Origin of the sequence: Maritalea sp. S77 (assembly GCF_049801075.1) — a bacterium.
GTDB lineage: Bacteria > Pseudomonadota > Alphaproteobacteria > Rhizobiales > Devosiaceae > Maritalea.
This window is the reverse complement of the sequence record NZ_JBNAGG010000001.1, coordinates 1-112,779: the sequence shown is the minus strand read 5'-3', so window position 1 is coordinate 112,779 and position 112,779 is coordinate 1. Positions and strand designations below refer to the sequence as shown.

General features: G+C 50.6%; 122 protein-coding genes and 2 tRNA genes (1 of these 124 only partly in view). 41 read left to right on the top strand and 83 right to left on the bottom strand.

What is annotated here, in order from left to right; genetic code table 11:
* Positions 1-678, top strand: partial view of an AMP nucleosidase gene (locus ACP15Y_RS00620; RefSeq protein WP_424981085.1) — the 3' end only. Its footprint begins 798 nt before the window's first position; 678 of the gene's 1,476 nt are visible here — the last part of the coding sequence; its start codon lies off the left edge, out of view; the stop codon is at positions 676-678.
* A 20-nt stretch (positions 679-698) separates the two neighbouring features.
* Here ACP15Y_RS00620 and ACP15Y_RS00615 read toward each other — a convergent pair whose 3' ends face one another.
* The 3 genes from ACP15Y_RS00615 to aspS form a co-directional block, all read right to left on the bottom strand.
* Positions 699-2,993 carry an NADP-dependent malic enzyme gene (locus tag ACP15Y_RS00615; protein WP_424981084.1) on the bottom strand — a complete coding sequence of 765 codons (2,295 nt, stop codon included), beginning with the start codon at positions 2,991-2,993 and terminating at the stop codon, positions 699-701.
* A gap of 111 nt (positions 2,994-3,104) precedes the next feature.
* Positions 3,105-4,769 carry an EAL domain-containing protein gene (locus ACP15Y_RS00610; RefSeq protein ID WP_424981083.1) on the bottom strand — a complete coding sequence of 555 codons (1,665 nt, stop codon included), beginning with the start codon at positions 4,767-4,769 and terminating at the stop codon, positions 3,105-3,107.
* A gap of 136 nt (positions 4,770-4,905) precedes the next feature.
* A complete protein-coding gene (aspS, locus tag ACP15Y_RS00605; RefSeq protein WP_424981082.1) occupies positions 4,906-6,684 on the bottom strand; it encodes an aspartate--tRNA ligase in 1,779 nt (592 codons plus the stop codon).
* A 173-nt stretch (positions 6,685-6,857) separates the two neighbouring features.
* On the opposite strand from aspS, the gene rnd reads away from it, so the two are divergent.
* Complete coding sequence (rnd, locus tag ACP15Y_RS00600; RefSeq protein WP_424981081.1) at positions 6,858-8,024, top strand: ribonuclease D; 1,167 nt, start codon at positions 6,858-6,860, stop codon at positions 8,022-8,024.
* On the opposite strand, the gene ACP15Y_RS00595 is transcribed toward rnd, so the two are convergent.
* From ACP15Y_RS00595 to ACP15Y_RS00580, 4 genes are all read right to left on the bottom strand, one after another.
* Positions 8,021-9,565: an exopolyphosphatase gene (locus ACP15Y_RS00595; RefSeq protein WP_424981080.1), complete on the bottom strand. Its 1,545-nt coding sequence runs from the start codon at positions 9,563-9,565 to the stop codon at positions 8,021-8,023. The genes rnd and ACP15Y_RS00595 overlap by 4 nt on opposite strands.
* On the bottom strand, positions 9,562-11,745 hold the full coding sequence (locus ACP15Y_RS00590) for an RNA degradosome polyphosphate kinase (RefSeq protein ID WP_424981079.1): 2,184 nt from the start codon (positions 11,743-11,745) through the stop codon (positions 9,562-9,564). Before ACP15Y_RS00590 ends, ACP15Y_RS00595 begins: the two co-directional genes overlap by 4 nt.
* A gap of 108 nt (positions 11,746-11,853) precedes the next feature.
* Complete coding sequence (locus tag ACP15Y_RS00585; RefSeq protein ID WP_424981078.1) at positions 11,854-12,534, bottom strand: hypothetical protein; 681 nt, start codon at positions 12,532-12,534, stop codon at positions 11,854-11,856.
* A gap of 11 nt (positions 12,535-12,545) precedes the next feature.
* On the bottom strand, positions 12,546-13,673 hold the full coding sequence (locus ACP15Y_RS00580) for an AI-2E family transporter (RefSeq protein WP_424981077.1): 1,128 nt from the start codon (positions 13,671-13,673) through the stop codon (positions 12,546-12,548).
* A 162-nt stretch (positions 13,674-13,835) separates the two neighbouring features.
* Here ACP15Y_RS00580 and purM point away from each other — a divergent pair, with 162 nt between their 5' ends.
* From purM to ACP15Y_RS00560, 4 genes are all read left to right on the top strand, one after another.
* Complete coding sequence (purM, locus tag ACP15Y_RS00575; protein WP_424981076.1) at positions 13,836-14,912, top strand: phosphoribosylformylglycinamidine cyclo-ligase; 1,077 nt, start codon at positions 13,836-13,838, stop codon at positions 14,910-14,912.
* On the top strand, positions 14,909-15,538 hold the full coding sequence (purN, locus tag ACP15Y_RS00570; protein ID WP_424981075.1) for a phosphoribosylglycinamide formyltransferase: 630 nt from the start codon (positions 14,909-14,911) through the stop codon (positions 15,536-15,538). The genes purM and purN overlap by 4 nt, the downstream gene beginning before the upstream one ends.
* 11 nt (positions 15,539-15,549) lie before the next feature.
* The gene (locus tag ACP15Y_RS00565) at positions 15,550-16,248 is read left to right on the top strand and encodes an SDR family oxidoreductase (RefSeq protein ID WP_424981074.1); all 699 of its coding nucleotides are present in this window, start codon (positions 15,550-15,552) and stop codon (positions 16,246-16,248) included.
* Between the two features lie 100 nt (positions 16,249-16,348).
* Complete coding sequence (locus ACP15Y_RS00560; protein ID WP_424981073.1) at positions 16,349-17,245, top strand: DMT family transporter; 897 nt, start codon at positions 16,349-16,351, stop codon at positions 17,243-17,245.
* Here the strand turns inward: ACP15Y_RS00560 and ACP15Y_RS00555 are convergent.
* The 3 genes from ACP15Y_RS00555 to ACP15Y_RS00545 are packed head-to-tail and all read right to left on the bottom strand — an operon-like array spanning position 17,242 to position 18,968.
* The gene (locus ACP15Y_RS00555) at positions 17,242-17,736 is read right to left on the bottom strand and encodes an N-acetyltransferase family protein (RefSeq protein WP_424981072.1); all 495 of its coding nucleotides are present in this window, start codon (positions 17,734-17,736) and stop codon (positions 17,242-17,244) included. The genes ACP15Y_RS00560 and ACP15Y_RS00555 overlap by 4 nt on opposite strands.
* Before the next feature lie 35 nt (positions 17,737-17,771).
* Complete coding sequence (locus ACP15Y_RS00550) at positions 17,772-18,257, bottom strand: GNAT family N-acetyltransferase (RefSeq protein ID WP_424981071.1); 486 nt, start codon at positions 18,255-18,257, stop codon at positions 17,772-17,774.
* Positions 18,258-18,263: 6 nt separating this feature from the next.
* Positions 18,264-18,968 carry a helix-turn-helix transcriptional regulator gene (locus ACP15Y_RS00545; protein WP_424981070.1) on the bottom strand — a complete coding sequence of 235 codons (705 nt, stop codon included), beginning with the start codon at positions 18,966-18,968 and terminating at the stop codon, positions 18,264-18,266.
* 82 nt (positions 18,969-19,050) lie between these two features.
* On the opposite strand from ACP15Y_RS00545, the gene ACP15Y_RS00540 reads away from it, so the two are divergent.
* Entirely contained in the window at positions 19,051-19,776 is a 726-nt protein-coding gene (locus tag ACP15Y_RS00540; RefSeq protein WP_424981069.1) for a glutathione S-transferase family protein, read from the top strand.
* A 25-nt stretch (positions 19,777-19,801) separates the two neighbouring features.
* Here the strand turns inward: ACP15Y_RS00540 and ACP15Y_RS00535 are convergent, their stop codons facing one another.
* The 5 genes from ACP15Y_RS00535 to ACP15Y_RS00515 form a co-directional block, all read right to left on the bottom strand.
* Positions 19,802-20,203, bottom strand: coding sequence for a VOC family protein (locus ACP15Y_RS00535; RefSeq protein WP_424981068.1), 402 nt, complete (start codon positions 20,201-20,203; stop codon positions 19,802-19,804).
* A 10-nt stretch (positions 20,204-20,213) separates the two neighbouring features.
* Positions 20,214-20,696 (bottom strand): N-acetyltransferase family protein, encoded by a 483-nt coding sequence (locus ACP15Y_RS00530; RefSeq protein ID WP_424981067.1) that lies wholly within the window; start codon positions 20,694-20,696, stop codon positions 20,214-20,216.
* 19 nt (positions 20,697-20,715) lie between these two features.
* Positions 20,716-22,197 (bottom strand): Asp-tRNA(Asn)/Glu-tRNA(Gln) amidotransferase subunit GatB, encoded by a 1,482-nt coding sequence (gene gatB / locus ACP15Y_RS00525; RefSeq protein WP_424981066.1) that lies wholly within the window; start codon positions 22,195-22,197, stop codon positions 20,716-20,718.
* Positions 22,198-22,255: 58 nt separating this feature from the next.
* The gene (locus tag ACP15Y_RS00520; protein ID WP_424981065.1) at positions 22,256-22,561 is read right to left on the bottom strand and encodes a chorismate mutase; all 306 of its coding nucleotides are present in this window, start codon (positions 22,559-22,561) and stop codon (positions 22,256-22,258) included.
* Between the two features lie 132 nt (positions 22,562-22,693).
* On the bottom strand, positions 22,694-23,581 hold the full coding sequence (locus ACP15Y_RS00515) for a formylglycine-generating enzyme family protein (RefSeq protein WP_424981064.1): 888 nt from the start codon (positions 23,579-23,581) through the stop codon (positions 22,694-22,696).
* A 322-nt stretch (positions 23,582-23,903) separates the two neighbouring features.
* Here ACP15Y_RS00515 and ACP15Y_RS00510 point away from each other — a divergent pair, with 322 nt between their 5' ends.
* Positions 23,904-24,161, top strand: a complete 258-nt coding sequence (locus ACP15Y_RS00510; RefSeq protein WP_424981063.1) for a YjhX family toxin — start codon at positions 23,904-23,906, stop codon at positions 24,159-24,161.
* A 24-nt stretch (positions 24,162-24,185) separates the two neighbouring features.
* Here ACP15Y_RS00510 and ACP15Y_RS00505 read toward each other — a convergent pair whose 3' ends face one another.
* The 8 genes from ACP15Y_RS00505 to ACP15Y_RS00470 form a co-directional block, all read right to left on the bottom strand.
* Positions 24,186-24,452, bottom strand: coding sequence for a helix-turn-helix transcriptional regulator (locus ACP15Y_RS00505; RefSeq protein ID WP_424981062.1), 267 nt, complete (start codon positions 24,450-24,452; stop codon positions 24,186-24,188).
* Positions 24,449-25,021 carry a hypothetical protein gene (locus ACP15Y_RS00500; protein ID WP_424981061.1) on the bottom strand — a complete coding sequence of 191 codons (573 nt, stop codon included), beginning with the start codon at positions 25,019-25,021 and terminating at the stop codon, positions 24,449-24,451. Before ACP15Y_RS00500 ends, ACP15Y_RS00505 begins: the two co-directional genes overlap by 4 nt.
* 83 nt (positions 25,022-25,104) lie before the next feature.
* A complete protein-coding gene (locus tag ACP15Y_RS00495) occupies positions 25,105-25,878 on the bottom strand; it encodes a pentapeptide repeat-containing protein (RefSeq protein WP_424981060.1) in 774 nt (257 codons plus the stop codon).
* Positions 25,879-25,880: 2 nt separating this feature from the next.
* Entirely contained in the window at positions 25,881-27,365 is a 1,485-nt protein-coding gene (gene gatA, locus ACP15Y_RS00490; protein ID WP_424981059.1) for an Asp-tRNA(Asn)/Glu-tRNA(Gln) amidotransferase subunit GatA, read from the bottom strand.
* 67 nt (positions 27,366-27,432) lie between these two features.
* Positions 27,433-27,720: an Asp-tRNA(Asn)/Glu-tRNA(Gln) amidotransferase subunit GatC gene (gatC, locus tag ACP15Y_RS00485; RefSeq protein WP_424981058.1), complete on the bottom strand. Its 288-nt coding sequence runs from the start codon at positions 27,718-27,720 to the stop codon at positions 27,433-27,435.
* Positions 27,721-27,892: 172 nt separating this feature from the next.
* Positions 27,893-28,453, bottom strand: a complete 561-nt coding sequence (locus ACP15Y_RS00480) for a PDC sensor domain-containing protein (RefSeq protein WP_424981057.1) — start codon at positions 28,451-28,453, stop codon at positions 27,893-27,895.
* 143 nt (positions 28,454-28,596) lie between these two features.
* Entirely contained in the window at positions 28,597-29,157 is a 561-nt protein-coding gene (locus ACP15Y_RS00475) for a PDC sensor domain-containing protein (RefSeq protein WP_424981056.1), read from the bottom strand.
* 44 nt (positions 29,158-29,201) lie between these two features.
* Positions 29,202-29,756, bottom strand: coding sequence for a hypothetical protein (locus ACP15Y_RS00470; protein ID WP_424981055.1), 555 nt, complete (start codon positions 29,754-29,756; stop codon positions 29,202-29,204).
* Positions 29,757-29,833: 77 nt separating this feature from the next.
* On the opposite strand from ACP15Y_RS00470, the gene ruvX reads away from it, so the two are divergent.
* From ruvX to ACP15Y_RS00430, 8 genes are all read left to right on the top strand, one after another.
* On the top strand, positions 29,834-30,280 hold the full coding sequence (ruvX, locus tag ACP15Y_RS00465; protein ID WP_424981054.1) for a Holliday junction resolvase RuvX: 447 nt from the start codon (positions 29,834-29,836) through the stop codon (positions 30,278-30,280).
* A gap of 102 nt (positions 30,281-30,382) precedes the next feature.
* Positions 30,383-31,372 (top strand): aspartate carbamoyltransferase catalytic subunit, encoded by a 990-nt coding sequence (locus tag ACP15Y_RS00460; protein ID WP_424982438.1) that lies wholly within the window; start codon positions 30,383-30,385, stop codon positions 31,370-31,372.
* A complete protein-coding gene (gene pyrC, locus ACP15Y_RS00455) occupies positions 31,369-32,664 on the top strand; it encodes a dihydroorotase (RefSeq protein ID WP_424981053.1) in 1,296 nt (431 codons plus the stop codon). Before ACP15Y_RS00460 ends, pyrC begins: the two co-directional genes overlap by 4 nt.
* A 21-nt stretch (positions 32,665-32,685) precedes the next feature.
* Complete coding sequence (plsY, locus tag ACP15Y_RS00450) at positions 32,686-33,297, top strand: glycerol-3-phosphate 1-O-acyltransferase PlsY (RefSeq protein WP_424981052.1); 612 nt, start codon at positions 32,686-32,688, stop codon at positions 33,295-33,297.
* Positions 33,298-33,318: 21 nt separating this feature from the next.
* Entirely contained in the window at positions 33,319-34,440 is a 1,122-nt protein-coding gene (dprA, locus tag ACP15Y_RS00445; protein WP_424981051.1) for a DNA-processing protein DprA, read from the top strand.
* Between the two features lie 128 nt (positions 34,441-34,568).
* Entirely contained in the window at positions 34,569-37,109 is a 2,541-nt protein-coding gene (gene topA / locus ACP15Y_RS00440; RefSeq protein ID WP_424981050.1) for a type I DNA topoisomerase, read from the top strand.
* Between the two features lie 9 nt (positions 37,110-37,118).
* A complete protein-coding gene (gene rnr, locus ACP15Y_RS00435) occupies positions 37,119-39,437 on the top strand; it encodes a ribonuclease R (protein WP_424981049.1) in 2,319 nt (772 codons plus the stop codon).
* Positions 39,434-39,850: a DUF983 domain-containing protein gene (locus ACP15Y_RS00430; protein ID WP_424981048.1), complete on the top strand. Its 417-nt coding sequence runs from the start codon at positions 39,434-39,436 to the stop codon at positions 39,848-39,850. The genes rnr and ACP15Y_RS00430 overlap by 4 nt, the downstream gene beginning before the upstream one ends.
* Here the strand turns inward: ACP15Y_RS00430 and ACP15Y_RS00425 are convergent.
* Positions 39,847-40,746: a LysR substrate-binding domain-containing protein gene (locus tag ACP15Y_RS00425; RefSeq protein WP_424981047.1), complete on the bottom strand. Its 900-nt coding sequence runs from the start codon at positions 40,744-40,746 to the stop codon at positions 39,847-39,849. The two genes, ACP15Y_RS00430 and ACP15Y_RS00425, sit on opposite strands and share 4 nt — an antisense overlap.
* A gap of 82 nt (positions 40,747-40,828) precedes the next feature.
* Between ACP15Y_RS00425 and ACP15Y_RS00420 the strand changes: the two genes are divergently transcribed.
* The 3 genes from ACP15Y_RS00420 (at position 40,829) to rpmG (ending at position 42,949) form a co-directional block, all read left to right on the top strand.
* Positions 40,829-42,064, top strand: a complete 1,236-nt coding sequence (locus ACP15Y_RS00420) for a hypothetical protein (protein ID WP_424981046.1) — start codon at positions 40,829-40,831, stop codon at positions 42,062-42,064.
* Positions 42,065-42,113: 49 nt separating this feature from the next.
* Positions 42,114-42,641, top strand: a complete 528-nt coding sequence (locus tag ACP15Y_RS00415) for an N-acetyltransferase family protein (protein WP_424981045.1) — start codon at positions 42,114-42,116, stop codon at positions 42,639-42,641.
* Positions 42,642-42,781: 140 nt separating this feature from the next.
* On the top strand, positions 42,782-42,949 hold the full coding sequence (gene rpmG / locus ACP15Y_RS00410; protein WP_424981044.1) for a 50S ribosomal protein L33: 168 nt from the start codon (positions 42,782-42,784) through the stop codon (positions 42,947-42,949).
* Between the two features lie 350 nt (positions 42,950-43,299).
* Here rpmG and ACP15Y_RS00405 read toward each other — a convergent pair whose 3' ends face one another.
* Complete coding sequence (locus ACP15Y_RS00405) at positions 43,300-44,670, bottom strand: PleD family two-component system response regulator (protein WP_424981043.1); 1,371 nt, start codon at positions 44,668-44,670, stop codon at positions 43,300-43,302.
* Between the two features lie 41 nt (positions 44,671-44,711).
* Positions 44,712-45,086: a response regulator gene (locus tag ACP15Y_RS00400; protein WP_424981042.1), complete on the bottom strand. Its 375-nt coding sequence runs from the start codon at positions 45,084-45,086 to the stop codon at positions 44,712-44,714.
* A 93-nt stretch (positions 45,087-45,179) separates the two neighbouring features.
* On the opposite strand from ACP15Y_RS00400, the gene ACP15Y_RS00395 reads away from it, so the two are divergent.
* From ACP15Y_RS00395 to ACP15Y_RS00365, 7 genes are all read left to right on the top strand, one after another.
* Positions 45,180-45,452 carry a DUF3572 family protein gene (locus ACP15Y_RS00395; protein ID WP_424981041.1) on the top strand — a complete coding sequence of 91 codons (273 nt, stop codon included), beginning with the start codon at positions 45,180-45,182 and terminating at the stop codon, positions 45,450-45,452.
* A complete protein-coding gene (locus ACP15Y_RS00390) occupies positions 45,442-46,779 on the top strand; it encodes a DNA polymerase IV (protein WP_424981040.1) in 1,338 nt (445 codons plus the stop codon). Before ACP15Y_RS00395 ends, ACP15Y_RS00390 begins: the two co-directional genes overlap by 11 nt.
* Positions 46,766-47,227 (top strand): RidA family protein, encoded by a 462-nt coding sequence (locus ACP15Y_RS00385; RefSeq protein WP_424981039.1) that lies wholly within the window; start codon positions 46,766-46,768, stop codon positions 47,225-47,227. Before ACP15Y_RS00390 ends, ACP15Y_RS00385 begins: the two co-directional genes overlap by 14 nt.
* A 7-nt stretch (positions 47,228-47,234) precedes the next feature.
* A complete protein-coding gene (locus ACP15Y_RS00380) occupies positions 47,235-48,005 on the top strand; it encodes a glycerophosphodiester phosphodiesterase family protein (RefSeq protein ID WP_424981038.1) in 771 nt (256 codons plus the stop codon).
* Complete coding sequence (locus tag ACP15Y_RS00375; RefSeq protein WP_424981037.1) at positions 48,002-49,144, top strand: GNAT family N-acetyltransferase; 1,143 nt, start codon at positions 48,002-48,004, stop codon at positions 49,142-49,144. Before ACP15Y_RS00380 ends, ACP15Y_RS00375 begins: the two co-directional genes overlap by 4 nt.
* 94 nt (positions 49,145-49,238) lie before the next feature.
* Positions 49,239-50,381, top strand: coding sequence for a sterol desaturase family protein (locus ACP15Y_RS00370; protein WP_424981036.1), 1,143 nt, complete (start codon positions 49,239-49,241; stop codon positions 50,379-50,381).
* A 3-nt stretch (positions 50,382-50,384) separates the two neighbouring features.
* Positions 50,385-50,801, top strand: coding sequence for an HIT family protein (locus ACP15Y_RS00365; protein ID WP_424981035.1), 417 nt, complete (start codon positions 50,385-50,387; stop codon positions 50,799-50,801).
* 57 nt (positions 50,802-50,858) lie between these two features.
* Here the strand turns inward: ACP15Y_RS00365 and clpA are convergent, their stop codons facing one another.
* Together clpA and clpS are read right to left on the bottom strand one after the other, a co-directional pair.
* Complete coding sequence (gene clpA / locus ACP15Y_RS00360) at positions 50,859-53,294, bottom strand: ATP-dependent Clp protease ATP-binding subunit ClpA (protein ID WP_424981034.1); 2,436 nt, start codon at positions 53,292-53,294, stop codon at positions 50,859-50,861.
* A gap of 9 nt (positions 53,295-53,303) precedes the next feature.
* Positions 53,304-53,627, bottom strand: a complete 324-nt coding sequence (clpS, locus tag ACP15Y_RS00355; protein ID WP_424982437.1) for an ATP-dependent Clp protease adapter ClpS — start codon at positions 53,625-53,627, stop codon at positions 53,304-53,306.
* A 338-nt stretch (positions 53,628-53,965) separates the two neighbouring features.
* Here clpS and ACP15Y_RS00350 point away from each other — a divergent pair, with 338 nt between their 5' ends.
* Both ACP15Y_RS00350 and ACP15Y_RS00345 read left to right on the top strand, forming a co-directional pair.
* Positions 53,966-55,624, top strand: coding sequence for a serine hydrolase (locus tag ACP15Y_RS00350; protein ID WP_424981033.1), 1,659 nt, complete (start codon positions 53,966-53,968; stop codon positions 55,622-55,624).
* A 38-nt stretch (positions 55,625-55,662) separates the two neighbouring features.
* On the top strand, positions 55,663-55,950 hold the full coding sequence (locus ACP15Y_RS00345; RefSeq protein WP_424981032.1) for a hypothetical protein: 288 nt from the start codon (positions 55,663-55,665) through the stop codon (positions 55,948-55,950).
* Here ACP15Y_RS00345 and ACP15Y_RS00340 read toward each other — a convergent pair.
* The 3 genes from ACP15Y_RS00340 to mgtE form a co-directional block, all read right to left on the bottom strand.
* Positions 55,947-56,861, bottom strand: a complete 915-nt coding sequence (locus ACP15Y_RS00340) for a division plane positioning ATPase MipZ (RefSeq protein ID WP_424981031.1) — start codon at positions 56,859-56,861, stop codon at positions 55,947-55,949. The genes ACP15Y_RS00345 and ACP15Y_RS00340 overlap by 4 nt on opposite strands.
* Before the next feature lie 115 nt (positions 56,862-56,976).
* Positions 56,977-57,402, bottom strand: a complete 426-nt coding sequence (locus ACP15Y_RS00335; protein ID WP_424981030.1) for a DUF1489 family protein — start codon at positions 57,400-57,402, stop codon at positions 56,977-56,979.
* A 375-nt stretch (positions 57,403-57,777) separates the two neighbouring features.
* The gene (gene mgtE, locus ACP15Y_RS00330) at positions 57,778-59,196 is read right to left on the bottom strand and encodes a magnesium transporter (protein ID WP_424981029.1); all 1,419 of its coding nucleotides are present in this window, start codon (positions 59,194-59,196) and stop codon (positions 57,778-57,780) included.
* 287 nt (positions 59,197-59,483) lie between these two features.
* On the opposite strand from mgtE, the gene ACP15Y_RS00325 reads away from it, so the two are divergent.
* The 4 genes from ACP15Y_RS00325 to ACP15Y_RS00310 all read left to right on the top strand — a co-directional run bounded on the left by ACP15Y_RS00325 (position 59,484) and on the right by ACP15Y_RS00310 (position 61,995).
* Positions 59,484-59,798, top strand: a complete 315-nt coding sequence (locus ACP15Y_RS00325) for a DUF2282 domain-containing protein (protein ID WP_424981028.1) — start codon at positions 59,484-59,486, stop codon at positions 59,796-59,798.
* Between the two features lie 73 nt (positions 59,799-59,871).
* Complete coding sequence (locus tag ACP15Y_RS00320) at positions 59,872-60,747, top strand: DUF692 domain-containing protein (RefSeq protein WP_424981027.1); 876 nt, start codon at positions 59,872-59,874, stop codon at positions 60,745-60,747.
* A complete protein-coding gene (locus tag ACP15Y_RS00315) occupies positions 60,734-61,522 on the top strand; it encodes a DNA-binding domain-containing protein (RefSeq protein WP_424981026.1) in 789 nt (262 codons plus the stop codon). Before ACP15Y_RS00320 ends, ACP15Y_RS00315 begins: the two co-directional genes overlap by 14 nt.
* On the top strand, positions 61,519-61,995 hold the full coding sequence (locus ACP15Y_RS00310; protein ID WP_424981025.1) for a DoxX family protein: 477 nt from the start codon (positions 61,519-61,521) through the stop codon (positions 61,993-61,995). The genes ACP15Y_RS00315 and ACP15Y_RS00310 overlap by 4 nt, the downstream gene beginning before the upstream one ends.
* Positions 61,996-62,001: 6 nt before the next feature.
* Here ACP15Y_RS00310 and ACP15Y_RS00305 read toward each other — a convergent pair whose 3' ends face one another.
* The 3 genes from ACP15Y_RS00305 to ACP15Y_RS00295 form a co-directional block, all read right to left on the bottom strand.
* The gene (locus ACP15Y_RS00305) at positions 62,002-63,507 is read right to left on the bottom strand and encodes an ArnT family glycosyltransferase (RefSeq protein WP_424981024.1); all 1,506 of its coding nucleotides are present in this window, start codon (positions 63,505-63,507) and stop codon (positions 62,002-62,004) included.
* Between the two features lie 57 nt (positions 63,508-63,564).
* Positions 63,565-63,651 (bottom strand) — tRNA-Leu (locus ACP15Y_RS00300).
* 73 nt (positions 63,652-63,724) lie between these two features.
* Positions 63,725-63,958, bottom strand: coding sequence for a FliM/FliN family flagellar motor switch protein (locus ACP15Y_RS00295; protein WP_424981023.1), 234 nt, complete (start codon positions 63,956-63,958; stop codon positions 63,725-63,727).
* Positions 63,959-64,093: 135 nt separating this feature from the next.
* On the opposite strand from ACP15Y_RS00295, the gene lipB reads away from it, so the two are divergent.
* The 7 genes from lipB to folK all read left to right on the top strand — a co-directional run bounded on the left by lipB (position 64,094) and on the right by folK (position 71,717).
* A complete protein-coding gene (gene lipB / locus ACP15Y_RS00290; protein ID WP_424981022.1) occupies positions 64,094-64,780 on the top strand; it encodes a lipoyl(octanoyl) transferase LipB in 687 nt (228 codons plus the stop codon).
* Positions 64,781-64,863: 83 nt separating this feature from the next.
* A complete protein-coding gene (locus tag ACP15Y_RS00285; RefSeq protein WP_424981021.1) occupies positions 64,864-65,424 on the top strand; it encodes a DUF4282 domain-containing protein in 561 nt (186 codons plus the stop codon).
* Between the two features lie 154 nt (positions 65,425-65,578).
* Positions 65,579-68,626 (top strand): aminotransferase class III-fold pyridoxal phosphate-dependent enzyme, encoded by a 3,048-nt coding sequence (locus ACP15Y_RS00280; RefSeq protein WP_424981020.1) that lies wholly within the window; start codon positions 65,579-65,581, stop codon positions 68,624-68,626.
* A gap of 50 nt (positions 68,627-68,676) precedes the next feature.
* Positions 68,677-70,029 carry a 30S ribosomal protein S12 methylthiotransferase RimO gene (rimO, locus tag ACP15Y_RS00275; protein WP_424981019.1) on the top strand — a complete coding sequence of 451 codons (1,353 nt, stop codon included), beginning with the start codon at positions 68,677-68,679 and terminating at the stop codon, positions 70,027-70,029.
* The gene (folP, locus tag ACP15Y_RS00270; protein WP_424981018.1) at positions 70,029-70,880 is read left to right on the top strand and encodes a dihydropteroate synthase; all 852 of its coding nucleotides are present in this window, start codon (positions 70,029-70,031) and stop codon (positions 70,878-70,880) included. Before rimO ends, folP begins: the two co-directional genes overlap by 1 nt.
* Position 70,881: 1 nt before the next feature.
* Positions 70,882-71,271: a dihydroneopterin aldolase gene (gene folB / locus ACP15Y_RS00265; protein ID WP_133571205.1), complete on the top strand. Its 390-nt coding sequence runs from the start codon at positions 70,882-70,884 to the stop codon at positions 71,269-71,271.
* Positions 71,271-71,717: a 2-amino-4-hydroxy-6-hydroxymethyldihydropteridine diphosphokinase gene (gene folK / locus ACP15Y_RS00260; protein ID WP_133571206.1), complete on the top strand. Its 447-nt coding sequence runs from the start codon at positions 71,271-71,273 to the stop codon at positions 71,715-71,717. Before folB ends, folK begins: the two co-directional genes overlap by 1 nt.
* A gap of 352 nt (positions 71,718-72,069) precedes the next feature.
* Here folK and ACP15Y_RS00255 read toward each other — a convergent pair whose 3' ends face one another.
* From ACP15Y_RS00255 to secE, 46 genes are all read right to left on the bottom strand, one after another.
* A complete protein-coding gene (locus ACP15Y_RS00255) occupies positions 72,070-72,852 on the bottom strand; it encodes an ATP12 family chaperone protein (protein WP_424981017.1) in 783 nt (260 codons plus the stop codon).
* Positions 72,852-73,514 (bottom strand): HAD-IA family hydrolase, encoded by a 663-nt coding sequence (locus ACP15Y_RS00250; RefSeq protein ID WP_424981016.1) that lies wholly within the window; start codon positions 73,512-73,514, stop codon positions 72,852-72,854. Before ACP15Y_RS00250 ends, ACP15Y_RS00255 begins: the two co-directional genes overlap by 1 nt.
* Positions 73,511-73,888, bottom strand: coding sequence for a DUF1801 domain-containing protein (locus ACP15Y_RS00245; RefSeq protein WP_424981015.1), 378 nt, complete (start codon positions 73,886-73,888; stop codon positions 73,511-73,513). The genes ACP15Y_RS00250 and ACP15Y_RS00245 overlap by 4 nt, the downstream gene beginning before the upstream one ends.
* On the bottom strand, positions 73,888-74,880 hold the full coding sequence (locus tag ACP15Y_RS00240) for an RluA family pseudouridine synthase (RefSeq protein WP_424981014.1): 993 nt from the start codon (positions 74,878-74,880) through the stop codon (positions 73,888-73,890). Before ACP15Y_RS00240 ends, ACP15Y_RS00245 begins: the two co-directional genes overlap by 1 nt.
* Positions 74,877-75,257 (bottom strand): fluoride efflux transporter CrcB, encoded by a 381-nt coding sequence (gene crcB, locus ACP15Y_RS00235; RefSeq protein ID WP_424981013.1) that lies wholly within the window; start codon positions 75,255-75,257, stop codon positions 74,877-74,879. Before crcB ends, ACP15Y_RS00240 begins: the two co-directional genes overlap by 4 nt.
* 33 nt (positions 75,258-75,290) lie before the next feature.
* The gene (locus ACP15Y_RS00230; RefSeq protein ID WP_424981012.1) at positions 75,291-76,619 is read right to left on the bottom strand and encodes a replication-associated recombination protein A; all 1,329 of its coding nucleotides are present in this window, start codon (positions 76,617-76,619) and stop codon (positions 75,291-75,293) included.
* Between the two features lie 3 nt (positions 76,620-76,622).
* Positions 76,623-78,032, bottom strand: coding sequence for a DegQ family serine endoprotease (locus tag ACP15Y_RS00225; RefSeq protein ID WP_424981011.1), 1,410 nt, complete (start codon positions 78,030-78,032; stop codon positions 76,623-76,625).
* Positions 78,033-78,176: 144 nt separating this feature from the next.
* Positions 78,177-78,605: a 50S ribosomal protein L17 gene (gene rplQ / locus ACP15Y_RS00220; RefSeq protein WP_424981009.1), complete on the bottom strand. Its 429-nt coding sequence runs from the start codon at positions 78,603-78,605 to the stop codon at positions 78,177-78,179.
* 37 nt (positions 78,606-78,642) lie between these two features.
* Positions 78,643-79,659: a DNA-directed RNA polymerase subunit alpha gene (locus tag ACP15Y_RS00215; RefSeq protein WP_424981008.1), complete on the bottom strand. Its 1,017-nt coding sequence runs from the start codon at positions 79,657-79,659 to the stop codon at positions 78,643-78,645.
* A 113-nt stretch (positions 79,660-79,772) separates the two neighbouring features.
* Positions 79,773-80,159, bottom strand: a complete 387-nt coding sequence (gene rpsK / locus ACP15Y_RS00210; RefSeq protein WP_027835128.1) for a 30S ribosomal protein S11 — start codon at positions 80,157-80,159, stop codon at positions 79,773-79,775.
* Positions 80,160-80,252: 93 nt separating this feature from the next.
* Positions 80,253-80,621, bottom strand: a complete 369-nt coding sequence (rpsM, locus tag ACP15Y_RS00205) for a 30S ribosomal protein S13 (protein ID WP_424981007.1) — start codon at positions 80,619-80,621, stop codon at positions 80,253-80,255.
* A 196-nt stretch (positions 80,622-80,817) separates the two neighbouring features.
* Positions 80,818-81,390 (bottom strand): adenylate kinase, encoded by a 573-nt coding sequence (locus ACP15Y_RS00200; RefSeq protein WP_424981006.1) that lies wholly within the window; start codon positions 81,388-81,390, stop codon positions 80,818-80,820.
* Positions 81,387-82,724 carry a preprotein translocase subunit SecY gene (gene secY / locus ACP15Y_RS00195; protein ID WP_424981005.1) on the bottom strand — a complete coding sequence of 446 codons (1,338 nt, stop codon included), beginning with the start codon at positions 82,722-82,724 and terminating at the stop codon, positions 81,387-81,389. The genes ACP15Y_RS00200 and secY overlap by 4 nt, the downstream gene beginning before the upstream one ends.
* Before the next feature lie 37 nt (positions 82,725-82,761).
* On the bottom strand, positions 82,762-83,232 hold the full coding sequence (gene rplO / locus ACP15Y_RS00190) for a 50S ribosomal protein L15 (protein ID WP_424981003.1): 471 nt from the start codon (positions 83,230-83,232) through the stop codon (positions 82,762-82,764).
* A 14-nt stretch (positions 83,233-83,246) separates the two neighbouring features.
* The gene (rpmD, locus tag ACP15Y_RS00185; protein ID WP_027835123.1) at positions 83,247-83,435 is read right to left on the bottom strand and encodes a 50S ribosomal protein L30; all 189 of its coding nucleotides are present in this window, start codon (positions 83,433-83,435) and stop codon (positions 83,247-83,249) included.
* Between the two features lie 31 nt (positions 83,436-83,466).
* Positions 83,467-84,009 carry a 30S ribosomal protein S5 gene (gene rpsE / locus ACP15Y_RS00180; RefSeq protein WP_133571221.1) on the bottom strand — a complete coding sequence of 181 codons (543 nt, stop codon included), beginning with the start codon at positions 84,007-84,009 and terminating at the stop codon, positions 83,467-83,469.
* A 52-nt stretch (positions 84,010-84,061) separates the two neighbouring features.
* A complete protein-coding gene (gene rplR, locus ACP15Y_RS00175) occupies positions 84,062-84,415 on the bottom strand; it encodes a 50S ribosomal protein L18 (protein ID WP_424981002.1) in 354 nt (117 codons plus the stop codon).
* 12 nt (positions 84,416-84,427) lie between these two features.
* Positions 84,428-84,961 carry a 50S ribosomal protein L6 gene (gene rplF / locus ACP15Y_RS00170; protein WP_424981001.1) on the bottom strand — a complete coding sequence of 178 codons (534 nt, stop codon included), beginning with the start codon at positions 84,959-84,961 and terminating at the stop codon, positions 84,428-84,430.
* Between the two features lie 60 nt (positions 84,962-85,021).
* Positions 85,022-85,420 carry a 30S ribosomal protein S8 gene (gene rpsH, locus ACP15Y_RS00165; protein ID WP_424981000.1) on the bottom strand — a complete coding sequence of 133 codons (399 nt, stop codon included), beginning with the start codon at positions 85,418-85,420 and terminating at the stop codon, positions 85,022-85,024.
* Between the two features lie 13 nt (positions 85,421-85,433).
* On the bottom strand, positions 85,434-85,739 hold the full coding sequence (gene rpsN, locus ACP15Y_RS00160) for a 30S ribosomal protein S14 (protein ID WP_424980999.1): 306 nt from the start codon (positions 85,737-85,739) through the stop codon (positions 85,434-85,436).
* Between the two features lie 35 nt (positions 85,740-85,774).
* A complete protein-coding gene (gene rplE, locus ACP15Y_RS00155) occupies positions 85,775-86,329 on the bottom strand; it encodes a 50S ribosomal protein L5 (RefSeq protein ID WP_424980998.1) in 555 nt (184 codons plus the stop codon).
* Positions 86,322-86,636: a 50S ribosomal protein L24 gene (gene rplX, locus ACP15Y_RS00150; protein ID WP_424980997.1), complete on the bottom strand. Its 315-nt coding sequence runs from the start codon at positions 86,634-86,636 to the stop codon at positions 86,322-86,324. Before rplX ends, rplE begins: the two co-directional genes overlap by 8 nt.
* Positions 86,637-86,638: 2 nt before the next feature.
* Positions 86,639-87,007, bottom strand: coding sequence for a 50S ribosomal protein L14 (gene rplN / locus ACP15Y_RS00145; RefSeq protein ID WP_133571228.1), 369 nt, complete (start codon positions 87,005-87,007; stop codon positions 86,639-86,641).
* 75 nt (positions 87,008-87,082) lie between these two features.
* Positions 87,083-87,316, bottom strand: a complete 234-nt coding sequence (rpsQ, locus tag ACP15Y_RS00140) for a 30S ribosomal protein S17 (protein WP_424980995.1) — start codon at positions 87,314-87,316, stop codon at positions 87,083-87,085.
* Positions 87,317-87,326: 10 nt separating this feature from the next.
* The gene (rpmC, locus tag ACP15Y_RS00135) at positions 87,327-87,524 is read right to left on the bottom strand and encodes a 50S ribosomal protein L29 (protein ID WP_236114255.1); all 198 of its coding nucleotides are present in this window, start codon (positions 87,522-87,524) and stop codon (positions 87,327-87,329) included.
* A 12-nt stretch (positions 87,525-87,536) separates the two neighbouring features.
* Entirely contained in the window at positions 87,537-87,950 is a 414-nt protein-coding gene (rplP, locus tag ACP15Y_RS00130; RefSeq protein ID WP_424980994.1) for a 50S ribosomal protein L16, read from the bottom strand.
* A 14-nt stretch (positions 87,951-87,964) separates the two neighbouring features.
* Positions 87,965-88,687, bottom strand: coding sequence for a 30S ribosomal protein S3 (rpsC, locus tag ACP15Y_RS00125; protein ID WP_424980993.1), 723 nt, complete (start codon positions 88,685-88,687; stop codon positions 87,965-87,967).
* Positions 88,687-89,067: a 50S ribosomal protein L22 gene (gene rplV, locus ACP15Y_RS00120; RefSeq protein WP_236114257.1), complete on the bottom strand. Its 381-nt coding sequence runs from the start codon at positions 89,065-89,067 to the stop codon at positions 88,687-88,689. The genes rpsC and rplV overlap by 1 nt, the downstream gene beginning before the upstream one ends.
* Positions 89,068-89,069: 2 nt before the next feature.
* Positions 89,070-89,348 carry a 30S ribosomal protein S19 gene (gene rpsS / locus ACP15Y_RS00115; RefSeq protein WP_027835109.1) on the bottom strand — a complete coding sequence of 93 codons (279 nt, stop codon included), beginning with the start codon at positions 89,346-89,348 and terminating at the stop codon, positions 89,070-89,072.
* Between the two features lie 6 nt (positions 89,349-89,354).
* Positions 89,355-90,194, bottom strand: a complete 840-nt coding sequence (gene rplB, locus ACP15Y_RS00110) for a 50S ribosomal protein L2 (RefSeq protein ID WP_424980992.1) — start codon at positions 90,192-90,194, stop codon at positions 89,355-89,357.
* Between the two features lie 17 nt (positions 90,195-90,211).
* A complete protein-coding gene (locus ACP15Y_RS00105; protein ID WP_133571236.1) occupies positions 90,212-90,505 on the bottom strand; it encodes a 50S ribosomal protein L23 in 294 nt (97 codons plus the stop codon).
* Complete coding sequence (gene rplD, locus ACP15Y_RS00100; protein WP_424980991.1) at positions 90,502-91,122, bottom strand: 50S ribosomal protein L4; 621 nt, start codon at positions 91,120-91,122, stop codon at positions 90,502-90,504. The genes ACP15Y_RS00105 and rplD overlap by 4 nt, the downstream gene beginning before the upstream one ends.
* Positions 91,122-91,829 (bottom strand): 50S ribosomal protein L3, encoded by a 708-nt coding sequence (gene rplC, locus ACP15Y_RS00095; protein ID WP_424980990.1) that lies wholly within the window; start codon positions 91,827-91,829, stop codon positions 91,122-91,124. The genes rplD and rplC overlap by 1 nt, the downstream gene beginning before the upstream one ends.
* Before the next feature lie 24 nt (positions 91,830-91,853).
* Positions 91,854-92,162 carry a 30S ribosomal protein S10 gene (rpsJ, locus tag ACP15Y_RS00090; protein WP_133571239.1) on the bottom strand — a complete coding sequence of 103 codons (309 nt, stop codon included), beginning with the start codon at positions 92,160-92,162 and terminating at the stop codon, positions 91,854-91,856.
* Positions 92,163-92,228: 66 nt separating this feature from the next.
* Positions 92,229-93,419: an elongation factor Tu gene (gene tuf, locus ACP15Y_RS00085; RefSeq protein WP_424980977.1), complete on the bottom strand. Its 1,191-nt coding sequence runs from the start codon at positions 93,417-93,419 to the stop codon at positions 92,229-92,231.
* A 50-nt stretch (positions 93,420-93,469) separates the two neighbouring features.
* Positions 93,470-95,563, bottom strand: a complete 2,094-nt coding sequence (gene fusA / locus ACP15Y_RS00080; RefSeq protein WP_424980989.1) for an elongation factor G — start codon at positions 95,561-95,563, stop codon at positions 93,470-93,472.
* A 21-nt stretch (positions 95,564-95,584) separates the two neighbouring features.
* Positions 95,585-96,055: a 30S ribosomal protein S7 gene (gene rpsG, locus ACP15Y_RS00075; protein ID WP_424980988.1), complete on the bottom strand. Its 471-nt coding sequence runs from the start codon at positions 96,053-96,055 to the stop codon at positions 95,585-95,587.
* A 14-nt stretch (positions 96,056-96,069) separates the two neighbouring features.
* On the bottom strand, positions 96,070-96,441 hold the full coding sequence (rpsL, locus tag ACP15Y_RS00070) for a 30S ribosomal protein S12 (protein ID WP_027836110.1): 372 nt from the start codon (positions 96,439-96,441) through the stop codon (positions 96,070-96,072).
* A gap of 537 nt (positions 96,442-96,978) precedes the next feature.
* Positions 96,979-101,202 carry a DNA-directed RNA polymerase subunit beta' gene (gene rpoC, locus ACP15Y_RS00065; RefSeq protein ID WP_424980987.1) on the bottom strand — a complete coding sequence of 1,408 codons (4,224 nt, stop codon included), beginning with the start codon at positions 101,200-101,202 and terminating at the stop codon, positions 96,979-96,981.
* 96 nt (positions 101,203-101,298) lie between these two features.
* The gene (gene rpoB / locus ACP15Y_RS00060) at positions 101,299-105,453 is read right to left on the bottom strand and encodes a DNA-directed RNA polymerase subunit beta (protein WP_424980986.1); all 4,155 of its coding nucleotides are present in this window, start codon (positions 105,451-105,453) and stop codon (positions 101,299-101,301) included.
* 196 nt (positions 105,454-105,649) lie between these two features.
* The gene (rplL, locus tag ACP15Y_RS00055) at positions 105,650-106,027 is read right to left on the bottom strand and encodes a 50S ribosomal protein L7/L12 (protein ID WP_424980985.1); all 378 of its coding nucleotides are present in this window, start codon (positions 106,025-106,027) and stop codon (positions 105,650-105,652) included.
* Between the two features lie 54 nt (positions 106,028-106,081).
* The gene (rplJ, locus tag ACP15Y_RS00050) at positions 106,082-106,600 is read right to left on the bottom strand and encodes a 50S ribosomal protein L10 (protein WP_424980984.1); all 519 of its coding nucleotides are present in this window, start codon (positions 106,598-106,600) and stop codon (positions 106,082-106,084) included.
* Between the two features lie 349 nt (positions 106,601-106,949).
* Positions 106,950-107,645 carry a 50S ribosomal protein L1 gene (gene rplA / locus ACP15Y_RS00045; RefSeq protein WP_424980983.1) on the bottom strand — a complete coding sequence of 232 codons (696 nt, stop codon included), beginning with the start codon at positions 107,643-107,645 and terminating at the stop codon, positions 106,950-106,952.
* Between the two features lie 5 nt (positions 107,646-107,650).
* On the bottom strand, positions 107,651-108,079 hold the full coding sequence (gene rplK, locus ACP15Y_RS00040; protein ID WP_424980982.1) for a 50S ribosomal protein L11: 429 nt from the start codon (positions 108,077-108,079) through the stop codon (positions 107,651-107,653).
* Positions 108,080-108,195: 116 nt separating this feature from the next.
* A complete protein-coding gene (gene nusG, locus ACP15Y_RS00035) occupies positions 108,196-108,726 on the bottom strand; it encodes a transcription termination/antitermination protein NusG (RefSeq protein WP_424980981.1) in 531 nt (176 codons plus the stop codon).
* 31 nt (positions 108,727-108,757) lie between these two features.
* The gene (gene secE, locus ACP15Y_RS00030) at positions 108,758-108,952 is read right to left on the bottom strand and encodes a preprotein translocase subunit SecE (protein WP_236114270.1); all 195 of its coding nucleotides are present in this window, start codon (positions 108,950-108,952) and stop codon (positions 108,758-108,760) included.
* Between the two features lie 281 nt (positions 108,953-109,233).
* Between secE and ACP15Y_RS00025 the strand changes: the two genes are divergently transcribed.
* Positions 109,234-109,893, top strand: a complete 660-nt coding sequence (locus tag ACP15Y_RS00025; RefSeq protein ID WP_424980980.1) for a hypothetical protein — start codon at positions 109,234-109,236, stop codon at positions 109,891-109,893.
* Positions 109,894-110,204: 311 nt separating this feature from the next.
* On the opposite strand, the gene ACP15Y_RS00020 is transcribed toward ACP15Y_RS00025, so the two are convergent.
* Both ACP15Y_RS00020 and ACP15Y_RS00015 read right to left on the bottom strand, forming a co-directional pair.
* A tRNA-Trp gene (locus ACP15Y_RS00020) sits at positions 110,205-110,280 on the bottom strand.
* A gap of 83 nt (positions 110,281-110,363) precedes the next feature.
* Positions 110,364-110,741, bottom strand: a complete 378-nt coding sequence (locus ACP15Y_RS00015; protein ID WP_424980979.1) for an MAPEG family protein — start codon at positions 110,739-110,741, stop codon at positions 110,364-110,366.
* 435 nt (positions 110,742-111,176) lie between these two features.
* Here ACP15Y_RS00015 and ACP15Y_RS00010 point away from each other — a divergent pair, with 435 nt between their 5' ends.
* Positions 111,177-111,497: a hypothetical protein gene (locus ACP15Y_RS00010; protein ID WP_424980978.1), complete on the top strand. Its 321-nt coding sequence runs from the start codon at positions 111,177-111,179 to the stop codon at positions 111,495-111,497.
* Positions 111,498-111,588: 91 nt separating this feature from the next.
* On the opposite strand, the gene tuf (ACP15Y_RS00005) is transcribed toward ACP15Y_RS00010, so the two are convergent.
* The gene (tuf, locus tag ACP15Y_RS00005; protein WP_424980977.1) at positions 111,589-112,779 is read right to left on the bottom strand and encodes an elongation factor Tu; all 1,191 of its coding nucleotides are present in this window, start codon (positions 112,777-112,779) and stop codon (positions 111,589-111,591) included.

Here is a 112,779-nt window from a genome sequence, read left to right as displayed (position 1 = left end):
ACCTATCACCTCAAAGCCAAAAATGGCAGCGGCATCACCATGGTCAATATTGGCGTCGGCCCATCCAATGCCAAAACAATCACCGACCATATCGCTGTGTTGCGGCCCCATGCTTGGTTGATGCTGGGCCATTGCGCCGGTTTGCGAAACTCTCAAGCCCTCGGCGATTATGTGCTGGCCCACGCCTATGTGCGCGAGGATCATGTGTTAGACGCGGATTTACCGCTCTCAGTGCCTATTCCTGCGCTTGCGGAAGTGCAAGTAGCACTAGAAGAAGCCGTGGCAGAAATCACCAACTTGTCTGGACAAGACCGCAAGCGCATCATGCGGACAGGAACTGTTGCTACTTTTGACAATCGAAATTGGGAGCTCCGTGACCAAACAGAGATCGCCCAGCGACTCTCACAATCTCGCGCCATCGCATTGGATATGGAAAGCGCTACCATTGCGGCCAACGGCTTCCGCTTCCGCGTGCCATATGGCACTTTGCTGTGCGTATCTGACAAGCCTTTGCATGGTGAACTGAAGCTCCCAGGCATGGCCAGCGACTTTTATCGCACCCAAGTGTCAAAACACCTGCAAATCGGCATTAGAGCCATGGAAATTTTGAAAAAGCAGCCTGCGCACGCGATCCACTCGCGCAAGCTGCGTTCATTTGCAGAAACGGCCTTTCAATAGGCCAATCGCAGTGACGAGGATTACTCCTCGTCCTGCTCCAATCCAATGGCTTCAGAAACAGCAACGGCGGTCATGTTTACAATGCCGCGGCTGGTGACTGATGGGGCTAAAATGTGGGCTGGCTGCGCCGTGCCCATCAAGATCGGCCCAACTGCAAGTGCTTCATTAAATTCCTTAATCAAGGTCATGGAAATATTGGCACTTTCAAGGTTTGGAAAAATCAAAAGATTGGCCTCACCTTGCAGTTCACTGTTCGGAATATAGCGCTCACGCAACATGGAATTTAGCGCCACATCGCCTTGCATTTCGCCCTCAACCACAAGGTCTGGTGCTTTTTGCTTCAACAGGCGATAAACATCACGCATTTTCTTCGAACTAACGCCATCGCGGGAGCCAAAGTTAGAATATGACATCAAGGCCGTCTTCGGCTCTAAATTGAAGCGCTTCAGGTGATCTTGCGCCTGCATGGCAATTTCGACCAGCTCTTCGGCGCATGGGTCCATCGACACATAAGTATCGGCAAAGAAGAACACACCCTGCTGCAAAATCAGCATGGACAGCGCGGAAACGTCAGTCGATCCGGCATCCAAGCCAATAATCGACTTGATGTCCCGCACGTGTTTGATGTAGCGCCCTTGTAGGCCGCAGATCAATGCGTCCGCCTCGCCGCGCTTCACAGCAAGCGCACCAATCACGGTGGTGTTGGTGCGCACAATTGTGCGGGCAGTATCTGGCGTCACGCCGGAGCGCCCCACAAGCGAATGGAACAAATCCACATATTCACGGTAACGCGGATCATCTTCTGGGTTGATGACTTCAAAGTCTTCACCTGGCCGCAAATGCAGACCAAACTTTTCAATCCGATGCTCAATAACCGAAGGCCGACCAATCAATATTGGCTTTGCGATACCATCTTCCAAGATAACTTGGGCTGCGCGCAAAACTCGCTCATCTTCACCATCGGCAAAAGCAACACGCTTGGGATCGGATTTCGCCCGCTCAATGATCGGCTTCATCACCATGCCAGAACGGAACACAAAGCGTGTTAGGCGGAATTTATAGGCTTCAAAGTCCTCAATTGGACGCGTCGCCACGCCGCTTTCCATTGCCGCTTTCGCAACAGCTGGCGCGATACGCAAAATCAAACGCTGATCGAATGGGTTCGGGATCAGATATTCAGGGCCGAATGTGCTGCCACTTTCTGACATGCTGGCCTCAAGTGCAGGCTCATGCGCCAATTTGGCGATGGCATGCACGGCAGCCATTTTCATTTCTTCATTGATCGCTGTTGCGCCGACATCCAAAGCACCGCGGAAAATGAAAGGGAAACACAGGACATTGTTCACCTGGTTCGGATAATCCGACCGCCCCGTACAAATCATCGCGTCTGGACGCGCCTCACGGGCCAATTCGGGCATAATCTCAGGCACAGGGTTAGCCAGCGCCATAATCAATGGATTAGGCGCCATTTTGGCCAACATCTCAGGTTTCAGAACGCCAGCCGCCGACAGTCCGATGAAGATGTCTGCATCTTCCATTACGTCTGCGGTGGTGGTCAAATCCGTATCTTGCGCAAAAGACGCGCGCCAACGATCAACATCATCCTTGCGCTTGTCTGTCACCAAACCATCGCGGTCGGCAACCCAAATATTTTCGCGCTTCGCCCCCAAGCTGATCAAAAGGTTCAAACAGGCAATCGCCGCGGCGCCAGCACCAGAGGTAACGATCTTGACGTCTTCAATCTTTTTCTTGGCAAGCCGCAACCCATTGATCACCGCGGCTGCCACGATAATCGCCGTGCCGTGCTGGTCATCATGGAAAACAGGAATTTGCATTCGCTCACGAAGCTGCTCTTCAACTTCGAAACAGTCAGGCGCTTTGATGTCTTCCAGATTGATGCCACCAAATGTCGGCTCAAGCGGCGCAATCACCTCAACCAGTTTGGCTGGATCATTCTCATCCACCTCAATATCGAACACATCGATACCGGCAAACTTTTTGAACAGAACAGCCTTGCCTTCCATAACGGGCTTGGAGGCCAAGGCACCGATTGAGCCCAATCCCAAAACGGCTGTACCATTCGAGATCACCGCCACCAGATTGCCTTTGGAGGTGTAGTCTGCAGCAAGCGTTGAATCTTGCTCAATTTCCTCACAAGGCGCAGCAACGCCGGGGGAATAGGCTAGCGCCAAGTCGCGTTGGTTGCCCAACGGCTTCGTCGCTGTAATCTCGAGCTTGCCTGGTTTCGGCCATTTATGGAAGTGCAGCGCAGCTTCGCGCAAAGATTGTTGGGTTTCGTCAGAATCCTGAGCCATCAAAGTCCCTTTCGTTCACCGGTTCTGGTGTGCCACCAAATGCAGCAAAAGAAAAGTGCAACTTATTCAGATTCGGCAAAGAAGGGGAAATTCAAACAAGTCTAACAAGGATTAAGCGACGTTTATGTCCTGATTTTCATCAATCTCTTCATCATCATCGTCGATATCGTCGTCAAAGACCACCAGATCTTCGTCGAAATCATCGATCAATTTGACTTCTTCATTGTTCATCCGCTCGGCCAAAGCCAAATAGGATTCAATCGGGATGGCCGGCGCGAACAGGAAGCCCTGCGCTTGGCGAATGCCTTTGGCACGCAAATAGAGCGCTTGCTCCTCCGTTTCTACGCCTTCTGCAATGATCTCGGTGTTCAGTTCCGTTGCCATGCCGATCAACGCATCAACCACAGGCACGGGCACATTGCGGTGGCGGATCAGTTCAACAAACACACGGTCAATCTTGACGATATCGATACCCAATTTCTGAATATAGGCAAGGTTCGAATGACCTGTGCCCGCATCATCAAGCGCCACCTTCGCGCCAAGCTTGTGCAGATCATCAATGACTGAGTTCACGCCCTCCATGTTGGAAAGCGGCTGGCGTTCCGTGATCTCAAACACAAGCTGAGAATAGCGCACCTCGGTGCCGCCAAAAATTGCCTGCACATCTTCCACGATTGAACCATCGCGGAAATGCCGTTCAAACAAGTTGATACCGATTTTGAGATGCGAATGGCGGGCGCACAAATCTTCCAAATCGTCACGCACCTGCTCCATCAAAGAAAGCGTCATGGGAATCGCAAGGCCGGAAAGCTCGGCATATTCAATAAAGGCCCCCGGCGAGATCACTTCCCCATTCGGCTTTTCCCAGCGGATCAACACTTCGCAACCTGCGATCTGACCCGTTTGCAAATCAATCACAGGCTGATAGCGCGGCCGCAACTCACCTGCTTGAATGGCACGTTCCAAGTCAAATGTTGGCGCCTGAGAGCGACGGACATATTGAATGCAAAGCCAAAGGAAAACACAACTAGTCAAACAAGCAACAATGGTGAACCCAATTTTGAGGTCAGCATAATCGGCGCGCACAACATCCAAGGGCACGGCGGTGCTGAGTTTAATCGGCACATTTTGCGCAACTTGCTCAACAAACAGAAAATCGCGGGTGCGATTTGGGTGATTATAAAATGCTTCAGGATCGCCAAATTCAACGATAGGCATACCGCTGGTCAGCACAAACCGGGTCATCAAGGCTCCGCGGATCGTGTCGTTTTCGTCAACCAACAAATGCACATTGATCGGCACAAAAGCCGAAACTTCGCGGCCAGGACGAACCTTCAAGCTAACTTTGATCAAGGGCTGATCACTGTCTGCAATTTGAACGACGGTCATTTCCTGCGGACCGGAGGGCATGGTCATGGTTGGCGTAATCGCCGAATATTTAAAACCATCCCCATAGGCAGAACAAAGCACGCTGCCATCAGTGGAATTCACAACCAGTTGGCGCAACAAATAGTTAGAGCGCATCTGTTCTGCGGCGCTTGAAAGAAAAGTCGGCGTACACAAGGAAGGGCTGCGTGTGACAATGGCGTTCAATGATTTGAGTGCGCTATTTACGCTGCTTTGGGTCTCATTGATCACGGTGTTGACTTGCGCACGCAGGGCTTTGCCTTCGCGCATACGCACATATTCATCCAACATGAAATCGACAGTTAGAATCGGCGCGAACGCCAACAAGGCGCACAAAAACATCAGAAAATGTGAAAATTTGGCCTTCACCGTCGCCCCGTCCCGCAAATTAAGCCGTTGCCGTGCTTATACTATAGCTGGCTTAACACGGAATTAACCACACCAAACAGAAAACGGCGCCCCATAGGAGCGCCGCTTTTATTCAAATTCTTTAGCTTGCGAAAACTTATTCTTTTTCTTTCGGCAAGTTCAACCGAATGTGCAATTCGCGCAACTGACGTGCAGAAACATCTGATGGGGCATCCATCAACAAATCTTCGGCTTGTTGGTTCATTGGGAATGCCGTCACTTCACGAAGGTTCTCTTCGCCACACAACAGCATCACAATGCGGTCGATACCTGGAGCAATACCACCGTGCGGCGGTGCACCATATTCCATTGCCCGCAACATGCCGCCAAACTTGTCATAAAGAACAGCTTCATCATAACCAGCAATGTCGAATGCTTTTTTCATGATTTCTGGACGGTGATTCCGGATCGCACCAGAACTCAACTCAAAGCCGTTACACACAATGTCATACTGGTAAGCATTGATGGTCAGTGGGTCTTGGTTTTCCAATGCATCCAAGCCGCCTTGTGGCATGGAGAATGGGTTGTGTGAGAAATCGACCTTCTTTTCCTCTTCGTCCCATTCAAACATTGGGAAGTCAACAATCCAGCACAATTCGAAACGATCTTTATCAATCAAATCAAGCTCTTGACCCGCGCGTGTACGCGCTGCACCAGCAAAGCTAACAAATTTCGAAGGCATACCACATACGAAGAAGACGGAATCGCCATCTTTCAGGCCAAGCTGTTCGCGGATTGCTGCTGTGCGTTCTTCGCCGATATTTTTAGCAATTGGACCAGCGCCTTCGCCATCACGGAAGAAGATATAGCCAAGACCGGGTTGTCCCTCACCTTGCGCCCACTTGTTCATGCGGTCGCAGAACGCACGAGAGCCGCCAGTTGGTGCTGGGATCGCCCAAACTTCAATTTTTGGATCATTGGCAATCTGGTTGGCGAAAATGCCAAAGCCTGAACCTGCAAAATGCTCTGTTACATCCTGCATCTCAATTGGGTTCCGCAAGTCTGGCTTGTCGTTACCATATTTACGCATTGATTCAGCGTAAGGAATGCGTGGGAACTCTTGAGTGACAGGCTTGCCTTCACCAAATTCCTCAAACACGCCGCGCAAAACAGGCTCAATCGCTTGGAACACATCTTCCTGTTCCACAAAGCTCATCTCAATATCTAGCTGATAAAACTCGCCCGGAGAGCGATCGGCCCGTGCATCTTCATCGCGGAAACATGGTGCGATTTGGAAATAACGGTCAAAACCCGAAATCATCAAAAGTTGTTTGAACTGCTGCGGTGCTTGCGGCAAAGCATAGAACTTGCCGGGATGCATACGCGATGGCACCAAAAAGTCGCGCGCGCCCTCAGGGCTTGACGCCGTCAAAATCGGTGTCTGATATTCCATAAAGCCTTGCTCAACCATGGTGTTGCGCAAGTGCGAAATGATCTTTGACCGCATCACAATATTGTTGTGAATCCGCTCGCGACGCAGATCAAGGAAACGATATTTCAGACGAATATCTTCAGGATATTCCTGATCGCCAAATACGGGCATTGGCAATTCTTTCGCCGCGCCCAACACTTCCATGTCACGAATGTAGATTTCTACTTCACCGGTGGACAGGTCTTTATTCACGGTTTCAGGGCTACGGGCTTTCACCTCGCCATCAACGCGAACAACATATTCAGACCGCACTTTTTCAGCGAGTTCAAATGCGTCAGAATCAGGGTCAATCACGCACTGGGTCATGCCATAATGATCGCGCAAATCGATGAACAACAGACCGCCATGATCGCGGATGCGGTGCACCCAACCAGACAGGCGAACCTTCTCATCCACATGGTCTTTATTTAATTCAGCACAAGTGTGACTACGATATAGATGCATCTATTCCAATCCCGGAAAATTCTAGGGCTTTTTGGGGCGAAAAGCGCACGCCACGCCCCATTTGTCAAGCATCTGATACGTTTTTCATTCTGCTCTTGCAAGTCATCCCTATTTCCAGCCATTATCGGGCCGACTATTCGCATCGCAAAACCGCGCAAAAACAGAAAGCATATATGCACATTATCACCACTACTCCTGAACTGGCCAAATTCTGTCAGGCCGCCACCGCACATCCATTTGTGACCGTCGATACTGAGTTTTTGCGCGAAACCACCTATTGGCCAAAGCTTTGCCTCGTGCAAATGGCAACGCCAGATGAAGCCGTGATTGTTGATCCGATCGACACCGATATTGATCTGACGCCCATGTTCGAACTGTTCGCCAATGAAGAGGTGACCAAGGTTTTTCACGCGGCCAAGCAAGATGTGGAGATTTTTGTCAATCTGTCAGGTCAAGCACCTAAGTCGCTGTTCGACACGCAAGTCGCTGCCGCAGTATGCGGCTTTGGCGATAGCATCTCTTACGACAATATGGTGCGCCAAATCACTGGCGCACAAGTGGATAAAAGCTCCCGCTTTACCAACTGGTCGCACCGCCCATTGACAGAAAAGCAACTTACCTACGCCATTGGCGACGTAACCCATTTGCGCGACTGCTATCTGCACATTGTTGAAGAGCTCGACAAGCGCGACCGTTGGGGGTGGATCAATGACGAGTTGAACGCGCTGATGCAGCCGGAAAACTATATCGTTATGCCCGAAAATGCGTGGAAACGTATGAAAATGAAAGTCAATCGCCCCCGCGACTTTGCCCTATTGAAAATGCTGGCGGAATGGCGCGAGGAAAAGGCGCAGAGCCAAAATGTGCCGCGCGGACGTGTTTTGAAAGATGAGGCACTGTTTGAACTGTCACAACAGCAGCCGACCAACCCAAAAGCTTTTGATCGTCTGCGCGCCTTCTCGAAGGGATTTGGCCGCTCTAGCACGGCCGCGGAATTGATCAAATTGGTGGAGGTAGCCAAGCAACTCGACAAAGCAGATTTGCCCAAAATTCCGCGCAAACCAAACGGCCCCTCACCTAAAGGCGCGATTGGCGACTTGCTGCGCGTATTGCTGAAAGCGGTGAGCGAAAAAGAAGGCGTGGCCCCGCGCATTATTGCAACTAGCGATGATATTGATTCAATCGTTCTAGACGACAATGCAGATGTACCTGCCTTAAGCGGTTGGCGCGCAGATGTGTTTGGGCGCAAAGCCCTAGCCATCAAACATGGCAAGATGGCACTAGGCGCAACCAAATCCGGGATTGTACCCGTAGAAGTAGAGCTAGAAGACAAAGACTAGAAAATCCGAATATCGGCTTGTCGGTTCAAAAGACCGGCAAGCTGCTCAAAGCGCCGCATCATCTTTTCAGCTGCCAAAAACTCCATCCCTTTGGGGATGCACAGATAGAGGTGCTCATCATCAAGCGCCCACTGGAGTTGGTTCAGCACGCCGGGCATCGCAGCAGACAACATATAGGCCACCCGGAAAATCGCGGCGACCAAAATGGCGTGTTCTTGGCGCTTATCCGTGCACAGATTGAGGATATCCTCATGCCCCAGCTTTTTGGGCTTCAATCCGTTATAACGCGCGGCCAAAACCATCGCGATATAGGCGCGCTCTGCATGGTCAATGCCCACAAATGAGCCCAAGGTGACCAGATCCACAGCCTGCGCGCCGCGATAGTCGGGATGGCCGCGCCACGAGACATCGGAAAGCAGACACGCCGCCTCGCGCAAGCGACCCAATTCAGGCTTTTCGCTAATTTGCGCTTTTTCGAACAATTCATTGGTAAAGGCCAGCAAATCTCCGCTATGGGCAGGCGCACGCGACCGCAGCAAGGCATATTCGCGACACGCAAGCAGCAAGGGATCTGCGCGTTGATCTTCATCGCTCAATTGGCCAAACAAATAGCCTTCCCTCAATCCAAGCGCTGAAAATTTGACGGATGAAAATCCACCAATCTCCAGCACCGCCTTAAGGGCCGCCGCACCAAACGGCAGCAAATTGCGTCTATTAGAGGATAATGCATGCGCGGCATCGAGCATTTCACCGTTTTTCGCTTGCTTCAACACTTCATTGCACAGGGCAATCATGTCCGCAGCGGCAACACGGTAGCCTTGCACCATGCTCAACGGGTATTCGCTCAAAATCTGATGAAGTTTTGCCAAGGCACGCCATGTGCCACCAATGGCGACAAATTCCGGCAAATGTTGAGCGTGAATAAGCGCAGAATCAGCCAAACGCTCCCGTGCAATCTTTAGGGCCTTGCCCGCATCATTGTTGCTATCATCCTGCAGGCGGATGGCACCCAATGCGTAAGTTTCGCCGCCGAACACCTGCTCACCGTCAAGGCCAGCAAGTTCCAAGCTGCCGCCGCCGAAATCACCAAGCAACCCGCGCTGGTTTGGCATACCAGCAAGCGTGCCGAGCGCCGCATAATGTGCTTCTTCCTCTCCTGAAAGAATTTGCACGTCCACGCCCATAATTTCTTGCACAGCAGTGATGAAATCACCGCCATTTTTGGCATCGCGCGTGGCGGCAGTGGCCAACACATAAAGCGTGTCGACCTTCGTCAACTCGCAAACCATGGCGAAACGGCGCATGCCTGTGAGCGCGCGTTCCACGCCGCTGGCGTTGAGTTCGCCCGTCAGCGCAACACCGCGCCCCAATGCACAGGACACTTTTTCGTTGTAAAGCGGGGTCAAAGCCCGCACATGCCGTTCGTATATCACCAGACGTACGGAGTTAGACCCAATATCCAACACCGCAATAGGATTATCACCGCCAATACGCCCCTGCGCTGACGGTTTTCGCAACGCCTCTACAAAACTTTTGATCAATCATCTTCCTCATCATGACGACCATCTTGAGCCAACGCGCTACCACGACCTGAAAGCGAAGGATTATTCATAAAATATTCCTGCGCATTGAAGATCGGCTCGCCTTCTTGCTGCTCAATCCGCCGTGAAGTGCCATCTGGCAACACCTCCCAGCTTTGCTGATTGTCATTGATGTTGGCAACCATAATCCGGTCCAGCACCTGCTTATGAACGGTTTTGTTGAACAACGGCACCATCGTTTCAACGCGCCCATCCAAATTCCGCGGCATCAAATCAGCCGAAGAAATAAACACTGCCGCTTTTCGCGAAGGCATATCGTGCCCCTGCCCAAAGCAATAGATACGGGAATGCTCTAGGAACCGCCCCACAATCGATTTGACCCGGATATTTTCGGAGAAACCTGGAATACCGGGACGTAGACAACAAATGCCGCGCACCACAAGTTCAACCTCAACCCCCGCCTGCGACGCAGAATAGAGCGCATCAATAATGCGTGGGTCGACCAATGAATTCATCTTGAACCAAATGGTCGCTGGCTTACCCGCTTTGGCATGTTCAATTTCAGCATCAATATGTTGCAACAATGTATCGCGCAACGACATGGGCGACACGGAAATGCACTCAAGACCAGACGGTCTTGCATAGCCCGTTACAAAGTTAAAGACCCGCGCCACATCGCGGGTGATGGCCCCATTTGATGTGAAATAGGACAAGTCCGTGTAAATTTTTGCTGTGATCGGGTGATAGTTGCCTGTGCCGATATGGCAATAGGAAACCAGTTTCCCCTTCTTTTCCCGCCGCACCACTTGGCTCAATTTAGCGTGGGTTTTCCAATCAATAAACCCAAACACAACCTGCACGCCGGCGCGCTCCAAATCACGCGCCCAGCGAATATTGGCTTCTTCATCAAAACGCGCCTTCAGTTCCACCAGCGCCGTAACGGACTTGCCCGCCTCAGCCGCTTGGATCAGGGCCTTAACGATCGGGCTGTCATTAGAGGTGCGGTAAAGCGTTTGCTTGATGGCGACAACGTCAGGGTCTGATGCTGCCTGCTTCAAAAACTGCGCGACAATATCAAAGCTCTCATAGGGATGATGCACCACGATGTCTTTTTGCTTAATCGCGGCAAAACAATCACCATTATGGTCACGCACCCGCTCTGGAAAACGTGCATTAAACGGCTGAAACTTGAGTTTAGGCCGCTCAATGTCGCACAGTTTGGAGGCATCGGCCAACGCCAAAAAACCTTCCACTTCAAATGTATCTTCAATGCCCACATGCAATTCGTCGGCAATGCGGCGGCGCAAGGCACGCGGCATGGAGCGCTCAATTTCAAGGCGGATCACCTGCCCGCGACGACGTTGTTTAAGCGCCGACTCAAACTCCACCACCAAATCAGCAGCTTCATCATCAATTTCCATTTCGCTATCGCGAATAACCCGAAATGCCCCCGCGCCAACAACTTCGTAACCTGGGAACATGCGCTCAAAAAATAGATTGATCAGCGTTTCAATCGCGACGATTTCAATGCGTTTGCCCGTGGTCAAATCCTGCGGCAAAAACACGAAGCGTTCCATATTTTGCGGCACGCGCACCAAGGCTGTCAGCGTATGATCCGCGCCCGGTTGGTGCAGCTCGAATGCAAGCGAAAAACCGAGGTTTGGAATAAATGGGAACGGGTGTGCTGGGTCCACTGCCATTGGCGTCAGCACCGGAAAAATCTCTTCTTGGAAAAGCTCTTCCAAATAGCTGAGTTGTTTCGGTCCCAAATCTTCTGCATCAAGCAAAATGACCTCTTGCTCAATCAGTTCATCACGAATGGCGCGCCAGCTTTCCTGCTGCTCCAAATGCAAATGCTGAGCCAGTGCAGCGATTTCTTCCAACTGCTCAGAAGCTGTCATGCCATCATCGCTCAATCGCGTAACACCAGCACGCAACTGCCCTTTCAAGCCTGCGACGCGAACCATGAAAAACTCATCCAAGTTGCTGGCAGAAATCGAAACGAAACGAAGCCGCTCAAGCAGAGGATGATTCTTGTTCCCTGCTTCTTCCAACACCCGCATGTTGAATTGCAGCCACGACACTTCGCGGTTCACAAACCGGGCTGGGCTTTGAGACAACAATTCAATATCGGGGGCTTCATTGTCTGGCATGTCAGCCAGATCTAAAATCTCGTCCATAACTCACTTCCAAACTGTGGCACGCCACTTCATCACAGATCACGCACGATAGTTGATGCGTGATTATACAAGGGCTTAAAGTGATTATATGGCAATTGTGTAACAGATTTATTGATTATAAAGCCGCGCCAGCGCATCACCAGCCAATCGTTTGGAAATTGGTCGCTGCCGCTCAAGCGACATTTGGTCCATCATCTCAACAAGCGAAACAACATGGGCTGGCGAACGCTCCATCCTTGATAGCAAATAAGGAATGAGCCCGGGGTCGATCTGCAATTGCCTGTCATCAAACAGTTTGACGAATAATTGAGCCAAATGCGCGTCATCAAGCGGGGTGATTTCCAAGTTAAGTGCCAGCCTTAGACGCGAGCGCACATCTTGCGTTTGCAATGTCCATTGATCGAGTGGCAGCGCCGCTGTCATCAGCAATGGCAATTGCGAGCGCATGGACTGATTCAACAAATTGAACAAAGGTGTCTCACCCATCCACAAACTATGACAATCTTCCACCAAAATTGGCGTTTCCATCAATTGCGGCCACTTATCTGGGTGATCTGCATTGAGGACCAAAGCACCGCTCTGCCCCGCCCAGATGCTGGCCAGATGGGTTTTGCCAGATTTCTCGGGCCCAATCAGCAATGTTGTCGAGCCTGGCCACTCGCGCATTCCCATTAAATATTCATAGGCCTGCAAATTGCCGGCACTCACCACAAAATCGTCTTCGCCCAATGCCGTTTCAAATGGCAAGTCGAGGACCAATTGTTGTGAAGATGCTTTTTGCGCTGTCATGCAATGAGCCCTTACGCCTGCTTTTCAGCAGTTTTGGGTTCGCTGGTGATTTCTTCTTTGGCGACGTCCATCTCGCGTTCAGTTTTCGCCTGATAGAGCGAGCTTTCCATATATTTTCGCACCGCATAGCGCACCAACACCCCAGTGACCGCAGCCAACGGCACAGCCAAAAGCACGCCCACCGCACCAAACAACAATGCGAAGGCAAACAAAGCAAACATCAGCCACACAGCATGAACGCCAATGGAACGGCCAACAAGCTTCGGATAAAGAATGTTGCCCTCAATAAATTGGCCAAACATGAAAATACCGAAGACCAGCGCAATCATCGTCCAATCGGGCCAGAACTGCACAATAGCAACACCGATGGACAACACAAAGCCAATCAAAAAGCCCACATAGGGCACAAAGGAGAACAAGCCAGCGGCCAAGCCGATAGCGAGGCCGAAGTTCAACCCCACAAGGGTTAAGCCAGTTGCGTAGAAAGCCGCCAAGATCAAAACAACGCTTGATTGACCGCGCACAAAGCCAGCCATCGCTTCATTGATTTCTTTAAACACTTCACGGATTTCACTGCGATAGGCGCGTGGCAACAATTCGTCACCCCGCTTGATCATATTGTCCCAATCTAACAGCAAGTAGAACGCTACAACTGGAGTCACGATCAAAAGACCAACAACGTTCAAAATCGCTAGCCCGCTCTGCATAACGCGCGTCAGCACCTCCACGGCAAAGCCAACCGCCTGCCCCAAAATATTGGAGATATTGTTCTCAATCTCAACAATACGCTCTTCGCCGAGATATTCGCGCAGCGCAGGCGTATATTCCGATGCTAAATCCTGCAAGCTCTCAACATATCCCGGCAGGTTTTTCGCCAATCCGAGCAACTGACCTAAAATGCTGGGCACCAAAAACAGAAACGCGACGATAAAAATCAACACGCAGAACAGCATGATGACAAACGTGGCCCATAAGCGCGAAAATTTCATGCGTTCGAGAAAGTCTGCCGCCGGGTCGAGCATATAGGCCAACACCATGCCCGCGATAAACGGCAAAAGGATGCCGCGGAACACCCACAAAAACAAAATGGTCACCCCCAAGATGACCAGCCAAGTTTTAATTTGGTTTTGTAGTGTCATTCCCCACTCCTACACTTGCGCGAACGCCCGCAATTCTTTATCAGCGCTGTTAAAGCGTTTGCGGCCCCGTGGCAAGAAGCTGCACCCAATGCCCCAACGCAAATTATGCATCTTATTTGTGCGACGATACGTTGCCACACATATGGGGAATGGACCAGCCCAATGCCAGATCAGACCAAGAAAAACACAAATTCACTATCTTATGCAGATGCGGGTGTGGATATCGACGCCGGCAACGCCTTGGTGGACCGCATCAAACCCGTCGTGAAATCAACAGCACGACCGGGCTCTGACACAGAGATTGGCGGATTTGGTGGCCTATTTGATCTGAAAGCCGCAGGCTTTAAAGACCCGATTCTAGTGGCAGCCAATGATGGCGTAGGCACAAAACTGAAAATCGCAATCGATAGCGGCATTCACGACACTGTCGGCATTGATCTTGTGGCCATGTGCGTCAATGATTTGATCGTACAAGGCGCAGAACCTCTGTTCTTCCTTGATTATTACGCCACAGGCCAATTGGACAATGACGTGGCCGCAGCCGTGATCGAAGGCATCGCCGCAGGTTGTCGCGACGCGAACTGCGCCCTAATCGGCGGCGAAACCGCTGAGATGCCGGGCATGTACAGCAAAGGCGACTTCGACCTAGCCGGCTTCTGCGTAGGCGCTGCAGAACGTGGCAACATGTTGCCCACCAAAGACATCGCGGCGGGCGACGTGCTGATCGGCCTACGTTCCTCCGGCGTTCACTCCAACGGCTATTCGCTGGTGCGCAAAATCGTTGAACTGAGCGGCCTGAATTGGGACAGCCCAGCACCATTTGAAGATGGCGTGACACTTGGCGAAGCGTTGCTGCGCCCAACACGAATTTATGTGCGCCAAGTTTTGGCTGCGCTTAAAGCGGGCCACAAAATCAAAGCCCTCGCCCACATTACCGGCGGTGGTTTTACGGAAAACATTCCACGCGTGCTGCCAGAAACTTTGGCGGCAAACATTGATCGGTCAACAATTGAAGCGCCTGCGGTGTTTGGCTGGTTGGCCAACACTGGCGGCGTTGAAACCAGCGAAATGATGCGCACATTCAATTGTGGCGTAGGCATGGTACTGGTTGCCAGCAAAGACGAAGCGGACAATCTGATTGAAGCTTTGAAGAATGAAGGCGAAGAGCCAATCATCCTCGGTGACCTTGTCGAGCGAGACGGTGATGCCGTACTTTATCATGGTGAGCTAGCGCTATGAGCGGAAAGACCAAGGTCGCGATTTTGATTTCGGGCCGTGGCTCGAACATGAAAAGCTTGATTCAAGCTGCGAAAGATTCCGACTATCCCGCTGAAATAATTGGTGTGTTTTCAAATCGCGCCGACGCGGCGGGCCTTGAATATGCCCAAGAACATGGCATTCAAACTGCCGTAATTTCGCATAAAGATTTTGATAGTCGCGAAGCGTTCTGCGATGCGCTCGACGCACAATTGGAGGCCTGGGGCACAGAATTTATTTGTCTCGCCGGCTATATGCGCATCCATTCAAATGCGTTCGCGGAAAAGTGGTTGGGCAAAATGCTCAATGTCCACCCGTCCCTTCTTCCTTTGTTCAAAGGCTTGAAGCCGCAACAACAAGCTTTGGACGCTGGCGTGAAAGTTTCGGGCGCGACGGTTCACGAAGTGACGCCAGAGCTCGATGCCGGACCATCAGTTATGCAGGGCGTCGTGCCAGTATTGGAAGATGACGATGCTGACCGCTTGGCAGCGCGCATCCTCACCGTCGAACATCAGATTTATCCCAAAGCGCTGAGATATTTCCTCGAAAAGCGCAAAAACACTGATCAGCAAAAAGCGGACCAACAAACGCTGATTTGGCCGCAATAGGAGCAAAGCATATGACCAACACCGTACTCATCACTGGCGCAAATCGCGGTATCGGGTTGGAATTGGTCAAACGCTATTTGCAGGATGATGAATGGCAAGTGATCGCCACCTGCCGCCATCCGGAAAATGCAGTCGCCCTCAAGCAACTCGCCGAAAGCGCGCCCAAACGTTTGAATATCCTGCCGCTCGAAGTCACCGACAGCTTGTCCGTTCGTCACTTGCAGGAAGAGCTGGCAGGCACCACGATTGACGTTTTGATCAACAATGCTGGCATCTATAATGATAAAGGACAAAAGTTCGGCGCGATCAATTACGACAATTGGGCGGAAGCGTTCAATGTGAACGCATTGGGGCCTATGCGCGTCACCGAGGCACTGTTTGATACGCTGAAACGTTCAAAACTGGCAAAAATCGTCACCATCTCCAGTCAAATGGGCGCACTCTCTCGCGCCGCAAAGGGCAGCTTTGCTTATCGCAGCTCAAAAGCCGCAATCAACAAAGCCATGCACACCCTCGCTTGCGAACTAGAAGACCAAAATATGGTCGTCGCCATGTTCCATCCAGGTTGGGTACAAACCGATATGGGCGGCAGTGAAGCTGAAATCACGCCAACTGAAAGCGCTGATGGGCTTTACAAAACGATTTCTGGCCTAACCAAGGCTGACAATGGCAAATTCTTGAAATGGAATGGCGACATTCATCCATGGTAAGGATCAATTTTATTGATCTAACCATTGTCAAAAACGGTTCGACCGTTCGAATTTGCTCGTTTAGGTTGGGCGCCTGTCAAAATTCAAGAAAGCAATTTTCATGCGCCTTACAGATTGGTTGATCGTTATCGCATTGGGCACAGTTTGGGGCGGTTCATTTCTTTTCAATGCCATCATGGTGCAGGAGATTGAACCGATGACCATCTCATTTGGCCGTGTTTTCTCTGCAGCGCTGACCTGTTGGGCCGTGTTTTTCGCATTGGGCAAACGGGTTCAAATTGATTTCAAAACATTGGTTGGATTGTTCGCCCTGGGCATCGTCAACTTCGCCATTCCCTTCGCCTTGTTCCCTTTGGCGCAAAAAAGCGTTTCCGTTGGCGTCTCCGGCATCACAAACGCCCTCACCCCCATCATGGTGGTGATTGTTTCGCAATTGTGGCCCGGCGGCGAAAAGGCCACCTTTGGCAAATCGCTCGGCGTGTTGGCGGGATTTACTGGTGTGACCATTCTTGCAACACCCGCTCTACAGCAGGGCGGCCATAGCGAACTCTGGGCCATCGGCCTGATCATCCTCGCGACTCTTTGCTACGGCATCTCGATGAATATCGTGCGGTACTATCACCATCTCGATTCGACATTGACCATCTGTGTGGCCCTGACAGGCGCGTCGCTGGCGCTATTGCCGTTTATGCTGACATTCGAGGGCGTGCCAACAATCACCAAGGCGGAAACATGGTGGTCAATCGGCTATATTTCCGTGATCGCAACCGCGCTGCCATTTTTGATTGTTTACAAACTGGTCGAGCGCGTCGGCGCAACAAACTTTTCAACGGCCACCTTCGTTGCACCAATCTCAGCGCTCTTTTTGGGCCTGATTGTGTTAGGCGAACCTATTTTGCCTGTGCATCTGTTTGGCATGTTGGCAATTTTCGTGGGTATTTTGATGATTGATGGACGGCTGTTTCTCTTGTTTAAAAAACCGAAACAAACACTTTAAAGCTTCAGCTCCATCAAAACTTCTCTGATACCCGCCGGCGCGAATTCAGACTGTTGCCGTACGGTTTCAACAAATCCAAGAGACCTGTAAAACCCAATGGCAGATACATTGGGTTCATAAACCTCGAGCTGAACGGTGTGCGCTTCTGGAAAAGCACCAATTCCTTCCAGAAATAGGGATTTTCCGACGCCCCTGCCATGAAAAGCAGGCAACACATAAAGCCGCGCGAGCCGCACAACACCTATGTCCACCTCACGCAACAAAGCTTGCCCAACAATAGCCTCGCCAGCAATGGCCAATAGCGAAGTGATGGCGGCACTGTCCGCTTCTTTGTGCAACTGAGCGTCAGTCAGCCAAAGCGCCACAAACTCGTCCACCCGATCTGCACCGATAAAAGCGTCATAAGTCGCATGCCAAACCTCGGTTAGGCAAGTTCGCAGCGCAGAAGCATCTTCGCGTTTGCTTGGACGAATGGCGATCGTTCTTTCCATCACACCATCTTAAACCTTGCAGGCGGTTTGCCAAGCTAAAGCGCCCGCCACATGCGGAATTCATAAAGCTCATCGCTGGCAAATTCATCGCGTAACTTCTCTCTGAAAACAAATCCGCGTCGCTTATAAAATGAGACCGCACGCAAATTAGCTTCATAAACTTCTAGCGTTACACATTTTCCATTTGGAAAAGCAGAAAGTGCTGCATCAAGTAATCGATCACCAACGCCTTGGCCGTGATAGGCCACGTCGAGATAGAGACGCATCAAATGAATGTGCCCTTCACCCTCGTCAGCTGCCAGAACGTGGCCGATCACCTCGCCCCCATCCAAAGCAACAAAAGTGGCACATGCACCATCCGCAGTTTCTTGAGCCAACTTTGCTGGCTGATGCCACATCTCAGTGAGATGATCCACACGTTGCTCGCCTAAAAATGGCGCATAGGTTTGATGCCAGACCCGAAAAAGCATGGATTTAAGCGCTGACACATGCTGTTGTTCGGTCCGAATAATCTCAATCATAAAATCTCAAATCGTATGCCGCACAATTTGGGGTTGGCGGATGCTTTCCACCTCCCACCATTCTTTTTTCAGTTGCGCACGGCTTTTGGGCACATTTTTGTCCAATATTTCGATGGATTGGATGCGATCCGCACGGAAGGCGCGAAAATCCTGTCGCAATTCGCACCAGCACAGCAGCAAGCGCTTGAAATCGAAATAGCCCAATGAAATTGGCCAGGCGCGGCGTTTTGTGGCTGCGCCATCTTCTTTGATATATTCAAGCTCAATGATTTTGCCGCTACGCAACGCTTGCCGCAGTTCGCTGGAACTCACCACGCCTTCTGTGCCTGCAGGCGCATATAGCGACACATCAAAAAACTCATCTCGAAGATGGTCAGGCAACACTGCGGCAACTTTGGCGACGATGTCCCGCGCAGCAATTTGCTGATCCTTATCCCCATGTGTCTCGACCCAACGGGCGCCTAAAATCAAGGTTTCCAACTCAAGCGAATTGAAGATCAAGGGTGGTAAATCCAAACCATCTTCCAACACATAGCCAACGCCAGCTTCACCGCGAATAGGTACACCAACTGATTCTAGCGAAACCATATCGCGATAAATGGTGCGTGATGTGACCTCAAGCTCCCCTGCTATCTCGCGCGCAGAAATTGGTCGCCCTTTGGCGCGACGCAAGATTTGCACGATCTGCAATAATCTGTCGGCGCGACGCATTTTTCTCTCCATGCTGACACAACGCTGTCAGTAGCGTGTCAGTATTTTGCTGGTCATTCAAGGCAAATCAAAGGATGCACTTATGACCATCAAATTTTTCCAACCACCCGTAGCACCCGGCACACCGTGCCTAAGCCCATTTTGCGCCAAGCTCGACATGCTGCTGCAGCTCTCTGAACTCGATTTTGAACGGCATGTAGAAGGGGACCCGCGCGAGGGACCAAAACAAAAAGTGCCCTTCATTGAAGAAAATGGCGAACGGCTGGGTGACAGCAACTTTATCGCCCAACATCTGCGCGACAAACATGGCTTTGACTCACTCCACCATCTAAGCGCAACACACCGCGCTATAGGACAGATGATCATTTCTACGGTGGAAGAAAAACTCTATTGGGTTCTGGTGCATGGCCGCTGGCATAAGCCGGAAAACGCAACAATTATGAAGTCGATCTTCTTCGGTCATATCCCTGACGAAGCGATGCGCGAAGAAATCGGCAATGGCGCCGAACAAATGATCAAAAATACGCTCTATGGCCAAGGCACAGGTCGCCATACGGACGAGGAAGTGTTCGAAATCGGCCGTCAAATCATCGACGATTTGAGTACGCTTCTGGGCGACAGCCCCTGCTTTTATAGCGAAACTCCAACGATTATCGATGCTTGCGTATTCGGCTCACTGGTCAATTTTGCCCATGGTCCAGTGCATTCATCTATTGCTGACCATCTAAAAAGCAAGCCCAATTTGGTGCGCTATATGGATCAGCTAACGCAGCAATATTTTCCAAACTTGGAAAAACAAGCCGCATAAAATCTCGGGGCGGTGCGCCGCCCCCTCACCCTTGTTCCTGCATCGGCACCGTGGATGACGACACATCGATCATCTGACCATTCGGGTCTTCGATCAACATACGCTCCTGTCCATACGGCATAGCCGTTGGCGGCGAGATGATTTTAGCGTCGATCTTTTGGGCAGCAGCATATGCAACATGCACATCTTCAACCACAAAATTGAGAATACCGCCTGTGGCGCGGGCGGCAGCTGCCTTCGGCACAATCGGATTGTTGACATCAAGGATGGCCAGTTCAATCAGCGGGCCCGCTGAGGGCGTGAGAATGACGAACCAATCACTGTCAAAATGACGCTTCAGTTCCAGAATATTCGTATAAAATTTGGCCGTCGCTTCCACATCATTGGCAAGCATGGTGTAAAAAACACGGGAGACTTTGTTGCTCATCTCAATGCTCCTAAATTGCTTTGGTCATCTTGATGCTGGGCGGCTCATTTTCGGGAGTAGGCTCCGGCCCCGCCTCAAAAAATCCGATATGTTTATAAAAACCAATGGCTGATTGGTTTTTCTCCAAGACAGCCAATTCCAAATGCACGGTGCCTGGAAATACGTCGAGAACCGCATTCAGCATTGTCGTGCCAATCCCAGCACCTTGAGCTGATTCTAAGACATAAAGATAACCGATCAAAACAGACCGATTTTCGCGCGGCAAAGCGTAGCAATGCCCGACGATCTTTCTATCAATAATGGCTAAAATATTGGCGGCATTTTTGTCGGCGATGCGCTCTTTGAAATTACGTGGCGCCAGCCACATTTCGCAGATTTCATCAAGCTGATGCGCGGGCATAAGCCCGCTATAGCTCTCGCGCCAGGATTGACGCATCATCGCGCTTAGTGCCGTTGCATCTGCAAGGCGAGCGTCGCGGATCGAAAATGCCATCAGACCCGCGACCATTTATCTAAAGACCTAATTTGGACTTCAGAATCTCATTCACAGCTTGTGGATTTGCTTTACCTTGCGATGCTTTCATCACTTGGCCAACAAACCACCCCATAAGCTTTGGATTTTGTTGTGCTTTGGCAACCTGATCCGGGTTGGCGGCGATGATTTCATCAACGATTTTCTCAATCGCGCCTGTATCCGTCACCTGCTTCATGCCGCGTTCTTCAACCAAAGTGGCCGGATCGCCGCCCTCAGTCCAAACGATCTCAAAAAGATCCTTAGCAATCTTACCCGAAATGTCGCCTTTTGAAATGAGGTCAACAATGCCGCCCAACTGTTCAGCGCTTACAGGGCTGGTAGAAATATCGAGCCCCTCTTTGTTCAAACGGCCAAACAACTCGTTGATCACCCAGTTGGCTGCCAATTTGCCATCGCGACCGTCCGCGACTTTTTCGTAAAAGTCAGCTGATGTGCGATCCGCGACCAAGACACTGGCGTCATATGGTGTGAGCCCCAATTCTTCAACGAAACGATGACGCTTTTCATCGGGCAATTCTGGCAACCCCGCCTTCAAGCCCTCAATAAATGCATCATCAAATTCCAGCGGCAACAAATCTGGCTCCGGGAAATAGCGATAATCTTGCGCATCTTCCTTGGAGCGCATGGAGCGGGTTTCGCCAGATTTCGGGTCAAACAACCGCGTTTCCTGATCGACAACGCCACCATCTTCCAAAATATCGATTTGGCGACGGGCTTCATATTCAATCGCTTGACCAGCAAAGCGAACAGAGTTCACATTTTTGATCTCGCAGCGTGTGCCAAATTCACCGCCGGGACGGCGCACAGAAACGTTGATGTCAGCGCGCAAAGAGCCCTGCTCCATATTGCCGTCACAGGTGCCCAAATAGCGCATAATGGTGCGCAGCTTGTTGATATAAGCCTTAGCTTCATCAGACGAACGCAGATCAGGCTTAGACACGATTTCCATCAACGCCACGCCAGCACGATTGAGGTCAACAAAGCTCATGCTTGGATGCTGGTCGTGCATCAGCTTGCCCGCGTCAGTCTCCAAATGCAGTCGCTCAATACCGATTTCAACTTCACCATCGTCCCCCATATCGAGCAACACTTTGCCCTCGCCGACGATGGGATCGAGATATTGAGAGATCTGATAGCCGGGAGGCTGATCAGGATAGAAATAGTTTTTACGGTCAAAAATAGAATGTTTGTTGATCTGAGCTTTCAAGCCAAGCCCCGTACGCACAGCCTGACGCACACATTCCTCATTGATCACTGGCAACATGCCCGGCATCGCCGCATCCACAAAGCTAACATTGTGGTTAGGTGGCTGGCCAAACTCGGTTGATGAACCAGAAAATAGCTTGGATTCTGAGGTCACTTGCGCGTGCACCTCTAGGCCCAAAACCATTTCCCAATCGCCCGTTGCGCCGCTGATAAATTTCTTTGGGTCGGGCGTGCGTGTATCAACAAGTGTCATATTTTCTTCTCTTCGCTTGATGTCGCGATAGGATTTATTCGCGCTGTCGCTTGCTTTGCTATTCTTGGCTGCGGCGGGCGGCAATGACGCCCTTCTCAAAATTCACATTCCAATCGATAAGGGTTCGCCAAAGCAGCTCGGCCTGATCCTCATCCAAATTCTTCTCCAAAGCGCGCTGACGCACCTTTTCGATCACATTTTCAATGCGCGCCGGATCAAACGCCTCATGCGGGTCAGTTTTGATGGCCGCCATCCGCGTCACATAAGCATGACGCTCCGCAAACAAAGAAATCAATTGCTGGTCCAGCCGGTCAATTTCTGTGCGTACATCGTCCTTTGTGTGGCATTCTTTTGGCGTCTTCATCAACTCGCTCAATCTGATCCATTCTGCATTGCAAATATGACGCGCCCGCAAAGGCGCGCCAACGATTTGGATTAAAGCAATTAGCCACAATTGTCTATTGCTGTGACGGGCTTTTTCAGCCCAAATTCGCCACTATTCCGCTGGTGTGACCACCCGAAAACCAATGTGCGCATCATTATAGGATGGCCCATCCTCAAAATGCTTATAGGCGGAACGGGCAACAAATGGATTTGAGCCCCACCAGCCTCCTTTTTCAGCCTTTTTGCTGCCTGTCGCTGGCCCTGTTGGATCATTGATCGGACTATTCTGATAATATCCCTCTCCCAACCAATCTTGCACCCATTCCATCACATTACCTGACATATCGAGCGCGCCGACCCAGCTTGCCCCAACTAAATAGGTTCCCACAGGTGCAGTGCCTGTCTGTCCAACAACATGCGCTTTTTCGACAACCCAATCATCGCCCCATGGATAAATCCGATTTTCAGGTCCGCGCGCCGCGTACTCCCACTCTGCCTCAGTAGGCAACCGCCCACCGCGCCAAGCAGCGAACGCTTCTGCTTCGTAAAATGTGATGCAGGCACGTGGGTGATTTGGTTCATCAGATGAGTCGCAAGGCAAAGGCAAAATCCCGATATATTGGCCCGACAGCCAAGCTCTGCCCGCATCGCTCCAATAATCCAGTTTTTCATATCCACCTGCCTCTACGAACGCGGCAAAAGCTTCATTGGTGACCTCCGTGCGATCAATCCAATAATTGTTCGTTACACAAACATTATGGGCGGGCACTTCATATTTTTGTGCTGCACTTGCTGCCCATTCAGGCGCTTCAAGTCTGCCGATTTGGGCGTCCAAATCTGCCTGATTTGTTCCCATTTGAAAGCAACCAGCAGGCACAAACACTTGCGTTGTGCCATGCTCATCTTGCCGTTCTGACCCTGTTTCAATTGCAAAAGCACTGGTGGCGATTGCAAGTACGCCGCAAAGAGCAAATCCACCCGCAACATATCGTTTTATCATGTACCTCTCCCCGTTTTTTGCCCCGACTTTAGGCAGAGACAGGCAAATTGCAAAGCACAAAGCAGCGTTGCCGAATTGCCGCACTCGACACCCAATAGCCCCGCCACGCCAGTTTCGGACTAGACCAGAGCGGCCAAATCATTGTTTGTTTAAGGTTCATTGCGAACTTACGGAGTTTTGATGAAACAACTGTCGGAAACCCGCTAAAGACCTGCCAATTGCGCAGGTCTAAAACGAATTAAGAGACATCACGCGTTTGGGCTGGTGGCTTTACGGGTTTGTTGCGCCTTGAACAATCAAGGCCAAGATCGACAGAATATCAATGGACATATCAAAAGAAGAGCAACGCATATTGCACCATTTGGCGCAAGGTGGTGTGCTGCACGTTAAAAAGAACGACCACAAAAAAGTAGTGAAAGTAGAATGCTTTACCCGCGAGGGTTGGCGGTTTGAGGCCATCAATATAAAGCTATTTCAAAAGATGAAACGCAGGAAATGTATCGCTTCCACCAGCGGCAAGCCTTATCGGATCACCCGACGCGGGCTTGAGCTGGTGCGCGCGCAGGTCGACAACAGATAGAAAGGATGGGCGGCTTTGGCCGCCCTATCCGTTGGCCTTGGTCGAGGGCCGCAGCGCTGCCTCATCGACCAACTCAAATGGCTGCGCACTAAACATCGCGTCCAGCCCCACCCCCAGCGCTTTCGACAGATTGAGCGCCAGTTCAATCGTCGGATTGAACTGCTGGCGCTCAATATAGCCAATGGTTTGTGGATGCACATTGATCATTTCAGCCAACTCCTGCCGTGACAATCCACGCTCCACCCGCAACATTTTCACGCGGTTGTAAAAATTGACCTGTTTGCTGCTCATAGATCATCCTCAAATGATTGATCTGCCGACGCGCCCAGCGTCCAGCTCAACACAATGTGCTGCGCCGTGGCGACAACCACCCAAAGCGGCAACGCTAAAGCCACATAGATGGCAAACGCCAAATCAACATCACCTATGGCAATGAAAATCACAGGCGCAATGGCTAAAGCAAAGGCCATAATAATCACTGAAAGGCCATGCGAACGGGCCTTGGCCTCTTGGTAGACCTGCTCCATCCGCTCATCGAAATGCTTAAACACAGCGCGATTAACCTGAATAACCATTGCCACCTCTGCCAACCAGGCAAACAATGCCGCTACGGGCAGCATCAGCATATAAGGCAACATTGCCCAACCTTTGTCCGAAGCGAAGGTAATAAAGCCTGTTGCCACACCAATGCTGATCGCGCCGAGAATGAAGGCAATGGATGTCATCCGCCGCGCCCAAGGATTTTGAAGTCCCTCTGCGAGGTGCGAGTCTGCTAAGCGCTCGATAAAGCCGACATACCCTACTGCAGATAGAAATTTAAAGTCTCGTGATCGTTTTTCATATTTCGGATAATTATACATAGCGCAGCTCCAGTAGCGTGTAATTCCAACAATAAATAGCATATATGCTACATTTTGCAAATTACAAGCTACGAACTACAATTTTATCCTGGCACCACGTGAATGCCGAACTTCGAGATAATCGCGGCCAACTGGCTTTCAGAAACGCGCATATTCCGAATGCCAGAAAGCGCTGTAATGTCGATGGAATCGAGGTTTGCGCCCTGAAGATTGGCATTTTCAAAATTGGTGCGATCATGCAGCACGTTGGCAAAATCGCTTTCGCTCAAATCAGCACTATAAAAGCTGCTGTTTGACAGGTCCGCCCCCATCAAACGGCACCGCACGATCTTGCAATCATCAAAATTCAACTCATTCAGCTTGGCATAATCAAGCTGGCAATCCTCGAACCGAACGTCACGCAACATTTTGTTGTTGCCCACCTCGCGCCCCAATATGGCGCGGCGCAAATCAACACCCATCATTTTGCACTCTGAAAACCGCACCTCATAAAGCTTTGTGCCGATAAAGCTGGCATTAGAAAGGTTGCATTGCTCGAACTGAACATCGCGCACCTCAACCCGCTCAAAGCTTATGCCCTTATGGGAATCACTATTAAAGAAGCGGCAATTCTCAAAGCCAACATTATCGAACTTTGCCGATTTGACGTCAGCTTTCGACAGGTCGCAATTGATAAAGCTGGCGTCGACAAACTCAGCTTCGCTGACGTCGGTCTCCTCGAACACACAATCTTCAAACTTCGCGCCTGTAAAATCTTCATCCACCAAGTTGAGCTGAAAAAGAAGGCACGCCTGAATGGGCGTGCCTGCATCAATCCGATCTAACAACTCGGCTTTGGATATTTGTTCGCGTGCCAAACTTACCACCACTGAGCTGGTGTAAAGTCCTCACCGTGCGACTTTTCGATCACCCGACCAGCGGCAAACAGAGTTTCTTCGTCAAACGGCTTGCCGATCAACTGAAGACCCAAGGGAAGGCCCTGCCCGTCTTTGCCCGCAGGCACCGCAATGCCCGGCAGACCAGCCATGTTAACTGTCACGGTGAAAATGTCGTTCAAATACATCTTGATCGGGTCTTTTGCCATTTCCTGATCTGCCACACCAAATGCAGCCGATGGCGTTGCTGGCGTCAAAATCGCATCCACACCTTCATTAAAGACATCTTCAAAGTCTTTCTTGATCAAGGTGCGTACTTTTTGGGCCCGCAAATAATAGGCATCATAATAACCAGCAGAAAGCGCATAGGTGCCGACCATAACGCGGCGCTGCACTTCACGGCCAAAGCCTTCGGCCCGGGTTTGCTCATACATGTCGGTGATGTCTTTGCCCGGCACACGCAAGCCATATTTCACGCCATCATAACGCGCCAAGTTGGAAGAAGCTTCCGCTGGCGCAACGATGTAATAGGCTGGCAAAGCATATTTAGTGTGCGGCAACGAAATCTCTTTGATGGTTGCGCCTTCAGCTTTCAGCCACTCAAGCCCCTGCTGCCAGAGCTTTTCAATCTCCGCAGGCATCCCGTCAACACGATATTCTTTCGGCACACCGATGGTGAGCCCCTTCACGCCACGCTCAACTGCTGCAGCAAAATCGGGCACAGCCAAATCAACCGAAGTGCTGTCCTTCGGGTCAAAGCCGGCCATTGAAGTCATCAAGTGCGCGCAATCTTCGACTGTGCGGGCGATTGGACCTGCCTGATCCAATGATGACGCAAAGGCCACCACGCCCCAACGCGAGCAACGACCATATGTCGGCTTGATGCCCACTGTGCCTGTAAAGGCAGCTGGCTGACGGATTGAACCGCCTGTATCGGTTGCGGTTGCCCCAGCACAAAGCCACCCGGCAACGGCTGACGCGGAACCGCCAGACGAACCACCAGGCACCAAATCCTTATTGTCACCTTCAGCGCGCCACGGATTGATAACCGGACCGTAATATGAGGTCTCGTTTGATGACCCCATTGCAAACTCGTCCATATTGAGTTTGCCCAACATCACCGCGCCATCATTCCAAAGATTTTGCGTGACGGTGCTTTCATATTCAGGCTTAAAGCCATCCAGAATATGGCTGGCAGCTTGGCTGTGCACACCTTTGGTGCAGAACAAATCTTTAATGCCCAACGGCACACCTTCCAGCGCACCGCCTTCGCCTTTGGCCAGACGTTCGTCACTTTTTTCAGCCATATCCAGCGCTTGATCCGCTGTAACCGCGACATAAGCGTTTAGGCTTTGGGCTTTTTCAATGGCGTATAGGTAAGACGCCGTGACCTCTTTGGAAGTGAAGTCTTTGTTTTTTAAGCCGCTTACAGTGTCTGCAAGGCTCAATTTTGTCAGTTCAGTCGTCATGAATTCGTTCCACGCGCAGCGCTATATTCTGCAATCTTGAGGATATGTGAAATTGAGGGGCGTTGGCCTATTCAACCACTTTGGGGACCATAAAGAAGTCGTCTTCGCTCAAAGGCGCATTAGCGACAATCTGATCGGGATAACCACCATCTGTGACCTCATCTTCCCGACGGCGCAAAGCCATCGGCGCGACAGACGTCATCGGCTCCACGCCATCAACATCCACCTCTGACAATTGGTCAACAAAACCCAAAATAACGTTCAGCTCGCCTTGAAGCTTCTCAACGTCATTTTCTTCAATCTTAATGCGGGCAAGACGGCCAATCCGCCTTACGGTATCGGCATCAACCGACATGGCATTCTCCTGAAATAGAAATTAGATCGTCCGCTTTTAGCAACGCGATGGCCTTCCCGCAACCAAAGAACGCGTAAAAAACACATGAGAAATTGGAAACTTTCACTAGCAAAAGGCCACACAGCTTCTCACCATGTGGCCTATTCGCAAATTTAACGCTTCTATATGCGGATTATTGATCAACCCGCACGGCAAATGTCGCTGTACCAATGATCGCACCTTCGTCATCACGAACGGGCACACTCACCTGACTTTGCACGGCGCCAGTGGAGTCATCTAATTCAACTTCACCAAGTTCCACACCGCCAGTGTTGTACGGCACCTGCCATTTGGCTTCGTCGCCTTGCCAATAATCTGAGGTAACGGCGCTTTGGCCCACATTTAACCCCATTGCGTCCACCACAAAGATTTCTGTGATCACGCCATTGCTCTCGTCCTGAACAGATTTGAGATAGTTCGACAATGGCCGCGCCATAACCTCGTCAATCAAAGGTTTTTCTGCTGCATCAACTTCGGCACGCCATTGCGCATCCAACTGATCAATTTGATCCTGCGTATAATCAGCCGTCTGAGTATTTTGTTGCGCTACCGAAGACCAAACAGCTTCACTGTTCACGACTTGAGCAACAGGACCAGCCACAACTTCATTAAGCAGATTTTCATAATCAGAGGCCATCGCACCATGCGTTAAGCCCAATGTCATCACACCAACCGCCAAAGCAAATACACGCATATTATAACTCCTTCACAAAAGACGAAGCTAGAATGCGACACTGGAGTAAACAAATGTAACTAAATGCCGCCAGAGAAATGGATTTCGGCCGCTTTGGTTAGTTGTTAGTTACAAAATATAATTGAACACAAATCAACGACTACCTAAGGGTGAAAACTTATCCCGAAGGTTGCTGCACCTATGATTTTACTGAAGCGGTCTTTTATCGGCACACTAATTTGGGCCTGCACTGATTGGGTAGAATCATCCAATTCGATGTCCCCAATATGAATACGTCCCTCATTAAAAGGCACTTGCCACTTGGCCTCGTCCCCTTGCCAATAATCGGAGGTGGCTTGACTTTGCGCGACGTTCAGCCCCTTCGCGTCCATGATCATAATCTCAGTTATCCAGCCATCGCTATTTTTTTGAACCCGCATGAGATATTGGGAAAGCTCTCGTTCTAGCAGCGCGTCGATGAACGGCTGCTCTTCCGCCTCAAGTTCTACACGCCAGCGCGCATCCAGCGCTTCGATCTGTTCACGGCTATAATCTGCTGTTTCTTGGTTTTGTCGCGCAACGGCAGAAACCAGCGCTTTTTGTCGAACCACCACAGCAATCGGGCCTGAGACCATGTCATCGAGAACTCGATCATAGCTTTCAGTGGCCAGCGCAACCCCGGTAAGCGCCAGCATCATTATGCCCATAACAATTGACTTTATCACCGCGGTCCCTCCCAAAACCTAGGTCATGCTGCATAATGGCATTATTATAGCTCTACAGCATAACCTGGCTCTAAGATTTGCGCGGGGCTATCGCCCACTGCACACACAAATCGCTCAAACAATTCCTCATCCGGCGCAGGGATTGCCAACAAATAATGTCGCGGCTTAATCACAATAGACTTCTTGGCCTTAATCTCTTTAAAACTCTTGATCAATTCGTCGCGCTCATCTGCAGCGATGATCACAATGGCATCTGTAACCCATTCAGCCGGCAAAATACCAGTATCCAAACCATCAATGGCAACAATAAGCCGCTCGGTGCCAACCCGATCAATCAAAAGGAAGTTTTCGCCTTGTAGGAACAAATCATTGTCGTGATCACCATCTTCATCAATCATCCGCTTTGGCTTTTGCGCGGGTTCTTGACCATCAAACGGTTTAAAGGGCGCCTCCGGCACTTCATCAAAGGCTAACTGACGTACATTTTCGTTTCGTCCAATATCAACTTCAGTAAAATTTTGTTTGGTTTTCGCTATCAAAAAATGCTCTAAGCCAACTTCAAGACGCAGAACTTTTTTGCCAAGCCAAGTTAAACGCATATATGTCATTCCTCTAAATATAGGAAAATGCTAATGCAGATTTGTGGTGGGTGCAATCAAACTTATGAGTGATTTACATGTCTGATGAAAATACCTACGAGCTGCCCAAGCGTGGTCGACTAATGGGTTTAGATTTAGGCACCAAGACAATCGGTGTCGCGATTTCAGACGGGCTGCAATATACCGCTACCCCTTACTCCACAATCAAGCGCAAAAAGTTTACGCAGGATGCCGAGCAATTGCAGGCGATAATCGCTGATAATGAGGTGGTGGGAATCGTTTTGGGATTGCCGCTCAATATGGACGGCAGCGAAGGCCCGCGCGCGCAGTCGACCCGCGCCTTCCAGCGCAATCTATCCCAAAAGACAGAATTGCAGATCACCTATTGGGACGAGCGACTCTCCACCAGCGCGGTAACCCGCACCATGCTGGAAGCAGACATCTCTCGCGCGAAACAAGCCGAAGTCGTGGATAAGTTGGCCGCGAGCTATATCTTACAAGGCTATCTCGACAGCAAACGCTGATCCTCAAAAGCCTTTGGATTTTTCATAATTCATTTGTCATCTGACTTGTTTGTGCAGGCGCATTGCGTTATGCCCGATAAACCGATTTGGAATGGCAGGCAAATGACTCCCAACTCGCGCACTTCAAAAGACAATGCGTCGGGCACCAACGTGCCCACCCAACACCATTTTTCTCAAAAACATCTCTTAGGCATCTCGCATCTCAATCCTGTAGAAATTACAGAATTGTTGGATCGTGCGGAAGCTATGGTGGATATCTCACGGCAGCCGAAAAAGGCCAAACACAGTCTTAAGGGCCGCACGCAGATCAATCTGTTCTTTGAGAATTCCACAAGAACCCAATCGAGCTTCGAGATCGCGGGCAAGCGCCTCGGTGCTGATGTGCTCAATATGGCGGTGCAAACCTCTTCCGTGAAAAAGGGTGAAACGCTGATTGATACGGCCGCAACCCTAAACGCGATGCAGCCCGATGTGATTGTGGTGCGACACGCGGCATCAGGTGCGGTTGAACTATTGTCGCAAAAAGTAGCTTGCTCTGTGGTGAATGCTGGCGACGGGACACACGAACATCCGACCCAAGCCCTGCTGGATGCGCTGACCATCCGCCGCAACAAGGGCCGACTAAACGGGCTCACCGTTGCCATTTGTGGCGACGTGGCCAACTCTCGCGTGGCCCGCTCCAACTTGCTGCTGCTGGGCGCAATGAATGCGCGGACCCGTGTGGTGGGACCAAAGAACATGCTGCCCAAAGGCGTTGAGCAAATGGCCGCAGAGGTATTTACCGATATGGAAGAAGGCCTCAAAGGCGCGGATGTTGTGATGATGCTCCGGCTACAGCATGAACGCGCCGCTGGCAAAATGATCCCGTCCGTGCGTGAGTTTTTCCACTTCTATGGCCTAGACGAGCGAAAGCTCGCTTTCGCCAAAGATGATGCGATCGTCATGCATCCCGGCCCTATGAATCGGGGCGTCGAAATTGCCCCTTCAATCGCAGATGGGCCACGATCCGTTATTACCGAGCAGGTTGAAATGGGCGTCGCGGTGCGCATGGCGGTGCTGGAAGCGCTATTGACCAATGGGGAGGCTGCATGATGAAGAACGAACTGATCATCACCAATGCCCGCCTTGTTGACCCGGCTTCAGGCAAAGATGCGCAGGGTGCCCTCTGGATCAAAAACGGCAAAATCAAAGATGTGCAATGGGGCAATGCTCCTGAGGCTCCAGAAGACGTAGAGACACGCGATGCCCGCGGAAATGTCATTGCGCCCGGCCTAATTGACACAAGAGTTTCAACGGGCGAACCCGGCCATGAATATCGCGAAACGCTAGAAAGCGCGTCAAATGCCGCAGCGGCTGGCGGCGTAACCAGCTTCCTGCTGATGCCAGATACAAGCCCTGTCATCGATGACGGGGCACTTGTTGACTATGTGATACGCCGCGCTGACGCGACATCAAAGGTGAAGATTCTGCCCTCCGCTGCCATCTCGAAAGGGCTGAAAGGCGAGGATTTGACGGAGTTTGGTCTGCTCAAAGCCGCTGGAGCAAAAGCTTTCACCGATGGTGACAGCTCAATCCAAAGCACGTCGATGCTGAAAAATGCATTCACATATGCCAAGAACTTTGACATGCCGATCTTACACCATGTGGGTGATCGCGAACTGATCGGCGACGGTGTGATGAATGCGGGGATATTGGCGACCGGGTTGGGTCTTAAGGGAATTCCCCATGAGGCAGAGACCATCCCCCTTGCCAGAGACCTTCAATTGGCGGACATGACTGGCGTACGTTATCACGCCGCGCAGATTTCCTGCGCCAAATCCGCAGCGCTAATCGATTTTGCCAAACAGCAAAACGATCAAGTGAGCGCAGGTATCTCAATCAATAATCTTTGCCTGAATGAAAATGACATCGGGTCTTATCGCACATATTTTAAGCTGAATCCGCCCTTGCGCGCTGAAGATGAGCGCATGGCGATGGTCGAAGCGCTGCGCGCTGGAACCATCGACATTTTGCATTCTGCCCACGATCCGCAAGATACGGAAGGCAAGCGCCGCCCATTTGCGGAAGCCACCGACGGAGCCATCGGAATGGAAACCATGCTCAGCGCGGCGTTGAGATTGGTGCAGGAAGAGCAGATTAGCCTATTGCAGCTTTTGGCAACACTAACCATCAACCCAGCTAAACTGTTGGGACTTGATAGCGGAAGACTAGCCAAAGGTGCACCAGCAGACCTGATTGAGGTTGATTTGAACTACCCTTGGGTGGTGTCTGAAACCAATTTGCACTCAAAATCGCAAAACACTGCCTTTGAACATGCGAGACTGTTCGGTAAAGTGATGACCACTTGGGTCAATGGTAAAACTGTCTACACTGAAAACGCCTAAAACGAATATGTGGGAACCAACATGGATTATGTAAATCTGATCATTGCAGCGCTGGGCGGCTATCTGCTGGGGTCAATTCCGTTTGGCCTTGTGATTACCAAGCTAGGTGGGCTTGGCGATATTCGTGATATTGGTTCCGGCAATATTGGCGCCACCAACGTGCTGCGCACCGGGCGCAAAGATTTAGCATTCCTCACATTGCTTGGCGATGCAGGCAAAGGTGGCCTTGCGGTACTCCTGGCGCGCCACTTTATGGGCGATCAAGCAGCACTGATTGCAGGTGTGGCCGCATTTGCTGGCCATATCTGGCCAATTTGGCTCAGCTTTAAAGGCGGCAAAGGGGTTGCCACCTATATCGGCACGCTATTGGCGCTCAATTGGATTGTTTGCCTGTTGTTCTGTGCCACTTGGCTGATCGTCGCCTTGCTGCGCCGCTACTCTTCGCTTGCGGCCCTCAGTGCAGCGACAGCAGCACCCGTATTTGCTTATATCTGGTCTGGCGTTGCTTTAAGCGCGGCATGTGCCATACTCTCGCTTATTCTTTTTTATCGACACAAAGACAATATTTTAAGATTACTTGATGGCACAGAAACCAAAATTGGCGGTGACAAAACCGCCAAAAGCGAAAGCTAACCAATCTATATGGTGCCGCTAATGGACGGCACCACGAAAACCAATAACGATCAGCAAATATTTGACTGGCTTCGCCTGATCCGCTCAGACAATGTTGGTCCCGCCATGTTCAAGCGGCTGATCAACCGCTTTGGCTCTGCTGGTAATGCGCTGGAAGCCCTACCCGATTTGATCAAGGGCTCAAATGCCAAACGCGCCATCCGCCTAGCCTCCATCGATAAGATCGAAGACGAGATTGAGCGCACGCAAAAATTTGGTGCCCGCTTGCTCACATTGATCGACCCTGAATATCCCGAACCACTCAAGCAAATCGCCGACGCCCCACCAGTACTTACTCTGCTTGGCAATCCTGAATTGTTGAGCAAGCCATCAATCGCCGTGGTAGGTGCCCGCAATGCGAGCGCAGCAGGCACCAGCATGACAAAACAAATCTCTCATCAATTAGGAGAAGCTGGCTATGTGATTGCATCCGGCTTGGCAAAAGGCATTGATGCCGCAGCGCACGCGGCTTCCCTCCAAACGGGAACTATCGCTGTTTTCGCAGGCGGCATTGATCATATCTATCCCGAAAGCAATATCGAGCTTGCACGCAACATCCTTCGCCACAAAGGCATATTGATGACGGAGCGAGCCTTTGGCAGTGTGCCGCGCGCGCAAGATTTTCCACGCCGCAACCGGATTGTTTCCGGCCTATCGCTGGGTGTGGTCGTCATTGAGGCCGCGATCCGCTCTGGATCGTTGATCACGGCGCGTATGGCGCTGGAACAAAATCGCGACGTGATGGCCCTGCCCGGTTTTCCTATGGATCCAAGAGCTGAAGGCGGCAATAAACTAATTCGCGACGGCGCAACATTGGTCCGCCATGCGGACGACATTTTACAAGAAGTGCAAGAGCGCGGCCGGACGCCGCAGCAAAGCTTCTTGCAAGAAGACGAATTTGCCCCCACTTATACAACGATTCAGCAGTCGCCAGATGCAACCGAACAGGTATTAAGTGCGTTAAATCTCACACCGACGCCGATTGATGATATTGTGCGCCATACGGACTTGCCTGTCGCAATTGTTTCGACCGTGCTGTTGGATTTGGAAATTGCTGGACGCCTTGAACGATCCGCAGGCCAATTGGTGGCCTTGCGCCCTTAAAATCTGATCCAAAGACGCCTTCATTCCGAATAAACAAAAGCAGCACAATTTTGTTTGGTCATTGACAATTGGACCAAAGCAAGACCATGTTGCCGCCGATTTGACGTTAGGACCTGAGGACCATTTGAATGAAGCTGGTGATTGTCGAAAGCCCTGCGAAAGCAAAAACCATTAATAAATATTTGGGCAAAGACTATGAAGTTTTGGCTTCATTTGGCCACGTGCGCGATTTGCCATCTAAAGATGGATCTGTTGATCCAGAAGATGATTTCGCAATGAAATGGGAAGTCGACGCTGCCTCAAAAAAACGTCTTACTGAAATCACCAAGGCCACCAAGGCCGCAGACGAACTGATTCTCGCGACTGACCCTGACCGCGAAGGTGAAGCGATTTCTTGGCACGTATTGGAAGTGCTGAAACAGAAAAAAGCGCTGAAAGACAAAAAGGTCAGCCGCGTGGTGTTCAACGCGATCACCAAAAAAGCCATTTTGGATGCGATGCAAAAGCCACGCGAACTCGACACGCCGTTGGTTGATGCCTATCTCGCCCGCCGCGCGCTGGACTATCTTGTGGGCTTTACCCTCTCGCCAGTGCTGTGGCGCAAATTGCCTGGCTCTCGCTCTGCGGGCCGCGTGCAATCTGTGGCACTGCGCCTTGTGTGTGAACGCGAAGAAGAAATCGAAAAGTTTAAGCCGCAAGAATATTGGAGCGTTACAAGCACGCTCAATCAGGGCGGCAAAGATTTCGAGACGCGCCTTTATGCATTGAATGGAAAAAAGACAGACAAGCTGGACATTGCCACAGAAGCACAAGCTGCGGATATTCGCGGTGCAATCCAAGCGGGCAATCTGCAAGTTAAATCGGTTGAGAATAAACCGACCAAGCGCAATCCATATGCGCCGTTCACCACCTCAACCATGCAACAGGATGCATCGAGCCGCTTAGGGTTTTCCCCATCGCGCACCATGCAAGTGGCACAGCGCCTCTATGAGGCTGGCTTGATCACCTATATGCGTACCGATGGTGTGCAGATCGCTCCGGAAGCAATCAACGCGACACGCGCGCAGATCGAAAAAGAATTTGGCACACATTATGTGCCGGAAAAGCCGCGCATCTATCAGTCTAAGGCGAAGAACGCACAAGAGGCGCACGAGGCGATCCGCCCCACCGATTTGTCGCGCAACCCTAAAGACACAAAGAATTTGGAAGCCGACCAAGCCAAGCTTTATGAGCTGGTGTGGAAGCGTACCATGGCCAGCCAAATGCGCGCTGCCGAAATGGAGCGCACAACAGCTGACATCGAGGTGTTGGGCGCAAAAGACCAAATCACATTGCGCGCGGTTGGTTCGGTCACCACGTTCCCAGGCTTTATGTCCCTATATGGTGTTTCAACCACCGAAAAAGACGATGAAAACAGCCGTGAATTGCCGCCTTTGGCCGTAGGCGATAGCCCGGCGCTGAAGAAATGTGAAATCGAACAGCATTTCACCCAACCACCTGCCCGCTTTACCGAGGCGAGCCTTATTAAAAAGATGGAAGAGCTTGGCATTGGCCGTCCATCTACCTATGCGGCGACATTGGGAGTGCTGCAAAATCGCGACTATGTGCGATTGGAAAAGCGCACGCTTATCCCAGAAGACCGTGGCCGTCTGGTAACTGCATTTTTGCAAAGCTTCTTTGAGCGCTATGTGGAATATAGCTTCACCGCTAATCTTGAAGAGCAGCTTGACCAAATTTCTGCTGGCGAGATCGACTATAAAAACGTTCTGGTCGATTTCTGGCGTGACTTTAATGCCCATGTCACTGAGATTAAAGATCTGCGCGTGTCAGAGGTTTTGGATGCGCTGAACGCGCTTCTAGGCGACCATATCTTCCCGCCAAAGGAAGATGGAAGCGATCCGCGCAAATGCCCAGATTGTGATTCCGGACAATTGTCCCTCAAGGTGGGCCGCTATGGCGCCTTTATCGGCTGTTCGAACTATCCGGAATGTAACCACACACGCCAATTGGGCGAAAGCGCCACTGGTGAAGCTGGTGGCGCAGACGGCACAGGTGTTGTTGGCCAGCACCCAGAATTTGGCGTGGACATTGAATTGAAAAAGGGTCGCTTCGGCCCCTATCTCGAAATGGAAATCGACGGTGAGAAGAAGCGTTCTGGCCTACCAAAAGGTTGGACACCAGACAGCATTGACCTCGAAAAAGCAGTCAAACTGATCTCCTTGCCACGCGACGTGGGTGAGCACCCCGAAACCGGCAAAATGATCACAGCAGGTCTTGGGCGCTATGGGCCGTTTGTGTTGCATGACGGCACCTACGCCAACCTCTCAGACATCGAAGAAGTATTCAGCGTTGGCCTCAACCGTGCGGTTTCCGTTTTGGCTGAAAAAGCAGCTAAAGGTGGCCGCCGCGGTGCGGCCCAGACCCTGAAGGAACTGGGCGACCATCCGGATGGTGGCGCAGTCACCGTGAAGGACGGACGCTATGGGCCTTATGTCAATCACGGCAAAATCAACGCCACCCTGCCAAAGGATACAGAACCACAATCTGTAACCATGGAACAGGCGCTGGAACTGATCGCTGCAAAGGCAGCAAAAGGCCCAGCAAAGAAACGCAAGGCACCCGCCAAGAAAAAAGCACCAGCGAAGAAAAAGGCTGCGGCGAAATCATAAAGGATTGAAATGGCACGGAAAGATAAAACGTCACGCCTGAAGCAATCACCAGAGGCGCGGCAAAAACCAAACTTCCGCGCCAAACAAAATCGCGATGGCACCATGCCAACGCGCGAAGAGGTCGTGGATTACATTGTTCGCTATCCGAACCATGCGAGCAAACGCGACCTCGCTAAGGCTTTTGGTATTCGTGGCGATGATCGGATCATCTTCAAAGCTCTGCTCAAAGAGATGGAAGAAGATGGCCTGCTGACGCGGGATAAAAAGAAATATCACCCTGTTGCAGAATTGCCCTCTGTGACGGTGATCGAAATCCCACTGGATGCGGACACTGAACACATGATCGGCTACCCCGCCAAATGGGATGGCGATCAGGAAAATCGCCCACGTGTTTTAATCTCAGTCGGCAAGAAAGATCGTGCAGTCCCTGCTCCGGGTGACCGGGTGTTGGCGCGCATTGACCGCGACGAAAACAAAGACCCCATCTATACAGCACGTCCCATGAAGGTGCTGGATAAACCGAAAAAAGCCAATATTGGCATTGTTCGGATGACAGACAAAGGTGCCCGCCTGATCCCGGTGGATCGCAAGGGCAAAGAGATGCAAATCCACAAAGGCGACCTTGGCGATGCCAAAGAAGGCGACTTGGTGGAAGTTGAGCAATTCGTATCTGGTCGCCTGATGGTGCCGCGCGCACGCGTATCGGGCATAATCGGCAATCCAAAAAGCGAAAAGGCCATCAGCCTGATCGCCCTGCACAATCATGATATTCCCTATCGCTTTCCGAAATCCGTTTTGGACGAAGCAGAGGCACAAGTTGCCGCTGATCTGGAAGGCCGCGAAGACTGGCGCGATGTTCCGATTGTCACCATCGACCCTGCCGACGCAAAAGATCATGATGATGCGGTTTATGCAGAATCGGACGATGATCCCGCTAATGAAGGCGGCTTTTTGATCTATATCGCCATTGCAGACGTCGCCAACTATGTGCGGCCCGACTCGGCGATGGATAAGGAAGCGCTTATTCGGGGCAACTCGGTCTATTTCCCTGACCAAGTGGTGCCGATGTTACCCGAGCGGATTTCAAACAATCTCTGTTCGTTGGTGGAAGGCGAAAATCGCGCTGCCATGGGCTTGATCATCAAGATTGATAAAGACGGCAAAAAGCTCGACCACCATTTCCACCGCGTGTTGATGCGCTCGGCCGCAAAGCTGAGCTATCAACAAGCGCAAACGGCCATAGACGGGCATCCAGATGAGAAAACCGCTCCCTTGCTGGAACCAATCCTCAAGCCGCTGTTCGCCGCCTATGCAGCGCTGGAGAAGGCGCAAAAGGAACGCTCGCCGCTGGCATTGGACTTGCCCGAACGCCGCATCCGCCTGAACGCAGATGGGTTTGTGGAAGACGTGTTTGTGCCTGAACGGCTGACAGCCCACCGCTTAATCGAAGAAATGATGATTCAAGCCAACGTCGCTGCTGCAGAGACACTAGAGGCGAAAAAGTCGCCCCTGCTCTATCGCGTGCACGATGCTCCATCGCAGCAAAAGCTGATTGGCCTGAAAGAATCACTCGCCAGCTTGGACATAAATCTCTCAGTCGGCGAAAATGTAAAGCCAATGCATTTCAACAAAGTGCTGGCGCAAGCGGCGAACACCGAAAATCCGCATATGGTCAATGAATTGGTGCTGCGCTCTCAAGCGCAGGCGGAATATACCAATGAAAATTACGGGCATTTTGGCCTAAATCTCCGCCGCTATGCGCACTTCACGTCGCCGATTCGTCGCTACGCCGATTTGATCGTCCACCGTGCGTTGGTTTCAGCGCTTCAATTGGGCCAAGATGGGCTGCACCCGGGCGCAGAAAGCAAGCTTGCTGGCATTGGGGAGCAAATCTCCATGACCGAACGCCGAGCCATGTTGGCCGAGCGGGAAACCAGCGATCGGCTATTGGCATACTTCCTCGCCGACCAGCTTGGCGCGCGTTTTAATGGACGCATTTCCGGTGTTATTGGGGCGGGACTATTTGTCCGATTGGATAAAACCGGCGCAGATGGTTTTATACCAGCTTCAACGCTTGGCACCGACTATTTCGTTCACGATGAGTCGCAACAAGCTCTGATAGGGGAACGCACAGGAGAGCGGTTCCGCATTGGCGATCAAGTTGAGGTTCGGCTTATGGAAGCTGAACCTTTGGCTGGGTCTTTGCGCTTTGAGATGCTGTCAAAGGGCGAAAAGACCAGGCCGATTGGCCGGGGCCGTCCCAAACGTTCCTTTGGGAAAAAATCCAAAGGATTTGCCCGTAAACGCGGCAAACGGAGTGCAAGATGAGTTTAGAGATGACAACTGGCATTAAACCAAAACGATCGATTTGGTCTGCCATGAAAAACGGCATGAAATGCAAATGCCCTAAATGTGGTGAAGGCAAGCTGTTCCGCGCCTATTTGAAGGTGAACGACACTTGCCCAAAATGCGGTGAAGAACTGTATCACCATCGCGCAGACGATGCCCCGCCATACATCACCATGGCCATCGTGGGTCACATCATTGTTGGCGCGATTCTGCATATCGATATGGCGTATGAGTGGGACCCAATGCTCTATCTCTATGTTTTTGTGCCAATGGCGCTTTTCTCGTCCTTAGCAATGCTTCCTTCCATTAAAGGCAGCGTTGTGGCCATCCAGTGGGCCACCTATCTGCATGGGTTTGACCCTGAACATACTGATGAAATTGACGGCCGCTAGGCGTCCTTCATCGCTTCAAACGCATCAATGACCCAGCGCTTCACCTGTTTGAGCGCTGGTGTTGGCACCTTCTCTGCCTGATAAACAAACCAATAATCATAGCTGGCTGGAATGCGCATCCCAAAGGGCGCCACCAACCGCCCGGCAGTCAAATCATCGGCAACCAACACTGAGCGCCCAAGCGCCACCCCCTGACCCGACAACGCCGCCTGAAGCACCGCATTGTCGTCTTCCATGCGTGGCGAACGACTAGACATTTCAACCGAACAATTCGCCGCCTTAAACCAGGCCGCCCAATCGTCAATAATGTCGGTATGCAATAGGTTTGCGCGCACCAAATCAGTTGGCGTATTCAAACCATGTTGTTGCGCATACGCGGCAGTGCACACTGGAAAAACCTGTTCCTTCGCAAGTAATGTCGCATGAAGAAACGGCCAATCGCCACGCCCATATCGAATTGCAGCATCGATATTCTCCGCACGAAAATCCACCAAGTGACGCCCCACACTGATGCGCAAATCCAAATCCGGGTGCGCGGCCACAAATTGACCCAAGCGCGGTGAAAACCATTTCGCCGCAACTGAAGGCAACATGGACAGGGTCACAATGTGGTCAGTCGGTGTGCGAATTTTGGCCAACGCATGGGAAATTTGCCGAAGACCCGCGGTCACGCCCTCCGCCAATTCACGCCCTTGTGGGGTCAAAGCGAGATTTGGGCCTGATCGGGAAAATAAACCAATCGACAATCGAGCTTCAAGATCAGCAATTTGTCGACTGACAGCACTCTGCGTAATGCCCAACTCAGCAGCAGCTGCGGTGAAGTTGCCCAACCGTGCTGATACTTCAAAGACCTCGAGCGCCCGCATCATCCCACGGTCATTATGAGTAAAACTCATGCAAAGCCTCTCTTTTTCTCATTTTTAACAGGACTATCCAACAACTATCATAAGCTGAGCATATTATAGGAACCGATACAAAATGTCAGATACCAATGCGCAGCCCACCACGACATCATCCAATGCCATCAAATCATCTTCGCTCTGGAAGGTGATAAGGGACATCCCATTTATCTTTTGGATGATTGGCATAACCCTAGCATTGGCATTTTTCACGGGCCTGAGTGCCCAAGAAACGATTTCGCGTTTCAACACGGGATTTGGCAGCGCCTTGGGCGAATTTGCATTGATCCTCTTGCCCGCTTTCACCATGGCAGCAGCATTGGGCATGTTTAATCAATCTGGGTCTCCTCACGCCATCAATGCAATGATTGGCCTTGCCCCAATATCTGGTGCGGGCATGGTTTGCCCAGATACTGCCTACGCCGCCCTCTCGCCAGCAGCACAAAACAACACACGCAATAAGCTAAGCATCGCATTTGGCGCCTATGCCGGCTTCAAACTATTGTTCCCCGCAGGTCCTTTATTGGTGGCCACCACATTAGGCGCGCAAAACGATCCCAGCCTAGTGTGGCTGGGCTTCGGGATTGCGCTTCCGGTTTGGCTTGTCGGACTGCTTTGGGTGCGGGCCATCTCCTTACCGAACGACATCGCCCCCAATCCAAACGCCAATAATGTCTCAGACAGCAAAGCCAATTGGACAAAAACGATCGGTCCATTTGCCGTGCTACTCGGCCTTGTTGCCATCGGGCTGATCACTGACTTTTCCGCCTTGCCAATCGTCGATTTCATCACACAACCCAAAGGCGCGCTAATCGTCGCTGCACTGTTCACGCTAGGCCAATTGCCTGCCTCTGAATGGCGTCCCTGCTTAGAACAGGCCAGCCGGCGAACAGCCGTGCTTTTGTTGATGATCGGCGCCGCAAGTGCCTTTGGTGCGATATTAACCAGCCAACTGGACATCAGCGCTTTTGCACAAAGCGCCACTGGGCCAAACCTCATCTTCTATCTCTTTGCCCTGACAATGCTGTTCAAATTGATCCAAGGCTCAAGCCTCGCGACTTTTGCCGCCATTGCTCCAGTCACTGCCCCAATCATCTCCGCGGCGCAAATCTCACCTATAATTGCAACATTTGCTATTTGCCTCGGATCATTTATTGCAATTCTGCCCAATGATAGCTTCTATTGGTTGGTGCGACGCGACGCGCTGACAAAAGTCACCTCGGAACGCCATGCAATATTTGTGTTAAGCGGTGGTGCCGTTTTGCAAGCTCTGACAGGACTGTTCTTGCTGTGGCTGATCAGTCAGTGGATTTAGTGCGAAACCATCGCCATCAGCGACGATAAGAGCAAGTAGGAGGCCGTTTATGAGCCAAGCAAACCTATCCTTCCGAAGGCCCACCCCGGCAGACGGCGAACAAATCGCTCAAATCCACAAAATGGGCCTCGATACCGGTCACGCGTCGTTCAGGGAAACGGCGCTGACTTGGCCGGAATTTGAGACGAACTATCTGACTGGCCGCAGCCTTGCGTTCCTTGCCTGTGCGAACGACATCATTTTGGGCTGGGCAAGCATTGCCCCAAGTTCGCCACGCGCTGTCTATGCCGGAGTCGGCGAAATCTCAATCTATCTCCATCTCCAAGCCCGTGGTCGCGGCGTGGGCAGCGCCCTGATGCAGGAGATTATTGGTGAATCTGAAAAAAAGGGGTTTTGGACGCTGTTTGCCCACATTTTCCCTGAAAACCCTGCAAGCATTGCCCTGCACGCCAAGGCGGGCTTTGAAACCATCGGTAGACGCAAGGCGATTGGCAAAATGGCCTATGGGCATATGGCAGGAAAATGGCGTGATGTGATACTAATGGAGCGGCGCAGCAAGATTGTGGGCCTCGACTAGGCCACGACGCCAGAACAAGTGGCGACAATTATTTGTGCTTTGAACTTGACATTTGATCGGAAATGCATAGTTTGCGGCCAACGGAATGATGACAAGATCGCCGCGCATGATTGCGTGGCCTTTTATTTGGGAATGTAGGCATGGCCAAGTCCAACACTGTAAAAATCAAGCTGGTTTCCACCGCTGATACAGGTTACTTTTACGTAGCCAAGAAAAATTCACGCACAATGACTGAGAAATTGACTTTGAAAAAGTACGATCCGGTTGTGCGCAAGCACGTTGATTTCAAGGAATCAAAAATCAAGTAATTTGGTTTTTAGCTTCTGAAAAACAAAACCCCGCCTGAAAAGGCGGGGTTTTTTGTTGGGCGATCCAGCTCGGCCAGAAGAGGCCACTCTTAAACCGAGCCGGAACTGCCCCCTCACAGGATCTCAGGAAGTTGCGGCGGACCTGAGCAAAAGTCTGCGAGGCAAACCACTCATTGGATGAATGGTGCCCTTCGCAAATACGACGCCGCGTTACGTTTTCCAAGTAAATTTTACGAAAATGGAATATAAACGGAAGATTAACTTAAAGACTTAACCTTAACAGCCCGAATTAAGGTTAAGTCTTTGCCTTAACACATTAAATTTAATTCAAATGCGAAAGGAACAAACGCCTAAGCGGCGTCATATACAGTGCGATTGCGCCCTTCCCGCTTGGCGCGGTAAAGCGAAATGTCTGCACGCTTCATCAAAGATTCAGGCGTGTCGTGTTCTTCTTCATAAATCGCCAGGCCGATGCTGACAGTTATACTCAGTGGTGCAACCATCTCAGTTTCAAAAATATCGTCACTTATGGACTGCCGCACACGCTCTGCCACCATTTGAGCCTGGTTAAGATCCGTATCCGGCATCATCACCACAAATTCTTCACCACCATAGCGCGAAGCAAGATCAACACCACGGATACTCCGCTGCAACCGCAACGCAAACTCTTTTAGCACCGCATCGCCCACAGCATGGCCATGGGTGTCGTTGACCGCTTTGAAATAGTCTATGTCCAACATCATCAGCGACAGTTTGCGCTCATGCTCTTTCGACTTTTCCAACTGCACGGCCAAATGGCGATCAAAATAGCGTCGATTGTACAGCCCAGTCAGCTCATCAATCACAGCCATAGCAACGGTCGAAGAAAGATTCTTGCGCAATTCCGCAGAATAGCGATGACGCCGAATTTGTGTACGTACCCGTGCGGCCAACTCATTGCGCTCAACGGGGCGGAGAATGAAATCATTCACGCCCAGCTCCAATCCTCGCACAACGCGCGGTTTATCGGGGCCATCCGCCACCAAGATGATCGGCATATTGCGCGTTTTTTCCAACGTACGGATTTGCGAGCAAACACGCAGCGGATCAATATCGGCCAGCGACATCGAAATGATGACCAACTCAAACTCATGTTCGGCCAACAACATTGGTGCATCTTCGGGCCGCGTGAGAATTGTCACGTCATGTTCGCGATCCAAAACGTCTTGCAATCGCTCAGCAGCGCGCATATCGCTTTCGATCACCAATAGCTTACCGCCCGTCGCATCGATGCGCTGGGTCATGCCAACAATGTCTTCAATGGCAATGGATTGGCCAGTTAGTGCGCGAGAATGCAGCTCGTCCGTCAGGTTTTTCAACCGCGACAAGCTTTTCACACGCGCCATCAACTGCACATCATCAACTGGCTTGGTCAGAAAATCATCTGCACCTGCTTCCAGCCCCTTGACCCGATCAGAGGGTTGATCAAGCGCAGTGACCATCACAATTGGGATGTGCTGGGTTCTCGGATTGGACTTGAGACGGCGGCAGGTTTCGAACCCGTCCATTTCTGGCATCATTACATCCAGCAACACAATGTCGACTTGGCCTTGATCACATATATCAATGGCGTCGCGCCCGTTGGTCGCCTCTAACACATCAAAATATTCAGCAGTTAAACGCGCGGCCAACAGTTTGATATTTGTTGGAATGTCGTCCACTACCAATACGCGTGCCGTCATAATACTCGTCCCGTACTCACAAACTCACATCGCCAAGCAGCCTATTTGCCCGGCCCAATAAATCCTTCGATCGTCTCTAAAAAGTGGGGCAATGAAATTGGCTTGGAAATATAGCCTTCGCACCCCCCTTCCAAAATGCGTTCCTCGTCGCCTTTCATGGCAAATGCAGTAACAGCAATCACAGGAATTGAACGCAACGCTTCATCCTCCTTGATCCATTTGGTCACCACCAAGCCTGAAACTTCAGGCAATTGAATGTCCATCAAGATCAAGTCAGGATGATGTGCTTTCGCCAAATCCAATGCTTCCATACCGTTACGGGTTTGGATTGTGCGATATCCTCGTGACTCCAATAAATCGTTGAAAAGCTTCATATTGAGCTCATTGTCCTCAACGATCATTACCGTCTTTGCCATAAAGTCCCCAAATCTTTGCGAAACGCTTTTGCCCTTCCTTGACAAAAGCGTATAACAAGAAAACCTTACGAAAGACGTAATGAAAGCCTTGCCATGATGAAAAGCACGCCAGAAAAAATCCAACTTATCGCCGATGCGTGTTTGAACCATCTCATTGCAGAACCTGAGCTTTTAGGCCAGTTCATGACGGAAACAGGCACCACGCCAGACGAAATGCGCAGCGGCGATCCCGAAGTGCTGGCCGCGGGCCTTTTGGACTTTTTTGCGCAAAATGAATCGGCCCTTTTGTCCATGTGCGCGAACGCAAGATTGACCCCGGAAGAGGTCATGCGCGCCTTTTATTCGCAAAACGGCTATGACGGATAAAATCGCGCCAACCATTTGCAGAGATTGTGGCCACCTTGAGCAAAAGCGCGCCTTAACGCGCTGTCCCAACTGTCGATCCATTCGACTGACCAGCCATCCGGAACTGCTCACACTCGATATCGCACATGTGGATTGCGACAGCTTTTACGCCGCCGTGGAAAAGCGTGACAACCCGGATTTGCTGGACAAACCATTGATCGTTGGTGGGCGTGAACGAGGCGTGGTCTCCACCTGCTGCTATATCGCCCGCATGAGCGGCGTACGCTCCGCTATGCCTATATTTCAGGCCAAACGCCTTTGCCCGAATGCGGTGTTCATCCCGCCAAACATGGCCAAATATGTTGAAGTCAGCAAGCAGATCAAAGCCAAATTTCAAGAGCTAACCCCGCTGGTAGAACCGCTCAGCATCGACGAGGCTTTTCTGGACCTTTCCGGCACTCAGTTGCTACACAAGGCAGCACCAGTCGAGATTTTGGTGCGCCTTGCCAATGAGGTAGAGCGCGACATTGGTGTCACCATATCCATCGGCCTGTCGCACAACAAATTCCTCGCTAAAATCGCGTCCGAAATCGATAAACCGCGCGGCCTTGCCCTAATCGGCAAGGAAGAAACACGCGACTTCCTCGCCAAGCAGAAAGTCACAGTGATTTATGGCATCGGCAAAATATTTGGCCAGCGTCTTGAGAAGGACGGCATCACGCACATTGGACAATTGCAGGAAATGGGCCTAAAAGATTTAGCAGGCCGTTACGGTGAGATCGGCGCTCGCCTTTTCTATCTGTCACAAGGCGAAGACAAGCGCAAAATCAAGTCAACGCGCGGCGCAAAATCAGTTTCAAACGAAACAACTTTTTTCAAAGATATCACAGACTTTGATGAACTTTCTCACGTGCTACTTAAATTAAGCGAGAAGGTGTCCGCCCGGCTCAAAAAAAGCAACTTGGCAGGTGATACGGTGACCTTGAAACTGAAGACCGCAGGATTTGCTACCCGCACCCGCTCCCGACAGTTGATCGAGCCGACACAATTGGCGCACGTAATTTTTGAAACAGGCATGGCGCTGATGAAAAAAGAGGTCGGCATGACCGCCTTTCGCCTGTTAGGCATAGGCGTTTCCGGCATTGCACCACCCACCAGCGTGGAAGACCCGCATGATCTTTTGGACCCAAATGTGGCCCGCAAAGCCAAAGCCGAACGCGCAATGGACAAAATCCGAGAAAAATTCGGTGAGGATGCCCTATTGCGCGGGCGCATGATGCGCGCCAAATATGAAAAAGAACAACGCAAAAAAGATTCGCAAAAGGATAAACCCGATGAGCGCAATTGAGTTGAAACTAGAGGAAATGGGCCACGCCCTGCCTGCGCCCAAAGCACCATTGGCTAGCTATTTGCCTGTGAAACGCAGCGGCAACACACTGTATATTTCGGGGCAATTGCCCCTGAACGAAGAAGGTCTGACAACTGGCAAACTGGGCGACGATCTTGATGTTGAGCAAGGGCAAGCGGCCGCGCAAATGTGTGCACTCAACATTTTGGGCCAGATCAAATCTGCCGCCAATGTGCCGCTAGAAGATGTGGCGCAATTTGTGAAACTGTCCATCTTTGTTGCCTCAACACCGGACTTTACAGACCAACATTTGGTGGCCAATGGCGCTTCAAATCTTATCGGTGAATTGTTCGGCGAGAAAGGTCGCCATGCCCGGGCCGCAGTCGGCGTCCCCGCGTTGCCGCTTGGTGCTGCCGTAGAAATTGAAGCCATTGTCGAAATCGCTTAGTAGCAAAATGCTCAAACAGATTTTTGCGCGCCCGATTGCGCACCGGGGACATCATGATGTCGCCCAAAGCATTGCGGAAAACTCAAAAGCCGCATTCACATCGGCCATCGCTAACCGCTATGCAATCGAATGTGACCTGCAGCTCACAGGCGATGATCAAGCGATTGTTTTTCATGATGAAAACCTTGATCGCCTGACGCCTCAATCGGGCAAAGTCAGCGACATTAGCGTCGGTCAAGCCACCAACATTCCGCTCAAAAACAGCGCCGAGCATGATCACATCATGTCCTTTGCGCAGCTGCTAGACTTTGTGGATGGCAGAGTACCACTAGTGGTGGAACTTAAAAGCCAGAAGGGCCGAAATGCCCAACTGGCGAAAGCTGCCCATGAAACAGCAAAAGACTATCTTGGCGTCCTCTGTTTTAAGAGCTTTGACCCTGATCTTTTGGTCCAGTTGCACCGTATAAAAGACAAATGGCCAAAAGGAATTGTTGTGGAACGCGAAACACCAGAAGACGAATCTAGCTGGACGGGCTTTTTGCTAAGGCATTTGGTGCATCTGCCCCTCTCCCGTCCCGACTTTGTATCGTGCGACGTGAACAGCTTAGATTTGCCCGCCGTGCGTGCCTATCGCTCTTCTGGCCGCGATGTAATGAGCTGGACGATCAACAACTCCGAGCGCTGGGCAATTGCGCAAGAAAATGCGGACCAGATCGTATTTGAAAACATCAACCCGCAAACCGGACGGCCAACCGCCAAGGAGGCTCCGTCCCTTTGACCGAATATGTGCTGAAAACAAACGCCCGCATTCAAGAAATTGGCGCGGAAGTATGGGATGGATTGGCCGGAGATGACAATCCATTCAATCGATTTGCGTTTCTTTCAGCTCTGGAGGAAAGCGGTTGCGTTGCCGCTCATACAGGTTGGCAACCACAGCATCTCAGCCTTGAGACGGCAACGGGCACAGTGCTGGGTGTGGTCCCTGCCTATTTGAAGGGGCATTCGCAGGGTGAATATGTGTTTGACCACGCGTGGGCCGATGCCTTCCAGCGCGCAGGCGGCAATTATTATCCAAAACTACAGATCTCAATCCCGTTCACGCCCGCTACAGCGCCAAAGCTATTGACCAAGGCCGATGCGCCACTTGAAGCCCGGTCGCTCTTAATTGACGGATTAGAACGTGCTTGCGAACAGCTAAACCTATCTTCGGCCCACGCTACATTTCTGACGCCTGCTGACATGGAACTGTTTAAAGAACAGCAATGGATGGAGCGCCATGACCGCCAATATCATTGGCGCAATCAGGACTATGATGATTTCGATGATTTCTTAGCGCAGTTGGCATCGCGCAAGCGCAAAGCGATCCGCAAAGAGCGCCGCACTGTCAGCGAGAACAATCTCACGATCGAATGGCTGTCGGGCAAAGACATTCAAGAACATCATTGGGATGCATTTTTCGCCTTTTATATGGATACTGGCAGCCGCAAATGGGGCAGCCCCTATCTCAATCGCGGCTTTTTCTCGCTCATGGGCGAAAGCATGGGAGACAAGATCGTGCTCATGCTTGCCCATAATGGTGCAGAATATGTGGCCGGCACACTCAATTTGGTCGGTGAAGATACGCTGTTTGGCCGATATTGGGGCTGCAATCAGCACATTCCCAATTTGCACTTCGAATTGTGCTACTACCAAGCCATCGACTATGCGATTTCACACAAGCTGAGTACCGTTGAAGCTGGCGCCCAAGGAGAACACAAAATAGCACGTGGCTACGAGCCCGTGACCACACGGTCAGCACATTTCATCCCCAATGTCAGCTTCCGCGATGCTGTGAGCGATTACCTGGAAGAAGAACGACGGCATGTCGCGATGGACCAAGAGCTGTTGAAAGACTTCACGCCATTCAAGAAAGGCTGAGTCATTTCCTGCACTTATGGTATAACGTAAGATCGCCACAATCATGTGACATTTGACATTTGACATTTTTGTGACAGCTAGGTCGGGACACAAAATGAACTTTATATATTTTATCGGTTTACTTTTTCAGACGGCGCTGGTTTTCGCAGCATCTACATTTTTATTCGATATTTTGCATTATTTGCTGCACAGATGGCAAAATTCTCGCTTTGCCCTGCTGCGCGAATTTTCCCGCTGGCACGATGTTCACCACAAATTTCTCGACAACAATATGAAAGTGCATCCCAGCTGGGCCAAGGCCAATCTATGGTGCCACTTGGTGCCTGAGTTTGTTGTTTCCATCCTAGGCACGCTAGTCTTTGTATTGATTTTTGACTGGGTTGCCGTCTTATTTGTTGCACTCATCCACAGCGGTTTATTTGCTTGGCGCGTGGTGGATGAAGGTCGCGACATCAATCATATGAATATGGATCGGCTCAGTGGTCGACGCGGCAATCTGTTTGTCACCCCCACCTATCATGCACTGCACCATGTTTATCCCAACCAGTTCTTTTCATCTTTCATCAGTCTATTCGACCTGATTTTCGGCACCAATTGCCAAATTAAAGGCCAACGCATTCTGGTCACTGGGGCCTCTGGCGCATATGGACAAGCCTTGACCCAACGGCTGGAAAAGCTGGGAGCCATCATCGACACGGCGAAATATGGCGAAGACTATCAAATCGACCAATATGACGGTTTGAGCGAAAAGATGCAGAAAGCCGACATTTTGGTCTTGGCCCATGGCGCCAAAACTGATGATTGCTGGGCCGCAAATTATACAAGCTTTGTCGATCTGATCGAAAAATTCCGTGTCATCGGTAAGGATCGCCTCACCCCACCCGAAATCTGGGCCGTGGGTTCGGAAATTGAATTGCACGGCGATATGGGCATCGACGCGCTAAAACCCTATGCTGCCTCAAAACGCGCATTTGCAGCCCGCGCCCGCGAATTTTATACCAGCCCTGACCTAACATATCGCCACATTGTGCCCGCCGCCTTCACCTCGCGCATGGGCAAAGGCCTCATGTCTGCTGATGTTGCTGCGGCCCTCTCGCTCTTTTTCATTCGTCGCGGCTTCACCTATGTGCCCGTGACCAATACAACTTTGGCAGTCTGGAATTATATCCGTTTCCGGTTTATACCTTGGCCAAAATCCGTGCGCAAAGCACCCATCATCAGCAACAAGAGTGCCTAACCGATGAGCTACGATCCAGATAATATTTTCACCAAAATCATTGCCGGCGACATCCCAAGCCACAAGGTCTATGAAGACGATGTGTGCATTTCCATCATGGACATAATGCCAGAAGCGCCCGGCCATGTTTTGGTGGTACCAAAGGCCGGATCACGCAATTTGCTGGACGCTGATCCTGAGGCATTGGCCGCAGTTATTCAGCGCGTGCAACAGATCGGCAACGCAGTGAAGAAAGCAATGAATGCAGATGGGATTTTGCTGCGCCAATCAAGTGAAGAAAGCGCAGGACAAACAGTTTACCACCTGCACTTCCACCTGATCCCCTGCCATGAGAATGTAAAACGCAAGGACCATGTGAGCGGCACAACCGCAAACGAGGAACTGGCCGCCAATTGCGAAAAAATCAAAGCGGCGCTTTAAAGCAGCTCAGCGAAATTGTAAAAATGAAAAGGCCGGGCAAATTGCCCGGCCTTTGTTTTATTCGCTGTCTTGCGTGGATTTGGACCCACGCTTATTCGCCTTGGGCACGCGGGTGCCAGAAGGCTTTTTCCGCGTTGTCCCAGCCGATTTTGCCGTCGACTTTTTGGCGGCAGTTTTGCGCGGCGCCTTTTTGCCTGACTTTGGCCCAGTAATCGCCTTCGGGCGTGCAGGCTGCGGTGGCAGGAAGGTGAGCTTGAGCATGTCTTCCTTGGCATCAACGCCCACTTGCACCGTGCCGCCATTTTGCAATTTGCCAAACAACACTTCATCAGCAAGCGGCTTCTTGATGTGTTCTTGGATAACGCGTCCCAATGGCCGCGCGCCCATCGTTTCATCATAGCCACGCATCGCAATCCATTTATTGGCCTCAGGGGTCAATTCAATGGTCACGCCACGTTCGCCCAATTGGGCTTCAAGCTGCAGCACGAATTTGTCGACAACAAGCGACACAACATCTGTTTGCAATGGCGCAAAGGAGATTGTTGCGTCCAAACGGTTGCGGAATTCTGGCGTGAACAAACGCTTAAGCGCTTCTTCATCATCGCCAGTCCGCCGCTCTTGAGTAAAGCCCATGGGCGCTTTAGACATTTCCGACGCGCCCGCATTGGATGTCATGATCAAGATGACATTGCGGAAATTGACCTGCTTACCGTTGTGATCGGTCAACTGGCCATTATCCATCACCTGCAACAATATGTTGAACAGGTCTGGATGGGCCTTCTCGATCTCATCAAGCAGCACCACACAATGCGGATTTTGGTCCACACCATCCGTCAGCAAACCACCTTGGTCAAAGCCAACATAGCCTGGAGGCGCACCAATCAAGCGGGAAACTGTGTGCCGTTCCATATATTCCGACATATCAAAGCGCAGCAGCTCAAGCCCAAGTGTATCCGCCAATTGCTTGGCCACTTCAGTTTTGCCCACGCCCGTTGGGCCAGTGAACAAGTAAGACCCGATGGGTTTTTCGGGCTCACGCAACCCTGCCCGCGCCAATTTGATCGCAGAAGACAATGCCGTGATTGCTTCGTTCTGACCAAACACAACCCGCTTGAGATTATCTTCAAGATTGGACAACACTTCAGCGTCAGATTTAGACACCGATTTCGGCGGAATGCGCGCCATCGTCGCGATGGTCGCCTCAACCTCTTCAGTGTCGATCACGCTCTTGCGTTCAGCAAGCGGCTTCAAACGTTGAGCCGCTCCACTTTCGTCAATCACATCAATCGCCTTATCCGGCAATTTCCGGTCGTTGATATAACGTGCGGACAATTCCACAGCCGTCTGAATAGCGTCGCCTGTATATTCAACATCATGATATTTTTCGAAATAGGGTTTCAGCCCCTTCATGATGTCGATTGCCTCAGGGACGGTCGGTTCAACCACATCAATTTTTTGGAAACGACGCACGAGCGCCCGATCTTTTTCAAAGAATTGACGGAACTCTTTATAGGTGGTCGAGCCAATGCAGCGCACCGCACCAGAAGCCAAAGCAGGCTTCAGCAAGTTGGACGCATCAAGGGCACCGCCAGATGTAGCACCTGCACCAATAATGGTGTGAATTTCGTCGATAAACAAAACTGAATTTTCTTCAGCTTCCAACGCTTTCATCACCGCTTTCAAGCGCTCTTCAAAGTCACCGCGATAACGTGTACCCGCCAACAATGCGCCCATATCGAGCGCATAAATCGTGGCGTCTTTTAGTACGTCAGGCACTTCTTTATCTTCAATGCGTTTGGCCAAACCTTCGGCAATCGCCGTTTTACCAACGCCGGGGTCACCCACATAAATCGGGTTATTTTTCGAGCGGCGGCACAGCACCTGGATGGTGCGATCCAACTCAGCCTTGCGGCCAATCAACACATCGATCTTGCCGTCTTGCGCCTTCTTATTCAGATTGACGCAAAATTCGTCGAGAGGCGATGAGCCCGCCTGTCCGGCAGCGGCTTCCTCTTCGCCTTCAGCACCGCGCACGGGGCGTGTTTCGGTGACACCAGATTTGGAAATGCCATGTGAAATATAATTCACCGCATCCAAACGCGTCATGTCTTGCTGCTCAAGGAAATAAGCTGCATGGCTTTCCCGTTCGGCAAAGATAGCCACCAACACATTGGCACCAGTCACTTCATCGCGACCGGACGATTGCACATGAATAACTGCACGTTGCACAACCCGCTGGAAAGCGGCAGTTGGTGTAGGGTCAATATCAGTATCGGTGATCAGGCCATTTAGCTCTTCATCCAAGAAATCTTCCAAATCACGGCGCAAGATCTCACGATCAACATCACACGCATCCAAAACCGCAATGGCATCCGTGTCGTCGATCAAAGACAACAGCAAATGCTCAAGCGTTGCCATTTCGTGTGTGCGATCACGCGCAAAAGTCATTGCGTTGTGCAAAGCACGTTCAAGTCCGCGGGAAAATGAGGGCATATACGCCTCCTATTGCTTTTCCATTACACATTGTAATGGATGCTGGTGTTTACGCGCGGCATCCATAACGCGCGTTACCTTAGTTTCAGCCACTTCGTATGGAAAAACGCCACACTCCCCCACACCATTATTATGCACATGCATTGTAATGGTCACCGCCTCTTCTTGGCTCTTGTGAAAAACCTGTTGCAGCACAGCAATCACAAACTCCATGGGCGTATAATCATCATTCAGCAAAAGCACGCGATAAAGGCTGGGCCGCTGGGTCTTGGTGCGGGTTTTTGTTGCCACGCCAACCCCTGACTCCTCGTCGCCTTCGTCTTTCTTTGCCATGGCAAACACCTGTGCTGAGCGGCTGCTCAATTTGGGCATCTGTTCATTGGTCATATTCAAGTGCTTCTCCATTTTAGTTTGCCAGTGACAAACCAAATCACCGACATCCTATTATGTAGACAAAATTGCCCCAATGTTAAGGGCTAAACGCGTCAATTCGGTGATCAGTTTAGTCTCATTTTTGTGAACACAGCGACGGGCAAATTTTTTCTTTCAAATTTTTCGACAATTTTACTCATTCGTAAGGGTGCGCTGCCTATATTCGAATCTTGAGTTGAGTTTGTAAGTTTTGAGTACGGCATTCACATAATGAATAGCCGATTAAGTTGGAGTACAGAGTGGTTTTCCAGTCTGATCAGCACCTGTCATTTTTGGCCTTAAAGCGCTTCCTACTTGTGGTGGCGCTTTTTGCTGTTTCATTTTTAACCGTTATTGATGGCCAAGCCGCCAATTTGCGCAAATATGCGGGGATTGTTGTGGACGCCAAAACCGGCAAAACACTTTATTCTTATGCCGCAGATTCAAAGCGCTATCCGGCATCAGTGGCAAAAGTGATGACCCTTTACATTGTTTTTGAAGAGCTAGAGGCTGGCCGCCTTACGCTAAACTCAAAACTTAAAGTGTCCAAATATGCTGCGAGTGCGGTGCCGTCAAAACTCTATTTGAAGCCCGGCACATCCATCACCGTTTCTGACGCCATCCAGGCGCTCGTGACTAAATCGGCAAACGATGTGGCGCGCGTGGTAGCTGAAAACATTTCTGGCTCAGTGCCAAAATTTGCTGACCGCATGACCAAAACGGCGCGTGCGCTCGGCATGAAAAACACAACTTACAAAAATCCGTCGGGTTTGCCGAACTCAGGACAAATCACAACTGTGCGTGACCAAGCGCGTCTGGGCATGGCGATTTTCCAGCACTACCCGCAATATTTCAAATATTTCAAAACCACTGCGTTCCGCTATCGCGGCAACACATATGGCAACCACAACCGTTTGCTGCGCACCGTTAAAGGCGTTGATGGCATCAAAACTGGCTATATTAATGCGGCTGGCTTTAACTTGCTGACTTCTGCGCGCGTGAACAATCGGCACGTGATCGTGGCTGGCTTCGGCTTTAACACTGGCGGCGCCCGCAACGCGAAAGTTGCACAGCTGATCAAGAAATACATGCCTAAAGCACGCCGCGGCGATTATTGGCGTCAAGCCAGCATTGCGCGGCCAACAGGCACGGGTGGCATGATCCGCATGGCCTCAAACCCGATTTCGATCGCCATCAAAGGCACGCCACCTGAACGTCCAGCGGCTTTGGGCGGCGGCGAGCTATTGTCTCCACCTGCCGTTATGGCACTGGCGGACACCAACAAGCCAGCGGTGCCAACGCCACCAGCACTTACATCGCCACAGGCAGAAACCATTCAGGTTGCAAGTGTGCAGCCAAATGCAACTGCTGCGCCTGTGCCTGCACCGCCAAATCGCCCGATTGATTTGCTGATGGGCGATAGCACCAAGCCTTTGGGCGTGATCAAAGTGGCTGCTCCAATCGAATTGCGTGCACCACAAAGCCCTGCCCCTGCGCCACAACCCGTGCAGCAGCCGCAGCGCAAATCATTGTCGTCACTGACGCCAATCGACTTGTTTGGCAATTTGATCAATGGCGGCCCATCGACACAACAACCAATGAGCCTTGTGCCCCCTGCATCGGTTGGCAACGACATTACAAGTTCTGTCAATGCCCCCACCAAGACCGCTCAGCTTGATCGCTGGACGCTACAATTGGGTGCAGCCAAAAGCGCACAAGAGGCAAACCAGATACTGGCTGACGCAACCAAACAGGTCAAAGATTTGCAAGATTTGCGCTCAACAGTTCAACCGATCACGACAAACGGCCAAGCTTATTTCCGGGCCCGCGTGGTTGGATTCACAAATGAAGCAGAGGCGCTACAAACATGCCAAGCGCTTAAAACAAAAAATATCAAATGCTTGGCACTACCGGGGTAAAATAATCACCGCTTGAGTAAGTAGTATGGAGTAACTCAATGCAACATGATGACAGCTTGAATAATTTGGCAGCGTTCACGCCAAAATCGCCACTTGCGTCTGACGACTATAAACTGCGTCGCGCCACCCTATTGGGCTTGGCACAGCAAATGGTGGAACAAAGCGCTCGCAAATCTGTCGGGGAAATGCTCAATTCTGTGTTGGCAATCTCAACGCGCACACGTCGGATTTTGAAACCTGTTGTTTCGATTGAATTGGACGTGTTTTCCCCAAATGGCAATCGGGCCATTTTGTTGGACTATCACGCCCCAAAAGCTGAAGACTAGACACCTAGTGAAGGGCTAGCAATGTGCTCAAAAGCTGGCTGCTCTTGCACCCGCTTTTGCCATTCCGCACGCCGCGCGCGACGCTCTTCCAAACGTTCACGCACAGGCAAGTTGAGTGCATCGACCAGATGCCGATATTCTTGCCGCGCGCTCACTTGCGCCACGCCACCACCTGGCAGCAAATCATCACCCAACTTATCAAATACAGTTAGGCCCGATGCGAACAGCGAGCGGAACGCAACACGCTCGGCAATGCCATCCGCCATACGACAACCAAGCCGCCGGACAATATGTTCAATCGCCATTTGCACATTGCGCATATTGCGTGATGCCAATGTCGAAATTCGGTTACGCACGATAACCCAATCAATAGTTCTGCCATCAATGGCCAGTCGCTCTTTGCGCGCTTGCTGCACCAAGCGGGCATAATGACTGGCTTTCCGAATTTCCAACGAAACCGGGTTGATGTCAGCCAGCACATCCAAATCAATCAAACTGTCATTGACCGGCGTGATCAACGTATCCGCCAAGGCATGACTAAGGCGGGTCAGATGCGTATCAAAGCCAGGTGTGTCGATGATCAGGAAATCAACCCTGCCCTCAACTTCGCCGACAGCCTGCCGAAATAGCGCAAACTCAACACGCTCGCGTTCAGCCTTGCTATCATTTTGAGCATTGGGCAGATGGTAATGGGTTGAGTGCGGGATGGTAAGTTGATGTACACGTGCCCAATGGCGCCGGTTTTTCACATAATGTGTCAGTGTCTGCTGTCGGCTATCGGTGTCGATCGTGGCAACTTTATATCCCTGATAAAGCAAATAAATAGCCAAATGAAAAGCGGTCGTGGTCTTGCCAGATCCACCTTTTTCATTCCCCAAAACAATCACATGCGCGCCCGAGCGTTCGGCCATGTGCAATTCCCTCTTCCCATCAACGAAGATAAGAGTGCGCCAGAACACAAACCAGTGCAAGTCACCAGTTTTGTTAGATCAAAATTTACCTTAACAGAAAGAGTAAACCAAGTGGTTAAAGAAGGCCGAGGGCATCTAGCTCCGCTGCGAGCTCGGGCGGCAGGTCTTCATCGTCATTCTGTGAAATGTCGTTGGGAGCATCTTCCGGCTTCAAATAGCGCCAGCCCTGAAACGGACGTTTGGGCCGCGGCACCGTGCGGAAAATTTCCGAATCCATCACAATATCGCAGCAGGACTTGCCTTCGTGATCGGTGGCGTCTGCCAAATCTACAATGCGTTGCCGCGCCGAGATTTTGCCGCCCATTACCCAATAGATCGACCCACCGACGAGCAGCTCTTCCTTACGCTTTGGCGTCATGCGCGTACGATGCACATGCAAGCCATCGCTACGGCCGCGCCCAGTTTCACGCAAGAAGTCGCGATGCGCAATTAGCTCATCGACAGTTTTTACACCAACACAAAGTTTAATCAGATGAATCATAGATATAGTTTGTCGTCTCATGCGCCAAAACGCAATCAACATCCAGCAATATAGCGTTCGACAAAATGAAGGGTGCGCCCGATATCGGTACGCACCCTTAAAACTCAACTCTCAACGCTAGATTAGGCGCCGATTAATACGGATACGAGGAGCCCTACAGACAGCAGACTTACGAAAGTCCAGCTCGCGGCTCGCCAACATACAGCCTTGGATTGGCTACGCATGTCGCCTCCTGTTGTTGTTAATCCTGTCCCGCCGATTATGCACCAGCAAGACCTTTAGAGTTAATCAAATCTTACCAAACTAGCAAGTGCAAAATATGCATGGCACTATTGTGTGGATGAAATAGTGGACAAGTCTGTTAAGTGCGAAGGATTAGAACAGATTGAACGCCATGGCTGCGATGTAAAGAAAAGCCATAAAGCCCACTACATCGGTCACCGTGGTCACGAACGCGCTTGAAGCAATGGCAGGGTCAATCTTCAGCTTATCCAAGCCCAACGGAATGAGGATGCCAGACACCCCTGCCGCAATCATATTGATCACCATCGCCGTGCCGATAACTAAACCTAGTAGCGGATTGGCAAACCAGACGGCGGCCACCACGCCGATTACAACAGCAAAAACCACACCATTGACGACACCAACCAAAAACTCACGTGTAATGAGCCGGCGGACATTATAGCTGTCCAATTCACGCGTCGATAGCGCGCGCACGGCCACTGTCATGGTCTGCGTACCAGCATTGCCGCCCATCGACGCCACAATAGGCATCAGAACGGCCAGCGCCACCATCTGCTGAATGGTCGCATCAAACATACCGATGACCAACGAGGCAAGAATTGCAGTAACTAAGTTGACGCCTAGCCATGTGAGCCGTGAGCGCACGGCGTTCCACACATTGCCAGAGATTTCTTCATTACCCACACCAGCAAGGCGCTTGATATCTTCGCCCGCCTCTTCTTGGATCACGTCAACAATATCATCGACCGTCAAAACACCAACCAAACGGCGCGTATCATCCACCACGGCCACTTCCACCAAGTCATAGCGTTCAAACACGCGTGCCGCTTCTTCTTGGTCTTCTTCGGCTTCAACCTCGATGATGGTCGAGTTCATGATATCTTTGATCACCGCGGGGCGCTTCGCCCGCAACATGCGATCCAGCGCCAATGTACCTAAAAGATTATAACTCGGGTCAACCACATAGATCTGGTGGAAATCATCCGGCAGATCATCTGCTTCCCGCATGTAATCGATGGTTTGTCCAACGGTCCAAAACGGTGGAATAGCGATAAACTCGGTCTGCATCCGCCGACCGGCTGTTTCTTCCGGAAAGTCGAGCGACCGCTTAAGCGCCAACCGCTCAAAGGTCGGCAACGCCTCCAAAATCTCCTCACGGTCACCGCCGCCAATATCTTCAAGAATATAAACAGCATCATCGCTGTCCAAATCTTGCACACCGCGCGCAATGTCTGTGTTCGGCAACAGTTCCATCAGCTCAAGACGCACCGCGTCATCAACTTCAGTCAGTGCCGAATAATCAAACAAGTCACCAAGCAAATTGATCAGCTCGAACCGATCCGCAGCAGAAATTGCTTCAAGCACATCACCCACATCAGACGCGTGCAATGGCGCCAAATAGCGCGCAACTTCATTCTCATCTTTAATAGCGATCAAATCGACAAGTTGATCAATCCAATCGCGATTGAGCCGATCATCTTCGTCGCGCAGCGGCGGAATCACATCCATTTCTGCATCGTCTGCCCAATGTGCGTTTTCTGCATTCGACATATTTGCCTCCTTGGATGTGAGATGGGGTGCGCTTGCACCTGTGTTAGCGAATTCGCAGGCAAAAGGCCACCGAATTGTGGCAATTTGAGGCATAACTACTGCCATTATATGACAAATTTTCACCTCGCGAGACAGCCGACATTTCCATCTCGCTCACAAACGTCTCACACCAAAGTGATAAAATCGTCCCTAAGCGTTATTTTCCTTTTGCCTGCCAATTCGCCACAAAGGACACAGCAGATTTTCTGCGGAACAACTTTGTTTATAAAATCTCATTGGAGGACAACATGTCTAAAGCGAAAACCACAACAAGCCTCGTAATCGCCAGTGCCGTTGCAACTGCAGTTGCATCATCAGCTTCCGTTGCACCAGCACTTGCTGAAGGCGATATGGAAAAATGCTTTGGCGTTTCACTTGCCGGTAAAAACGACTGCGCCGCAGGCCCTGGCACATCATGTGCAGGCACATCTAAAGTAGACTATCAGGGCAATGCATGGACATTGGTACCTGCTGGCCTTTGCGAAAACACAGAATTTTGGGCGAAAGTATTGCCTGGTGATCGCGCAGGTTCATTGGAAGCAATTGAACGCGATATGTCATAATCGACGAGTTCACTACTCTTCCATTCTCGCGCGGGGGGAAAGCCCCCGCGCTCCTTAAAGGGAGGCAACCAAAATGACGCAAGTAAATTTGAAGCCGGAAATCGGCGTTGGTTTTAAGCCAGAACATTTTGGCGATATCCAAGAAAACCAACCAGACCTCAGTTTTTTTGAAGTGCACGCAGAAAACTATATGGGCGATGGTGGACCACCCCATGCCATGCTGCGCGCACTTGATGAAAATTACGACCTGTCGGTTCACGGCGTCGGTCTTTCCATCGGTAGCGACGGCCCCCTAGACCGCCCCCACCTGATGCGGCTGAAAAAGATCGTCGATCGGTATAACCCCAAATTAGTCTCAGAGCATTTGGCGTGGTCCAGCCACGATACCGAGCGCAACATGCTGTTTCTCAACGACCTTTTGCCGATCCCTTACACTCAACGCACGCTCAATCGCGTTGTTGACCACGTGGATGAGATCCAAGAAACGTTAGGGCGCACCTTGATGATGGAAAACCCATCGACCTATGTCGCGTTCAGTGAAACGGAGATGGACGAAATCAGCTTTATCACCGAAATGCAAAAGCGCACGGGCTGCAAATTGATCCTCGACGTAAACAATGTGCACATCTCGGCCAACAACCAAAAGCTGGATGCCTATGACTATCTGGATCGCTTCCCGCTACACGCAGTTGGCGAAATCCATCTCGCCGGACATGCAACCGACACAGATGACGACGAGCAACCTTTGTTGATTGACAGTCATGACCGTCAAGTGGCGCCACCAGTGTGGGACCTTTACCGATATGTCGTGAAAAAGGCTGGTCTGCGCCCAACACTGATCGAGTGGGACAATGATGTGCCCGATTGGCCAACTTTATATGCAGAAGCCGTTGCCGCGCGCGACACCATGTTAGCGCAAGTTGGGGAGCCGACCCATGCGCTCGCCTAATTTCCGCAACGACCAAACCAGCTTCGCGCGCGCCCTTTTCCACCCTGAAGAGGAAGGCCCAGAAAATTTGGTTGATCCAAAAGGCTTCCCTGCACCTAAACGCTTTGGCGTTTATCGCAACAATGTTGTGGTGAGCCTTATCGATAATTTGGCCAGCACTTTTCCTGCGTGCAAATCGTTGGTTGGTGACGAGTTTTTCCGCGCGCTCGCCCGCGAATACGCCCTAAACTTTCCGCCCAACTCGCCCTTGATGATCTATTATGGCGACGAATTCGCACAATTTCTAAGTCAGTTTAAACCCGCGCAACAAGTGCCGTTTCTGTCGGATATTGCCGACATTGAATATAAGCGGATTAAATCCTATCACGCGGCCGACGGGCATCAATTTGACCCAGCGACGATACAAAACATACCGCAAGAAGCATTGGACAGCGCCAAGCTGAAACTACACCCTAGCTTTTTCTGGTCCTACTCGCGCTTTCCAGCGCACCAAATCTACAAAAGATCTTCTGCAGGTGAAACGCTTGAGGGAATTGGATTCGACCAGGCTGAAATCACCCTAATTTGCCGCCCGGAATGGTCGGTCACCACTGCTTCAATTCATCCCTCACATCGGGCAGGATTAACCGCACTGACCGCAGGTTTTTCTCTGGAAACAACCGTAGACATTGGCCTCAAATCTGATCCAGACTTTGACCTGCAAGACTTACTCACAAACCTGCTCGCCATTGGCGCGGTGGAACAATTTTTGCTTAAAAACGGAGACCCATTATGATCGGGACAATCTTTGGCGAATTTAAACCGCTCCGCCGCTTTGGCATGCTCCCTTATGTAATCCTGTCGGTAGCATTATTGGCCGTACGTTTCTTTGTGGCCATGCCCTATTGGAACTCCGGATGGACTAAGTGGGCTTCATTTCCGACACAAATCAACTCTGGGGCAAAATATTTGTTCAGCCAAGAATATAAGCTGCACATCCTTGGCACGGCATACGACATGCCCTTTCCAGAGTTGCTGGCCTATTTTGCCGCCCTCGGCGAAGTGGTGCTCCCCGTCTTGTTGGTGATCGGCCTATTTTCACGCTTTGCCGGACTCGGCCTTCTGGGTATGACTTGCGTCATCCAGCTCGTCTATCCAGGCGCCTGGGCACTACACGCCCAATGGGGCCTCGCCGCCCTAACCGTCTTCATTTGCGGCCCAGGCATCTTCTCACTCGATGCAGGCATTCGCAAACTGATCAAAGCTTAGTGCAACTCACTCAACCTCGACATCATTCGGGGTTGAGTTTTTGCCGAGATAGATTTCGTACCAGTAGAATTCTATGCCCAGAGCTTCAATTGTAAATTCTTGCACTTTTTCAAAGCTTTCAAATTTACGCCGCGCAGCATCTAGATCTCCAAAATGATCGTGCAAAATAAGCGCTAAACTACCTGTCGACGGTGACTTAAGTTGCCAGAAATCAAATTGGGACCGCTTATCTGACAGATCAAAAATCTCTTTTTGATCCATGGCATATGCCAATTGACCTGCCGTCGGATAACCAGTTGTTGCCAAAACATCTGGGTTATATGTCGCCTGCAACTCTTCAACATTTTGGGCAACTTTATCCCAACCATGCATGCGGCCAACTTCAACATTTTTCGCCCCGACCAGATAATCAAATGGCAAAATCCCGTAGCTTACCAAGCCATAGGCAATAAAAACAAAACTCGTCAGTACATGGGCCCAAATCAACCAAGCCCACCGCAAATAGAGCAACATGAATATAATCATCAACGCGTAAGCCAAATCGCTCCAGTACCAATGAACCGTGCCGCGAGCAGCAAAAACGATAAAAACGCCAAGCGATGTCAGAATGGTAATTTGCGCCAACCGCACGCCTAGCTTTGCAAAGGCGCTGTCGTAGCGCCGTGGCCAAAAAATGCCAATAAGTGGAATGAGCAGAAAGACGCCAAAATAAAGCGCGGTTGAAAATAGATAACGTGCAAATGTGCCCGCATTTATACCCTCAAATGCCTTTAACTCATACCGATCGCTAAAATGCAGTTGGAAAGACGCCCAATCATTTTGCAAATTCCAGATCAACACAGGTGCCATACAGGCAAATGTAAGCACGCCCGCAAGATAAATATGTTTTTGCTTCAGCATGGGGCGCAATTGACTGCTCAGCAACACAACCAAAGCAACGGAAACACCCAAAAACGCGGCAGCATATTTGGTTAGCCCCGCCAATCCAAGCAGTAGCGCCGCTAAGTACAGCCCTTTTACGTCTGTGCCGTTATCTTCTGCGAAGCGAGCAAAATAATCCGTGAAACAGTAAGCAGCGGCGATGCAAAGAAATAGCATCAGATGGTCGTGATAAACAATTGTCGTCCACACAAACAAGGTAGGAGACGCAAGAAACACGACCAGCATAATCAGGAAGCTTTGCTTCGAATTTTGCGGAAAAAGACGTTGCGCAAAGAGCCACATAACGTATGCCGTGCCTGCAAAGCTGAGCATAGCAGGAAGGCGAAGACCAAACACATTTGTGCCAAAAATGCGGTCACTAACGCCCAAAATCCACGCATTCAAAGGCGGATGGTCAAAATATGACCAATCAAAATGCTGCCCCCAAAGCCAGTAATAGGCCTCATCCGCTGCCACTTTGGTGAAGAACGTAAAGCCAAGCTTTAAAACGAGCAAAAGCCCCACAAAAAAGATCAGCGCCTTTACCGGTAAAAACCGAAAGTCGCGATACTGAATAGATGCCCCTACCACAACTGCCCCCCCACATACAAAAAAACCTGCCCGAGGGCAGGTTCTTTTAAAACAATTTGGTGCGGTCGAGAAGACTCGAACTTCCACGGGTGTTACCCCACAGCGACCTCAACGCTGCGCGTCTACCAATTCCGCCACGACCGCATAATCGTCTTAAGCGCGCCACCATTTATCAAATGGTCATGAAGCGCACAAGCTCTATTTATAGTTTTTTTGATTAGGGCTGCTTCGTGATCTTTTCCAAGACTTCAATTGAGAGTTGCCCCTCGTCAATCTTGATTTCCCCAGTCGCAACAAGTGTTTTGTTGGCATAGATCTTAAGCGGATCAAATTCTGTTGCATCCAATTCAATCACCGCACCGCGGCCCATACGCAGCAAATGATGCACTGGCATTTTGGTGGCGCCCAGTTCAACAGTGATATCAACATCAATGGATTTTAACGCGTCCATATATTTTCGGCCCTTAGCGACAGAATCAGGTCATTGCACCTCAAAGGTTTATGGCATAAACCAGATGCGTTGCAATTGACCTTGCACCAACCATGGTTATTTAAATCTTAACAAAAGCCAAATTCGCCACACATTATGTCTCAAAATTCAACAGTTTTGCGCCAAGATCAGCGCCCCACGCAATGGGAAATCTCAGACCATCAGGTGGAATATCCTGCGGCATTGGCCCGCATGAAGGACCATGTTGAAAAACTGGTGCGTGGTGAGGCTGAAGAATTGGCATGGCTGCTGGAGCATCCCCCGCTCTACACAGCGGGCACCTCAGCGCAAGCGGCAGACCTAACGGACCCAAACATGCTCCCGGTGTTCGACGCAGGGCGCGGCGGGCAATATACCTATCATGGTCCCGGACAGCGGGTTGTTTATCTGATGCTCGACCTCAAACAACGTGGCCGCGATGTACGCGCGTTCGTGCGGGCCATGGAACAATTGGTGATCGACACCCTTGCCGATTTCAACATTGAAGGCGAACAACGCGATGGCCGCGTGGGTGTTTGGGTTAAACGCCCCGAAAAAGGTTTCGGCAAAGAAGATAAGATTGCCGCCATTGGCGTGCGTGTGTCGCACTGGGTGAGCTTTCACGGCATTTCGATCAACCTGAACCCTGACCTTGATGACTATCGCGGCATCGTACCCTGCGGCATCACCGATCAAGGCGTCACAAGTTTTGAGGATCTCGGCCAATTGGCTTCCATGCCTGAACTAGATGGCGCCCTCCGCAGGAATTTTGAGAATATTTTCGGCCCCACGATCAGGGTTTAACTCCCGGTTGCACTGGCCATTTTTCCCCCACCTATGCTAAAGCTGGGCATAGATCGCGTGAACTTCCACATAAAGGTGACAAAATGAACACCGAAGACATCAAAAAACTGGCCACCAGCGGCACAATTTTCAACCTAGATCGAATGATTGCACCGAAAATTATCAAGCTGCTCTATTTGCTCGGCTTGGGCACCATTGTGTTGTGGTCGATCAATCATCTATTTGCCACCTTCGCTGATTCATTCGGCTCGGGCCTCTGGGGTATTCTTGAGGTAGGCATCTTCGGCCTCGGCGCATTCGTCGCACTACGCGTACTATGCGAAACGCTACTCGTTTTCTTCAAAAAGAACGAAAAGCTGATGGAAATCCAACAGCCTGTGCGCCCGGCTCTATCAATTTTTGATGATGTAAAAGACGCGTTGGAAGAACTCGCTGAAGATGATGACGATATGCAGGCCATCGAGCAGCAGGCCACCAAACCAAAGACTAGCGCCGCAACTGCAACTAAAACCACCACAAGCACAACCAGCAAACCGCGCACAACTGCGGCAAAATCATCAACACGCAAGGCACCAGCCAAGCGCAAAGCCCCAGCGAAAAGCTCGACAACTACCCGTAAAACAACAAAAAAACCTGATGCGTAAATACTTCCGCAAATTTCTGGATTTGATGGGTTCATGCAGGATATGCATGAACCCATTTTTATATATCGTGCAAACCGCCTGCAAAAACGGCTCCATTTCAGGAGAAAATTGGATAAGATAACCCAAACAAATCCAATTAAAGGTCTCCCCACCTATGTCAGCCTTTGAATTTGCCCCTCCTCACTTCACCGAGCAAGACGTCGCTGAAATGCTAAGCGCCAAATACGGCATGTCCGGCACGCCGCGCGCCCTTGAAAGCGAACGCGATCAGAACTTTGAAGTAAAAACTGATCAGGGCAAATATGTCTTCAAGATCGCCAATGCGGGTGAAGATATCAGCTTTTTGGAATTGCAAAATGACAGCCTCACCTTCTTGAAGGACGCCGGATTTAACGGGTGCCCAGAAATGGTACTCACCAATGCACACGAACAAATGTTCGTGGCGCAAAAGGATGGACAAGATTACCACATCCGCCTACTGACTTTCTTGGATGGCGACCTTTATTCCCAAAAACCTGTTTCGTTAGACCGCCTTGCAGACCTTGGCCGTTTTATGGGCAAATTCTCAAAGGCCTTTAGCGGTTTTTATCGCCCAGCGGCGCACCGGCCAGACTTTATTTGGAATCTCGACAATGCATTGGCTGCGGAGGAATATTTCCCTTCAATCGCCGATCCAGCGCATCGAGAGCGTGCCGAGCGACTCTTCGCCCATTATCGCGCGGAAACTGCACCGAAGTTGCAACATTTGCGCATGGCAGTGATCCACCAAGACGCCAACGACAATAATTTGGTGATTGATCCTGCGAACGAAAACAAAGTCACCGGCCTCATCGATTTTGGTGATATGTGCCATGGGCGGCAGATCAATGAGTTGGCTGTGACGATGGCCTATGCGCTGATGGATCAAGATGATCTATTTGCCGCGTCAAAGGCTTTGGTGAACAATTATTGCGCTGAATTTCCGCTATTTGCCGAAGAACTGGATGTACTGTTTGACCTGATACGCATGCGCCTCACCGTCAGCGTGGCGATGTCTTCGCACCAGATCAAGGCCCATCCAGAAAATGAATATTTGCTGGTGTCGCAAAAGCCCGCCTTGGAGCTGCTTGATCGTCTGGACGATGTTGACCCCCGTTTTATGACCGCCCTGTTCCGCCATGCAGCAGGTTTAGACGCTGTAGATCATGCAAGCCACATCATCGCGTTTCTCGAGCAAAATCAGCCCAATACCGCCTCGCTATTCAAACCGGACTTCAAATATGAAGCGCGATTTATCATCCCGGCTGATGGCAGCGACGCGACGATCCCGCCTTTCAGCGATAAATCCTTTAACGCTTGGTTCGACGAGAAATGCGCCAAAGAAGAAGCCCGCTTTGGCATTGGCCGTTATGGCGAAGACCGCACTGTTTATCAAACCGATGCCTTTGCCTCCAAACTGTCAAAAGAACGCCGCACCATCCATATGGGCGTGGACGTGTTTGTACATGCTGACGAGCCACTCCACGCGCCAATGGCGGGCGAAGTCTATGCCGTGCATGACAATGCGTTTGAGTTGGATTATGGCCCGACACTCATTTTGAAGCATGAGACGGATAAGGGCGTGCCGTTCTACACCCTTTACGGCCACCTCTCCCGCTCGATCTTTGATCTGCACCATGTGGGCGACAAGATCGAGAAGGGCCAATTGATCGGCCATATTGGCGATTGGGACGTGAATGGCGGTTGGTATCCGCACTTGCATTTCCAGATCATGACCTCAATGTTGAGCCAATCCACCAATTTCAACGGCGTAGCCCACAAAAGCATGTGGGACGTGTGGCAGCAAATCTGTCCCAACCCGAATCTTTTGATGAACCAGCCCCCACAAACCTTTGAAATTGATGAGCAAACACCAGACAAGCTAATGCAGCGTCGCGCCGATTTGCTCGGCCCGTCATTGAGTGTTTCTTACAAGAAAAAGCTCAAAATGGTGTCCGGTAAAGGCGTGCATTTGTACGACCACACGGGCCGCGCGTTCCTCGATTGTGTGAACAACATCACGCATATCGGACATTGCCACCCGCATCTGGTGGAGGCGATTTCGCGGCAAGCAGCAATTCTCAACACCAACACGCGCTATTTGAGCGAGTTGGTGCTGGATTTTGCGGAACGCATCACTTCAAAAATGCCAGACCATCTTTCGGTCGCCTATTTCGTCAATTCCGGCACCGAAGCCAACGAATTGGCGCTGCGGATTGCGCGACAGGCCACAGGCCAGAAAGACACAATTGTGCTGGATTGGGCTTATCACGGTAACTCACAAGGTGCCGTTGATGTCAGCCCTTATAAATTCAAGCGCAAAGGTGGCTTCCCACAGCCCGACTTCACCCATATCGCCGAATTCCCCGATCCTTTCCGCGGCCCCTATCGCTATGGCGACAATGATGCCGGCGCGAAATATGCGGAAGATGTGAAACGGCGTATCGCGGAAATCAAAGCCAAAACGGGCAATGGTGCAGCAGCGTTCATCGCAGAAAGCATTTCCGGCGTTGGAGGCCAAGTTGCCTACCCCGAAGGCTACTTCAAAACAGTTTATGAGGCGGTACGGGCCGAAGGCGGCGTCTGCATTGCCGATGAAGTGCAATGTGGCTTTGGCCGTGTGGGCGAGCATTTCTGGGCCTATGAGCTGCAAGATGTGGTGCCGGACATGGTGGTGATGGGCAAACCCATCGGCAACGGCCATCCCCTTGCTGCCGTGGTCACCACCAAAGAATTGGCCGATAAGTTCAACACGGGCATGGAATATTTCAACAGCTTTGGCGGCAACCCCGTTTCCATGGCTGTGGGCATGGCGGTGATGGATGTGATTGAAAATGAAGGCCTTCAGGCACATGCCAAAGAGCTCGGCAATTACATTTTGGGCCGTTGGCAAGAGATTAAAGACAAATATGATCTTGTGGGCGATGTGCGCGGGCATGGCCTATTTCTCGGCATGGAACTGATCGAAGATGAGCAATTGACCCCTGCCACAGAAAAAGCTGGCGCCATTGTCAACGCCCTGCGCGACCGCTCCATTTTGTTCTCAACCGATGGCCCGCTGGACAATGTGCTGAAATTCAAGCCGCCCATGGTGTTTAGCCGCGAAAATGCCGATTTTATGTGCGACCAGTTGGATGAGGTGATTGGCACATTCTCTAAGCCACAGCACTTGTGCTTGACGTAGGATTTGAGTGCGTTAGAAAGCCCATTCAAATCCTATTAAAGGCCGAACGGATGAACCAGAACCCAACCATTGGACTTGTGAGCCTTGGCTGCCCAAAGGCGCTCGTCGATTCAGAACGCATTTTGACCACCCTGCGAGCGCAGGGATACAATTTCTCGCAGTCCTATGACGGCGCGGATTTGGTGATCGTCAACACATGCGGCTTTTTGGACAGCGCCAAAGCTGAAAGCCTTGAGGCCATCGGCGAAGCCATCAATGAAAATGGCAAAGTGGTCGTCACTGGCTGTTTGGGCACCGAAGAGCAGTTGATCCGCGATACGCACCCTAAAGTGCTGGCGGTTTCTGGCCCGCATCAATATGAGGCCGTGGTTGATGCGGTGCATTCAAACTTACCGCCCGTACATAAGCCATTTGAAGATCTAGTGCCTGCCGATGGTTTGCGCCTCACGCCGCGCCACTATGCCTATCTGAAAATTTCTGAAGGCTGTTCCAACCGCTGCACCTTCTGCATCATCCCGTCTATCCGCGGCGATTTGCAGTCGCGTCCGGTGGCCAGCGTTCTTTATGAAGCCGAACGGCTGGTGAAAGCGGGCGTGAAAGAAATCATGGTGATTTCGCAAGACACAAGCGCATACGGCCAAGACATCAAATATGCCACCTCACGCTTTCATAAGCGCGATGTGGAAGCGCGGTTCCACAATCTTTGCGAAGAGTTGGGCGAATTGGATGCTTGGGTGCGCCTGCACTATGTTTACCCCTATCCGCATGTGGACAAGACCATCCCGCTAATGGCCGAAGGCAAAATTTTGCCGTACCTCGACATTCCATTCCAGCATGCAGCGCCAAACGTGCTTAAAGCCATGCGCCGCCCAGCCAATCAGGTCAAAACCGCCGATCGCATCAAACATTGGCGCGACATCTGCCCGGATTTGGCGATCCGTTCTACCTTCATCGTGGGCTTCCCCGGCGAAACCGAAGACGACTTCCAACAATTGCTGGATTGGCTGGACGAAACTCAAATTGATCGCTTGGGCGCGTTCCAATATGAGCCAGTGACCGGCGCCGTGGCCAACGAAATTGAAGGCGTCGTGCCCGATGAAATCAAGCAAGATCGGTATGATCGCTTGATGGTGAAGGCCCAAGCCATTTCCGCCGAACGGTTACGCCAAAAGGTTGGCCGCGAGATTGACGTGCTGATCGACGATGTAGCCCCTGAAGACAACCGCGCTCTCGGCCGCAGCCAATGGGATGCGCCAGATATTGATGGGCAGGTATTTATCGACGATGTTCAAGGCGTGAAACCTGGCGACATGGTGAAGGTCAAACTGGTTGATAGCGACGAATATGATTTGTTCGGCGAGCCAACACAGCCTGAATTTGTGGCCAAACCTGCAGCCGAATAATGCATCAGGAATTCAAATGGCAGCTCAAGTCGGGTGAAATCACACTGGGACAAATTCCCCTTGTGATGGGCATTCTCAATGTCACACCCGACAGCTTTTCTGACGGGGGTGACTTCACCGACCGTGAGAAGATTATCGAGCAAGCCCAAAAAATGGTCGCGGAAGGCGCGCATATTCTGGACATTGGCGGCGAGAGCACCCGCCCCGGATCAGAGGCCGTTGCCGCGCAAGAGGAACTCGACCGCGTATTGCCCGCCATTGATGCCCTCAAAGAATCAGGCATCACCGCGCCCATCTCTATCGACAGCTATAAGGCCATTGTGGGCCAGCAAGCCATGGAAGCTGGAGCCGAGATCATCAATGATGTGTGGGGCTTTCAGCGCGATCCAGAACTGGCTGACGTCGCTGCCCATTATGGTTGCCCCGCCATTTTGATGCACTGGGATCCCGACCGTGATCGCGAAAAAGACTTGATCGGCGAGATGAATCGTTTCTTTGAGAAGAGTCTGCAAATCGCTGAAAATGCAGGCATTTCCAGGTCGCAAATCGCTTTGGACCCTGGCTTCGGATTTGCCAAAGACTTTGACGAAAATTACGAATTGCTGCGCCGGGTGGATGAGTTGCACGCGCTGGGCTATCCGTTACTCATCGGCACGTCGCGCAAATCCATGTTTGGCAAATTGCTGGGCAATACCCCAAAAGAACGGGTTGCGGCCACCAATGCCTCTACGGTACTTGCATATGAAAAAGGCGCGCATATATTCCGCGTGCATGATGTGCGCGAGAATCTCGACGCACTGCAAGTCGCCAAGGCCATGCTCTATGGCCCGCCACCGCCAAAGGACGTTTAATATGGTTCGCACTGACCGTATCGAAGATAAAATCATCCTCTCCGACCTCGCCTTTTATGGCTATCACGGGGTGATGATGGAAGAAAACACATTGGGCCAGCGCTTTCGCATTGACCTTGAATGTGGCGTGGACTTGCGCGAACCGGGCAAAAGCGATGATGTGGAAACAACCATCTCCTATGCCGACATTTTTGAATTGCTGCACGAAGCCATCACCGAAACTCGATTCAAGCTAATTGAAGCATTGGGCCAACATATTGTTGATCGGCTGTTTGAGGCATTCCCGACAATCGAATGGATTAAAGTGCGCGTGCGCAAACCAGAGGCACCGATTCCCGTTGTGTCTGGCGAGTTCGCCATCGAAATCGTTCGAGACCGGGAGACAGCATAATGGCACGTGCTTGGCTGGCCCTTGGGGCAAATATTGGCCGTCCGCGTGCCCAATTGAAAGAAGCGCTGCGCCGACTGGACGCGCACCCGGACATTCATATCATCAAAAAATCGACCATCATCGAGACCGACCCTTGGGGCAAAACCGATCAAAATCCATTTCTGAATATGGCTATTGAAATTGAAACGTCGCTCGGCCCCGAAGGGCTGTTAGATGCTGGCTTGATGATTGAAGAAGCCATGGGCCGCAAACGCGACGAGAAATGGGGCCCTCGCCTCATCGACATTGATGTGATTGCCTATGGCCGGAAAGTCATCCAAACGGAACGCCTGTCCATTCCGCATCCCTACGCTCATGAACGCAGCTTCGTGACAGATCCGCTGGAAGAAATCGAGCCTGCCATTGTGGAATGGCTGCGCGAACATGCCGCTAAATCACAAAGCTAGGCCATATAGTTAGCTGATTTTTCGGAATCAGAATTTTAGGTTTCATCACCAATCTCTCCACCGTCACCCCAAGACTTGATCTTGGGATCCAATTCAAATGTCAGCTCGAAGAAACGCTGAGGTTTCCCTCACATACCTTTCTACAAGCGGAAAGCTCAACTGGATTGCAAGATCAAGTCTTGCAATGACGTGGGGGTATATGACGGTGCAGTGTTTCTAAAATTTTGGCATTGGTCCCGGCTAAAGGCCGGGCCGGCCACAAGGATTTTGGCCTGCTTATGAATTCGGCAGCCCCGGACTTGATCCGGGGCCAACTCACCGCATAAATAGATATTTCAAGTCAAGGACTTATCTAGACTTCCAGACTCAAAATATCAAACAGGCGCACGGCAGCGTCAAAATCTTTGCGCTTATATTCGCGCGCCGCCATGGCTTGGTCATCTTCGCCCCATTGGCTGGCTTGATAATCCTCATCGACATAGGCAGCCGACCAAACTTGCTCTGCATCAAAATGCCCTTCGCGCAGACCAATCGCCAACAAGGCTGAGCCCGTTATGGCTGTGATCGACATGGCAGCAAAGGCAGAATAAAGACCATAGCGGTTGACGAGCGCCTCGATCTTATCAAGGCTCTCTTGTAGCTGTGCCACATGGATCACGCCCCCGGCCAACTCAAACTTTGTTCCGTACTCACGTTCGAAAACGCTCAGCGGCGCGTCCCAATGTTTGCGTTGTAACTCAACAAGGCTGTCCGGCCCCTCCGCCCGATAAAACAGCAAATCAGTGCCTGTATATTTGAGCAGCTCTGCCCGCACAGGCGCCAAATATTCGTCACCACTTTCAACAATCGTGTTGCAAATGCGCGTAAGCGGCATTTTGGCGGGATCGATTTTTTCCTCAACTGCAGCCCATTCGTCTGCCACCATTTGGGCCAATTTCGCGTCCGGGTATCCAACGGTCTTTTTGCCCGGCGTTTTGATCGGCTTGCCATCTAGCAACACACGATGCTGGCCCTCGGCCTCATCCGTAGACACGTCTTTGTAGAAACGCTTGGGCAAAGGCTGCTTCGCATGTTCCTGCGCGCGACCATACCCATCATCAATATGTGCTTCTGCCTCTTTAAGAATTTCACGCATTAGCCAATAAGTCCGTCAATTGCTTCGTCAATATGTTCATATTTGTCGATCACGATATCCGCGCCATGCTCGAGCAAATCTGCTTTATCATGATACCCCCATGCCACACCAATCGCCTTCACATTGGCGGCTTTGGCCATTTGCATATCAAAGCGCGTGTCGCCCACCATTACGGTGCGGGCCACCTCAACGCCTGTTTCATTGATCGCATTGTGCAACATGCCTGGATGTGGCTTTGATGGGTTATTATCAGCTGCTTGCAATGTCACAAAATGGTGGCCGAAATCATGATTATCAAACAAACGGTGGATACCGCGCAAATGCTTGCCAGTGGCAATGCCCAGCAAGGTGGTTTCATGCGCACCCAACCGATGAATGGCATCATAAGCCCCATCATAAATATGCTCGATATGCGGCTCGTCTGTCACTTTACCAAAGAAATAGTCGCGATAGTGCCCGGCAAGTTGGTCGACAAGCGCGTCATCATGCTCTTCCAACAAATGGCCAATGGCCGTTTCTAGCTTCAATCCGATGCCATGGCGCACATCTTCAGCGCTTGGCAATTTGAGTTTTTCTTTGTCGAACGCATAATGCGCCGCATCAATAATAATGTGGGCACTGTCAACAATGGTGCCATCGACATCAAAAACCACCAGCCTCATAATTTCTCCGCTTTCGCCCGCAACCCTCCGTCAGGCAGTGTTTGATCATAGACAATTGCAGCCTCAACCAGCGCCCCAAGACCCGCTTGATCAAGATCAGATCGTTTGCGAATTTTCACATGCCGCATGGACTTACCTGAGCCTTCCAGCAAATTTTGCGGATCGGCCAGCTTGCTGCCCATATGAAATTGGATATTGACGTGCCGCTTCTGCCCGCAAACTGAAATCAATGTCGAATTGCCCACAAATGAAGGAAAGCCCCAACGGGTCATTTGGCCTAACTGCGGCGCTTGCACCCGCAACCAGTCATAGCTGGCATGCGCCAACGGCCTCACCTCGTCATTCAACTTTTCAAACTGCGAGAGGTCAGCCATCAGTCCTCGTCCAACTCATCATCTTGCGGATCATATTGCGACGCATTGAAGCCGAACAAGTCAAATGTCTGCTGCATATGCGATGGCAACGGTGCTGTGATGTCCAAACGATGCCCGTTTGGCAATGGCAGCGCCAAGCGGCGTGCGTGCAAGTGAAGCCCTTTGCCAGCTTCCTCAGGCGCTTCCCAATTTTCAAGCGAGAAATAGCGCGGGTCATGCAAGATTGGCGTGCGCATCTGCGCCATATGCACCCTCAATTGGTGCGTGCGACCTGTTACCGGCTTCAGGGTAACCCAGGCGACTTGACCTGCGGCATCATCCGTCACCGAATAATGGGTGATGGAGTGCTGTGCGCCCTCCTCACCATTTTCCACCACATGCATTTGCTCGCCATCTTCGGTTGCTCGGCGGGCGATGAAGCACGAAATTTTGCCCTGCTTTGGATGCGGCACATGGGCAGTGATCGCCCAATAGATTTTGCGCGCTGAGCGCGAGCGAAAGACCTTGCCAAAATGCGATGCAGCCGTGCGCGTTTTGGCCACCAATAGGCAGCCCGACGTGTCCCGGTCCAGCCGATGCACCAAACGGGGCTTCTCGCCCTTTTTGTTGGGAATACTCTCCAGCATCTTATCCAAATGCCGCTTTGTACCTGAACCACCCTGCACAGCCAGTCCGTGCGGCTTATTCAGCACCAGGATGGTGTCATCCTCATAAAGAGTAATGTCGCGCAAAAATTGCACATCTTTTTCATTGATCGGCTTTGGCTTGCTCGGCTTAACGCCAGCATCTGCAATCGGCGGCACACGCACAGTCTGGCCAGTTTCCAAGCGCTGATTGGCTTTCACACGGCCTTTGTCTACTCGCACTTCGCCTTTGCGGATAATCCGGTTTAAGCGCGAAAACGGCAAATCAGGAAAATGAATGGAGAACCAGCGGTCCAGCCGCATACCATCCTCTTCCGGCGTTATTTTTCGATGTTGAACACCACTCATATTGCACTCCCGCGCACCAATGCCATTGCCGCGAACAATGCTGCAATAGACAGAACAACTGACAAGCCCACATAAAGCAATGCAGACATGGTCTGCCCCCGCTCATAAAGGCTGATAAAATCCAGCGAGAAGGCTGAAAAGGTGGTGAACCCGCCGCAAAAGCCTGTCGCCACCAGCAAACGCGCTGAGTGTGACCAGTCCGGCGTGTGCCGCGCCAACAGGGCAATCACCAACCCCATCGCAAAGGAACCAACAATGTTCACTGCCAAGGTTGCATAGGGCCAACCTGTAAGGCCCATCCGCATGATCAATTGACCAACACCAAAGCGCCCCATGGCCCCAAATGCGCCACCTAATCCTACTAACAAATAGGACATGACTGTCCTTCCCGCTTCAAAAACTGTTTAGAGCTAGCTTTTGCCCGTTTGCCGCTTTAAACGCAAGCGTTTGAAATAATCAATGCGCTTTTGCAGATCACGCTCGAAACCACGCTCCACCGGTTCATAGAACGTTTGCCGCCCCAATTTCTCAGGAAAATACTCCTGCCCCGAAAAGGCATCGGGTGCATCATGGTCATACATATAGCCATCGCCATAGCCTTCAGATTTCATCAGCTTGGTCGGCGCATTCAATATCACCTTGGGCGGCGTCGGCGATCCCGTGTTTTTCGCCACGCGCATCGCTTGGTTGTAAGCATTATAGACCGCGTTAGATTTCGGCGCGAGGGCCAGATAAACAGCGGCCTGCCCTAGCGCAAGCTCGCCTTCCGGCGATCCCAACATTTGATAGGCATCCCGCGCGGCTACGCATTGCGGCAACGCATGGGGATCTGCCAAGCCAATATCCTCCACCGCCATGCGGATCAATCGGCGCGCGATAAACATCGGATCTTCCCCGGCCACAAACATGCGCGACATATAATAAAGCGCTGCGTCCGGGTCTGAGCCGCGAATTGTTTTGTGCAACGCCGAAATCAGGTTGTAATGACCGTCTTGCCCCTTGTCATAAACAGGCGCACGCCGCTGTACCAAAGCCTCGAGCGCCTTTTGGCCAAGCACTTCATCTTCTTCGGTTGCGGCATAAACCTCTTCTAATAGCCCCAGGAGCGCCCTGCCATCGCCGTCCGCCATCTCGTACAATGCACGACGCGCATCGTCGTCCAGCGGCGTTTTACGGCCTTCAAGCTCAGCCGCGCGATCTATCAATTGCTCGGCCGCCTCGCGGTCATGCGACTTAAAACTCAACACCTGCGCACGCGACAACAGCGCTGCATTCAACTCAAATGATGGATTTTCCGTGGTGGCCCCAATCAAAACAATGGTGCCATCTTCCATGACAGGCAAAAAACTATCTTGCTGCGCTCGATTAAATCGGTGGATCTCATCCACAAACAACAAGGTCTTTTTACCATTGGCCCGCATCTGCTTTGCGAGCTCGAAGGTCTTTTTAAGGTCAGCAACACCGGAAAAAATCGCAGATATTTGGTGGAAGTGATAGTCCACCTGATCCGCCAGCAACCGCGCGACAGTTGTTTTGCCTGACCCCGGCGGCCCCCAAAATACAAGCGAGCCAAGGCGGCCCGACTTGATCATCCGTGTCAACACGCCGTCGTCCCCCACCAAATGGTCCTGCCCCACAACCTCTTCCAAGGTTTTGGGGCGCAACCGATCTGCTAAGGGCCGATCTTCAAATTGTTCATTGGGCGTAGCCGGAGCATCCGCGCCAAACAAATCCGACATAGACTATCCGCTGACAAAAGAGTTTATCACTCGATTACCACGCTGAATGGTCAAACGCCAGCCACGCGCGCCTTCACCCACAAGCTCTTGGAAGCGAGCAAGCGTCATATTGCGTTCGCCATTTAATGACCGGATCACGTCACCCGGCCGCAAGCCAATGCGTTGAGCCGGAGAACCTCGCTGTACCTGCAACACAAGCACGCCTTCCAAGTTGGCCGGCAAGTCAAGCTCGTCACGATAATATCCATTGAGTTGAACCAACACCGCGCCAGTGAAACGCGAATTGCCCTTCACCGTGATTTGACGAATCTCAGCATCGTGGTCCACTTCCTCAAGCGGCATACGCAGCTCCACCTCTTGCCCGCGCCGCAACACCAACAAATTTGCCTCGCCACCAACTGGCTTGGTGGACAAGCGGAAGTCAAATGCTTCGGGATCTTCAACCATACGATCATCCAACATGAGGATCACATCCCCAGACTGAAGCCCTGCTTTGTCAGCTGGTCCCTTTGGATAAATCTCGGTGACCAACGCGCCACGATTGCGCGGTAAACCAATTGACCGTGCAATGTCGCCTGTAACCGCTTGTAAACGCGCACCCAGCCATGGCCGCACCAAATCGCCACCATTCTGCGCCGCATTCAGAATAAACTGCGCCATGCTTGAGGGGATTGCGAAGCCAATACCATTTGAGCCGCCAGACCGCGAGAAGATGGCCGTGTTGATGCCCACCAAACGGCCATCCATATCCACAAGCGCCCCACCGGAGTTGCCCGGATTAATCGCCGCGTCTGTTTGAATGAAAAATTGGAAGTCACTCACGCCTACCCCTGTTCGGGCCAATGCCGAGACAATGCCGCTTGTCACAGTTTGGCCCACACCGAACGGGTTTCCGATCGCCAGCACCAAATCACCGACCAACAACTCTTCAGAATCAGCAAACTCAAGTGCACGGAATTGCTCGCCACCCGCATCCTTGATCCGCAAAACCGCCAAATCTGTTTTCTTGTCGGCCAAAAGCAATTCTGTGTGATATTCGCGGCCATCGGCAAAGCTGACCCGAATATCGTCTGCCCCGTCCACAACGTGGAAATTTGTGAGAATGGTGCCATCAGATTTCACCACCACACCGGAACCCAACGACTGGCTTTTGCGGGGGCGCCGCTCAAAAAAAGGACTATCGTCACCAAAGAAACGTTGAAAGAACGGATCATCAAACATGCTATCGCGCTGCACGGTCATCTTTGTGGCATAGACATTGACCACAGCAGGCGAAGCCTTTTGCACCACAGGCGCATAGCTCAACTGTACCTGCGCACGATTTTGCGGCACTTCACGCGCCTCTTGGGCGATGCTCGACTGGATCAGGCCAAGCGTGGCCAACATAATCAGCAATGCGCGGAAATAAGGCATGAGATGATCTCCTCTCAATCTGTGGTGAGTCAGCATGATGATAAAACGCAATAAGGCAGATATAAGATCAAATTTACGTCAGACAAAACAAAAGCGCCCCCAAAAGGGAGCGCTTTAAAAACTTTCGCAATTGAAAGCTGAAACTTACGCTGCGTCTGCGTCTTCAGCTTCAACACGCTCAGCAGTTGGGCCAGAATCGGCACCTTTTGCTGATGGGTCACGGTCAACCAACTCGATAACCGCTACTGGTGCGTTGTCGCCATGGCGGAAGCCGGCTTTCAACACACGGGTGTATCCACCCTGACGGTCTTGGTAACGTGGGCCCAATACGTCGAACAATTTTTTCGCCATAGCCTCGTCGCCAATGCGAGAAGCTGCGATACGACGTGAGTGCAAATCACCTTTTTTCGCCAAGGTGATCAACTTTTCAACGATTGGACGAAGGTCTTTGGCTTTAGGCAAAGTTGTAACGATCTGCTCGTGCTTAATCAGCGCTGCAGACATGTTAGCAAACATCGCTTTACGATGGCTTGCTGTCCGGTTCAACTTGCGACCAGCTTTGCGGTGGCGCATTCTATTCTCCTGTCAACTCAATGCGGGACGTTCAAGATCAATAATGATCTTCAAAACGCTTCGCGAGATCTTCAATGTTTTCAGGCGGCCAGTTGGCTACATCCATACCAAGATGCAAGCCCATTTGCGCCAGAACTTCTTTAATTTCATTCAGTGATTTACGGCCAAAGTTCGGTGTGCGCAACATTTCCGCTTCCGACTTCTGGATCAAATCACCAATGTATACGATATTGTCGTTCTTCAAGCAGTTTGCTGAACGAACTGACAATTCAAGCTCATCAACTTTCTTGAGCAAGGCTGGGTTGAACGCCAATTCTGGGATGGCATCTTCAACAACCTCTTTTTCAGGCTCTTCAAAGTTCACGAACACATTCAACTGATCCTGCAAGATACGCGCAGCAAAAGCTACAGCATCTTCAGGTGTCACCGCACCGTTGGTCTCCACAGTCAAGTTCAACTTGTCATAGTCAAGCACTTGACCTTCACGTGTGTTCTCAACTTTATAAGAAACACGCTTGATAGGTGAGAACAGTGCATCCACTGCAACATGACCGATCGGCGCATCTTCAGGACGGTTGCGATCAGCTGGCACATAGCCTTTGCCAGTGCCAACAGTGAATTCCATATTGATATCTGCACCATCATCGAGGTGGCACAAAACCAATTCTGGGTTCAAAATCTCAATGTCGCCTGTTGTTTCAATGTCACCAGCGAGTACCGCACCTGGGCCCTTTTTGGTCAATGACAGACGCTTTGGTCCCTCATCTTCCATCCGGATCGCGATGTCTTTAACATTGAGCACCATATCGGTTACGTCTTCGCGCACACCGGCAACTGAAGAGAACTCGTGCAACACGCCATCAATTTGGATGGCTGTTACTGCAGCACCTTGCAGCGAAGACAGCAAAACACGACGCAAAGCATTGCCCAATGTCAAACCGAAACCTCTTTCCAAAGGCTCGGCCACAATGGTGGCAACGCGCGCCGGGTCATTTCCCGGTACAATGTCCAGCTTCGTCGGCTTAATCAATTCCTGCCAGTTTTTCTGGATCATTATAGTTTAACCCTTTCCCTATGCGACACATCCGCCAATGCTCGCATTGAAATGTAAGAACCTATTGAGTTGCCCAATCGATTAATTGGCCAAAATGGGCAATTCCCAATAAACTACACGCGACGCCGTTTGCGTGGACGACAGCCGTTGTGTGGAATGGAGGTTACGTCACGAATGCTTGTGACGGTAAAACCAGCAGCTTGCAACGCACGCAGCGCTGATTCACGACCAGAACCTGGGCCACAAACTTCAACTTCCAAAGTTTTCATGCCATGCTCTTGGGCTTTCTTCGCGGCATCTTCGCCAGCAACCTGAGCAGCGTATGGAGTTGATTTCCGTGAGCCTTTAAAGCCCATGGTACCAGCAGAAGACCAAGCAATGGCGTTGCCTTGTACATCTGTGATGGTAATCATGGTGTTGTTAAAAGTAGAATTTACGTGTGCAACACCGGAAGTAATATTTTTTCGTTCGCGACGGCGAACACGAGCTTCTTTAGCCATTCTTTTTCCTTAAAGCGATCTCAACGCCACTGCACTTTTAAGCGGTGGCTCCACCGAACAAAAGGCACCTCAATAATGAAGCGCCTTTCAGATTTACTTTTTCTTGCCTGCGATTGGTTTCGCAGGGCCCTTACGTGTACGCGCATTGTTGTGCGTATTTTGACCACGTACGGGAAGACCACGACGGTGACGCAACCCACGATAGTTACCAAGATCCATCAAACGCTTGATGTTCATAGCAACAGAGCGACGCAAGTCACCTTCTACAATGTAGTCACTGTCAATTGTTTCACGAATCTGAATCACTTCGGCATCAGAAAGTTCGTTCACACGACGTTCAGCCGCGATACCAACTTTGCCACAGATTTCAGACGCTTTTGTTGCACCAATCCCGTGAATGTACTGAAGCGCGATTTCTACACGCTTATTCGTTGGGATATTGACGCCAGCAATACGAGCCACGTCCCTGATCTCCTTAGTTAATGCAAATTGTCTTTTGCAATTTGCGCCCAAACAACAACAAACGACCGGAACCCCGATCCCTTGCTTTTTTCAAGAAACCGAACCCAGTCTTTCGCATTGCGTATGACTAAGCGCGGTTCATAACCGAGTTTTGGGCTATAAGTCAACACGCTTATCAGCCCAAATGCTCCAAATTTTAGTCTGCGTTAAGTGCGGACATTATTGAGGCTGTGACTTCATCGATTCCAGCCATGCCGTCAACACTTTTCAGCATCCCTTTGGCTGAATAATACTCAACCAGTGGGGCGGTAAGTTCTTCATAGACTTCAAGGCGGTTGCGCAACACGTCTTCATTGTCGTCAGCACGCGCGCCGCCATTCTCCTCTGCCCGCTTCAAAATGCGACCAACCAGAATGTCAGCGTCCGCGCGAATCTCTACGACCGCATCAAGAGCAATGCCCTTCTCTTCCAACAACTCGCCAAGCGCTTCAGCTTGACCAGTCGTGCGGGGGAAGCCATCCAAAATGAAACCATTGGCGCAATCATCTTCGTCAATACGATCTGAGATAATGCCAACCACGATTTCATCCGGCACCAAATCACCGCGAGCAATCATATCCTTGACCTTCAGGCCAAGCTCTGTTTCCGCTGCAATCGCTGCACGCAACATATCACCAGTGGACAATTGCGGGATGTTGAACTTCTCCATCAAGAACTGGGCTTGCGTCCCCTTCCCCGCACCCGGCGGGCCCAACAAAATCAGCCTCATTTTTTCCGACGTCCTCCCAAACGAGATTTCTTCACCAAGCCCTCATATTGCTGCGCAATCAAATGGCTTTGTACTTGTGAAATCGTATCCAGTGTTACGGTCACCATAATCAGGAGCGATGTGCCGCCCAAGAATGCTGAAACGCCTAACTGCGAGACTAAAACCTCTGGGATCAGAGCGACCGCAGTCAGATAGATTGCGCCCACCAATGTGATCCGCGTCAGCACATAATCCACATGCTGTGCGGTCCGCTCACCCGGACGGATCCCTGGGATAAAACCACCGGACTTTTTCAAGTTATCGGCTGTTTCCGTGGGGTTAAACACGATCGAAGTGTAATAGAACGCAAAGAAAAAGATCAAAAATGCGAACAGCGCGAGATAGAGCGGCTGACCACGACCCAACACCGCAGACACTGTGGTCAACCATGTTGGTGCATTACCTTGCGCTGCAAAACCAGCCATTGTGGCAGGCAACAACAGCAATGAAGATGCAAAGATCACAGGAATAACGCCAGCAGTGTTCAGCTTAAGGGGCAAGTGAGATGTGTCCCCTTGGAACATCTTATTGCCAACCTGACGCTTTGGATATTGCACCAATAGCCGCCGCTGGGCTCTTTCGAAGAACACAATGACCGCAATCACCACAATCGCCAGCACCAAAAGCCCGACAACACCGAGTGTTGGCAACGCGCCAGTCCGGCTCAGCTCAAGGGTTTGCGCAATCGCAGTCGGCAATGTTGCCACAATACCTGCGAAAATAATCAACGAGATACCGTTACCCACGCCACGCGCTGTCACTTGTTCACCAAGCCACATCAAGAACATGGTACCACCCACAAGAGTGATCACAGTAGATAGACGGAAGAACCAACCAGGATTGGTCACAACCCCTTCACTGGCCTCAAGGCCAACGGCAATACCGTATGCCTGCAAAGCACAGAAAACCACCGCCAGATAGCGAGTATATTGGTTGATCTTACGACGCCCCTGCTCGCCCTCTTTCTTGAGTTGCTCAAGACGAGTCGACGCAGTGGTCAGCACCTGGATCACAATCGAGGCGGTAATGTAAGGAATAAGGTTCAGCGCGAAAATCGCCATCCGCTCAACCGCACCGCCGGCAAACATGTTGAACATGCCAAAAATGCCGTTTTGCGCACGATCGAAGGTGGCCGCAAAAGCGTCCCCATCAATGCCTGGAATTGGAATAAATGTACCGAACCGATAGACCAAAAGCGCACCCAGGGTAAACAGGATGCGCTGTTGAAGGTCTTTTGCCTTGGCAAAGGTCGAAAAATTCATATTTCGGGCAAGTTGTTCTGCTGCCGAAGCCATAAACCTTAATCCTCAATAAATGAGAGGTAGCGGCGAATTATTCCGCCGCCGCTGGAAGATCGATTTTGCCGCCAGCAGCTTCAACAGCTGCTTGGGCACCTTTTGACGCATGGTCAACTTTAAAGGTCACTTTAGACGCTTTAAACTCGCCACCAGCAATCAAACGCACACCGTCTTTCGCACGACGAATAACGCCGGCTTCAACAAGTGCTTTCGCGTCGATCACACCTTTGGCGTCAAGCTTGCCTGAATCAATCGCAGTTTGAATGCGATCAAGACGTACGGCATTGAACTTTTTCGCGAACGGATTGTTAAACCCGCGCTTAGGCATTTGCTGGATCAAGTTTGTCTGCTCACCACGGAATCCGTTCACGGATACACCTGAGCGTGACTTTTGACCCTTTACACCGCGGCCACCGGTTTTGCCTTTACCAGAACCAATACCACGACCAATGCGTGTGCGGTTCTTTGTGGCACCTTTATTGTCGGCCAACTCATTCAGTCGCATGACAAAACCCTTTATTACTTCTCGTCGACAACGCGCACGAGATGCGAAACTTTTTTGATCATCCCACGCACAGCTGGAGTATCTTCCAGCGTACGGCGACGATGCATCTTGTTCAAACCAAGACCAACAAGCGTGGCACGTTGATCTTGTGTCCGGCGGATCGGGCTACCAATCTGCTCAACAGTTACTGTTTTTTCAGCCATTTCTCAACTCCGTAAACGTCAGTGGCGCGGGTTACGCACTCACCTGTTCGCCAACGTCAGATTCCCGGCGACGACCTTGAATTTCAGAAACCTTCAAACCACGACGCGCAGCAACTGAGCGAGGGCTATCCAGATTTTTCAAAGCATCAAATGTTGCCCGAACCATGTTATATGGGTTTGCTGAGCCTTGTGATTTGGCCACAATGTCCGCAATGCCGAGTGTTTCAAACACCGCACGCATTGGACCACCAGCAATAATACCCGTACCAGCAGGTGCCGCACGCAAGAATACCTTGCCCGCACCGTGGCGACCCGCCACATCGTGGTGCAATGTACGCGCTTCACGCAATGGTACACGGATCATTTGACGTTTGGCTTGCTCAGTTGCCTTACGGATCGCTTCAGGCACCTCACGTGCCTTACCATGACCGAAACCAACACGGCCCTTTTGATCACCAACCACAACAAGTGCAGCAAAGCCGAAACGACGGCCGCCTTTCACCACTTTCGCCACGCGATTGATGTGGACCAGGCGATCAACAAATTCGCTATCGCGCTCTTGATTGTCTCTCATCGTCTCAACCAGTTCTCTTTAAATTCAATTTTGTTTTGGCCATCGCGTTCATTTAGAAGCGCAGCCCGCCCTCACGTGCAGCATCTGCCAATGCTTTCACGCGGCCGTGATAAAGATATTCACCACGATCGAAGATCACGTCACCAACGCCAGCTTTCACTGCACGTTCAGCAACCAGCTTACCAACTTGCTCTGCGGCTTGTTGGTTGCTGCCATTTTCAACTTTCAGATCTTTGTCCAAAGTTGATGCGGCAGCCAATGTGTGACCGGTCGTATCATCAATGATCTGAGCATAAATGTTCTTGCCTGAACGGAAAACCGACAAACGTGGACGACCATTTGCGCGCAAACGAATTGCGCGACGTACTCTCGCCTTGCGGCGGTCTTTGCTAGACATATTCGCCATTCTCTTGCGCCCTTACTTCTTCTTACCTTCTTTGCGGAAGATATATTCGTCCTCGTAACGGATACCTTTGCCTTTATAGGGCTCTGGTGGCCGGTACTCACGGATATTGGCAGCAACCTGCCCAACCGCTTGTTTATCAATGCCTGAAACAATAATTTCAGTAGGTTGCGGCGCTTCAAGCTTAATGCCTTCAGGAGCCTTGAAAATCACATCATGTGAAAAGCCAAGAGCCAACTTCAGGTCATTGCCTTGCATTTGCGCACGAAAACCAACACCGTTGATTGCGAGCTTCTTCGTGAAACCCTCTTTCACACCAGTAACAATATTGTTCACCAATGTACGTGACATTCCCCATGCTGAACGCGCTTCTTTGCTATCGTTCACAGGAGTGACCTGGACACCCTCGTCGGTCATTTCAACTGTCACCAAGTCAACCAAATCAACAGACAATTCGCCCTTAGGGCCCTTTGCCTTAACCGTCTGGCCCTCGATTGTGACCGTCACACCATCTACAGGGGCGACTGGTTTCTTGCCAATACGCGACATGTTCTTTTGCCTTTTCGGTTCAAACCGTAGCTTAATAGTGAGATCAGTGTGTTTAACGCCTTAAAAGACGCGACACAACACTTCACCACCAACGTTATTTTGACGTGCTTCGTGGTCGGCCATCACACCCTTAGGTGTTGAAACGATGGATACCCCGAGGCCGTTTGCAACTTGCGGAATGTTCTTCACAGAAGCGTACACACGACGACCTGGCTTTGAAACACGTTGGATTTCGCGGATCACTGGTTGCGAGTCGAGATATTTCAACTCAACATTATACTCAGCAGAGCCGTTTTCAAATTCGGTCACGCTATAGCCACGAATGAAGCCCTCAGACTTCAATACGTCCAAAACTCGTGCCCGCAATTTAGATGCAGGTGTAGTAACAGTAGTCCGGTTACGCATTTGGGCATTCCGGATACGTGTCAACATATCACCAAGCGGATCAGTAAAACTCATCGCTTATGTCTCCTTACCAGCTCGACTTAACGAGGCCAGGAATCTTACCTTGGTTGCCCAGTTCACGTAGCGAAATACGTGACATTTTGAGCTTACGGTAAAAGCCACGTGGCCGACCTGTAACTTCACAACGATTGCGTACACGAACAGCTGCACTGTTGCGTGGCAATTCAGCCAACTTCAATGTTGCAGCGAAACGCTCTTCAATTGGAAGAGAACGATCGTCAACAATCGCCTTCAGAGAAGCACGTTTGTCGGCATATTTATCTGCCAACCGACGCTTTTTCTCGTTATTTTCTACGGCGCTTTTCTTTGCCATCTTCTTTGATCCTTATTCGATCGTCTCGTTCGTCACTACTGACGGAACGGGAAGTTAAAGCCTTTAAGAAGCGCCAGGGCTTCTTCATCGGTGTTTGCAGTGGTGCACACGATAATGTCCATACCCCACATTTGATCAACTTGGTCGTAATTGATCTCTGGGAATACGATGTGCTCTTTAATGCCCATTGCAAAGTTGCCGCGGCCGTCAAAGCTCTTTGGGTTCAAGCCACGAAAGTCCCGAACGCGAGGCAAAGCAATGTTCACCAAACGATCAACAAATTCGTACATACGTGTCTTGCGCAAAGTCACTTTAACACCCAAAGGCATTTCTTCACGAACCTTGAAGCCCGCGATAGACTTTTTCGCATACGTAATGACAGGCTTTTGACCAGCGATTGCTTCCATATCAGCCAAGGCGGATTTAACCTTCTTGGTGTCATTTACAGCTTCGCCAACACCCATGTTCAAAACCACTTTTTCCAACTTTGGAATTTCTAAGTGGTTTTGGTAATTAAACTGGTCAGTCAGGCCAGTGCGCACTTCTTCATTATAGTGAGTGCGCAGACGTGGGACGTAATTCTCAGCCATCGATCACATCTCCTGAACGCTTAGCAACGCGTTTCTTTTCGCCATCTTTGACCACAAAACCAACGCGAGTTGCTTTGTTTTCTTTTGGGTCAACCAATGCAATGTTTGACAAGTGGATTGGCGCTTCTTTGTTCAAGATGCCGCCTTCACTTGTTTGGCTTGCACGCTGATGACGTTTCACCAAATTCACACCTTGAACAACGGCGCGGTTCTCGGCTGGCGCAATGCGCAAAACTTCACCAGTTTTGCCTTTGTCGCGGCCAGTCAAAACGATAACCTTGTCGCCTTTTTTAATCTTGGCAGCCATGGTTACAGCACCTCCGGCGCAAGTGAGACAATCTTCATGTGGTTCTTTGAGCGCAATTCACGAGGAACTGGTCCAAAGATACGTGTGCCGATTGGCTCTTTATTGTTGTTCACCAAAACCGCTGCGTTGCGGTCAAAACGGATCACGGTACCATCAGGGCGGCGAATATCTTTCGCTGTACGCACAACAACTGCACGCATCACTTGACCCTTCTTAACGCGGCCACGCGGAATAGCTTCTTTAACGGACACAACAATGATGTCACCCACAGAAGCGTATTTACGCTTAGAGCCGCCCAGCACCTTGATGCACATAACACGACGCGCACCGGAATTATCCGCGACATCGAGATTCGTCTGCATCTGAATCATGACTGGCTGCCTTCTATACTTTGGTTGATTCTACACAACCGATTTTCAACATTCATTCCGATATTCAAAAGCTCTTTAAGAAGCCTGAATAACGGCCCATCTTTTATTCTTTGAAATTGGTGCACATTCTTGAATTTGTACAAGATCACCAACTTTGGCCGCATTCGCTTCGTCATGCGCCTGATATTTTTTTGAACGACGAACTGTCTTTTTCAAAAGTGGGTGCGTAAAACGACGTTCAACACGTACCACAACAGTTTTCTCGTTCTTGTCAGAGACCACAGTCCCTTGCAATATACGCTTTGGCATCAAAACGCTCCTACTGGCCCGCTACGCTTTTTTCGCGCAGGATGGTCTTAATCCGAGCAATGTCACGGCGAACCTGCCGAACACGCGCGGTATTTTCAAGCTGCTGGGTTGCGCGTTGAAAACGCAGATTGAACTGCTCTTTTTTCAAATCAACCAACTCTTGCTTTAGCTCGTCTGCGGTTTTTGTCCGCACTTCACTCGCATTCATGAGACGTGCCCCTTAGTCCGCAATACGGGTAACAACCCGTGTTTTGATCGGCAACTTCATTGCAGCCAAGCGCAAAGCTTCGCGAGCAACTTCATCCGATACACCATCAATTTCAAACATTACCCGGCCCGGCTTAACACGCGCGGCCCAATAATCTGGTGAACCTTTACCTTTACCCATCCGAACTTCTGTAGGCTTAGAGCTGACAGGTACATCAGGAAATACGCGGATCCAAACACGACCAGCACGTTTCATGTGACGGGTCATTGCACGACGTGCAGCTTCGATCTGACGTGAGGTAACACGCTCAGGTTCTTGAGCTTTAAGGCCATGTGACCCAAAGTTCAATGTAAAACCACCTTTGGCAGCACCGTGGATGCGGCCTTTGTGCATTTTACGGAATTTTGTACGTTTAGGTTGCAGCATGATAAGTTAACTCCTTAGCCTGCAGCCTGCTGACGACGCTGACGCTGAGGCTTTTTATCGCCACCACCGCTCGCTTCAATCGCACGACGCTCGTGAGCCATTGGGTCATGTTCCAAGATTTCACCTTTAGAAATCCAAACTTTGATCCCGATGATCCCGAAAGTTGTTTCAGCTTCAGCAGTGCCGTAATCAATGTCAGCACGCAAAGTGTGCAAAGACACACGGCCTTCACGGTACCATTCAGTCCGCGCAATATCTGCGCCGCCCAAACGACCAGCAACGTTCACACGGATACCTTCAGCGCCCATACGCATAGCTGTTTGCACAGCACGCTTCATGGCACGACGGAAAGAAACCCGACGCTCAAGTTGCTGAGCAATGCCCTGTGCAACAAGGTTCGCATCTGTTTCAGGCTTACGTACTTCAACAATGTTGATGTGTACTTCTGAATCAGTAAACTTGCGGATTTTGCTGCGAAGCTTCTCGATGTCAGCACCCTTTTTACCGATAACGATGCCTGGACGTGCTGTATGAATAGACACGCGACATTTACGGTGTGGACGCTCAATCACGATTTTTGAAACCGCAGCTTGCTTAAGTTCCTTCTTAAGCATTTTGCGGATCTTCAAATCTTCCTGCAACAAGCTACCATATTCGCCTTTGTTAGCGAACCAGCGGCTGTCCCATGTCCGGTTAACACCAAGACGGAAACCGATTGGATTAATCTTGTGACCCATTATGCGGCCTCCTCGACTTCACGAACTACGATGGTCAAATGTGAGAAAGGCTTCAAAATCTTACCCACACGGCCACGTGCCCGCGGACGGAAACGCTTCATGACCAATGATTTGCCGACATATGCTTCAGCAACAACCAATGAATCTGTATCCAGACCGTGATTGTTCTCAGCATTGGCAATGGCGCTTTCCAATGTCTTTTTCACATCTTTTGCAATGCGCTTTTGAGAAAAGGTCAATTCGGCCAAAGCCTTCTCAACCTTTTTACCCCGGATAGCGCTTGCAACGAGGTTCAATTTCTGAGGGCTAGTGCGCAACATGCGCAATACAGCCCGCGCCTCATTGTCTTTAAGCGTACGCTCACGCTTTGGCTTACCCATTGTTACTTCCTCTTCGCCTTTTTGTCGGCGCCGTGGCCATAATAGGTACGAGATGGTGCGAATTCACCAAACTTGTGACCGATCATTTCCTCAGTTACGAGAACTGGTACGTGCTTCTGGCCGTTGTAAACACCAAAGTTGAGGCCCACAAACTGTGGCAAAATCGTTGAGCGACGGCTCCAGATTTTGATCACTTCGTGACGGCCGGACTCACGGACTTTCTCCGCTTTTTTGATCAGATATCCGTCAACAAACGGACCTTTCCAAACAGAACGTGCCATAGTGACCTACCTGCCCTTTTTCTGATGACGTGAACGAACAATAAATTTGTCCGTCTGTTTATTAGAGCGCGTACGCTTGCCTTTAGTTGGCTTACCCCAAGGCGTCACTGGGTGACGACCACCTGAAGTACGTCCTTCACCACCACCGTGTGGGTGATCGATCGGGTTCATGGCAACACCACGAACTTGAGGACGTTTGCCCAACCAACGCTTACGACCAGCTTTACCCAAATTTGTGTTTGAGTGGTCAGCGTTAGACACCGCACCAACAGTTGCCATGCAAGCGCCTGGTACCAAACGGGTCTCACCTGAGTTCAACCGCAAAATGGCCATGCCTTGGTCACGTCCAACATATTGCACATAAGTACCCGCAGAACGTGCGATCTGACCGCCTTTAAGAGGCTTCATCTCAACGTTGTGCACAATGGTACCCACTGGCATTTTTTCCAATGGCATCGCGTTGCCTGGCTTCACGTCAACATTGTTGCGTGAAGCTACAACCTTGTCACCAGCAGACAAACGCTGCGGCGCCAAGATGTAGGCTTGCTCGCCATCATCGTAATTTACAAGCGCGATGAAAGCTGTACGGTTTGGATCATATTCCAAACGCTCAACCGTGCCGACAACGTCATATTTACGACGTTTAAAATCGACGATACGGTAAGCACGCTTAACACCACCGCCCTGACGACGCATGGTAATACGGCCAGAATTGTTGCGACCGCCCTTGCTTGTCAGACCTTTAGTCAATTTCTTGACTGGACCGCCCTTCCAAAGTTCTGAACGGTCAATGCCGATCAGCGCACGTTGGCTTGGCGAGGTTGGATTATATTGCTTCAAAGCCATTTTCTAATCTTTCCTGCCTATAGTCCGGTCGCAATGTCAATTGACTGACCTTCAGCCAATGTCACAATTGCTTTCTTCACGTCTTTGCGCTGACCGATACGGCCGCGAAAACGCTTTTCCTTGCCTTTGCGGACCAAAGTGTTGACGGCTTTCACTTTTACAGAGAACAAGCCTTCAACCGCTGCCTTGATTTCAGGCTTGGTCGCATCAATCGCTACATCAAACACAACTTGGTTGTGCTCAGACGCATAGGTGGACTTTTCAGTCACAACCGGATTGCGAATAATATCGTATGCTTTCACCATGCTCATGAGAAACGAGCCTCCAAGCTTTCCAAAGCAGCCTTGGTCAACACCAACTTAGTGCGACGCAAAATGTCATAGACATTGATGCCTTGGGCAGGCAGCACATCGATGTGACCAATGTTCCGCGCAGCAAGCGCGAAGTTTTGATCCAACTCTGAACCACCAATGATCAGGGCATTATCAAGACCCAATTCACCGAACGCTTTTTTCAAAGCTGATGTTTTTGCGTCTTTAGCTTCTGCTTTGTCCAAAATCACCAAGTCACCTGACTTCGCTTTTGTTGACAAAGCATGCTTCAATGCCAATGCACGAACTTTCTTCGGCAACTCAATCGCGTGTGAGCGAGGAGTCGGGCCGAATGCACGACCACCACCGCGGAAAATTGGCACTTTGCGGTTACCGTGACGTGCGCCGCCTGAACCTTTTTGGCGAACAAATTTCTTTGTTGTGCCACGGATCTCAGAGCGGTTTTTCACGTCGTGAGTACCAGCCATTTTTTTCAACTGCTGGTAACGCACCATGCGGTGCAAAATGTCTTGACGAGGCTCAAGGCCGAAAACGTCTTCAGACAAAGTCACTTTACCAGCAGATTTGCCGTCAAGAGATACAACTGAAAGTTCCATTATTCAGCACTCCCTTCGGCTTGAGCTGTTTCAGCCACTTTGAAAGAACCAGGTGTCGGGGCATCAGCTGACGCAGGCTTCTTAACCGCATCACGAACCATAATCCAACCGCCTTTTGAACCAGGTACAGAGCCTTGAACCATGATCAAGCCGCGTTCAACGTCAACTTTCACAATCTTCAAGTTCTGAGTGGTTGTCCGAACAGCGCCCATGTGACCAGCCATCTTCTTACCTTTGAAGACTTTACCTGGATCTTGACACTGACCAGTCGAACCGTGGGCACGGTGAGAGATAGAAACACCGTGTGTTGCCCGCATACCACCAAAGTTGTGACGTTTCATCGCACCGGCAAAACCTTTACCGATTGATGTACCAGCCACATCCACAAACTGGCCAACATGGAAGTGATCAGCCAACATTTCGGCGCCAACTTCAATCATGTTGTCTTCGGAAACGCGGAATTCCGCAACTTTCCGTTTTGGTTCAACTTTTGCTACAGCAAAGTGACCACGGGCCGCTCTGCTTGTATTTTTTACTTTGGCTGTACCCGCACCCAATTGGAGTGCTGTATAACCATTTTTGTCCGCCGTCCGCTGAGCGACAACTTGGCAGTTCTGAAGACCAAGAACCGTTACAGGGACATCTCTGCCCTCTTCTGTAAAGATCCGGGTCATGCCCAGCTTCTGTGCGATCACACCTGAACGCATCGGTTTACACCTTTTTCTAAAGTTCTAAAGTTTGATCTCGACGTCCACACCGGCCGCCAAGTCCAACTTCATAAGCGCATCCACTGTCTGTGGAGTAGGTTCCACAATGTCCAAAAGACGCTTGTGAGTCCGAATTTCAAATTGTTCGCGGCTCTTCTTATCGATGTGCGGCGAACGGTTGACAGTGTATTTCTCAATTCGTGTAGGCAAAGGGATTGGGCCACGAACCTGAGCGCCTGTGCGCTTGGCAGTGTTCACAATCTCATGCGTTGAGCTATCGAGTACTCGATGATCGAACGCTTTCAGCCGGATACGAATGTTTTGACCATTCATGTCGATGTTTCCCGAAAAACACGCTGCGGCGCCCTAAAAGAACGCCGCAAAGCGCTTGTAAAATTACTACTCGATGATTTTGGCAACCACGCCGGCGCCAACAGTGCGACCACCTTCGCGGATAGCGAAGCGCAACTGATCTTCCATCGCGATTGGTACGATCAACTCAACATTGACCTCAACACGGTCACCAGGCATCACCATCTCGGTACCTTCTGGCAAAGTCACAACGCCGGTCACGTCAGTTGTACGGAAGTAGAACTGTGGACGGTAGTTGGTGAAGAATGGTGTGTGACGACCACCTTCGTCTTTGGTCAAAATGTACGCCTCACCAACAAATTTGGTGTGAGGTGTTACTGAACCTGGCTTACACAAAACCTGACCACGCTCAACTTGCTCACGGTCAATACCACGGATCAAAGCACCAATGTTGTCGCCTGCTTCACCGCTATCAAGCAGCTTGCGGAACATTTCAACACCAGTAACAGTGGTCTTTTGTGTGTCTTTAATGCCAACGATCTCAACTTCTTCGCCAACATTGATGATGCCACGCTCAACACGACCGGTAACAACTGTACCACGGCCTGAAATTGAGAACACATCTTCAATTGGCATCAAGAATGGCTGATCTTTTGGACGTGCTGGTGTTGGAACATATTCGTCAACAGCAGCCATCAACTCAAGAATCTTGTTCTTGCCGATTTCGTCGTCACGACCTTCCAAAGCAGCCAAAGCAGAGCCCGCTACAATCGGAATATCGTCGCCTGGGAATTCGTAAGAAGAAAGAAGCTCACGAACTTCCATTTCAACCAATTCCAAAAGCTCTTCGTCGTCAACTTGGTCAACTTTGTTCAAGAAAACAACCAATGCAGGAACGCCAACCTGACGTGCCAACAAAATGTGCTCACGTGTTTGTGGCATAGGGCCATCAGCTGCGTTCACAACCAAGATGCCGCCATCCATTTGAGCCGCACCAGTGATCATGTTTTTCACATAGTCAGCGTGGCCTGGGCAATCAACGTGTGCGTAGTGACGGTTTTCTGTCTCATACTCAACGTGGGCTGTTGAAATGGTAATACCACGGGCTTTTTCTTCAGGTGCCTTATCGATCTCGTCAAAAGCTGTACCTGTACCACCAGAGGCCTCTGACAATACTTTCGTAATCGCAGCGGTCAATGTTGTCTTACCATGGTCAACGTGACCAATAGTCCCAATGTTTACGTGCGGTTTCGTCCGCTCAAACTTTTCCTTCGCCATATCGCTCTCTCCGTATTTCGTTCAGCGTAGTGCTGGCGTTTCAATTCAAATTAACCGGCGTGTTTCGCCATGACTTCATCAGCCACATTTTGTGGCACTTGCTCGTAATGGCCAAACACCATGGTGAAGTTCGCACGACCTTGGCTCATTGAGCGCAAAGAGTTCACGTAACCAAACATGTTTGCCAAAGGCACGAAGGCGTCGATCACGGTCGCATTGCCGCGCACGTCTTGGCCCTGCACCTGCCCACGACGGGAGGTCAAATCACCGATGATTGAGCCGGTGTATTCTTCTGGGCTCACCACTTCAACTTTCATGATCGGCTCAAGAAGTTTAGGGCCAGCCTGGCGGATCGCCTCACGGAAGCCGGCACGACCGGCAATCTCAAAGGCCATCACAGAGGAGTCAACATCGTGGTATGCACCGTCGTTCAACACGAACTTCACGTCTACCAACGGGAAGCCTGCCAAAGGACCAGCGCCCATCACAGATTGGACACCTTTTTGAACACCTGGGATATATTCCTTAGGAACGTTACCGCCAACAACAGTGTCAGAGAAATCGAGGCCAACACCAGTTTCGCCAGGTTCAATAGTGAACTTAATGCGCGCAAACTGGCCTGAGCCACCTGATTGCTTCTTGTGTGTGTAATCGTGATCAACAGCACGTGTAATTGTCTCGCGATAGGCAACCTGAGGCTGACCAATATTCGCTTCAACTTTAAATTCACGCTTCATGCGATCTACAAGAATATCGAGGTGAAGTTCGCCCATACCAGCAATAATGGTCTGGCCGCTCTCTTCATCTGATTTCACACGGAAGCTAGGATCTTCAGCAGCCAAGCGGTTCAGGGCCAAGCCCATTTTCTCTTGGTCAGCTTTAGATTTCGGCTCAACCGCAATCTCAATAACTGGATCAGGGAATTCCATGCGCTCAAGAATAACTTTTGAGCTTGGTGTGCAAAGTGTATCGCCTGTTGTGGTTTGCTTCAAACCAACGATCGCAACAATGTCACCCGCATAGGCTTCTTGGATCTGCTCACGGCTGTTTGAGTGCATTTGGAACATACGACCAACGCGCTCTTTTTTCTCTTTAACCGTGTTTTCCAACGCGCCACCAGCTTCCAGAACACCTGAATAGATGCGGCAGAATGTCAACGTACCCATGTGTGGGTCGTTGGCAATCTTAAAGGCCAACATTGACAATGGCTCTTCGTCAGAAGCTTTACGAGAAACTTCTGCTTCAGTTGCCACATCAATACCCTTAATCGCAGGAATATCGACCGGTGAAGGCAAGAAATCAACCACTGCATCAAGAAGCGGCTGCACACCTTTGTTTTTAAAGGCAGAACCACAAAGTACTGGGAAGAATTCAACGTTCACTGTACCCTTACGGATCAATTCACGGATCTTATCATTGTCAGGCATTTCGCCTTCCAAATAAGCTTCCATAGCAGCTTCGTCTGCTTCAACAACAGTTTCGATCAACTGCTCGCGATATTCTTCAGCACGATCTTTAAGATCAGCAGGAATGTCTACGATGTCCCACTCAGCGCCAAGGTTCTCACCCTGCCACACATAGGCTTTCATCTCGATCAGATCGACAACACCAGCAAATTCGTTTTCAGCACCAATTGGCAACTGCAATACAACCGGAGTTGCACCCAGACGCTTTTTGATCATGTCTACTGAGTTGTAGAAGTCAGCGCCGATTTTGTCCATTTTGTTGACAAAGATCATGCGTGGAACTTCATACTTGTCAGCCTGACGCCAAACAGTCTCAGTTTGAGGCTCAACACCTGCGTTCGCATCAAGCAGTGCTACAGCACCGTCAAGTACGCGCAATGAACGCTCAACTTCAATTGTGAAGTCTACGTGACCTGGTGTGTCGATGATGTTGAAGCGACGCTTTTTGCCATCACGACCTTCCCAGAAGGTTGTTGTGGCCGCAGAGGTAATTGTAATACCCCGCTCCTGCTCTTGCTCCATCCAGTCCATGGTGGCAGCACCATCATGAACTTCACCGATTTTGTGGCTTTTGCCTGTATAGAACAAAATGCGCTCAGTTGTTGTGGTTTTACCCGCATCAATGTGCGCCATAATGCCAAAATTGCGATAGTCTTCGATCTTGTATTCGCGAGCCATGATCGTGATACCTTTAAAAACTTACCAGCGGTAATGTGAGAAGGCACGGTTGGCGTCTGCCATCCGGTGCGTATCTTCACGCTTCTTAACAGCCTGACCGCGACCATTGAGTGCATCGAGCAACTCACCAGACAAACGATCGACCATTGTGTTCTCACCACGGCTCCGTGCTGCACCGATCAACCAACGAATGGCCAATGCTTGCTGACGCTCCGAGCGCACTTCAACAGGAACCTGGTATGTTGCACCACCAACACGGCGTGAACGCACTTCAACCGCAGGACGCACATTGTCGAGGGCCTGATGGAACACCTCTACAGGGTCTTGCTTTGTGCGCGCTTCAACCGCATCAAATGCACCATATACAATACGCTCTGCGACAGACTTCTTACCGTCTACCATGAGCGAATTCATGAATTTCGTAACAACGAGATCACCGAATTTCGGATCCGGGTTGATCTCACGTTTTTCCGCGCGATGCCGACGTGACATTGAACGTAAACTCCTTACTTAGGCCGCTTAGCGCCGTATTTAGAACGACGCTGCTTACGATCCTTGACGCTTTGGGTATCCAAAACGCCACGCAAAATATGATACCGCACACCAGGAAGGTCACGGACACGACCGCCACGAATAAGAACAACAGAGTGCTCTTGAAGATTGTGGCCTTCACCCGGAATATAAGAAATAACTTCGCGCTGGTTGGTTAGACGCACTTTGGCGACCTTACGCAACGCTGAGTTAGGCTTCTTCGGGGTCGTTGTGTACACACGTGTGCAAACGCCGCGCTTTTGCGGGTTTGCTTCCATAGCAGGAACTTTGTTCCGCTTTGGCTTCGCCTGCCGAGGCTTGCGGATCAGCTGATTAATGGTCGGCATATTGCTCGAACCTTCTTTCCATCCGTTCAAAACTCAATTCACCAGATCACAACAATCAAATGGCGCTCCCCATCGGCCCAAAGGCACGGCGGCACCACATTAAAACAGAGGATCGCCAGGCTATTGACCCAGAGATCTTGTGTCTCGCTATTGTCGCGTCTGTTACCCGACGGTGTGTTTGAAGCATATGTGTTTGGGCTTTTTTGTTAGCCGAAACAGATCAAATGCTTCACGACCTACCGCGAAGGTAGGGCGTTACTAAATCGAACCGGGCTCTACGTCAAGGGTTATCGCGGTTTTTTTCTCGAATGACCAAAAAATCCGAGATTAAGACCGTCTTAAGAGTAGGAATCTCGATCTACGACATTCTTCGTCGCAAATTCAGTTCATATTCCTCTCAATACGGCATCATATTTGGCAAATATATCGAAAATTTCAAGGTGCTGATTCCGTTTTGCACTGGTTTCAGAATCGATTCCCCAAAAAGAAAGGGCGCCCAAAAGGACGCCCTCTCCAATCTTTAAAACTTGATGTCGACTATTCGCCAGCGGGGTCAGTTGAAACATCAGCCGCCGCTTCAATGCGCAAGGCATTTTGGGCTGCCAATTCTTCATCTGCCTGACGCTGACGCTCAGCCAAGATAAGATCATCACGTTTCGCCGCAATCTTCTGGGTTGAAGCAGTGAACGCCCCTGTGCCCACTGGGATCAAACGACCAACAATAATGTTCTCTTTCAAGCCTTCCAACGGATCGGCTTTGCCGCTCACCGCTGCTTCAGTCAACACACGTGTCGTTTCTTGGAACGACGCCGCGGAGAAGAAGGAACGTGTTTGCAGCGAAGCTTTGGTGATGCCCAACAATACCGGCACACCTTGTGCTGGCTTGCGACCATCAGCTTCGAGACGCTGGTTCAACTCTTCAAAGTCGATTTGGTCAATATGCTCTTCTTTGATCAAACCTGAATCGCCTGGATCGGTGATTTCGATTTTCTGCAACATCTGACGCACAATCACTTCAATGTGCTTGTCGTTGATGCCCACACCTTGCAAGCGATACACTTCTTGAATTTCATTGACCAAATATTTGGCCAATTCTTCAACGCCTTTAATCGCTAGAATATCGTGTGGAGCGGGGTTGCCGTCCAACAGATATTCGCCACGCTCAATGGTGTCGCCCTCTTGCAAGTGGAACGGCTTACCTTTTGGAATGAGGTATTCCACCGGATCCCCGCCCTCTTCGTGAGGTTCAATCACAATGCGACGCTTGTTCTTATAGTCACGACCAAAGCGAATGATGCCGTCGATCTCAGCGATAATCGCATGATCCTTCGGACGACGCGCTTCGAACAATTCCGCCACCCGTGGCAAACCACCGGTAATGTCTTTTGTTTTCGCGCTTTCCAAAGGCGTACGTGCGATAACGTCACCTGGTGAAACTTTCGAACCTGGGTCCGCAGCAATCACCGCATCAACTGAAAGCAAGTAGCGTGCTTCGCCACCACGATCCAGCTTAACGGCTTTACCGTCTTTGCCAGTAATGGCCAAGGCAGGTTTCAAATGCTCGCCACGTGGGTTTGAACGCCAATCGATAACCAAACGCTTGGTAAAGCCAGTGCTTTCGTCAGTTTGTTCAGAAACAGACGCACCTTCCACCAAGTCTTCAAAGGCGATCTCACCTTCAACTTCGGCCAAAACTGGACGAACATATGGATCCCATTCAGCAATACGCTGACCGGCTTTCACTGTCTCGCCAACTTTGATCCGCAGCAACGCACCATAAGGCACTTTGTGTGTACCTCGCTCATTGCCGTCTTCGTCAGAAATAGCAAGCACAAGGTTCCGGCTCATATTGACCGTACGCCCATCACTATCTTCTGCCACTTGGCCAGACTTGATCGACACTACACCTTCGTGGTTCGCTTCAATGAAGGAGCTATCCACAACCTGCGCTGTACCACCAATGTGGAACGTACGCATGGTCAACTGAGTGCCAGGCTCACCGATTGATTGCGCTGCAATAACGCCAACCGCTTCACCCATGTTCACTGGGGTACCACGGGCAAGGTCACGGCCATAACATGTGCCGCAAACACCTTGACGTTGCTTACAGGTCAATACCGAACGGATCTTGATCGACTGAACTTTAGCCGCTTCAATGCGCTCAACATCAGCTTCTTCAACCATCACGCCTTTAGCAACGATGACCTCGCCGGATTTTGGATCAAGCACATCTTCAGATGTTGTCCGGCCCAATACGCGGCTACCCAAAGACGCGATCACGTTACCACTATCGATGATAGGGGTCATTGTGAGACCTTCTTCAGAACCACAATCTTTGCCAGTGATGATGCAATCTTGCGCCACGTCAACCAAACGACGTGTCAGGTAACCTGAGTTCGCAGTTTTCATCGCCGTATCCGCCAAGCCCTTACGAGCACCGTGGGTCGAGTTAAAGTACTCGTTAACGGTCAAACCTTCTTTAAAGTTTGAGATAATCGGCGTTTCAATGATGCCGCCATCCGGACGAGCCATCAAACCACGCATACCTGCAAGCTGCTTCATCTGCGCTGGCGAACCACGCGCACCTGAGTGAGCCATCATGTAAACAGAGTTGATCGGGTTCTGACGTTTGGTTTCCTCGTCGATCTGAACCGAAGAAATTCGGCTCATCATCTCGTCGGCAACCTTGTCACCACACTTGGCCCAAGCATCAACAACTTTGTTGTACTTCTCACCACGTGTGATCAAACCGTCATTATACTGCTGTTCGAACTCTTCAACCTGCTTGCGGGTGGTTTCAACGATACCCACTTTGGTGTCAGGGATAACCATGTCATCCTTACCAAAGGAAATACCAGCTTTACACGCATAGCGAAAACCAAGGTCCATGATCTGGTCACAGAAAATCACTGTGTCCTTCTGACCGCAAGCACGGTAAACCGTGTCGATCAGCTTGGAGATCATTTTCTTGGTCATCAGCTGGTTACACGCATCAAACGGCACCGCATGATTTTTCGGCAGCAATTGAGCAATCATCATGCGACCTGGTGTGGTCTCATGAATGCCGCTCACTTCGTTGCCATCCTCATCAACAGTCTTGAAGCGACCTTTGATTTTGGTGTGCAAAGTTATCACGCCATTTTCAAGCGCATACTCGATCTCACCCATATTGCCGAAGGCCATGCCCTCACCCGGCTCATTGTCATTCATCAATGAGAGGTAATAAAGACCCAAAACAATGTCCTGAGACGGCACGATAACTGGCGAACCGTTCGCAGGGTGCAAGATGTTGTTGGTGGACATCATCAATGTCCGCGCTTCCAGCTGCGCTTCAAGCGACAATGGCACGTGAACGGCCATTTGGTCACCGTCAAAGTCAGCGTTAAACGCCGCACAAACGAGCGGGTGAAGCTGGATCGCTTTACCTTCAATCAATGTCGGTTCAAACGCCTGAATGCCCAAACGGTGCAACGTAGGCGCCCGGTTCAACATCACAGGGTGTTCGCGGATTACTTCGTCCAAGATATCCCAAACTTCGGGACGCTCTTTTTCAACCAGCTTTTTCGCCTGCTTCACGGTTGAAGACAAACCTTTGGCTTCAAGACGTGAATAGATAAACGGCTTGAACAATTCCAAAGCCATTTTCTTCGGCAAACCACATTGATGCAACTTCAATTCAGGACCAACGGTGATCACTGAACGACCAGAATAGTCAACACGCTTACCAAGCAAGTTCTGACGGAAACGACCCTGCTTACCTTTGAGCATATCTGACAAAGATTTAAGCGGACGCTTGTTCGCGCCAGTGATGGTGCGGCCACGACGACCATTATCGAACAACGCATCAACAGATTCCTGCAGCATACGCTTTTCGTTACGAATAATGATGTCAGGTGCGCGCAGCTCCATCAAACGCTTCAAACGGTTGTTCCGGTTGATCACGCGACGATAAAGATCGTTCAAATCAGAAGTTGCGAAACGGCCACCATCCAAAGGCACCAATGGGCGCAACTCTGGCGGAATAACCGGCACAACAGTCATAATCATCCATTCAGGGCGGTTGCCTGAAACGATGAAGTGCTCAACCACTTTCAAACGCTTACCGAGTTTTTTCGGCTTCAGTTCGGTTGTAGCTTCTGCAATTTCAACGCGCAATTCTGCGGCGAGTTTTTCCAACTCAAGCGCAGCCAACATTTCACGCACAGCTTCAGCACCAATCATCGCGGTGAAGCTATCGGCGCCATATTCATCCTGGGCGTCGATATATTCTTCTTCCGTGATCAACTGGTTCACCGCAAACGGGCTCAAGCCCGGCTCGATCACCACATAGTTTTCGAAATACAAGATCCGCTCAACATCTTTCAATGTCATATCGAGCAAAAGCGCGATACGGGATGGCAATGATTTCAAGAACCAAATGTGAGCAACTGGCGCTGCCAATTCAATGTGGCCCATGCGTTCACGACGAACCCGTGACAAGGTAACTTCAACGCCACACTTCTCACAGATCACGCCTTTAAACTTCATGCGCTTATATTTGCCGCATAAGCACTCATAGTCCTTTTGTGGACCAAAAGTACGCGCACAGAACAAACCGTCCCGTTCAGGCTTAAACGTACGGTAGTTGATGGTCTCAGGCTTTTTGATTTCGCCATACGACCATGACAAAATTTTCTCGGGGCTCGCAATGTTGATCTTTACTTGATCAAACACTTGGGCCTGGGCCTGCGGATTGAAAAGATCCATAACTTGATGGTTCATTTTCCTGTCTCCTTTAATGCAGGGGTGGGATGAAATCGCCGCTCATCCCTATACCCGCTGCCAAAAATTAAGCGATTAGGTTACGTTGGCTGTGCGTTATTCCGCAGCATCCTGTGAAGACTCTTCAATAGCCTCCAACGCATCCCCGTCATCGTCACCCTCATCATCACTTGAGCTCAATTCAACATTGAGACCGAGTGACCGGATTTCTTTGACCAACACGTTAAAGCTTTCTGGAATACCAGCTTCAAACGTGTCATCGCCCCGTACGATCGCTTCATAGACCTTTGTGCGCCCTGCAACGTCATCTGACTTCACTGTCAGCATTTCCTGCAAGGTGTACGCTGCACCGTAAGCCTCAAGCGCCCAAACTTCCATCTCACCGAAGCGCTGGCCACCAAACTGTGCCTTACCGCCCAATGGCTGCTGGGTCACAAGTGAGTATGGTCCAATTGAACGCGCGTGGATCTTATCGTCCACCAAGTGGTGCAATTTCAGCATGTAGATGTAACCAACGGTTACGTCACGGTGGAACTCTTCACCAGTACGGCCGTCGATCAAGCGAGATTGACCAGAACCTTCAAGCCCTGCACGCTCCAACATCTCAACGATGTCGGATTCTACAGCACCATCAAACACTGGCGTTGCGATGGACACACCTTTTTGCAAATAGTCTGCCAAGCGCACAACGCTGTCATCATCAAGCTTTTCAACATAGCCATCGTCTTTATAAACGTGGTTCAACTCGTCACGTAGCGGGGTCACGTCTTTGGTCTCTGCACGACGATAAGTGTCATACATTTCACCGATGCGCTTGCCCATGCCAGCACAAGCCCAACCCATATGCGTTTCAAGAATCTGACCAACGTTCATCCGGCTCGGCACGCCAAGCGGGTTCAACACGATGTCTACTGGTGTGCCATCGGCCAAGTGAGGCATATCCTCAATTGGCATGATGCGAGAAACCACACCTTTGTTACCGTGACGGCCAGCCATCTTATCGCCAGACTGGATCTTACGCTTGGTCGCAACAAAGACTTTAACCATCTTCATCACGCCTGGTGGCAATTCATCACCACGCTGTAGCTTATCAACCTTGTCAATAAAGCGTTGCTCAAGCTGTTTACGGCTGTCTTCATATTGGCCTTGAAGGGCTTCAATTTCAGACATGACCTTGTCATCATCAACCGCAAACTGCCACCATTTCGAACGTGGATGCGCTTCGAAAATTGCATCATTCAATTTGGTGCCAGCAACATAGCCTTTTGGCCCTGCTGTTGCTTCTTTACCGAACAACATCTCTTTCAAACGTGCAAACACGTTACGGTCGAGAATGGATTGTTCGTCGTCGCGGTCTTTCGCCAAGCGTTCAATTTCTTCACGCTCAATCGCCATCGCACGCTCGTCTTTGTCGATGCCGTGGCGGTTAAACACACGCACTTCAACAACAGTACCAGCATCGCCAGGAGGCACACGCAATGATGTGTCACGTACGTCAGACGCTTTTTCACCAAAGATCGCACGCAGCAGCTTTTCTTCCGGTGTCATTGGGCTTTCGCCTTTTGGTGTGATTTTACCCACCAAAATGTCACCAGCTTCAACATCAGCACCAATGTGCACAATGCCTGCTTCGTCCAAATTCTTCAGCGCCTCTTCTGAAACGTTTGGAATGTCGCGTGTGATTTCTTCAGGACCCAATTTGGTGTCCCGCGCCATCACTTCAAATTCCTCAATGTGAATTGAGGTGAACACGTCATCTTTCACGATGTTTTCAGAAAGAAGGATCGAATCTTCGTAGTTGTAACCGTTCCAAGGCATAAACGCGACGAGCACGTTGCGGCCGAGTGCCAAGTCACCAAGATCAGTTGAAGGACCATCAGCAATGATGTCACCAGCTTCAACATGGTCACCCACCACAACCAACGGACGCTGGTTGATGCAAGTTGACTGGTTAGAGCGTTGGAACTTCATCAAGGTATAAATGTCGACGCCAGTTTTAGATGCGTCTGTTTCTTCGGTTGCCCGAATAACAATACGTGTCGCATCCACCTGATCAACAATACCTGTCCGCTTCGCTACAATCGCAGCACCAGAGTCACGGGCGACAACTGGCTCCATGCCTGTGCCCACGAATGGGGCTTGCGAACGCAACAATGGAACAGCCTGACGCTGCATGTTTGAACCCATCAAAGCGCGGTTCGCATCATCGTTTTCCAAGAATGGAATAAGCGATGCAGCAACCGAAATCACCTGTTTCGGGTTAACGTCCATCAAGTCGATATTTTCGTGAGGGATCAACATCACCTCACCTGCCCGACGGCCAGTCACCAGTTCGTTCTGGAACTCATTGTCGTCAGTCAATTTGGCGTTGGCCTGCGCAATGTTGTAACGCGCCTCTTCCATAGCGGAGAGGTAAACAACATCGTCAGTCACTTTACCATTTTCCACCTTACGATAAGGGGTTTCGATAAAGCCATATTTGTTCACGCGCGCAAATGTCGCCAAAGAGTTGATCAAACCAATGTTTGGACCCTCTGGTGTTTCAATCGGACAAATCCGACCATAGTGCGTTGGGTGCACGTCGCGCACTTCAAAGCCTGCACGCTCACGAGTCAAACCACCTGGCCCAAGCGCTGAAAGACGACGCTTATGCGTGATTTCAGACAATGGGTTTGTTTGGTCCATGAACTGAGACAATTGTGATGAGCCAAAGAACTCACGCACAGCTGCCGCAGCAGGCTTCGCGTTGATCAAGTCCTGTGGCATCACAGTGTCGATCTCAACAGAAGACATACGCTCCTTGATCGCGCGCTCCATGCGCAACAAACCAAGGCGGTAATGGTTTTCCATCAATTCGCCGACTGAACGCACACGACGGTTGCCAAGGTTGTCAATGTCATCAATTTCGCCGCGACCATCGCGTAGATCAACCAATGTACGAACAACTTCAACAATGTCTTCTTTGCGCAATGTCCGCACAGTGTCTTCACACTCTACGTTCAAGCGCATGTTCATTTTCACACGACCAACGGCAGACAAATCATAACGCTCTGAATCAAAGAACAATGATTCGAACATCGCTTCTGCAGTTTCGATGGTGGGTGGCTCACCCGGACGCATCACGCGGTAAATATCGAACAACGCATCTTCGCGGCTCTCGTTTTTGTCGATTGCCAATGTGTTGCGCAAATAAGCGCCAATATTTACGTGGTCAATGTCAAGAACAGGAATTTCTGTCAAACCAGCTTCAATCAAATTGACCAAGCTGTCTGCATCGATCTCATCACCTGCTTCAGCATAGATCTCACCAGTATCAAGGTTGAGCAAATCTTCAGCAATATAGCTGCCGAACAATTCTGCATCATCCACCAAGATGTGAGTCATGCCGCCTTCAGCCAGCTTTTTCGCTGCACGGGCTGACAATTTCTTGCCCGCTTCGTGCACGACGTCGCCGCTTTCAGCGTCAACCAAATCAAACGCAGGCTTCGTGCCGCGGAATTTCTCCCACTCAAACGGCTGACGCCAGCCGCCTTTGGTGCGTTCGAAAGAAATCGTGTTGTAATAGGTGTTCAAAATCTCTTCAGCGTCCATGCCCAAAGCTTTGAGCAATGAAGTCACTGGGATTTTACGCCGACGGTCAATACGGGCATAAACAATGTCTTTGGCGTCGAATTCGAGATCGAGCCATGAACCACGGTAAGGAATAATCCGCGCAGCAAACAACAATTTGCCTGAAGAATGCGACTTGCCTTTATCGTGGTCAAAGAACACGCCAGGTGAACGGTGCATTTGTGAAACGATCACACGCTCGGTGCCGTTCACAACAAATGTGCCGTTAGATGTCATGAATGGCATATCACCCATGTAAACATCTTGTTCTTTAATGTCTTTAACAGACCGTGCGCCGGTCTCTTCATCAACTTCAAATACGATCAGACGCAAAGTCACTTTCAGCGGCGCCGCAAAGGTCATATCGCGCTGACGACATTCGTCTACATCATATTTTGGTTGTTCAAAGTCATAGGACACAAAGTCCAATGACGCAGTGTTGGCAAAGTCTGTGATCGGGAAAACCGATTTAAAAACAGATTGCAAACCTTCGTCCGCGCGCCCGCCTTCAGGCTGATCTACCAACAAAAATTGATCATAAGAAGCTTTTTGAACTTCAATGAGGTTTGGCATCTCCGTGACTTCACGAATGCTGCCGAAGGACTTCCGTACCTTACGTCGACCGTTATAGGTGGTGGCCATGCCCGCTCCTATGTTTTCTAAAATGCCTGAAGGGCAAGTATCCAGAACACCGACAATCAGCCGACGGTGCTCGGGATATCTGCCCTACTTTAGGTTCCGCAACTTCGTCTGATTTGGTTAATAAAATCAGACCTATATGCTGAATTACGCCAGCAAATTGAGTGGCGAACTCAAAAGCCCGCCACTCAAAAAAGAACTACTTAAGCTCTACAGAAGCGCCTGCTGCTTCAAGCTTAGCTTTGATTTCTTCAGCTTCAGCTTTAGCAACGCCTTCTTTAACAGCTTTAGGTGCGCCTTCAACCAAGTCTTTAGCTTCTTTCAAGCCAAGACCAGTGATGCCGCGAACTTCTTTAATCACGTTGATTTTCTTGTCGCCTGCACCAGCAAGAATGACGTCAAATTCGTCTTTTTCTTCTGCAGCAGCACCGCCAGCGTCGCCGCCAGCAGCAGCAGCAACTGCAACAGGTGCAGCAGCTGAAACGCCCCATTTTTCTTCAAGCAATTTTGACAATTCTGATGCTTCAAGAACTGTAAGGGCAGATAGGTCTTCAACGAGCTTTTCTAGATCAGCCATTGTATTCCTCTTTTGTGTTTAAATGTTTCGAACCGTGGGTGGTTGCGAAGCGCCTTATGCCGCTTCGCCCTTTTCTGAATATGCCGAGACCACGCGGGCAACTTGACCGCCTGGAGCTTGAAGAACAGATGCAATCTTGGCAGCAGGCTGTGTAAGCATACCAGCAAGTTTCGCACGAAGTTCATCAAGAGATGGCAATTCTGACAATGCTGCAACGCCTGCGGCGTCCAGTTTCGTTTCGCCCATTGCGCCGCCCAAAATAACCAATTTGTCATTGGCTTTGGCGAACTTGGCAGAGATTTTCGCTGCCGTAATAGGGTCTTCCGAATATGCCAGAACAGTCGGACCAGTGAGAAACTCACTAAAGTCCGCAATCTCTGCATTTTCAAGAGCGCGCTTGGCAAGGCGGTTTTTTGCAACCTTGACCTGACCACCTGCCTGTTTCATCTGCACACGCAGATCTTCCATGTCGGCAACTGACAAGCCCGAGTAATGAGCTACGACGACAGCGCCAGACGCATTAAATGCATCTTGCAATGACGAGACGAGCTCACGCTTTTCCGCTTTATCCACTGCTTCTCTCCACTATAAAGCCCGGAATTATTCCGAACTATTTGCAGATTTGCTGCTTGTTTAAGCATTGGCCAAAAACCAAACTTCCCCAAGCAACGGTGAAATGCCTGTAGATCAGCGGCTTTAACACCAAACCAATCCGGTTCGAACCAAACACATTATGGCATAGCGCCAAATCTGTTTCATTCTCACCCCATCTATTGCAGGCTTTTATCGATTAAGCACCAAAGGTGCACCTACAGTCTCGGACAGGACTTTAAGGAACCCAATTGCTCGGGTTCCTCAATCAGGCTCTCGCCTGAAACTTTGGTGCGCGCGACAACCGCCACGCGCACTTCTTGGCGTTCAATTAGCCTTGAACGCTTGAAACGTCAATATGCACGCCTGGGCCCATTGTCGAAGACAACGCCACACGACGGATATAAGTGCCTTTTGCACCAGCAGGTTTTGCTTTTGAAACTGCGTCAGCAAATGCCTTGATGTTTTCAACCAATTTGACTTCATCAAATGAGGCTTTGCCTACGCCAGCATGCAAAATACCAGCTTTTTCAACGCGGAATTCAACTGAACCAGCTTTAGCAGCTTCAACAGCAGTTTTCACGTCAGGTGTCACTGTACCTACTTTTGGGTTTGGCATCAGGTTACGAGGACCCAAAACTTTACCCAAACGACCAACCAAAGGCATCATGTCTGGTGTCGCGATACAGCGATCAAAGTCGATGTTGCCTTTTTGAACTTCTTCAACAAGGTCTTCTGCACCAACAATGTCTGCACCAGCAGCTTTAGCTTCGTCAGCTTTTGCGTCACGCGCAAAAACAGCAACGCGCACGTCACGGCCTGTGCCATTAGGCAAGGCAACAACACCACGAACCATTTGGTCAGCGTGACGAGGGTCAACACCCAAGTTCATCGCAATTTCAACGGTCTCGTCGAATTTAGCGCCAGCATTGCTTTTGATCAAAGCTACAGCTTCGTCCAGCTGATAAAGCTTTTTGCGATCTACTGCTTCGCGGGCAGCTTTTGTACGTTTACCAATCTTGGCCATCTCGCTTACTCCGCTACTTCCAGACCCATAGAACGAGCAGAACCAGCAATTTGAGCCATCGCCGCTTCAACTGTGTCCGCATTCAGGTCTTTCATTTTCTTTTCTGCAATATCGCGCAACTGATCTTGCGTGATTTTACCGCCAACTTCGTGACCAGGCTTTTGTGAACCGCTCTTAATGTTCAAAGCCTGCTTCAAGAAATAGCTTACCGGCGGCATCTTCATCTCGAAAGTGAAGCTCTTATCCGCAAAAATGGTGATCACAACCGGAACCGGTGCGCCTTTATCCATTTCCTGCGAAGCCGCGTTAAACGCTTTACAGAATTCCATGATGTTCAAGCCGCGCTGACCAAGAGCGGGGCCGATTGGAGGTGACGGCGTGGCGCTGCCCGCCGGCACTTGAAGCTTGAGATAGCCTTCAATCTTTTTTGCCATTTGTCGTGCCTTTATTTAGATGGCCTCAAAATGAGGCCGTTTTAACGACAGTGCGGTCACGAGGTTCAATGCATTGATGCGGCAACATCAACGCCCTCTCCCGCACCATTTAATGATCAGAGCTTTTCAACCTGACCATATTCAAGTTCAACCGGGGTTGCCCGGCCAAAAATAGAAACTTCAACTTTAAGCCGCGCGCGCTCTTCGTCGACTTCTTCCACCAAGCCATTAAAGCTCGCAAAAGGACCGTCGGATACGCGCACTTGCTCACCAACCTCAAAGCTCACAGAAGGCTTCGGACGATCGACACCCTCTTGGACCTGAGTCAAAATCGCCTGTGCTTCTGATTCAGAAATCGGAATAGGCTTATGATCTGAACCCAAAAATCCTGTGACCTTTGGTGTATTTTTGATCAAGTGGAATGTCTCGTCCGTCAATTCCATCTTCACCAAAACATAGCCAGGAAAGAACTTGCGCTCTGCATCGACTTTACGCCCGCGGCGCACTTCCACAACTTTTTCGGTGGGCACCAAAACCTGATCAAACAAATGGTCAAGACCAGTGCTTTCCACTTTTTCTTTGATGGATTCCGCTACCTTACGCTCAAAATTTGAGTAGGCCTGGACAATGTACCAGCGCTTTGCCATGCGTTTAAACCTTACCGCTTTTAGTTAAACCTCAGCCCAAGCTGAGCAACAGTCCAACAATCCATGAATTGATCTGATCCGCCGCCAAGAAAAATAGGCTGGCCAATGTGATCATGATCAGAACCATAACAGTTGAAATCAATGTTTCGTTACGGGTTGGCCACACAACCTTTGCAACCTCTGAGCGCACTTGCTGCAAAAATGTAAAAGGATTCGTCCGTGCCATATTTAATCCTGACTGTTCAAATTGTGATTTTTCAACGACTTACAGCCGTTTCCTCACAAGTTCAGATACCCATAACCAAATAGCCGCGCGAAAGTCCCGCACGGCTGGTTGCGCCTACATAGCTCTATCCCTATCAAAACGCAACCCTTATCAGCTCAAAAACTTCGTATCTAACTGCCCGGTTTTCCGTCTAAGTTCAACAGCTAAACATCCCGTTCAGTCTCAATTCAGTTTCACTTTTGCATCTTGGCCCCACATTGAGGACTTGCAAAGGGAACATCATGAAACATTCAATTAAAAAACTGGCAGCGTTCGGGCTGATCGCCGCCCTCTCCGCCCCCACCTATGCCAATGCAGCGGATTGGATCGAATCTGTCTCCATTCAAAAGAATGGCATCGACATCATTCCGATCGAGGTGCGATCAAACGGCACCCAATATACGAGCATTAAAACAAACAGCCACCGCTTTATCTTCAAGCTGCGCGCCCGCGCAAAAAGCGGTAAACGGATCGTCGGCGCAGCGCTCGGCACACTTGCCGCCACCGACTATTTTGAAGCACAAGGCAATAGCGCCTGGATCAAACGTTTCAAAGGCCGCGATGTAGCCAATGGCACCTTGCGCACTTGGCAACTAGGTTATGAACCCAACATCCCTGTGAGCAAATTGAATTGGGTCGGCAAAGACCCTGTGGCCCAATGCAACGCCCTGCTGGCCAACAAGCGCCAACAAGGCAGTTCACGCTTCAGCATCTTGAATACAGCACAAATGACCACGGCCAACGCTTACTTCAAGCTGGACGCAGTTGCCGCCCGTACGCGGAAAGCGAAAAACCATAGCTGGAACATTAACAGCTCAACGCAGCAGGCTGCATCTATGAACTATCAAGTGCAGGTCACTTGCCTGCCCAGCAGCACCGCTGCGAACAAAATCAGCAACTAGCTCGAAAACTCGTTTGCTCCTCCAAATCGCTGACCATTGCGCGACTCCACCGCGCAATGGATCAAGCCGATCCATCAATTCGCGCCCCATCTCCCATAGCTCATAGCTGCTCTCGCCAAGCCCGATCAACAGCCAACCGGCGACCTAGTCTTATTGATGCAAAAGGGAAAAGCGAGGCTGGAAGCGCTTCTTCGCGCGTAGTCCTTGGTATACGCCGATTTTGCCCAATGTAAGATCATCGAGTTCAAAACGATGTTCGCGTCACCTGCTCAACAGCATGTACTCGAACCTGCGTAAATCTGTTTGGAAAATGGCAGGGGCGGAGAGACTCGAACTCACGACCCTCGGTTTTGGAGACCGATGCTCTACCAACTGAGCTACACCCCTGCAAATCGGCATAAAAGCCGCTGGCATGGTCTAATGCCAACGGCGCTTTCTTTCAAGTCCAATTATTGTCTTTTTTGAATTTTCTATCCAAAAAGTGGCAACGCCATAATGATCAGCCCTGCAAATCCGATCACCCAGACAATCGACCGCAGCCACGGCACAGCCAAAATATAGGAAATGGCATAGACAACACGTGCGGCCAAAAATATCTCCGCGCCCACCAATGTCTCAACTTCGTTGCCTTGCACAATGGTCAAAATGGCCAGCGGCAAGAAAAGAAACAAGCTTTCCTTTAGATTGTTCAACGCCCGCTCAGCGCGCTGCCCGGCCAGCGGCAGCGACGGCAAATCATCGCGGCTGCCCACATAGCGGTTTAGACCAATTTGTGAAAACCGCATCAGTGCGGGCGTGAAAAGCTGCACGACATAAAGGGCGAGCACAGCCAAGATCATATTTATCATAACGCATTTCCTCCGGCGTAAAGCCAATTTCAAAAACGTAGCATCCACTTCTCTACATTGATAGTTGAGCCAACTGTCCTTCCAGCCGGCAATCGCCAATAAATGACGTGCCAATGCTCGAATGGAATCAGACAGATCGCATTACGGCTAAGGCACGATAATCAAAACAACAATAATAACCAAACTCTACTGCCGATCCGGGTGATGCAAACGTTTGTCTACCCAGCTTGCGCCGCCCATTTACTGAATTCAATTGAAATTTAAGAGGAATTTTCATGTCATTATTCAACAGAAATCGCATAGGAATTTGCGCCCTATAAACCAGCGACACGGTCGCAGCGCTGTATTACATTCTCAAGACTGAATTTGACAGTCCACAAACAAGAATCCCAAATACCTTCGAAATATTGTCGAGACAAAATTAATGGGAACAAAATGTACTTAAAAAGCACTATCGCAACACTATTCGTTGGCGGCTCACTGCTGCTCGCCACGGCTACAATCGCAAATGCACAGACGTCAAATTATACCATTGGCAATAAGACCAGCGAATCCGTCAAGTCGCTTAGAATTTCTGGCTGGAAAGTTGTGAACTTTGAACGGATCAGACCACAGCAACGCAAAACATTCGTCATCGAAAATGACGGTGGCGATTGCGTCGTACGCGTAAGCGTCAAATTCTCAAACGGAAATCGCGACGACAAAATAGAAAATGTCTGTAAGCCTGATGCTGGAACCTACTTTATCGGTCGATAAAATACTTGGAAACACGATCAGCGAACAAATCAGATCAATAAAAAAGGCGGCCCAACAGGACCGCCTTAATTCATTCGTCTTTTAAAAAAGACTACTCGATGATTTTGGCAACCACGCCGGCGCCAACAGTGCGGCCACCTTCGCGGATAGCGAAGCGCAACTGATCTTCCATCGCGATTGGTACGATCAACTCAACATTGACCTCAACACGGTCACCAGGCATCACCATCTCGGTACCTTCTGGCAAAGTCACAACGCCAGTCACGTCAGTTGTACGGAAGTAGAACTGTGGACGGTAGTTGGTGAAGAATGGTGTGTGACGACCACCTTCGTCTTTGGTCAAAATGTACGCCTCACCAACAAATTTGGTGTGAGGTGTTACTGAACCTGGCTTACACAAAACCTGACCACGCTCAACTTGCTCACGGTCAATACCACGGATCAAAGCACCAATGTTGTCGCCTGCTTCACCGCTATCAAGCAGCTTGCGGAACATTTCAACACCAGTAACAGTGGTCTTTTGTGTGTCTTTAATGCCAACGATCTCAACTTCTTCGCCAACATTGATGATGCCACGCTCAACACGACCGGTAACAACTGTACCACGGCCTGAAATTGAGAACACATCTTCAATTGGCATCAAGAATGGCTGATCTTTTGGACGTGCTGGTGTTGGAACATATTCGTCAACAGCAGCCATCAACTCAAGAATCTTGTTCTTGCCGATTTCGTCGTCACGACCTTCCAAAGCAGCCAAAGCAGAGCCCGCTACAATCGGAATATCGTCGCCTGGGAATTCGTAAGAAGAAAGAAGCTCACGAACTTCCATTTCAACCAATTCCAAAAGCTCTTCGTCGTCAACTTGGTCAACTTTGTTCAAGAAAACAACCAATGCAGGAACGCCAACCTGACGTGCCAACAAAATGTGCTCACGTGTTTGTGGCATAGGGCCATCAGCTGCGTTCACAACCAAGATGCCGCCATCCATTTGAGCCGCACCAGTGATCATGTTTTTCACATAGTCAGCGTGGCCTGGGCAATCAACGTGTGCGTAGTGACGGTTTTCTGTCTCATACTCAACGTGGGCTGTTGAAATGGTAATACCACGGGCTTTTTCTTCAGGTGCCTTATCGATCTCGTCAAAAGCTGTACCTGTACCACCAGAGGCCTCTGACAATACTTTCGTAATCGCAGCGGTCAATGTTGTCTTACCATGGTCAACGTGACCAATAGTCCCAATGTTTACGTGCGGTTTCGTCCGCTCAAACTTTTCCTTCGCCAT

What these genes read in the sequence shown, in the direction of transcription:
- ACP15Y_RS00615 (WP_424981084.1), bottom strand. Translation starts at nt 2,993, where the DNA reads ATGGCTCAGGATTCTGACGAAACCCAACAATCTTTGCGCGAAGCTGCG.
- aspS (WP_424981082.1), bottom strand. Translation starts at nt 6,684, where the DNA reads ATGCATCTATATCGTAGTCACACTTGTGCTGAATTAAATAAAGACCAT.
- rnd (WP_424981081.1), top strand. Translation starts at nt 6,858, where the DNA reads ATGCACATTATCACCACTACTCCTGAACTGGCCAAATTCTGTCAGGCC.
- ACP15Y_RS00590 (WP_424981079.1), bottom strand. Translation starts at nt 11,745, where the DNA reads ATGGACGAGATTTTAGATCTGGCTGACATGCCAGACAATGAAGCCCCC.
- ACP15Y_RS00585 (WP_424981078.1), bottom strand. Translation starts at nt 12,534, where the DNA reads ATGACAGCGCAAAAAGCATCTTCACAACAATTGGTCCTCGACTTGCCA.
- ACP15Y_RS00580 (WP_424981077.1), bottom strand. Translation starts at nt 13,673, where the DNA reads ATGACACTACAAAACCAAATTAAAACTTGGCTGGTCATCTTGGGGGTG.
- purM (WP_424981076.1), top strand. Translation starts at nt 13,836, where the DNA reads ATGCCAGATCAGACCAAGAAAAACACAAATTCACTATCTTATGCAGAT.
- purN (WP_424981075.1), top strand. Translation starts at nt 14,909, where the DNA reads ATGAGCGGAAAGACCAAGGTCGCGATTTTGATTTCGGGCCGTGGCTCG.
- ACP15Y_RS00565 (WP_424981074.1), top strand. Translation starts at nt 15,550, where the DNA reads ATGACCAACACCGTACTCATCACTGGCGCAAATCGCGGTATCGGGTTG.
- ACP15Y_RS00560 (WP_424981073.1), top strand. Translation starts at nt 16,349, where the DNA reads ATGCGCCTTACAGATTGGTTGATCGTTATCGCATTGGGCACAGTTTGG.
- ACP15Y_RS00555 (WP_424981072.1), bottom strand. Translation starts at nt 17,736, where the DNA reads ATGGAAAGAACGATCGCCATTCGTCCAAGCAAACGCGAAGATGCTTCT.
- ACP15Y_RS00550 (WP_424981071.1), bottom strand. Translation starts at nt 18,257, where the DNA reads ATGATTGAGATTATTCGGACCGAACAACAGCATGTGTCAGCGCTTAAA.
- ACP15Y_RS00545 (WP_424981070.1), bottom strand. Translation starts at nt 18,968, where the DNA reads ATGCGTCGCGCCGACAGATTATTGCAGATCGTGCAAATCTTGCGTCGC.
- ACP15Y_RS00540 (WP_424981069.1), top strand. Translation starts at nt 19,051, where the DNA reads ATGACCATCAAATTTTTCCAACCACCCGTAGCACCCGGCACACCGTGC.
- ACP15Y_RS00535 (WP_424981068.1), bottom strand. Translation starts at nt 20,203, where the DNA reads ATGAGCAACAAAGTCTCCCGTGTTTTTTACACCATGCTTGCCAATGAT.
- ACP15Y_RS00530 (WP_424981067.1), bottom strand. Translation starts at nt 20,696, where the DNA reads ATGGCATTTTCGATCCGCGACGCTCGCCTTGCAGATGCAACGGCACTA.
- gatB (WP_424981066.1), bottom strand. Translation starts at nt 22,197, where the DNA reads ATGACACTTGTTGATACACGCACGCCCGACCCAAAGAAATTTATCAGC.
- ACP15Y_RS00520 (WP_424981065.1), bottom strand. Translation starts at nt 22,561, where the DNA reads ATGAAGACGCCAAAAGAATGCCACACAAAGGACGATGTACGCACAGAA.
- ACP15Y_RS00515 (WP_424981064.1), bottom strand. Translation starts at nt 23,581, where the DNA reads ATGATAAAACGATATGTTGCGGGTGGATTTGCTCTTTGCGGCGTACTT.
- ACP15Y_RS00510 (WP_424981063.1), top strand. Translation starts at nt 23,904, where the DNA reads ATGGACATATCAAAAGAAGAGCAACGCATATTGCACCATTTGGCGCAA.
- ACP15Y_RS00505 (WP_424981062.1), bottom strand. Translation starts at nt 24,452, where the DNA reads ATGAGCAGCAAACAGGTCAATTTTTACAACCGCGTGAAAATGTTGCGG.
- ACP15Y_RS00500 (WP_424981061.1), bottom strand. Translation starts at nt 25,021, where the DNA reads ATGTATAATTATCCGAAATATGAAAAACGATCACGAGACTTTAAATTT.
- gatA (WP_424981059.1), bottom strand. Translation starts at nt 27,365, where the DNA reads ATGACGACTGAACTGACAAAATTGAGCCTTGCAGACACTGTAAGCGGC.
- gatC (WP_424981058.1), bottom strand. Translation starts at nt 27,720, where the DNA reads ATGTCGGTTGATGCCGATACCGTAAGGCGGATTGGCCGTCTTGCCCGC.
- ACP15Y_RS00480 (WP_424981057.1), bottom strand. Translation starts at nt 28,453, where the DNA reads ATGCGTGTATTTGCTTTGGCGGTTGGTGTGATGACATTGGGCTTAACG.
- ACP15Y_RS00470 (WP_424981055.1), bottom strand. Translation starts at nt 29,756, where the DNA reads ATGCGTTTAACTTGGCTTGGCAAAAAAGTTCTGCGTCTTGAAGTTGGC.
- ruvX (WP_424981054.1), top strand. Translation starts at nt 29,834, where the DNA reads ATGTCTGATGAAAATACCTACGAGCTGCCCAAGCGTGGTCGACTAATG.
- ACP15Y_RS00460 (WP_424982438.1), top strand. Translation starts at nt 30,383, where the DNA reads ATGACTCCCAACTCGCGCACTTCAAAAGACAATGCGTCGGGCACCAAC.
- pyrC (WP_424981053.1), top strand. Translation starts at nt 31,369, where the DNA reads ATGATGAAGAACGAACTGATCATCACCAATGCCCGCCTTGTTGACCCG.
- plsY (WP_424981052.1), top strand. Translation starts at nt 32,686, where the DNA reads ATGGATTATGTAAATCTGATCATTGCAGCGCTGGGCGGCTATCTGCTG.
- dprA (WP_424981051.1), top strand. Translation starts at nt 33,319, where the DNA reads ATGGACGGCACCACGAAAACCAATAACGATCAGCAAATATTTGACTGG.
- topA (WP_424981050.1), top strand. Translation starts at nt 34,569, where the DNA reads ATGAAGCTGGTGATTGTCGAAAGCCCTGCGAAAGCAAAAACCATTAAT.
- rnr (WP_424981049.1), top strand. Translation starts at nt 37,119, where the DNA reads ATGGCACGGAAAGATAAAACGTCACGCCTGAAGCAATCACCAGAGGCG.
- ACP15Y_RS00430 (WP_424981048.1), top strand. Translation starts at nt 39,434, where the DNA reads ATGAGTTTAGAGATGACAACTGGCATTAAACCAAAACGATCGATTTGG.
- ACP15Y_RS00425 (WP_424981047.1), bottom strand. Translation starts at nt 40,746, where the DNA reads ATGAGTTTTACTCATAATGACCGTGGGATGATGCGGGCGCTCGAGGTC.
- ACP15Y_RS00420 (WP_424981046.1), top strand. Translation starts at nt 40,829, where the DNA reads ATGTCAGATACCAATGCGCAGCCCACCACGACATCATCCAATGCCATC.
- ACP15Y_RS00415 (WP_424981045.1), top strand. Translation starts at nt 42,114, where the DNA reads ATGAGCCAAGCAAACCTATCCTTCCGAAGGCCCACCCCGGCAGACGGC.
- rpmG (WP_424981044.1), top strand. Translation starts at nt 42,782, where the DNA reads ATGGCCAAGTCCAACACTGTAAAAATCAAGCTGGTTTCCACCGCTGAT.
- ACP15Y_RS00405 (WP_424981043.1), bottom strand. Translation starts at nt 44,670, where the DNA reads ATGACGGCACGCGTATTGGTAGTGGACGACATTCCAACAAATATCAAA.
- ACP15Y_RS00400 (WP_424981042.1), bottom strand. Translation starts at nt 45,086, where the DNA reads ATGGCAAAGACGGTAATGATCGTTGAGGACAATGAGCTCAATATGAAG.
- ACP15Y_RS00395 (WP_424981041.1), top strand. Translation starts at nt 45,180, where the DNA reads ATGATGAAAAGCACGCCAGAAAAAATCCAACTTATCGCCGATGCGTGT.
- ACP15Y_RS00390 (WP_424981040.1), top strand. Translation starts at nt 45,442, where the DNA reads ATGACGGATAAAATCGCGCCAACCATTTGCAGAGATTGTGGCCACCTT.
- ACP15Y_RS00385 (WP_424981039.1), top strand. Translation starts at nt 46,766, where the DNA reads ATGAGCGCAATTGAGTTGAAACTAGAGGAAATGGGCCACGCCCTGCCT.
- ACP15Y_RS00380 (WP_424981038.1), top strand. Translation starts at nt 47,235, where the DNA reads ATGCTCAAACAGATTTTTGCGCGCCCGATTGCGCACCGGGGACATCAT.
- ACP15Y_RS00370 (WP_424981036.1), top strand. Translation starts at nt 49,239, where the DNA reads ATGAACTTTATATATTTTATCGGTTTACTTTTTCAGACGGCGCTGGTT.
- ACP15Y_RS00365 (WP_424981035.1), top strand. Translation starts at nt 50,385, where the DNA reads ATGAGCTACGATCCAGATAATATTTTCACCAAAATCATTGCCGGCGAC.
- clpA (WP_424981034.1), bottom strand. Translation starts at nt 53,294, where the DNA reads ATGCCCTCATTTTCCCGCGGACTTGAACGTGCTTTGCACAACGCAATG.
- clpS (WP_424982437.1), bottom strand. Translation starts at nt 53,627, where the DNA reads ATGGCAAAGAAAGACGAAGGCGACGAGGAGTCAGGGGTTGGCGTGGCA.
- ACP15Y_RS00345 (WP_424981032.1), top strand. Translation starts at nt 55,663, where the DNA reads ATGCAACATGATGACAGCTTGAATAATTTGGCAGCGTTCACGCCAAAA.
- ACP15Y_RS00340 (WP_424981031.1), bottom strand. Translation starts at nt 56,861, where the DNA reads ATGGCCGAACGCTCGGGCGCGCATGTGATTGTTTTGGGGAATGAAAAA.
- ACP15Y_RS00335 (WP_424981030.1), bottom strand. Translation starts at nt 57,402, where the DNA reads ATGATTCATCTGATTAAACTTTGTGTTGGTGTAAAAACTGTCGATGAG.
- mgtE (WP_424981029.1), bottom strand. Translation starts at nt 59,196, where the DNA reads ATGTCGAATGCAGAAAACGCACATTGGGCAGACGATGCAGAAATGGAT.
- ACP15Y_RS00325 (WP_424981028.1), top strand. Translation starts at nt 59,484, where the DNA reads ATGTCTAAAGCGAAAACCACAACAAGCCTCGTAATCGCCAGTGCCGTT.
- ACP15Y_RS00320 (WP_424981027.1), top strand. Translation starts at nt 59,872, where the DNA reads ATGACGCAAGTAAATTTGAAGCCGGAAATCGGCGTTGGTTTTAAGCCA.
- ACP15Y_RS00315 (WP_424981026.1), top strand. Translation starts at nt 60,734, where the DNA reads ATGCGCTCGCCTAATTTCCGCAACGACCAAACCAGCTTCGCGCGCGCC.
- ACP15Y_RS00310 (WP_424981025.1), top strand. Translation starts at nt 61,519, where the DNA reads ATGATCGGGACAATCTTTGGCGAATTTAAACCGCTCCGCCGCTTTGGC.
- ACP15Y_RS00295 (WP_424981023.1), bottom strand. Translation starts at nt 63,958, where the DNA reads ATGGACGCGTTAAAATCCATTGATGTTGATATCACTGTTGAACTGGGC.
- lipB (WP_424981022.1), top strand. Translation starts at nt 64,094, where the DNA reads ATGTCTCAAAATTCAACAGTTTTGCGCCAAGATCAGCGCCCCACGCAA.
- ACP15Y_RS00285 (WP_424981021.1), top strand. Translation starts at nt 64,864, where the DNA reads ATGAACACCGAAGACATCAAAAAACTGGCCACCAGCGGCACAATTTTC.
- ACP15Y_RS00280 (WP_424981020.1), top strand. Translation starts at nt 65,579, where the DNA reads ATGTCAGCCTTTGAATTTGCCCCTCCTCACTTCACCGAGCAAGACGTC.
- rimO (WP_424981019.1), top strand. Translation starts at nt 68,677, where the DNA reads ATGAACCAGAACCCAACCATTGGACTTGTGAGCCTTGGCTGCCCAAAG.
- folP (WP_424981018.1), top strand. Translation starts at nt 70,029, where the DNA reads ATGCATCAGGAATTCAAATGGCAGCTCAAGTCGGGTGAAATCACACTG.
- folB (WP_133571205.1), top strand. Translation starts at nt 70,882, where the DNA reads ATGGTTCGCACTGACCGTATCGAAGATAAAATCATCCTCTCCGACCTC.
- folK (WP_133571206.1), top strand. Translation starts at nt 71,271, where the DNA reads ATGGCACGTGCTTGGCTGGCCCTTGGGGCAAATATTGGCCGTCCGCGT.
- ACP15Y_RS00255 (WP_424981017.1), bottom strand. Translation starts at nt 72,852, where the DNA reads ATGCGTGAAATTCTTAAAGAGGCAGAAGCACATATTGATGATGGGTAT.
- ACP15Y_RS00250 (WP_424981016.1), bottom strand. Translation starts at nt 73,514, where the DNA reads ATGAGGCTGGTGGTTTTTGATGTCGATGGCACCATTGTTGACAGTGCC.
- ACP15Y_RS00245 (WP_424981015.1), bottom strand. Translation starts at nt 73,888, where the DNA reads ATGGCTGACCTCTCGCAGTTTGAAAAGTTGAATGACGAGGTGAGGCCG.
- ACP15Y_RS00240 (WP_424981014.1), bottom strand. Translation starts at nt 74,880, where the DNA reads ATGAGTGGTGTTCAACATCGAAAAATAACGCCGGAAGAGGATGGTATG.
- crcB (WP_424981013.1), bottom strand. Translation starts at nt 75,257, where the DNA reads ATGTCCTATTTGTTAGTAGGATTAGGTGGCGCATTTGGGGCCATGGGG.
- ACP15Y_RS00230 (WP_424981012.1), bottom strand. Translation starts at nt 76,619, where the DNA reads ATGTCGGATTTGTTTGGCGCGGATGCTCCGGCTACGCCCAATGAACAA.
- ACP15Y_RS00225 (WP_424981011.1), bottom strand. Translation starts at nt 78,032, where the DNA reads ATGCCTTATTTCCGCGCATTGCTGATTATGTTGGCCACGCTTGGCCTG.
- rplQ (WP_424981009.1), bottom strand. Translation starts at nt 78,605, where the DNA reads ATGCGCCACCGCAAAGCTGGTCGCAAGTTGAACCGGACAGCAAGCCAT.
- ACP15Y_RS00215 (WP_424981008.1), bottom strand. Translation starts at nt 79,659, where the DNA reads ATGATCCAGAAAAACTGGCAGGAATTGATTAAGCCGACGAAGCTGGAC.
- rpsK (WP_027835128.1), bottom strand. Translation starts at nt 80,159, where the DNA reads ATGGCTAAAGAAGCTCGTGTTCGCCGTCGCGAACGAAAAAATATTACT.
- ACP15Y_RS00200 (WP_424981006.1), bottom strand. Translation starts at nt 81,390, where the DNA reads ATGAGGCTGATTTTGTTGGGCCCGCCGGGTGCGGGGAAGGGGACGCAA.
- secY (WP_424981005.1), bottom strand. Translation starts at nt 82,724, where the DNA reads ATGGCTTCGGCAGCAGAACAACTTGCCCGAAATATGAATTTTTCGACC.
- rplO (WP_424981003.1), bottom strand. Translation starts at nt 83,232, where the DNA reads ATGCGACTGAATGAGTTGGCCGACAATAAAGGTGCCACAAAGAACCGC.
- rpmD (WP_027835123.1), bottom strand. Translation starts at nt 83,435, where the DNA reads ATGGCTGAAAAAACAGTAACTGTTGAGCAGATTGGTAGCCCGATCCGC.
- rpsE (WP_133571221.1), bottom strand. Translation starts at nt 84,009, where the DNA reads ATGAGAGACAATCAAGAGCGCGATAGCGAATTTGTTGATCGCCTGGTC.
- rplR (WP_424981002.1), bottom strand. Translation starts at nt 84,415, where the DNA reads ATGGCGAATATGTCTAGCAAAGACCGCCGCAAGGCGAGAGTACGTCGC.
- rplF (WP_424981001.1), bottom strand. Translation starts at nt 84,961, where the DNA reads ATGTCGCGTATTGGCAAGAAACCAGTCGCCCCTGTAGATGGTGTGACG.
- rpsH (WP_424981000.1), bottom strand. Translation starts at nt 85,420, where the DNA reads ATGAGTTTTACTGATCCGCTTGGTGATATGTTGACACGTATCCGGAAT.
- rpsN (WP_424980999.1), bottom strand. Translation starts at nt 85,739, where the DNA reads ATGGCAAAGAAAAGCGCCGTAGAAAATAACGAGAAAAAGCGTCGGTTG.
- rplE (WP_424980998.1), bottom strand. Translation starts at nt 86,329, where the DNA reads ATGGCTGAGAATTACGTCCCACGTCTGCGCACTCACTATAATGAAGAA.
- rplX (WP_424980997.1), bottom strand. Translation starts at nt 86,636, where the DNA reads ATGGCTGCCAAGATTAAAAAAGGCGACAAGGTTATCGTTTTGACTGGC.
- rplN (WP_133571228.1), bottom strand. Translation starts at nt 87,007, where the DNA reads ATGATTCAGATGCAGACGAATCTCGATGTCGCGGATAATTCCGGTGCG.
- rpsQ (WP_424980995.1), bottom strand. Translation starts at nt 87,316, where the DNA reads ATGCCAAAGCGTATATTGCAAGGGACTGTGGTCTCTGACAAGAACGAG.
- rpmC (WP_236114255.1), bottom strand. Translation starts at nt 87,524, where the DNA reads ATGAATGCGAGTGAAGTGCGGACAAAAACCGCAGACGAGCTAAAGCAA.
- rplP (WP_424980994.1), bottom strand. Translation starts at nt 87,950, where the DNA reads ATGCTGCAACCTAAACGTACAAAATTCCGTAAAATGCACAAAGGCCGC.
- rpsC (WP_424980993.1), bottom strand. Translation starts at nt 88,687, where the DNA reads ATGGGTCACAAGATTAATCCAATCGGTTTCCGTCTTGGTGTTAACCGG.
- rplV (WP_236114257.1), bottom strand. Translation starts at nt 89,067, where the DNA reads ATGGGTAAGCCAAAGCGTGAGCGTACGCTTAAAGACAATGAGGCGCGG.
- rpsS (WP_027835109.1), bottom strand. Translation starts at nt 89,348, where the DNA reads ATGGCACGTTCTGTTTGGAAAGGTCCGTTTGTTGACGGATATCTGATC.
- rplB (WP_424980992.1), bottom strand. Translation starts at nt 90,194, where the DNA reads ATGGCTTTGAAGCAATATAATCCAACCTCGCCAAGCCAACGTGCGCTG.
- ACP15Y_RS00105 (WP_133571236.1), bottom strand. Translation starts at nt 90,505, where the DNA reads ATGAGCATGGTGAAAGCATACGATATTATTCGCAATCCGGTTGTGACT.
- rplD (WP_424980991.1), bottom strand. Translation starts at nt 91,122, where the DNA reads ATGGAACTTTCAGTTGTATCTCTTGACGGCAAATCTGCTGGTAAAGTG.
- rplC (WP_424980990.1), bottom strand. Translation starts at nt 91,829, where the DNA reads ATGCGTTCAGGTGTGATCGCACAGAAGCTGGGCATGACCCGGATCTTT.
- rpsJ (WP_133571239.1), bottom strand. Translation starts at nt 92,162, where the DNA reads ATGAATGGTCAAAACATTCGTATCCGGCTGAAAGCGTTCGATCATCGA.
- tuf (WP_424980977.1), bottom strand. Translation starts at nt 93,419, where the DNA reads ATGGCGAAGGAAAAGTTTGAGCGGACGAAACCGCACGTAAACATTGGG.
- fusA (WP_424980989.1), bottom strand. Translation starts at nt 95,563, where the DNA reads ATGGCTCGCGAATACAAGATCGAAGACTATCGCAATTTTGGCATTATG.
- rpsG (WP_424980988.1), bottom strand. Translation starts at nt 96,055, where the DNA reads ATGTCACGTCGGCATCGCGCGGAAAAACGTGAGATCAACCCGGATCCG.
- rpsL (WP_027836110.1), bottom strand. Translation starts at nt 96,441, where the DNA reads ATGCCGACCATTAATCAGCTGATCCGCAAGCCTCGGCAGGCGAAGCCA.
- rpoC (WP_424980987.1), bottom strand. Translation starts at nt 101,202, where the DNA reads ATGAACCATCAAGTTATGGATCTTTTCAATCCGCAGGCCCAGGCCCAA.
- rpoB (WP_424980986.1), bottom strand. Translation starts at nt 105,453, where the DNA reads ATGGCCACCACCTATAACGGTCGACGTAAGGTACGGAAGTCCTTCGGC.
- rplL (WP_424980985.1), bottom strand. Translation starts at nt 106,027, where the DNA reads ATGGCTGATCTAGAAAAGCTCGTTGAAGACCTATCTGCCCTTACAGTT.
- rplA (WP_424980983.1), bottom strand. Translation starts at nt 107,645, where the DNA reads ATGGCCAAGATTGGTAAACGTACAAAAGCTGCCCGCGAAGCAGTAGAT.
- rplK (WP_424980982.1), bottom strand. Translation starts at nt 108,079, where the DNA reads ATGGCAAAAAAGATTGAAGGCTATCTCAAGCTTCAAGTGCCGGCGGGC.
- nusG (WP_424980981.1), bottom strand. Translation starts at nt 108,726, where the DNA reads ATGGCAAAGCGCTGGTACATTGTCCAGGCCTACTCAAATTTTGAGCGT.
- secE (WP_236114270.1), bottom strand. Translation starts at nt 108,952, where the DNA reads ATGGCACGGACGAATCCTTTTACATTTTTGCAGCAAGTGCGCTCAGAG.
- ACP15Y_RS00025 (WP_424980980.1), top strand. Translation starts at nt 109,234, where the DNA reads ATGAAACATTCAATTAAAAAACTGGCAGCGTTCGGGCTGATCGCCGCC.
- ACP15Y_RS00015 (WP_424980979.1), bottom strand. Translation starts at nt 110,741, where the DNA reads ATGATAAATATGATCTTGGCTGTGCTCGCCCTTTATGTCGTGCAGCTT.
- ACP15Y_RS00010 (WP_424980978.1), top strand. Translation starts at nt 111,177, where the DNA reads ATGTACTTAAAAAGCACTATCGCAACACTATTCGTTGGCGGCTCACTG.
- tuf (WP_424980977.1), bottom strand. Translation starts at nt 112,779, where the DNA reads ATGGCGAAGGAAAAGTTTGAGCGGACGAAACCGCACGTAAACATTGGG.